This window comes from Bacillus sp. OTU530 (genome assembly GCF_038440375.1).
The window spans coordinates 1-98,476 of sequence record NZ_JASATP010000021.1 but is presented as its reverse complement, the minus strand read 5'-3'; the positions used below and the strand labels follow the sequence as shown (position 1 = coordinate 98,476).

80 protein-coding genes, 1 pseudogene and 1 riboswitch are annotated in these 98,476 nt (G+C 39.1%); of the genes and pseudogenes, 54 read left to right on the top strand and 27 right to left on the bottom strand.

The genetic code is table 11. The annotated features are described in order from the left end of the window. The 5 genes from AAHB12_RS16805 to iolI all read left to right on the top strand — a co-directional run. Positions 1 to 931 (top strand): hypothetical protein (locus AAHB12_RS16805; RefSeq protein ID WP_342046132.1); only part of this gene is annotated, 931 nt, incomplete at its 5' end. A 959-nt stretch (positions 932 to 1,890) separates the two neighbouring features. Further along, positions 1,891 to 3,303: a sugar porter family MFS transporter gene (locus AAHB12_RS16800; RefSeq protein WP_342046131.1), complete on the top strand. Its 1,413-nt coding sequence runs from the start codon at positions 1,891 to 1,893 to the stop codon at positions 3,301 to 3,303. 321 nt (positions 3,304 to 3,624) lie between these two features. Then, entirely contained in the window at positions 3,625 to 4,644 is a 1,020-nt protein-coding gene (locus AAHB12_RS16795; protein WP_342046130.1) for a LacI family DNA-binding transcriptional regulator, read from the top strand. Positions 4,645 to 5,273: 629 nt separating this feature from the next. Then, positions 5,274 to 6,314 carry a Gfo/Idh/MocA family protein gene (locus tag AAHB12_RS16790; protein ID WP_342046129.1) on the top strand — a complete coding sequence of 347 codons (1,041 nt, stop codon included), beginning with the start codon at positions 5,274 to 5,276 and terminating at the stop codon, positions 6,312 to 6,314. A 37-nt stretch (positions 6,315 to 6,351) separates the two neighbouring features. Further along, positions 6,352 to 7,197, top strand: coding sequence for a 2-keto-myo-inositol isomerase (gene iolI / locus AAHB12_RS16785; protein ID WP_342046128.1), 846 nt, complete (start codon positions 6,352 to 6,354; stop codon positions 7,195 to 7,197). Positions 7,198 to 7,333: 136 nt separating this feature from the next. Here iolI and AAHB12_RS16780 read toward each other — a convergent pair whose 3' ends face one another. After that, positions 7,334 to 8,764 (bottom strand): alanine/glycine:cation symporter family protein, encoded by a 1,431-nt coding sequence (locus tag AAHB12_RS16780; protein WP_342046127.1) that lies wholly within the window; start codon positions 8,762 to 8,764, stop codon positions 7,334 to 7,336. 406 nt (positions 8,765 to 9,170) lie between these two features. Continuing rightward, positions 9,171 to 10,070: a TetR/AcrR family transcriptional regulator gene (locus tag AAHB12_RS16775; RefSeq protein WP_342046126.1), complete on the bottom strand. Its 900-nt coding sequence runs from the start codon at positions 10,068 to 10,070 to the stop codon at positions 9,171 to 9,173. A 187-nt stretch (positions 10,071 to 10,257) separates the two neighbouring features. Here AAHB12_RS16775 and AAHB12_RS16770 point away from each other — a divergent pair, with 187 nt between their 5' ends. The 4 genes from AAHB12_RS16770 to AAHB12_RS16755 all read left to right on the top strand — a co-directional run bounded on the left by AAHB12_RS16770 (position 10,258) and on the right by AAHB12_RS16755 (position 15,474). Then, on the top strand, positions 10,258 to 11,787 hold the full coding sequence (locus AAHB12_RS16770; protein ID WP_342046125.1) for a DHA2 family efflux MFS transporter permease subunit: 1,530 nt from the start codon (positions 10,258 to 10,260) through the stop codon (positions 11,785 to 11,787). A gap of 315 nt (positions 11,788 to 12,102) precedes the next feature. Further along, positions 12,103 to 13,110 (top strand): LacI family DNA-binding transcriptional regulator, encoded by a 1,008-nt coding sequence (locus AAHB12_RS16765; RefSeq protein WP_342046124.1) that lies wholly within the window; start codon positions 12,103 to 12,105, stop codon positions 13,108 to 13,110. Positions 13,111 to 13,894: 784 nt separating this feature from the next. Further along, positions 13,895 to 14,749, top strand: a complete 855-nt coding sequence (locus AAHB12_RS16760) for a CPBP family intramembrane glutamic endopeptidase (RefSeq protein WP_342046123.1) — start codon at positions 13,895 to 13,897, stop codon at positions 14,747 to 14,749. Positions 14,750 to 14,805: 56 nt separating this feature from the next. Beyond that, on the top strand, positions 14,806 to 15,474 hold the full coding sequence (locus AAHB12_RS16755; protein ID WP_342046133.1) for a YdeI/OmpD-associated family protein: 669 nt from the start codon (positions 14,806 to 14,808) through the stop codon (positions 15,472 to 15,474). A gap of 220 nt (positions 15,475 to 15,694) precedes the next feature. Here AAHB12_RS16755 and AAHB12_RS16750 read toward each other — a convergent pair whose 3' ends face one another. After that, entirely contained in the window at positions 15,695 to 16,543 is an 849-nt protein-coding gene (locus AAHB12_RS16750) for an oxidoreductase (RefSeq protein ID WP_342046122.1), read from the bottom strand. A gap of 403 nt (positions 16,544 to 16,946) precedes the next feature. Here AAHB12_RS16750 and AAHB12_RS16745 point away from each other — a divergent pair, with 403 nt between their 5' ends. Continuing rightward, positions 16,947 to 17,522, top strand: coding sequence for a LysE family translocator (locus tag AAHB12_RS16745; protein WP_342046121.1), 576 nt, complete (start codon positions 16,947 to 16,949; stop codon positions 17,520 to 17,522). A 25-nt stretch (positions 17,523 to 17,547) separates the two neighbouring features. Next, complete coding sequence (locus AAHB12_RS16740) at positions 17,548 to 18,324, top strand: helix-turn-helix domain-containing protein (protein WP_342046120.1); 777 nt, start codon at positions 17,548 to 17,550, stop codon at positions 18,322 to 18,324. Between the two features lie 67 nt (positions 18,325 to 18,391). On the opposite strand, the gene AAHB12_RS16735 is transcribed toward AAHB12_RS16740, so the two are convergent. Continuing rightward, a complete protein-coding gene (locus AAHB12_RS16735) occupies positions 18,392 to 19,042 on the bottom strand; it encodes a 2OG-Fe(II) oxygenase (protein WP_342046119.1) in 651 nt (216 codons plus the stop codon). A gap of 459 nt (positions 19,043 to 19,501) precedes the next feature. Here AAHB12_RS16735 and AAHB12_RS16730 point away from each other — a divergent pair, with 459 nt between their 5' ends. From AAHB12_RS16730 to AAHB12_RS16705, 6 genes are all read left to right on the top strand, one after another. Further along, positions 19,502 to 19,972, top strand: a complete 471-nt coding sequence (locus tag AAHB12_RS16730) for a DUF523 domain-containing protein (RefSeq protein WP_342046118.1) — start codon at positions 19,502 to 19,504, stop codon at positions 19,970 to 19,972. 184 nt (positions 19,973 to 20,156) lie between these two features. After that, positions 20,157 to 20,498 carry a Na-translocating system protein MpsC family protein gene (locus tag AAHB12_RS16725; protein WP_342046117.1) on the top strand — a complete coding sequence of 114 codons (342 nt, stop codon included), beginning with the start codon at positions 20,157 to 20,159 and terminating at the stop codon, positions 20,496 to 20,498. Between the two features lie 173 nt (positions 20,499 to 20,671). After that, positions 20,672 to 21,976 (top strand): nucleobase:cation symporter-2 family protein, encoded by a 1,305-nt coding sequence (locus tag AAHB12_RS16720; RefSeq protein ID WP_342046116.1) that lies wholly within the window; start codon positions 20,672 to 20,674, stop codon positions 21,974 to 21,976. A gap of 29 nt (positions 21,977 to 22,005) precedes the next feature. Further along, entirely contained in the window at positions 22,006 to 22,500 is a 495-nt protein-coding gene (uraD, locus tag AAHB12_RS16715; RefSeq protein WP_342046115.1) for a 2-oxo-4-hydroxy-4-carboxy-5-ureidoimidazoline decarboxylase, read from the top strand. 17 nt (positions 22,501 to 22,517) lie between these two features. Further along, positions 22,518 to 22,871 (top strand): hydroxyisourate hydrolase, encoded by a 354-nt coding sequence (gene uraH, locus AAHB12_RS16710; RefSeq protein WP_342046114.1) that lies wholly within the window; start codon positions 22,518 to 22,520, stop codon positions 22,869 to 22,871. A gap of 56 nt (positions 22,872 to 22,927) precedes the next feature. Beyond that, positions 22,928 to 24,358: an NAD(P)/FAD-dependent oxidoreductase gene (locus AAHB12_RS16705; protein WP_342046113.1), complete on the top strand. Its 1,431-nt coding sequence runs from the start codon at positions 22,928 to 22,930 to the stop codon at positions 24,356 to 24,358. A 184-nt stretch (positions 24,359 to 24,542) separates the two neighbouring features. Here the strand turns inward: AAHB12_RS16705 and AAHB12_RS16700 are convergent, their stop codons facing one another. Then, positions 24,543 to 26,171, bottom strand: a complete 1,629-nt coding sequence (locus AAHB12_RS16700; protein ID WP_342046112.1) for a PucR family transcriptional regulator — start codon at positions 26,169 to 26,171, stop codon at positions 24,543 to 24,545. Positions 26,172 to 26,383: 212 nt separating this feature from the next. On the opposite strand from AAHB12_RS16700, the gene allC reads away from it, so the two are divergent. From allC to AAHB12_RS16670, 6 genes and pseudogenes are all read left to right on the top strand, one after another. Beyond that, a complete protein-coding gene (gene allC, locus AAHB12_RS16695) occupies positions 26,384 to 27,631 on the top strand; it encodes an allantoate deiminase (RefSeq protein WP_342046111.1) in 1,248 nt (415 codons plus the stop codon). A 13-nt stretch (positions 27,632 to 27,644) separates the two neighbouring features. Continuing rightward, complete coding sequence (locus AAHB12_RS16690) at positions 27,645 to 28,886, top strand: pyridoxal-phosphate-dependent aminotransferase family protein (protein WP_342046110.1); 1,242 nt, start codon at positions 27,645 to 27,647, stop codon at positions 28,884 to 28,886. A gap of 434 nt (positions 28,887 to 29,320) precedes the next feature. Next, on the top strand, positions 29,321 to 30,670 hold the full coding sequence (locus tag AAHB12_RS16685; RefSeq protein ID WP_342046109.1) for a uracil/xanthine transporter: 1,350 nt from the start codon (positions 29,321 to 29,323) through the stop codon (positions 30,668 to 30,670). Positions 30,671 to 30,752: 82 nt separating this feature from the next. Next, complete coding sequence (locus AAHB12_RS16680) at positions 30,753 to 31,613, top strand: fumarylacetoacetate hydrolase family protein (RefSeq protein ID WP_342046108.1); 861 nt, start codon at positions 30,753 to 30,755, stop codon at positions 31,611 to 31,613. Positions 31,614 to 32,024: 411 nt separating this feature from the next. Beyond that, complete coding sequence (locus AAHB12_RS16675) at positions 32,025 to 33,401, top strand: allantoinase (protein ID WP_342046107.1); 1,377 nt, start codon at positions 32,025 to 32,027, stop codon at positions 33,399 to 33,401. Between the two features lie 173 nt (positions 33,402 to 33,574). Next, positions 33,575 to 33,717 (top strand): annotated as a pseudogene (locus AAHB12_RS16670) (serine/threonine transporter SstT); the annotation flags it as partial. 3 nt (positions 33,718 to 33,720) lie between these two features. Here the strand turns inward: AAHB12_RS16670 and AAHB12_RS16665 are convergent. Continuing rightward, positions 33,721 to 35,118, bottom strand: a complete 1,398-nt coding sequence (locus AAHB12_RS16665; RefSeq protein ID WP_342046106.1) for an NCS1 family transporter — start codon at positions 35,116 to 35,118, stop codon at positions 33,721 to 33,723. Positions 35,119 to 35,729: 611 nt separating this feature from the next. Between AAHB12_RS16665 and AAHB12_RS16660 the strand changes: the two genes are divergently transcribed. The 5 genes from AAHB12_RS16660 to AAHB12_RS16640 all read left to right on the top strand — a co-directional run bounded on the left by AAHB12_RS16660 (position 35,730) and on the right by AAHB12_RS16640 (position 41,433). Next, on the top strand, positions 35,730 to 36,041 hold the full coding sequence (locus AAHB12_RS16660) for a metal-sensing transcriptional repressor (protein ID WP_342046105.1): 312 nt from the start codon (positions 35,730 to 35,732) through the stop codon (positions 36,039 to 36,041). Positions 36,042 to 36,342: 301 nt separating this feature from the next. Further along, complete coding sequence (copZ, locus tag AAHB12_RS16655; RefSeq protein WP_342046104.1) at positions 36,343 to 36,549, top strand: copper chaperone CopZ; 207 nt, start codon at positions 36,343 to 36,345, stop codon at positions 36,547 to 36,549. Between the two features lie 69 nt (positions 36,550 to 36,618). After that, positions 36,619 to 39,036 carry a heavy metal translocating P-type ATPase gene (locus AAHB12_RS16650; protein WP_342046103.1) on the top strand — a complete coding sequence of 806 codons (2,418 nt, stop codon included), beginning with the start codon at positions 36,619 to 36,621 and terminating at the stop codon, positions 39,034 to 39,036. Positions 39,037 to 39,049: 13 nt separating this feature from the next. Next, complete coding sequence (locus AAHB12_RS16645; RefSeq protein ID WP_342046102.1) at positions 39,050 to 39,874, top strand: hypothetical protein; 825 nt, start codon at positions 39,050 to 39,052, stop codon at positions 39,872 to 39,874. A 419-nt stretch (positions 39,875 to 40,293) separates the two neighbouring features. Beyond that, positions 40,294 to 41,433, top strand: a complete 1,140-nt coding sequence (locus AAHB12_RS16640; RefSeq protein WP_342046101.1) for an acyltransferase family protein — start codon at positions 40,294 to 40,296, stop codon at positions 41,431 to 41,433. A gap of 142 nt (positions 41,434 to 41,575) precedes the next feature. Here the strand turns inward: AAHB12_RS16640 and AAHB12_RS16635 are convergent, their stop codons facing one another. Next, positions 41,576 to 42,829 (bottom strand): DUF445 domain-containing protein, encoded by a 1,254-nt coding sequence (locus AAHB12_RS16635; RefSeq protein WP_342046100.1) that lies wholly within the window; start codon positions 42,827 to 42,829, stop codon positions 41,576 to 41,578. 205 nt (positions 42,830 to 43,034) lie between these two features. On the opposite strand from AAHB12_RS16635, the gene AAHB12_RS16630 reads away from it, so the two are divergent. The 6 genes from AAHB12_RS16630 to AAHB12_RS16605 all read left to right on the top strand — a co-directional run bounded on the left by AAHB12_RS16630 (position 43,035) and on the right by AAHB12_RS16605 (position 49,015). Further along, positions 43,035 to 43,691, top strand: coding sequence for a hypothetical protein (locus AAHB12_RS16630; RefSeq protein WP_342046099.1), 657 nt, complete (start codon positions 43,035 to 43,037; stop codon positions 43,689 to 43,691). Continuing rightward, complete coding sequence (locus AAHB12_RS16625) at positions 43,691 to 45,400, top strand: GMC family oxidoreductase N-terminal domain-containing protein (protein WP_342046098.1); 1,710 nt, start codon at positions 43,691 to 43,693, stop codon at positions 45,398 to 45,400. The genes AAHB12_RS16630 and AAHB12_RS16625 overlap by 1 nt, the downstream gene beginning before the upstream one ends. 73 nt (positions 45,401 to 45,473) lie before the next feature. Then, on the top strand, positions 45,474 to 46,001 hold the full coding sequence (locus tag AAHB12_RS16620) for a DUF3231 family protein (protein WP_342046097.1): 528 nt from the start codon (positions 45,474 to 45,476) through the stop codon (positions 45,999 to 46,001). Positions 46,002 to 46,186: 185 nt separating this feature from the next. Then, positions 46,187 to 46,354: a hypothetical protein gene (locus tag AAHB12_RS16615; protein ID WP_342046096.1), complete on the top strand. Its 168-nt coding sequence runs from the start codon at positions 46,187 to 46,189 to the stop codon at positions 46,352 to 46,354. Between the two features lie 56 nt (positions 46,355 to 46,410). Further along, a complete protein-coding gene (locus tag AAHB12_RS16610) occupies positions 46,411 to 47,436 on the top strand; it encodes a LacI family DNA-binding transcriptional regulator (protein ID WP_342046095.1) in 1,026 nt (341 codons plus the stop codon). 337 nt (positions 47,437 to 47,773) lie between these two features. Further along, positions 47,774 to 49,015, top strand: coding sequence for an MFS transporter (locus AAHB12_RS16605; protein WP_342046094.1), 1,242 nt, complete (start codon positions 47,774 to 47,776; stop codon positions 49,013 to 49,015). A 697-nt stretch (positions 49,016 to 49,712) separates the two neighbouring features. Here AAHB12_RS16605 and AAHB12_RS16600 read toward each other — a convergent pair. Together AAHB12_RS16600 and AAHB12_RS16595 are read right to left on the bottom strand one after the other, a co-directional pair. Continuing rightward, positions 49,713 to 51,158, bottom strand: a complete 1,446-nt coding sequence (locus tag AAHB12_RS16600) for a L,D-transpeptidase family protein (RefSeq protein ID WP_342046093.1) — start codon at positions 51,156 to 51,158, stop codon at positions 49,713 to 49,715. Between the two features lie 549 nt (positions 51,159 to 51,707). Continuing rightward, positions 51,708 to 51,914, bottom strand: a complete 207-nt coding sequence (locus AAHB12_RS16595) for an alpha/beta-type small acid-soluble spore protein (RefSeq protein WP_342046092.1) — start codon at positions 51,912 to 51,914, stop codon at positions 51,708 to 51,710. Positions 51,915 to 52,318: 404 nt separating this feature from the next. Between AAHB12_RS16595 and AAHB12_RS16590 the strand changes: the two genes are divergently transcribed. Next, positions 52,319 to 53,533: a translocation protein TolB gene (locus AAHB12_RS16590; RefSeq protein ID WP_342046091.1), complete on the top strand. Its 1,215-nt coding sequence runs from the start codon at positions 52,319 to 52,321 to the stop codon at positions 53,531 to 53,533. Positions 53,534 to 53,574: 41 nt separating this feature from the next. On the opposite strand, the gene AAHB12_RS16585 is transcribed toward AAHB12_RS16590, so the two are convergent. After that, positions 53,575 to 54,462 carry a LysR family transcriptional regulator gene (locus AAHB12_RS16585; RefSeq protein ID WP_342046090.1) on the bottom strand — a complete coding sequence of 296 codons (888 nt, stop codon included), beginning with the start codon at positions 54,460 to 54,462 and terminating at the stop codon, positions 53,575 to 53,577. Positions 54,463 to 54,587: 125 nt separating this feature from the next. Between AAHB12_RS16585 and AAHB12_RS16580 the strand changes: the two genes are divergently transcribed. Next, positions 54,588 to 55,301 carry a DUF554 domain-containing protein gene (locus AAHB12_RS16580; RefSeq protein WP_129725983.1) on the top strand — a complete coding sequence of 238 codons (714 nt, stop codon included), beginning with the start codon at positions 54,588 to 54,590 and terminating at the stop codon, positions 55,299 to 55,301. 401 nt (positions 55,302 to 55,702) lie between these two features. On the opposite strand, the gene guaC is transcribed toward AAHB12_RS16580, so the two are convergent. The 3 genes from guaC to yhfH form a co-directional block, all read right to left on the bottom strand. After that, positions 55,703 to 56,683, bottom strand: a complete 981-nt coding sequence (gene guaC / locus AAHB12_RS16575) for a GMP reductase (protein WP_342046089.1) — start codon at positions 56,681 to 56,683, stop codon at positions 55,703 to 55,705. Between the two features lie 140 nt (positions 56,684 to 56,823). Further along, positions 56,824 to 56,923, bottom strand: a riboswitch (purine riboswitch). A 327-nt stretch (positions 56,924 to 57,250) separates the two neighbouring features. Next, entirely contained in the window at positions 57,251 to 58,105 is an 855-nt protein-coding gene (locus AAHB12_RS16570; protein WP_342046088.1) for an HAD family hydrolase, read from the bottom strand. A 694-nt stretch (positions 58,106 to 58,799) separates the two neighbouring features. Further along, a complete protein-coding gene (gene yhfH, locus AAHB12_RS16565; RefSeq protein ID WP_129725986.1) occupies positions 58,800 to 58,928 on the bottom strand; it encodes a protein YhfH in 129 nt (42 codons plus the stop codon). A 434-nt stretch (positions 58,929 to 59,362) separates the two neighbouring features. On the opposite strand from yhfH, the gene AAHB12_RS16560 reads away from it, so the two are divergent. After that, a complete protein-coding gene (locus AAHB12_RS16560; RefSeq protein WP_165350631.1) occupies positions 59,363 to 59,500 on the top strand; it encodes a hypothetical protein in 138 nt (45 codons plus the stop codon). 86 nt (positions 59,501 to 59,586) lie between these two features. Here the strand turns inward: AAHB12_RS16560 and AAHB12_RS16555 are convergent, their stop codons facing one another. The 3 genes from AAHB12_RS16555 to AAHB12_RS16545 all read right to left on the bottom strand — a co-directional run bounded on the left by AAHB12_RS16555 (position 59,587) and on the right by AAHB12_RS16545 (position 61,918). Further along, entirely contained in the window at positions 59,587 to 60,315 is a 729-nt protein-coding gene (locus AAHB12_RS16555; protein WP_342046087.1) for an amino acid ABC transporter ATP-binding protein, read from the bottom strand. Beyond that, positions 60,312 to 60,956, bottom strand: a complete 645-nt coding sequence (locus tag AAHB12_RS16550) for an amino acid ABC transporter permease (protein ID WP_129725988.1) — start codon at positions 60,954 to 60,956, stop codon at positions 60,312 to 60,314. Before AAHB12_RS16550 ends, AAHB12_RS16555 begins: the two co-directional genes overlap by 4 nt. Positions 60,957 to 61,132: 176 nt before the next feature. Continuing rightward, positions 61,133 to 61,918, bottom strand: a complete 786-nt coding sequence (locus AAHB12_RS16545) for a transporter substrate-binding domain-containing protein (protein WP_342046086.1) — start codon at positions 61,916 to 61,918, stop codon at positions 61,133 to 61,135. Positions 61,919 to 62,574: 656 nt separating this feature from the next. Between AAHB12_RS16545 and AAHB12_RS16540 the strand changes: the two genes are divergently transcribed. From AAHB12_RS16540 to AAHB12_RS16520, 5 genes are all read left to right on the top strand, one after another. Further along, positions 62,575 to 64,104, top strand: coding sequence for an Hsp70 family protein (locus AAHB12_RS16540; protein ID WP_342046085.1), 1,530 nt, complete (start codon positions 62,575 to 62,577; stop codon positions 64,102 to 64,104). Between the two features lie 3 nt (positions 64,105 to 64,107). Then, positions 64,108 to 65,697 (top strand): Hsp70 family protein, encoded by a 1,590-nt coding sequence (locus AAHB12_RS16535; protein ID WP_342046084.1) that lies wholly within the window; start codon positions 64,108 to 64,110, stop codon positions 65,695 to 65,697. Positions 65,698 to 65,707: 10 nt separating this feature from the next. Next, the gene (gene grpE, locus AAHB12_RS16530) at positions 65,708 to 66,760 is read left to right on the top strand and encodes a nucleotide exchange factor GrpE (protein ID WP_342046083.1); all 1,053 of its coding nucleotides are present in this window, start codon (positions 65,708 to 65,710) and stop codon (positions 66,758 to 66,760) included. Continuing rightward, a complete protein-coding gene (locus AAHB12_RS16525) occupies positions 66,744 to 68,222 on the top strand; it encodes an Hsp70 family protein (protein WP_342046082.1) in 1,479 nt (492 codons plus the stop codon). Before grpE ends, AAHB12_RS16525 begins: the two co-directional genes overlap by 17 nt. Before the next feature lie 170 nt (positions 68,223 to 68,392). After that, positions 68,393 to 70,471 (top strand): TcaA NTF2-like domain-containing protein, encoded by a 2,079-nt coding sequence (locus AAHB12_RS16520; protein WP_342046081.1) that lies wholly within the window; start codon positions 68,393 to 68,395, stop codon positions 70,469 to 70,471. A 170-nt stretch (positions 70,472 to 70,641) separates the two neighbouring features. On the opposite strand, the gene AAHB12_RS16515 is transcribed toward AAHB12_RS16520, so the two are convergent. Beyond that, on the bottom strand, positions 70,642 to 70,752 hold the full coding sequence (locus AAHB12_RS16515) for a hypothetical protein (RefSeq protein ID WP_410775547.1): 111 nt from the start codon (positions 70,750 to 70,752) through the stop codon (positions 70,642 to 70,644). Between the two features lie 90 nt (positions 70,753 to 70,842). Between AAHB12_RS16515 and AAHB12_RS16510 the strand changes: the two genes are divergently transcribed. The 4 genes from AAHB12_RS16510 to AAHB12_RS16495 are packed head-to-tail and all read left to right on the top strand — an operon-like array spanning position 70,843 to position 74,462. Next, positions 70,843 to 71,292 (top strand): PP2C family protein-serine/threonine phosphatase, encoded by a 450-nt coding sequence (locus tag AAHB12_RS16510; RefSeq protein WP_342046080.1) that lies wholly within the window; start codon positions 70,843 to 70,845, stop codon positions 71,290 to 71,292. A 21-nt stretch (positions 71,293 to 71,313) separates the two neighbouring features. Beyond that, positions 71,314 to 71,970, top strand: coding sequence for a hypothetical protein (locus AAHB12_RS16505; RefSeq protein WP_342046079.1), 657 nt, complete (start codon positions 71,314 to 71,316; stop codon positions 71,968 to 71,970). A gap of 25 nt (positions 71,971 to 71,995) precedes the next feature. After that, complete coding sequence (locus AAHB12_RS16500; RefSeq protein WP_342046078.1) at positions 71,996 to 73,996, top strand: protein kinase domain-containing protein; 2,001 nt, start codon at positions 71,996 to 71,998, stop codon at positions 73,994 to 73,996. A gap of 16 nt (positions 73,997 to 74,012) precedes the next feature. Further along, positions 74,013 to 74,462, top strand: coding sequence for a hypothetical protein (locus tag AAHB12_RS16495; RefSeq protein WP_342046077.1), 450 nt, complete (start codon positions 74,013 to 74,015; stop codon positions 74,460 to 74,462). Positions 74,463 to 74,734: 272 nt separating this feature from the next. Here the strand turns inward: AAHB12_RS16495 and AAHB12_RS16490 are convergent, their stop codons facing one another. Further along, positions 74,735 to 75,577, bottom strand: a complete 843-nt coding sequence (locus AAHB12_RS16490) for a cytochrome c oxidase assembly protein (RefSeq protein ID WP_342046076.1) — start codon at positions 75,575 to 75,577, stop codon at positions 74,735 to 74,737. Positions 75,578 to 75,592: 15 nt separating this feature from the next. Then, on the bottom strand, positions 75,593 to 76,087 hold the full coding sequence (locus tag AAHB12_RS16485) for a DUF2243 domain-containing protein (RefSeq protein WP_129725999.1): 495 nt from the start codon (positions 76,085 to 76,087) through the stop codon (positions 75,593 to 75,595). A 387-nt stretch (positions 76,088 to 76,474) separates the two neighbouring features. Between AAHB12_RS16485 and AAHB12_RS16480 the strand changes: the two genes are divergently transcribed. The 6 genes from AAHB12_RS16480 (at position 76,475) to eat (ending at position 83,178) form a co-directional block, all read left to right on the top strand. Further along, on the top strand, positions 76,475 to 77,560 hold the full coding sequence (locus AAHB12_RS16480; RefSeq protein WP_342046075.1) for a sensor histidine kinase: 1,086 nt from the start codon (positions 76,475 to 76,477) through the stop codon (positions 77,558 to 77,560). Then, positions 77,557 to 78,132, top strand: a complete 576-nt coding sequence (locus tag AAHB12_RS16475) for an ANTAR domain-containing response regulator (protein ID WP_342046074.1) — start codon at positions 77,557 to 77,559, stop codon at positions 78,130 to 78,132. Before AAHB12_RS16480 ends, AAHB12_RS16475 begins: the two co-directional genes overlap by 4 nt. Positions 78,133 to 78,234: 102 nt before the next feature. After that, positions 78,235 to 79,683, top strand: coding sequence for an ethanolamine ammonia-lyase reactivating factor EutA (locus AAHB12_RS16470; protein ID WP_342046073.1), 1,449 nt, complete (start codon positions 78,235 to 78,237; stop codon positions 79,681 to 79,683). 18 nt (positions 79,684 to 79,701) lie between these two features. Continuing rightward, positions 79,702 to 81,072 carry an ethanolamine ammonia-lyase subunit EutB gene (locus AAHB12_RS16465; protein ID WP_342046072.1) on the top strand — a complete coding sequence of 457 codons (1,371 nt, stop codon included), beginning with the start codon at positions 79,702 to 79,704 and terminating at the stop codon, positions 81,070 to 81,072. A gap of 19 nt (positions 81,073 to 81,091) precedes the next feature. Continuing rightward, positions 81,092 to 81,796 carry an ethanolamine ammonia-lyase subunit EutC gene (gene eutC / locus AAHB12_RS16460; protein ID WP_129726003.1) on the top strand — a complete coding sequence of 235 codons (705 nt, stop codon included), beginning with the start codon at positions 81,092 to 81,094 and terminating at the stop codon, positions 81,794 to 81,796. 17 nt (positions 81,797 to 81,813) lie between these two features. Further along, the gene (gene eat, locus AAHB12_RS16455; protein WP_342046071.1) at positions 81,814 to 83,178 is read left to right on the top strand and encodes an ethanolamine permease; all 1,365 of its coding nucleotides are present in this window, start codon (positions 81,814 to 81,816) and stop codon (positions 83,176 to 83,178) included. 651 nt (positions 83,179 to 83,829) lie between these two features. Here eat and AAHB12_RS16450 read toward each other — a convergent pair. The 8 genes from AAHB12_RS16450 to AAHB12_RS16415 all read right to left on the bottom strand — a co-directional run bounded on the left by AAHB12_RS16450 (position 83,830) and on the right by AAHB12_RS16415 (position 95,391). Continuing rightward, complete coding sequence (locus AAHB12_RS16450; protein WP_342046070.1) at positions 83,830 to 85,434, bottom strand: amidohydrolase; 1,605 nt, start codon at positions 85,432 to 85,434, stop codon at positions 83,830 to 83,832. Between the two features lie 204 nt (positions 85,435 to 85,638). Next, positions 85,639 to 87,471 (bottom strand): hypothetical protein, encoded by a 1,833-nt coding sequence (locus tag AAHB12_RS16445; protein WP_342046069.1) that lies wholly within the window; start codon positions 87,469 to 87,471, stop codon positions 85,639 to 85,641. 391 nt (positions 87,472 to 87,862) lie between these two features. Continuing rightward, positions 87,863 to 89,038 (bottom strand): acetylornithine transaminase, encoded by a 1,176-nt coding sequence (locus AAHB12_RS16440; protein WP_342046068.1) that lies wholly within the window; start codon positions 89,036 to 89,038, stop codon positions 87,863 to 87,865. Continuing rightward, the gene (gene argB / locus AAHB12_RS16435; RefSeq protein ID WP_342046067.1) at positions 89,035 to 89,808 is read right to left on the bottom strand and encodes an acetylglutamate kinase; all 774 of its coding nucleotides are present in this window, start codon (positions 89,806 to 89,808) and stop codon (positions 89,035 to 89,037) included. The genes AAHB12_RS16440 and argB overlap by 4 nt, the downstream gene beginning before the upstream one ends. Before the next feature lie 17 nt (positions 89,809 to 89,825). Continuing rightward, positions 89,826 to 91,055 carry a bifunctional ornithine acetyltransferase/N-acetylglutamate synthase gene (gene argJ / locus AAHB12_RS16430; RefSeq protein ID WP_342046066.1) on the bottom strand — a complete coding sequence of 410 codons (1,230 nt, stop codon included), beginning with the start codon at positions 91,053 to 91,055 and terminating at the stop codon, positions 89,826 to 89,828. Positions 91,056 to 91,067: 12 nt separating this feature from the next. After that, on the bottom strand, positions 91,068 to 92,102 hold the full coding sequence (argC, locus tag AAHB12_RS16425; protein WP_342046065.1) for an N-acetyl-gamma-glutamyl-phosphate reductase: 1,035 nt from the start codon (positions 92,100 to 92,102) through the stop codon (positions 91,068 to 91,070). 55 nt (positions 92,103 to 92,157) lie between these two features. Next, positions 92,158 to 94,152: a hypothetical protein gene (locus AAHB12_RS16420; protein ID WP_342046064.1), complete on the bottom strand. Its 1,995-nt coding sequence runs from the start codon at positions 94,150 to 94,152 to the stop codon at positions 92,158 to 92,160. An 18-nt stretch (positions 94,153 to 94,170) separates the two neighbouring features. Then, positions 94,171 to 95,391: an ATP-grasp domain-containing protein gene (locus AAHB12_RS16415; RefSeq protein WP_342046063.1), complete on the bottom strand. Its 1,221-nt coding sequence runs from the start codon at positions 95,389 to 95,391 to the stop codon at positions 94,171 to 94,173. A gap of 206 nt (positions 95,392 to 95,597) precedes the next feature. Here AAHB12_RS16415 and AAHB12_RS16410 point away from each other — a divergent pair, with 206 nt between their 5' ends. Together AAHB12_RS16410 and AAHB12_RS16405 are read left to right on the top strand one after the other, a co-directional pair. After that, complete coding sequence (locus tag AAHB12_RS16410) at positions 95,598 to 96,155, top strand: GNAT family N-acetyltransferase (protein WP_165350634.1); 558 nt, start codon at positions 95,598 to 95,600, stop codon at positions 96,153 to 96,155. 1,506 nt (positions 96,156 to 97,661) lie between these two features. Next, on the top strand, positions 97,662 to 98,476 hold an 815-nt coding region (locus AAHB12_RS16405; RefSeq protein WP_342046062.1), incomplete at its 3' end, for an NAD-dependent epimerase/dehydratase family protein.

Genomic DNA, 98,476 nt, shown 5'->3' with positions numbered 1-98,476 from the left:
CGGTCATCAGAAAGATGAGAGCGACGGTCAACAGAAAGATGAGAGCGACGGTCAAGAGAATGATGAGAGAGACGATCAACAGAAAGATGAGAGCGACGGTCAACAGAAAGATGAGAGTGACGGTCAACAGAAAGATGAGAGCGACGGTCGTCAGAAAGATGAGAGCGACGGTCGTCAGAAAGATGAGAGCGACGGTCGTCAGAAAGATGAGAGCGACGGTCAACAGAAAGATGAGAGCGACGGTCAACAGAAAGATGAGAGTGACGGTCAACAGAAAGATGAGAGCGACGCTCAACAGAAAGATGAGAGCGACGGTCAACAGAAAGATGAGAGTGACGGTCAACAGAAAGATGAGAGTGACGGTCAACAGAAAGATGAAAGCGACGATCATCAGAAAGATAAGACCGAGGACTATTCTAAAGCGAAGAGCGACGATCAATCACGGGACAAGAAACAAAAGCCCTATTATCCTACTGTTAATGTAAATGCTTGGGGTTATAAGAAAGGCGGAAAAAAGAAAAATGTAAGAAAATCAGCGTTCACGGCTACTAAAGCTGTAGGCCAAACTGTTCAGGGAACTGGAGAAGTAAAAGTTTTTTTCCAAAATGAACAATTTGATTTAGCGGATGAATACGATTCAATTGCATCGGCGTTTATTCCAAAAGAAAAAGGTCTATATTCTATTATCGCAAGTGTTTCCTTTGCCCCTCGTGGTCTTCCTACAGGTGCAATACATTTACAGATAAGAGTAAATGGCAATATTGTGGCTTCAGACTCTGAAGTTACGACTGTTGATGGTTCCGTAAGCGTAGCCACTACCTTAGAATTACAAGCCAATGATAGGGTAGAGGTATTTTTCGCTAGTGACAATAAGGGAGTTATTAGAACTGAATCGGCAAAAACTCAATTTGAAGGATTACAAGTAGGGTAAACGTTTTGTTTCTTTGCACTGTAGGAAAGTATAAATTTCCAGCTAGAAGCAAATTCGACGTGGTCGGAAATTTTAGGAATAAAGTATAAGGGCAACTATACTTCTGCCTTCGCTCAAGGGCAGGGCTCACCAATCAGCGAGTTTTCTTTAGAAAAAACTTTAACTTCAACTATTGTGTCAATTAACAGCCTCAAAAGGGCTGTTTTTCGTTTTTCATTTTGTTATGTGAAGTTTTAGTCTACTTAATGATTCGATATAATAATTTTGAGAAGAGTATTGATTTTTGAAAACGGATTGAATATGCAGAAAATTTTTTCAAAAAAGGTATTGAAATCTTATGAAGTACAAGATACAATAAAGGCAACCAATAGGGTAATCGATAACCTTAAGTTGATGAAAAGTGAAAGCGTTTATAACTGTTTTTCTTGCAAAAACAGAGGGAGAATACTGAGAAGATTGTTTTACTAGATGTTCATATTTTTTGTTAAAAGGGTAATCGATAATCCTTAATCTTTAAAAGAAATCTTTGAAATAGCAATAATAACATATGTTTTAGCTCTTGTTTATTTGTTATCATGGGAAAGATTTTAGGTTAATAATTATGATGGGAATGTAAGCGTTATCCTTTAGTGTTTAAGGAAATTGTAAGCTGTTAAGGCGGATGAGTAACCATCTGTTATGAAAAATGCACTGATACTTCTTACATTGTATAGACCTTTATAAAGTGCTAAACACGATATTCAACAGGACATAGATTCACTTTTTCCTGTTTGTGATACCTAGGGAGTTGCATTATGAGGCTAAAAGCAATAGGAGGATTAGTGCTCTTCGTTACTAAGGGTTGAGCTTAAATAAAATCTTTCGCGGCTTTCTCGTTGTTATGCTTCGTTAGATTGGAAAAAGCCAACTGAAAAATGATTAATCTTTTCTTAAATTAAGAAAGGAGAGGGAGAATTTACATGAGGAATCAACAGTTATTTTTACGTACCATTATCCTAGTCTCGACCTTCGGAGGACTACTATTCGGATACGACACAGGTGTTATCAATGGTGCTTTACCTTATATGTCTGAAGCGCTTGGTCTTAATTCACTTACTGAGGGCCTTGTTGCGAGTTCACTTCTTTTTGGCGCAGCATTTGGCGCGGTATTCGGTGGCCGATTATCAGATTATAGTGGTCGTCGCAAAACTATTCTGTTTCTTGCGGTATTGTTCTTTATTTCAACACTTGGATGTACTCTTTCTCCGAATGTTGAGGTTATGATTTTTTGCCGTTTCATGCTGGGACTTGCTGTAGGAGGAGCATCTGTAACAGTTCCGACCTTTTTAGCGGAAATGTCACCGGCGGAGAGCAGGGGCCGAATGGTTACGCAAAATGAATTGATGATTGTTAGCGGACAGCTATTGGCGTATGTTTTCAATGCCATTCTTGGTAATACAATGGGCGACAATTCGCATATTTGGCGTTATATGCTAGTTATATCAGCACTTCCAGCTACGTTGCTATTCTTTGGTATGCTTAGAGTACCTGAGAGCCCGCGTTGGCTTGTATCAAAAGGGAAAAATGCAGAGGCTCTGAAAGTCCTCCAAAAGATACGTGAGGAGAAACGTGCTAAATCAGAATTGATTGAAATTCAAGTGGCTTCCGCTCAAGAAGAGGGAATGAAGAAAGCAACATTTAAAGACTTGAATGTACCATGGGTGCGCCGCATCGTCTTTATAGGAATTGGAATTGCGATTGTACAGCAAGTTACAGGGGTTAACTCGATCATGTATTACGGTACTGAGATCCTGAAAGGTGCTGGCTTTGAAACAGAGGCTGCACTTATCGGTAATGTTGCAAACGGTGTTATTTCGGTTTTGGCAACTATTTTTGGGATTGGGCTTCTTGGAAAAGTTGGTCGTCGACCAATGTTAATAACTGGTTTGGCAGGAACTACGGCAGCGCTTCTGCTTATGGGAATATTCTCAAGTGTGCTTGAAGGATCTCCAGCACTTCCATATGTTGTGCTTGCTCTAACAGTTACATTCCTTGCCTTCCAACAGGGAGCTATTTCACCTGTAACATGGCTTATGCTCTCAGAAATATTCCCGCTACGATTACGCGGTCTTGGTATGGGGGTTACTGTGTTCTGCCTTTGGAGCGTAAACTTCCTTATCGGCTTGGTGTTCCCAGTATTACTTGAGAAGGTCGGTTTGTCTACGACATTCTTTATCTTCGTAGTTCTAGGAATTGGAGCAATTACATTTGTGAAGAAATTCTTGCCAGAAACGAAAGGGCTTACACTTGAGCAGCTAGAACAACAATTTCGTAATCACGATGGCCAAGATGCTCAGGAATCTTTGGATCAGATTGAGGCTCAGGCGAAGTAAATCGCTAAAGGTTATATAGTGATAAATCCTTAAAAAGTGGTGCGATGGAAATGGTCATTTTATAGGTGGTTGGTGATGTTACTATTCGTCTATAAACCAATGGCATATGAGTCGCAGCGCCTGAAAAAGGTATGGAAATAGATCGAAAGACCGCAAAGGACTTCTTTAGAGAAAGCTTTGTGGTCTTTTCCTGTTTTAGGACCTCATTTCATAACCTTGCTGTGGTATACTAAGTTATACAGAAAAGCAAATGGAATTGGAAGAACAGGCAGCTTTGTCATAAGAAAATATATATCATGTTGAAAGAGTGGGATGGGAGAAATGAAGCCAACCATTTATGATATTGCAAGGGAAGCGGGGGTATCTGCTACTACCGTTTCCAAGGTAATTAATAATAAGGGACGGATCAGTGAGAAAACGAAAAAAAAGATTATGGAGATTATAGATAAGCTTCACTATCAGCCTAATGTATTAGCTTCGGCAATGAAAGGAAAATCCACTTATACCATTGCATTATTAATTCCTGACGCAGCGAACCCTATATATGCTCAATATTTAAAATATATAGAGGAATACGGGCAAGAATTGGGCTTTAGTGTTGTCATGTGCAGTACCGGAAGTGACCCTGAAAAGGAAGCTAAGCATATTACTTTGCTAAAGCAGAAACGTGTTGACGGCTTTATCATCGCCTCTGTCTTTAAAAATGAACCGGTTTTGAGACAATTAATTGAAGAAGAAATCCCGTTAGTACTTATTTCTCTTCATCGGTCAGAACTTCCTGTAGGCAGTGTGGCTGGCGATGATTATTTAGGCGGCTATATTGCCACTGAGCATTTGTTGTCTCTAGGGCATTGTAGAATTGGTATTATCGCACAGGAAGAAACAGTAAGTGGTACAGAGCGCGTAAGGGGATACGAAAAGGCTTTAATAAATGCAGGAATAGAGCTAGATAAAAACTTAATTAGGACAACCACGGATCTGACAATTGAAGGAGCTCAGCTATGTGCTCGTGAATTGCTTGCCAGCGGGCAAAGGCCTACAGCAATTTTTGGCTGTAATGATACATTAGCTATTGGTGCGATGCTCGCGGCGAAGGAGCTTGGTATTAAGCTGCCAGATGAATTATCTGTTATAGGATTTGATAATACCGTTATGTGCAAGATTGTAGAACCTCAGCTGTCTTCTATAGCTATACCAATACATGAAATGGGAAGACAGGCGATGGGGCTCTTAATTCAACAAATTGAACAAAAGGATAACATGAAGCAACGTATCTCTCTGCTTCCGGAATTGGTTGTCCGTCAATCAACAACAAGATTGAATGATTCAAATAAAATATAGCACTTAGCTTCTGTTAGCATTGCAGTTCTCTCATGCTAGCGGCAGTTGAGGTTTGTGTAAAAAGAAATGAGCATGGGCGCTTTGCCTATGCTCATTTCTTTTTACACGGTAAGAAAGGATAAATTTTCAGCTGGAAGCGAATTCGACAGAGTCGGAAATTTTAGGAATACAGCATAATGATACTCTCAATCATCTATATGGAGCTATAATGACAAAAATAATTTTGAAGATAAACTTAAAAAAAGGCATTGAAATATGAGGGATTATAGGATAAACTAAAAACAACTTAAGGAAATCGATAACCCTAAAATCTTAATGAAGAACACGGTTACATTTTGTGTTTTATATAAAATAAAGGGGTGATGCAAAGGAATTTAGTAAATAACATTTTTGTAAACGTATATACTTATCTTTATCAGGGAAATCGATAATCCTTTCTTGTGTAGGATTGTCCAATATTAAAATTCCCTTTAATAAAGCTTCGTTTCATTAATATGAGTTTCCATAAATATTGTTAGTGCCTGCAAGAAGTTAATGCTGATGTAGTTTATCGATTGGATGCGCTTTATTAAAACGGAAACATTATAGATGAAAAAATTACTTATAAATAAATCAGGAGGAATATGATTATGACTTTAAAGTTTGGTGTAATAGGAACAGGTGCAATTGGAAGAGAGCATATTAAAAGAATCACAAACAATTTATCCGGAGGAAAAATTGTTGCGGTAACTGATGTGAATCAAGAATCTGCAAAAAGTGCTGTAGAAGAATTCGGTTTAGATGCTGTTATCTATCCAGATGATAAGACGCTTGTAGCTGATGCAAATGTGGATGCTGTACTCGTAACAAGCTGGGGTCCTGCTCATGAACAAAGTGTACTGGCTGCAATCGAGGCTGGAAAGTATGTATTCTGCGAAAAACCTTTATCAACAACGGCAGAAGGCTGCATGAGAATTGTGGAAGCAGAAATGAAGCATGGCAAACGTTTAGTTCAGGTTGGATTTATGCGTCGTTATGACAGCGGTTACGTTCAATTAAAAGAGGCGATTGATAGCAATTATATCGGTGAACCATTGATGATTCGCTGCGTGCATAGAAATCCAGAAGTTGGTGATAACTATACGACAGATATGGCTATCAATGACACATTAATTCACGAAATTGATGTTTTACACTGGTTGATCAACGATGATTATAAGTCTGTACAGGTAGCATTTCCAAAGAAAACACAACGTGCAGCAGCTCACTTGCAAGATCCACAGCTGATCACACTAGAGACAAACAGCGGTATTATCATTACTGCAGAAGTATTTGTAAACTGTAAGTACGGCTACGATATTCAATGTGAGGTTATTGGTGAAGATGGCGTTGCGTATCTTCCGGAATTCTCTGGTATTGCAACTCGTAAGGCAGCGCAGTTTGGTACAAGTATCCTAATGGATTGGAAACAGCGCTTTATTGATGCGTATGACAAAGAATTACAAGATTTCATGGATTCTATTAAGAACACTGGTGAGCCTAATGGTCCAACGTCATGGGATGGCTACATTGCAGCTGTAACAGCAGATGCTTGCGTGAAATCACAACAAACAGGAGAAAAAGAGCCTGTTGCATTAGCAGAAAAACCTGCTTTTTATAAAAATGAAAAAGAAACAGTTAAAACTGTTTAAACATATTAAAAATACTAAAAAGTAATGGAGGATTATCATGAAACTTTGTTTTAACCAAGCTACGACATTGGAAAACTCTAATCTGATCAAAGATTTAGAATATTGCGATAAACACGGCTATGATTATATCGAAATTCGTACAATGGATAAATTACCTGAATACTTACAGGAAAAGTCTATTGATGAATTGGCTGAGTTCTTTAATACACATCATATTAAGCCATTAGCATTTAATGCGTTAGTATTTTTTAATAACCGTGACGAAGCTGGCTACAAGGAAATTATCAATGAATTTAAAGGGATGATGGAAACAGCGACGAAGCTGGGCGTCAAATATGTTGTGGCGGTTCCGCTAGTAACAGAACAGAAAATCTTGAAACAAGATATTAAGAAAAGCTGCGTAGAGGTATTGACTGAACTATCCGATATTGCAGAGCCGTATGGAATAAAAATTGCGGTTGAATTTGTCGGACATCCACAGTGTACAGTGAATACATTCGGCCAGGCATATGATATTGTTGAAACTGTTAATCGTGAAAATGTGGGATTAGTACTTGATTGCTTCCACTTCCATGCGATGGGATCAGATTTAAATGATCTGAAAAAAGCTGATGGTTCAAAAATCTTCATCTTGCATATCGATGATACAGAAGATTTCCCTATCGGTTTCTTAACAGATGAAGATCGCGTATGGCCTGGACTTGGTGCCATTGATTTAGATAGCATTTTAACTACATTGAAGGAAATCGGTTACTCTGATGTTGTGTCTGTTGAATTATTCCGTCCAGAGTATTACAAGCTGGATGCAGAAGAGGCAATTAAGACTGCAAAAGAAACAACACTTAAAGTGATGTCTAAATATTACGATTTACAGACAGTATAAAGCGGAAGTACGGACAGCTTTATCACAAAAAAACCATCATTCATAGTGCGAACGCCTATGCAATGATGGTTTTTTTTTACTGTAAGAAAGTATAACTTTTCGGGCCTTGTCCGCTTTTCTTAATGGGCTACTTACATCATCCCACCTGTTTGTTTAATTCTTCTTCTTCCACCCACGCTTCTAAATTTTCACGTCCTGGAAGGTTTGGAATACTATCAGCATGGAAAACAGGATCTAATCCTTGTTTCTTTTGCGCAATGTAATCTTTTAATAGAGCTTTAGCAACTTTAGATAAGCGGGTAATGGCGTATAGGTTAACCAAAACCATACAACCCATGAAAATATCTGCTAAAGACCAAATTAATTCAGCACTGTATAATGCTCCGAATAAGACCATTGCAATTACAGCGAAACGGTATAGATAAATAGATGCTTTGCTATGTTTCATGAAGCTGATGTTTGATTCACCATAATAGTAGTTACCCATAATTGTACTTAAAGCGAATAAGAATACAGCAACTGACACAAATGTTGCAGCAGAGTCGCTAAGTCCTACGCGCAAGGATTCTTGTGTTAAAGGAATACCTGTCAGCTCAGATGTTTTATATACACCTGAAACTAAAACAATCATAGCCGTAGATGAGCAGATTACAAACGTATCTACAATTACACCTAAAGCTTGGACAAATCCTTGTTTTACCGGGTGAGTAACATCTGCGGCAGCGGCTGCGTTTGGTGCAGATCCCATACCAGCTTCGTTTGAGAATAATCCGCGACGGATCCCGTGAAGTACAGCCGCGCCCATTACACCGCCAAATAACTGTTTAAATGTGAATATGCCTTCTGAGAAAATTGCACCAAAAACACTTGGCAATATATCGTAATTGGAAATCATGATCCACAATGATAATAAAATATAAACACCAGCTTTAATAGGTACTAAGACTGTAGAGAACTTGGCTACTGAGTGTACACCGCCAAAGATAATGAGAGCGGTAATCACACCAAGTACAATCGCAGTTGTAGTTGTGCTTATGTCAAATTCATTTTCAAGGGAAGCAGCGATTGTATTTGCTTGTACAGCATTAAAAATTAAACCAAAGGATAAAGTAAGTAAGATACTAAATGCAATTCCAAGTTTTCTGCTTCCTAAAGCTTTTTCCATATAGTAAGCAGGGCCACCACGCCAGGAATCTCCAGCTTTCACTTTGTAGACTTGAGCTAGTGTACTCTCTACAAAAGCGGAAGCTGATCCAATTAATGCGATTAGCCACATCCAAAATACTGCACCAGGGCCGCCCAATGCCACTGCTGTTGCAACACCGGCGATATTACCTGTACCAATACGAGCAGCCATCCCAATCATAAATGCTTGTAATGATGAAACAGTCTTTTTGTCTGTACCTTTATTTTTACCACTACCCCATAATAAACGAATCATTTCAGGGAAGAATCTTATCTGTAAGAAGCCTAAATTAACTGTTAAAAATAGGCCGATTGCAACTAAGAAAATTACAATTAATTTAGCCCATAAATAATCGTTAATAATCGCAATTAATTCTGTCATGAATTCATCTCCTTGATGTAAAAAATTTTTGCAAAAAATGCAACAGTACTGATTATAAATGGAGCTATATCATTATGTAAACTACCTAGTGCAGTACAGGCTTGGAAAGGTGATAGTCCTTACAAAAGAATGACTGGGAGAAAACCGCGGTATACCTGTAAGGTAAGCTCTTACAAATATTTTTTGTTAGAAAATATCTTAAAATTCCGAATAAAAAAGAAGGGATATGGTGTATGTGCAACTGCATCTCTGTCTTCGCCTAACTGCTCGCCAATTGGCAAGCTTTCTTTACACTGTAGGAAAGTATAAGTTTCCAGTTAGAAGCTCATCAAAAAAGCCGATTTTTCGTTTCATTAGGAAAAGTCGGTTTTTTTGATGAGCTATGCGTTTTTGGCCGGGCGAGATACTAGTCGATTTCCTCGTCTTGCGTAAAATAAGCAGTAACCAGCTGGTCGAGTTGTTGGAGTTCTTTTTTTTCTGAAAATATTTGATCTGTTTTCAAGGATAAAAGGGCACTTTCGATCAGAAATTTTCTTGGGTTTTTTGAGTACAACAGTTCACTTTGAATAAAGTCCAGCAACTCGTGACATTTAGACTGTTCTTCGTCAGAATGAAGAGCTTTTTTTAATGTCGTGATCGTTTGATCTAGTTTTTGTTGGAAAGACTGATTGAGTTTCTGACAGCTTGGCAGCCAGGTATCTAAAAACTCAGGCTGAATTAATTGTTCGCCGGTTTCTGCCACTTCATCAACCATCTTCGCCACACGGTCTACAGTGTAACGGACAACCTGGTGGATGCCGGTATTTGATTCATGTGCCATCCCAAAATATTTTAGGTTATGGTGTAAAATCCCTGTAAACATAATAGCACAATCCACTAAATAGGGCTTTTTGCTCTCCCCAAAGATGTCGATGAACCGCTCATAGATCCAGCGAACCATCCTTAACTGACTTTGTTTTATGAATTCCTTAAGCTCTGCATCGTTTGAAAAATATACCTCTTCAAAAAGAGAGATTAACTTATTTGTTCGATTTGTGTTCATTTGTAATTCAACTTGTTTCATAAAGATTTGAATGTTACTGGGATCTTGGCCAATCAGTAATTCATTTCGCTCATGTTCCATCTTCTTGTAGATCATTTTAAAAAGAGCAATTAATAACTCATTCTTAGAAGAAAAATAATTATAAAATGTCCCTTTGGAAATGCCGCTATATTCCAATATGTCTTGAATGGACGTAGCTTGAAAACCCTTGTCAATAAATAGTTGGTGAGCCATTTTTATCACATGCTGTTTTCTGTCATTCATACTAATCACCTTTATTTCCAATTAGACTACCTGTACAAAAAATATCATACCTTATTTTTATAGTTTGCACAAACGCGGTAAATATCTGTTTAATTTGAATTGCTTTTTTTGAACCGATGGTATATGATATCGTTTGTATAGAACAACAGTATAAAATAATGAACTTAAAGTATAGGGGAGAGGGAAAATGGAACATTCGATAAAAAAGGCGGGTCGACCGCCTTACGGAATGCTTGCGGTCTTAATGATCGGGGCCTTTATTGCTTTTTTAAATAACACATTGCTAAATATTGCATTGCCTTCGATTATGAAGGATTTAGATGTTGATGCATCAACTGTGCAGTGGTTAACAACAGGCTATATGCTAATGAACGGTATTTTAATTCCGACTACTGCTTTTTTAATTCAAAAATACTCTGTACGCCACTTATTTTTGGCAGCTATGAGTTTCTTTACAATCGGAACTATATTGGCAGGAGCTGCCCATGTTTTTCCTTTGTTATTAGCAGGTCGTATGACTCAAGCGGTTGGTTCAGCTATCATGATGCCGCTGTTGATGAATGTAATGCTAGTGAGCTTTCCAGCGGAAAAAAGAGGAACCGCAATGGGGGTATTTGGTCTAATTTTAATGGGTGCACCCGCGATTGGACCGACTTTATCAGGATGGCTTGTTGAGCATTATGATTGGAGAATGCTGTTCCACGTTGTAACTCCTGTCGCTATTGGCGTGCTATTGTTTGGTGTTTTCTTACTGAAGGATAAAAAGGAGAAAATCGATATTCGCCTTGATGGAGTTTCGGTGCTGTTATCTAGCGTGGGCTTTGGCGGATTATTATATGGATTTAGCTCAGCCGGCAAAAAAGGATGGGATAGCCCGGAAGTATATGTGACAATTATCGTTGGTGCTATCTCGTTAGTGCTATTCATTTTGCGTCAATTCAAGCAAGAGAAGCCGATGCTGAATTTTAGAATTTTTCAATATCCTATGTATGCTTTATCAGCAACCATTTCGATGGTTGTAACGATGGCCATGTTTTCGGGTATGGTGCTGACACCTATCTATGTTCAGACGATTCGCGGGATATCCCCGCTGGACGCAGGTTTGATGATGCTTCCTGGAGCATTGATTATGGCTCTTATGTCACCTATTACCGGTAAATTATTTGATAAGTTTGGCGGGCGGGTTTTAGCTATCATTGGCTTAACACTTACAACCGTAACAAGTTATTATTTCAGCAAACTAACACTGGACACTACCTATACCCACTTGATTATTTTATACTCTGTGCGGATGCTGGGGATGTCCATGGTGATGATGCCTGTTTCGACAAACGGTTTAAATCAATTGCCTGCACGCTTCTATCCTCATGGTACTGCCATGAATAATACGTTGCAGCAGGTATCTGGCGCTATCGGTACAGCGTTACTAGTTACCATCATGTCAAATCGTACAGAAACTCATGCAAAAGAGTTAGCTGCAGACGCAATGAAGCATGCGACAGGGCAGCTAACACCTGAAGCAATTGCTGGGATGAAACAGCAAATTGCTATGAAAGCTATGCTGGAAGGAGTCAATTTTGCTTTCTTTGTGACCGTCTTTATTGCAGGTCTTGCACTTGTTCTTGCTTTCTTTATCAAACGGGCAAAACAAGCGGAAGATACAATAGCGGAAAAATCATCTGAAAAAAAGATGGTAAATAAATTGGCGGAGAATTAAGCAATACAGTTTACTATTCACTAACTCTATGGCCGTGTTCTAATGGTTATCAGTTATCCTGTTCGTAAAAGTACGCTTTTATGGACGGGATATTTTTTTCGCACTTTAAGAAGGTATAAATTTCTAGCTAGGAGCCAATTCGACGTAGTGAGAAATTTTAGGAATAAAGTACAAGTAGGGCTACGCCTCTATCTTCGCCCAAAGACAAGGCTCGCCAATCGGTGAGTTTTCTTTAGCGATGAGATGTTATTTTACCTATAATTAAATATGGGATAGAATAAATATAGAGTTGCTAAGAGAAAAGAGAGGGAAGAAATGAAATCAACAGTAACAATATACGATGTGGCAGAGAAGGCCGGGGTATCGATTTCAACGGTTTCTAAGGTACTGAATAATACAGGAAGTATCGCGGAGAAAACCAGACAAAAGGTTAGGGAAACGATGAGAGAGCTGAATTACCAGCCTAGTGTTGTCGCGTCCGTAAAAAAACGTATCCAAACGATCGGGCTCCTCATACCTAGTATTGCAAATCCATTTATGGCAGAAGTGGCAAGAAGTATTGAAGATCATGTGAAAAAATTCGGCTTCAGCTTGCTGGTTTGCAGCACTGACAATCATTTAGACAATGAGCTTGAATATATTTCTATACTAAAGCAAAAGTATGTAGATGGTATTATCCTTGCTACAGGATTAAACGATTATAAGGCAATAAAAGAGCTGATCAATGCTGAGATTCCTGTTGCTTTACTTTCAAGGGACATACCTTCACTTGCTGTTGACACAGTATTGGTAGATGATTTTTTAGGGGGATATGAGGCTGTACAATACTTAATCAGCTTAGGACATCGAAAAATTGCAATGATTACTGAGAATATAAATTGGTCGGTAGTTAGAGCGAGAGTTCAGGGGTATAGACAAGCGCTGGAAGAAGCAGGATTGGAATATGATGAGAATTTGGTGCTTCTAGATAATACTACGTTGGATGCGGGAAAACAAGCGACACGAAAGCTCTTGGATTTACCTGAGCCTCCGACAGCTATTTTTGCATCAACTGAGTTCCTGGCAATTGGAGCAGTCAAAAGCGCGCGGGAGCTGGGGATACATGTTCCTAAGGATCTTTCGATTGTTGGATTTGACGATACGATCCTTGCTACTGTGTGTGACCCACCATTAACGACAATAGCACAACCTATTCAGGAAATGGGTAAGAAGGTGGTTGAACTATTGGTTGAAGAGATTGAAGGGCCAAAGGAAACTAAACAGCGAATCGTTTTATCTCCAAAGTTAGTCGTTCGGGAATCTACTTCTCGTTGTAGGAGATAGGAATTGAGGTAAGGTTTTGCTCACTTTAAGAAAGTATAAATTTCTAGCTGGGAGACGATTCGACGTGGCGAGAAATTTTAGGAATAAAGTATAAGTGCAACTACGCCTCTGTCTTCGCCCGGGGGCAGGGCTCGCCAGTCAGCGAGTTTTCTTTATTCTGTTGAAGTAGTTATAAACTATTTTGCGGGATTTTTATGTAATCGTTCTCTTTTTTGTTTGAATATTTATAAAGGGAGAATTTGTAATAAAAATAAGAAAAAATGTCATTGGTGAAAAATCCAACAGAGCAAGGTAGAAAAGCAATGGAGACAGCTATTAAAGCTGCAAACGGTTTATGCGGTAGGAACATAGAGTCGACAATTGCTCGGAGGGAATATAGAATTTGATAATCTTAACGTAAGGATTATATTTTTTACAGGCAGAGTTTATAAGACTAATAAAAATCCCACGGGACGACCCGTGGGATTTTTATTTCACTGTAAGAAAGTATACATTTCTAACAGGAAGCCAATTCGACGTAGTACAGTGCAACTACACCTCTGTCTTCGCCAAAGGCAGGGCTCGCCAGTCGGTGAGTTTTCTGTTTCTAAAAAGCAGAAGGTAACGATAACAGGCTGATCGGCAAGTAAATCCTTTTAGGGATTGAAGCTTACAAAATTGTAAGGGAACCATTCTGATTTGTAAGGATAAACGATGTGAGTTAAACCGATACCGAATTAAAATGAGTTGTAGAGAAACAACAATCGATAACTCAAACATTTCAAAGAAGGAGAGAGAAGAAAAAATGAGAAAACCGTTCATGCTTGTTTATCTGTATTCTGTTTTAGTTTTGATATTAACGACTATTTTTCATGTCACAAAAAATCCTATCCTAGCAGCGTTAAGTCAAGCCCTCCCTTTAATTATTACATTTATGATGCTTGGATTTTTACATAAAAATAGACTGAAAACCTTGGGAGAGATGGGTTTATTTAAGATAGGAGACATCAGGTGGTATATATATGGGCTATTGGCAGGAGTCCCGGTCATCATAAGTTTCTTAGGAGCATGGCTATTGGGGTATGTCAATTTACTTCCTACTTCAGACTATCCTGAGTGGATACATTCACGTAGTGAACTCATAATGATGTTAGTGAAACATCATTTTACGCTGAATATGATTTTAACACCATTTATCTTTGCATTTGCAGAAGAGATTGGCTGGAGAGGGATGCTGCATTCACAATTATTAAAGGTTAGCACCTTGAAAAAAACCATTGTATATACAGGCTTGATATGGATTTTATTTCACTATCCTTTTTATATAAATGGTTACAATGATAATGGTAATGTTTGGATAAATATGCTGATGTTCACATTAATGCTTATCCCCTTATCTGTCGTCATGAGCTGGGTTCGTATTAAAAGCCAAAGTTTGTGGCCTGTAGTTCTATTTCATATGTCGATAAATTTTCATCGAGGATTGTGGGAACAGCTTTTTTTCACAAAGAGCCCAAATTGGGAAATAGTTGCTGGGGAAACGGGAATAATTTCTTTAATCATATGGTCGGTCCTTGCTTTTCCTATCTGGAGATCTTTAAGCGGAGACACGATTAAACCTTATAGAAAAGATAACTTAATCCAAAAGCTTGCTAATTAAAAGGATGAATTTTACAATAAATGAGGAAATAGAATAAATTTAACAGGTGGATAACAATAGTGAAAACAATAGTAGAAAAGCTAAACCTACAAAAATATAAAAAAGTAGCGGTATTGCATGTACCAGATGACGCAGATTATTTAGCAGGGTTAGCAGATTATGATACAGAGCTAATCGATAGCACATATGATCTTATTTTTGCTTTTGTGTTAAATATGGAATCTTTACAAGCTCTTGTAAACGAGGTTATTGAAAAAAATTATCTAAATAAAAATGGCTATCTCTTTTTGGCTTATCCAAAAAAGGGAAATAAAGTGTACCCAACGTTTATTCATCGTGATGATTTATTAGGTGGGTTAGGTGCAGATGAAGATGGCTATATTGGGACAAGCAATATCAAATTTGCGCGTATGGTAGGATTAGATGATGTTTTTACAGTTGTTGGTCTAAAAGAAGATTCTCAAAACAAAAATCATACATCCACAAAAGCAAGTCAATGTGTTGATGATTATATCGCGTTGATTCCTGATGTGGAAAAGGATTTGCAGGACACCCCAGATTTGCTTGCTTTTTATCAATCACTTACCCCAGGGTACCGTAAAGATTGGGCTCGTTATGTGTATAGCGCTAAACAAGAGGCAACAAAAGCAAAACGACGCGAGGAGATGAAAGTGATTCTTGGAGCAGGCTACAAGAGCCGGGATCTATATCGCAAAGACAAATAATTACAGATTTATGAAAAAAGAGATACATTCATTAGAATATAACTGTATGGAAGCAAAAATAAGCAGCTGCCATTAGGTGACTGCCTATTTCGTATATTTTTCACCCATTGCTGTTGTCTCTAAGAAAACGGCCGAAATTGTAGCGGGGAACTTAGGGTTTGCGACAAGGGGGACCGGACCTGCTAAGCAACCAGCTTGAGATCCTGTTTGTTTATTAAGCCTAAAAACGCTTTGCGACTATACGCTCCCACCATTTCCATGGGAGCAGCTGTTTCAAGATAATTCCTAATTTCACACCCTTGCCAATGGGATACCGCAGCTTTGGAGCAGGGGATTTTGCTGCCTGCACAATCTGTTGAATGACTTCATCCGGGGCAGGTGCCGTGTCGGCAACGTGTTTAATATGTTTTAAGATTGATTCCATTTCTTTTGAATAGGGGGAATTTGGATTGCTTTTCACAGACTCTAATCCTTTTGACCAAATATCCGTCCGATAAGATCCCGGTTCAATTAAAACTACATAGACACCATACCTCAGCATTTCCAAGCGCAGCGATTCACTAAAGCCTTCCACTGCAAACTTCGAGGATACATAAGGTCCCATAGAAGGAAAGCCGATCCGTCCGCTAATGCTGCTAATATTAATAATCTTACCGCTTCGGCGTTCTCTCATCGATGGCAAAACAGCTTTTGTCACAGTTACTAATCCAAAGAAATTCACCTCAAATTGCTGCCGCCATTGTTCGGGAGTAATCTCCTCTGTAAATCCGCCGGCAGCATAGCCTGCATTGTTCACTAACAGATCAATTCGTCCATAACTATGAATTATACCTGTAATTATAGTTTCTACTGCAGCAGAGTCGGTTACATCTAACTGAATGATTCGGATGCGTTCCCCCACATCAGCTTCATCAGCAGCTGCTTCTAATTTTCCCCTCTTGTCCAAGTTTCTCATAGAAGCCAGCACCTGATAGCCTTCTTTGGCAAGTGCCACACTCGTTAGCAAACCAAATCCGCTTGAAGCTCCTGTAACAAGAGCGATAGGTTGTTGATCCAATGTTTGATTCAAAAAAATTCCCCTCCAGTTCCTCTATCTCTTTTATCTCATTCAAGTGATATGTGATTGTGTTACATAATACCTATGTCATCTAGAAGTATGATTATGCTGTCCATTCTACTACATGTATAGATGGAAACAGCAAAGGATATTTTTTTGTCTTAAAACAACTATAACATTGGTTTATATCTATTAACCTAACAAGTGTTGAACTATTAAAGGAGCAACATTGGGGATAGCTGTGACTGTCAAGTGGAAGTGGGTTTTTACATTATTAAATGACTTTTACGATGCTAAGGAAATTTTGCAGACTTAATTTTATAGAGGCTTTCTATAATCCTGCAATAATATACTATATGCTACTTCAATTTAAAATGTACAGTTATATGAGGATATCTTGAAAGGAGTTTATCTCATGAATATTACATCTTTTGTAGTATACTGTTTTATTATTACGTTTACACCAGGACCTACTAATATCGTCATATTATCCACGGTGCATAATTTTGGTACAAAAAAGGCACTGGAATATACGTATGGAGCAACGATTGCTTTTGGTTTATTACTTGTTATTTCTGCTATGTTGAATACTATACTTGTAACGACAATACCCAAAATTTTAATTGTGATGCAGATAATCGGAAGCTTTTATATGCTCTATCTCGCTTATCAAGTTTACAAAATGGATACATCAAAACCAACTGTAAACCAAACTGGTACGTTTATGTCAGGCTTCCTTATGCAGTTTTTAAATCCCAAAGTGGTATTATTTACAATGACGGTCATTCCTGGCTTTATTATGCCTTACTATACCGCAATGCCTGCGGTGGCAATCAGTGTTATCGCGATCACTCTTATTGGATTTTTAGCATTTATTACATGGGTTCTTTTCGGTACAATCTTCAAGGAGTTTTTACAGAAGCATAAAAAAACTGTTAATATAATGATGGCATTATTTTTAGCTTATGCTGCAGTAATGATATGGATGTAGGTAGGCTAATTAAGAGGGGAATGCAATGGATAAATTTATCTATAAAAAATCGGCAGGTATTACTGCGTTGTCAGCAAGTATTACTGATTTTACGTATAAAAAGCACGCTCACAAGGAATATGCCATAGGTGTAACATTACGTGGTATTCAACATTATAACTTGGATGGCAGTTTACAATTATCATATCAAAATGGTGTTATGCTTTTTAATCCAGAACAGGCACATGACGGAATGGCCCATGATGAGACAGGTCTTGATTATGTGATGTTATATATTGAGCCACAATTGTTTTTAGAGGTTATTGAACAAAAAGATATCGTACGTTTTTCAACCCCTATTGTGTATGATCATAGACTTGAACAAAAAATATTAAGTCTTTCTCATGCAATATTAAACGGAAAAGATGAGGCATTGTGCAGTGAATTACTCTTAGCCCTCACAGATAGCCTTACTCAAACGAATCTCTCTACAGACTATAAGAAAGATAACGCTCTAATTAGAAAAGCAAAGGATATGCTTTATGCCAACTTAGAAAATGTACTTAAACTTGACGAGGTATGTAAAGAGCTTCATTTATCGAAATTTCAGTTTATCAGACTATTCAAGGCTCATACTGGGATTTCACCATACCAATACTTTCTTAATTGTAAGATAGAACGCGCAAAGCAGTTAATAGAAAAAAAGAGAGATATTTATTCAGCAGTGTCTGAATGTGGTTTTGTTGATTTATCTCACTTAAATAAACACTTTAAAAGCGTATATGGAACAACAGCATTTGAATATATGACACATCTAAATTGAGGGGGAATTTTAGGCAGACAGTATAAGTGCAACTACGCCTCTGTCTTCGCCGGTCGATGAGTTTTCTTTATCTGATTCGTTGCCTTCTCATCCATTGCGTAGCAACCCACTTTTCGCCCTTTATAACCGGTGAACCACCATGTAAAGTTAACTCATTAAGGCTAGAATCGTTGTAGAAGTATTCAAAATAGACGGCCATCCCTTTTTGTGGAGAAACAGAAAACTTTAAATGAGGGAAAACGGTTTCTCCTCCTTTTTCCACATCATCGTTTAAATACATAACTAAACTAGATAGGCGATTGTTCTCTTGCGCATCCGTTGCTGAAAAATAGTCAACATGTGGTTTATACTCCTGTCCAATTTTATACTGAAGAACATGGATACCCTCTGCATGTTCTACTGGTATATTCATAATACTTGCTACTCTCTTTTCAATTCTGGCGATGAGTTCATTTTCAGCATCTTGAAAAAACATGCCTTTACTTGTTCTCATTTCGTCTATCTTTCGTGAAGCACCAATTTTTGAACGCTGCAAACGTTCCTTTGATAGGCGAATTAATCCATCACATTCTTCATCACTTAAAACATTCCCTAAAACTACAATTAACGGTTCCTCTAATCTAGCAATTATGTTAATTTCCCTATCCTCCGTTTGTATCTTGTTACCAACGTGATTAAAAATCGTTAATTCTTTCATAGTTGATTCTTTAGCACCCATTGTCAACTTGCATCAGTCCCCTTAACAGATTTTAAAAAGAAATCCCCTATATAAAAAATTTACGCTCTCTATTATCAAAGTAGAAGAGGCTTTGTTGTATTTCAGAACGTCCTGAACCGTGAATTCTACACACAGTCTAGGTAGCACAAGCTCGTAACGGACATTACCTATATACGAGTTGGAGATACCTTTATCTGTCTGTTATTTTAGATTTATATATGATTGGTAGCGAACCTTTATGCTTTTTTCAGGATAGCGTAAAATCGGATTTAAAATCGGCTAGATTTGCTATAAAAAAATACAATGTTCTATATGATATATATAAGCCCAGCCTCACCGCTTTTTGGGAATCCTTTATTTCCAAGGAAAAAAGCGAAGGTGGCGAATTTGATTTTGACCTAAATTGAGGTGTGAATCTCCGGTAAATAGTTATCCTGCAAATAAGAGGGAGGCAGTTTGATGATTGTTGTAAGTGCTTGTATGGCTGGTTTAGCTGTTCGTTATGATGGAAATTCAGTTCGCGTCGAGGGCATTGCACGATTAGTACGTGAAGGGAAGGCCGTATTGGTCTGCCCAGAGCAGTTAGGCGGCTTTCCTACGCCTAGGCCTCCAGCAGAAATTCAAAATGGAGATGGCTATGATGTGTTAGATGGAAAAGCGAAGGTGATTAATTGGCAAGGAGAGGATGTAACGGAAGACTTTATTCAAGGCGCCCAACAGGCCTTAGAGGTTGCCCAAGCGGCTGGAGCTACGAAAGCGGTATTAAAAGAAAACAGTCCATCTTGCGGAAGCCATTTCATCTATTCTGGAAATTTTAATGGTAAGAAGGTTAAAGGAGTAGGTGTTACAACAGCCCTTTTTGAGAGGAATGGAATTGAAGTGTTGTCAGAGGATGACCTTGAGGAGCTTCTTCAGGAGTATGAAAAATAACCTTTTGAAATCTTAAACGAACACTCTCTGACAATAATTCTAGTTCGAAACTGAAGTTTGATATTCTGAAAAAATTAGATTATATACTAAAAACTATGTTAGATTTTCTTACATAAAGAAAGACGGAGTATGATAATTTTTTGTAAGATACATACAAGAATTAGAAAACAGCAGGTGAGTGAGTGTGAGTTCTTCTTTTAAGAAGCAGATGTCACAGTTATATAATGAAGTTAATCAAGAGATTTATAGTACAGGAGTTAATAAGCAAAAAATTGATATTCTAGATAACCGCATTGTCATTTTTGCCCAGACGAGGCGCTCGCCTTTAATTTCAGTGCTGAGTGAAAGATATCCTGAACTGACTTTATCTGTCGATGGGGCTTTAGCCATGGAATATAAACGTCGATTAAAAGAAAAGTTTGAGGACCAGTTTGGAATAAAGGTTACAACCATCATTAAGGATTATGATCCTGTAAGTGAGCATGCTTGCACGGTGATTTATCTAGAGCAGCCGCTGGGTATTTAATTCATAGTATTATTGCTTGGAGAAATTTTGATTTATCATTTTTTCTTCACGGACTGGTTTTAAGGATTTAGGAGCTTAAATTTCGTTATACGTGATTTAGGAGCCGTAGATGTAGAAGGAGACCCCTTCTATTTCTACGGCTTTTTTTTATAAAAAATTCAGGAGGCGTAAACATGAATTCAAAAATATTATCGTTAGGGTTTCAGCATGTCATGGCCATGTATGCCGGAGCGATTCTGGTTCCCTTGCTTGTTGGGAGGGCGCTGCACCTTAATTCCGAGCAATTGGCTTACTTGGTTGCCATTGATTTATTAACATGTGGTATTGCGACCTTGCTGCAGGCGTGGAAAAACAAATATTTTGGGATTGGTCTACCTGTTGTTTTGGGCGCTTCATTTGTTGCTCTGTCACCAATGATTGCGATCGGGTCACAATATGGCGTTTCTGCCATTTATGGATCCATTATCGTAGCAGGGCTCTTCATTCTTGTCTGTGCCCGTTATCTTGGAAAACTCGTTAAGTTCTTTCCTCCTGTTGTTACAGGAACTGTCGTTGTGATTATTGGACTATCGCTAATTCCATCAGGGATTAGAAATATGGCAGGCGGAACGGGAAGTCCAGACTTTGGCAGCTTGAATAATTTGCTGTTATCCATGGGTGTTATCACCTTTATCCTTATCATAAATCGTTTTGTGAAAGGATATGCCCGCTCTCTTTCGGTGCTTTTAGGGATTATTGCCGGTACAGCAGCAGCGGCAATGATGGGAAAAGTAAATTTTGCTAAGGTGTCAGAAGCTTCGTGGTTCCATATTCCTCAGCCGTTCTATTTTGGAGCTCCGTCCTTCGAGATTGGTCCGATATTGACGATGCTCATTGTAGGGTTAGTTATTATTGTTGAATCAACCGGTGTGTTTCTTGCTCTAGGGAAAATTTGTGATCGCCCTATCACACAAGACGACCTGATCCGAGGCTATCGTGCAGAAGGTTTGGCTATTGTTTTAGGAGGAATCTTTAATGCCTTTCCCTATAACACGTTTGCGCAAAATGTAGGGCTGGTTCAACTATCGCGAAACAAATCAACGAACGTTGTGGTGGCAGCAGGCGGCATCCTTGTTTTTCTCGGTTTAGTTCCCAAAATTGCAGCGCTTGCTACGGTTATTCCTGCTCCTGTGCTTGGCGGTGCTACCGTTGTGCTGTTTGGGATGGTCGTATCTTCGGGGATTAAAATGCTAAGTTCTGTAGACTACAACAATCAACATAACGCACTCATTATCGCTTGCTCGATTTCATTAGGTCTGGGGGCCACTGTTGTACCTGAATTGTTCAGTCAATTGCCTTCAGCGCTGCGAATCATCGTTAGCGATGGAGTGATTACCGGAAGTCTAACTGCAATCTTTATGAACCTATTCTTTAACCTCCAGACAGTTTTATCTCCAGCATCCGTCCAGCAGGAGAAGGCTGATGCAGCACATATTTAATGAGAAAAAGATAAAGGGGTTATGATTACATGATTACTATACATGTTTTAAATGAAATTCCGTCGTCTGAGTTTGTCGAACAGCTAAAGGATATATTTGAGCACTCTCCGTGGATAGTCCAAAGGGCAGGAGAGCTTCGTCCTTTTCGGTCCCGCGAGGATCTTTATGAAGGGATGATCAGCGTTGTGAAAACAGCGAGTGATGAAGAAAAATTGGACTTAATTCGGGCCCATCCTCATTTAGGGACACGGAAAACGATGAGTTCATTTTCTCAGAGTGAACAAAAAAATGTTGGCTTGAACCAACTATCAGAAACGGAATATGAGCTTTTGCTGAATATGAATAAAGAGTACGTTCAGCGATTTGGTTTTCCTTTTATTTTAGCTGTTCGCGGAAAAACCAAAGATGAAATGTTTCAAGCGATGCAGAATCGATTGAAACATTCAAAGGAACAAGAATTTAACCAAGCTTTATCAGAAATCTATCAAATTGTTCGATTTAGAATAGAAGATCAAATTATGTAACTGAGGGTGGTAATCAGATGAAGGGACTTACTACACATATATTGGATTTAACACATGGGCATCCTGCTTCAGAGGTAGCTATCGAGCTTTACCGTTGGGAAGGATCAACTAGACGTTTGTTAAACACCGCAACAACTAATGCGGATGGCCGACTAGACGATCCACTCCTCACTTTTGATCGGATGCAATCAGGGGAGTATGAACTTTTGTTTTATATCGGAGATTATTTCAGGAAAAAGGGACTGCAACTATCCGATCCTGCCTTTCTTGATAAGGTATCAGTGCGAGTTGGGATTAGTAACTCAGCGTCACATTATCATGTCCCTTTGCTTGTATCACCATGGGGCTATCAGGTCTATCGGGGAAGCTAGCATTTTAATAGCTTGTTTGGCTAATAATCAGTAATACGTTGAGAGGGCTGAAAAGTATGAGTTTAGAAGCTTTAAGTAAACAAGTAAAAATGGATCTTTCCTATCTTGCGTTCGGCAGGGAAGATTGGGTTCATCCGACCCAGCATCCTGAGGGTCACGTGTATGATGTGGTCATTGTCGGTGGCGGCCAATCTGGTTTAGGTACAGCTTTTGGTCTTCTGCGTGAGCGAATATCTAATATTCTCATTATTGACGAAAATCGTGAAGGCTATGAAGGGCCATGGGTAACCTATGCCCGTATGGTGACGCTGCGTACACCGAAGCATTTGACCTCTGTTGACCTTGGGATTCCTTCTCTGACTTTTCGTTCCTGGTGGGAAGCACAATTTGGAGAAAAGGGTTGGGAGGCTGTGGATAAGATCCCGCGAGGTGATTGGATGAACTATCTGCGCTGGTATCGGAAGGTTCTCAATCTGCCCGTTGTTAACGAAGTAAAGTTGAAGCTTATTGAGCCTATCGAAGAAGGGCTTCACCGACTGCATATTGAAGGGGCGGGAGCAACGTCCAGTGTAGTATTGGCACGCAAGGTCATTTTGGCTACTGGTATTCAGGGCGGTGGTGAATGGCATGTACCGCCGATGATTTCTGAAAAATTACCTCTTCATCTCTATGCCCACACTTCTGAAGCTATTGACTTTGAGGCGCTGAAGGGTAAGAAGATTGCTATTTTAGGTGGTGGTGCCTCAGCTTTTGATAATGCCAATTTCGCATTATCAGAAGGTGTGGCTGAGGCGCATGTGTTCGTTCGCCGCAAGGAGCTGCCGCGCATTAATCCAATTCGCCAGATGGAGGGTTCAGGCCTCATTGAACGTTTCCCCGCCCTTCCTGATGCTGATAAATATGCCGTTATCGCTCATTTCTTTAAGCATAATCAGCCCCCTACGAATGATACCTTTGCACGCGCAGCTTCATGGCCTGGCTTTAATCTGCACTTAGGTGCGCCATGGCTTAAAGTCGATACAAAAGGTGAAGGCACAGTGGTGACTACGCCTCAGGGGGAATTTACTTTTGATTTTCTAATCATTAGCACTGGTCTTGTCACCGATCCAGCCTTGCGTCCGGAGCTGAAGCTTTTCGAAAGCGATATTGCTCGCTGGGGCGATCGTTATCAGGCGCCAGCGGAAATCGCTAATCAGATGCTTGATGCGCATCCTTATCTCAGCCCCGGCTTTGCTTTCACAAGCCGCGATGAGAAGGGTAAAAAGCGTCTGCATGGGCTGTTTGCTTTTAATTATTCAGCCTTAATTAGCTGCGGTATCTCGGCCTCTGCACTTTCAGGTATGAGATATGGGATACCTAAGCTTGTGTCAGCGGTGGCAGATCAGCTTTTCCTCGATGATCGCGAAGACATTCTGGGAACCTTCTTTGCTTATAGTGAGACTGAATTTGTTGGTGAATGGACAAAAAGGAATGTGATTGAAGCTTAGCCGGCATACGTTCAATAATCACATACGGATGAGGAGCCAACGCGCAGTTTACACGGGACTAAGACGTTGTTTGAAGGTACAATTACCGGAATTTATATGAATATATCTAAATATTACTTGGAATAAGCAGGCGGGTTTCATTTCTCGCCTGCTTATTCTGTACGATTTAACCATTGCTGCTGGATCAAGAAAGCTGATTGTTCCCCTGGATTAAAGCTTTAATTCTAAAAGCGAGCCGCAATCGTAGCGTTTCATCTGCATCTTTTACACTTCTTCCAATGATTTCTTCGCATTTTTCCAGACGATAAATGACAGTATTGCGGTGTACATATAACCGCTTTGCTGTTTCTGCTAATTCACAATGTGTTTCTAAATAAACAGATAAAGTCTGAAGCAGTAATTCATGATCCTTTTTTGGTTCATTGGCAAATGCTTGGAAAGTGTCTGTATAAAACTTTTTTAACTGATCATAAGGAACCAGTCGTAAGATTTCCGGAACTCCCTTAGGCTGATACATTTCAATGAATTTTTTTCTTCCTGACATACCGCCATAATATAAGGTATCTGTCGCTTCCTTATAGGAGATAGGAATATGAAGGAATTGCTGCGCATAATTACTAATGCCAAAGGAAATATCTTCTTGGAAGTGGGCTGCCATTTTAGTTTGTATGACCTTTAAAAGCGAAAGGAACGATTGTTCAATGTCTTTCCAGCTATCTTTTATTTGCATAAGTAAGATGTATGAATGATCAAGTGTAAAAAGGTGAATTTTTTGATGGAACAGCTGTAATTCTGACTCGATTGTATCGTAAATCAATTCTTGCTCCGATTGATATTGTATAAACGAAATATGCTTCTCCTTGTTATCTAATCTACCTACTGCACAAACATACCGTTGTTCATTTACTAGCCCAAACTCTCTTCCGCGGCTAATTACTTCCTCGTTTGTAGAAAATGAACCATTAATGAAATTTGTAAAAAATTCATTTTGGAGACGTCTTGTATTTTGTTTTAATGCATTTTCTTTCATTAATTCAAATGCAATGACGTTTGTCGCCTGCTCAACAGTTAAGATAGTTGAACGGTTTGATAAAGGGATAAATCCTAATACACATAGGTAGCTGGACTGTCTATGTGTGTGAACAGGAAAAAGTGTGATTGTTTCTCGATCCCTAGTTAAGGAGAAGGTAGACATTGTTGTTTTTGAAAGCTGAAAATGATGTTCGCTTGTGAGTAATGTCTCCAATTGCTTAAAGAGAGAAGTATCATAATTATCATTGGCAGTTGGACGAAAATGATGATCCAGCAGTATAACAGGTAAGCGAATAAGCGAAGACAAACTTTCAAGGATTTTATGTACACCCTGTCCACTGATAATAAGCTTACTAAATTGTTGATGGGCTTGCATTGCGTTATGCAGCTCATTTGTCCGAATATCAAGAATATAACTCAATGATTTATTGATAATATCTCCGAGTGAAGTCTGGAGAGGAAGTTCTAAGAGTGGAAATTGCAGTTCATTTGCAAATGAAATAGCCGCTTCAGGTATTTCATTTAAAAAGCGCTTTGTTTTAATTCCTAACCCTGAACAGCCTTGTTTCTCCATCTCTTTAATCAGCTGTAATAATGAATCAAGATCATCCTTGAAATGAAAGGCTGTTGTTACAAGTAATTCATTTTTCTTTAGAAAATGAATGATATCGGGGGCATCCATCATGTTTACCGTATTCACTTCACGTTCAATTCCTTGTTTTCCGGCTAGCAGGGCGGTTTCTTTAAAGATAGGAAGAGACAATAGTTCACTTAATTTCATTCTATATTTTTCTCCTTTGTAAAATATGTTTAAGTGTATCATATTTTAATTAGAATTTTAGTTAATATAAACAAAAAAATGGTGGAATGTTCTACATTTCTGTAAATGCTTTTGCCCATTATTTATTTTACAATTAGTTTAGATTTTCTGACATGTTAATATATGTAATAATTCATGATAGAAAAAGAGTTTTGAGAATAGGGGGGATTAGGTTGGGTATAGGTGAAAAGAAGCCACTCGCCTTATTCACACAAATCGAAGAGATGGTAGAGTGGTTAGCTTCCTTCGGAAAAAGTCAAAGCAATGGAGTTACACGCCAACTATATTCAAAAGAATGGCAAGCTGCCCAACAAGCAGTTGAAAAACGGATGGAAGAAGCGGGACTTCGTGCATACTATGACGATGTTGGGAATTTATTCGGCAGATTAGCTGGAAGACAAGAAAATGCTTCTACTATTTTAACAGGATCTCATATTGATACTGTTATAGATGGAGGGAAGTATGACGGAGCCTACGGGATCATTGCTAGTTTAATCGCTGTAGAATATTTATATAAGCATTACGGATTGCCCCGAAAAAATATAGAGGTCGTTTCTTTATGTGAAGAAGAAGGGAGCCGTTTCCCGATGACATATTGGGGTTCGGGAAGTATCGCCGGGATCAAATCGTTTGCGGATGTTCAAAATTTGAAGGATGCAAACGGAACGCCTTTTGTGGAGGCTATGCGGCAAGCAGGGTTTGGCCAAGGAAAATACCCGCAGCCAAGGCGAGCTGATTTGGATTGTTTTATTGAACTGCATATAGAACAAGGAGAGGTATTAGAACGAGAAGGAAAATCCATTGGAGTTGTTAGCCATATTGTCGGGCAGCGGCGATATAATGTCACGGTGATTGGGGAAAGCAACCATGCCGGTACAACACCAATGGGGTGGCGTAAAGACGCTATGCATACGGCAGCTGAACTGATTCAGGTACTTATGCAAAAAGCGAAAGAAACATCTCCTGAGCTCGTTACTACAGTAGGTCAAATTTCTGTAGAACCTAATATATCAAATGTTATTCCAAGAAAGGTAACATTTAGTATGGATATTCGTCATAGTGATGAACAGGTTCTGTTTGAATTTTGTGAAGATGTATGTAAAGAATTTAAATTGATTACAAGCAAGCATCATACTGAATTCAGTCTTTATAATTGGATGAATGAAAAGCCAGTGAAAATGTGTGAAAAGGTAAACAAAATCTCAGAATCCATTTTAGAGAGAGAAGGAATACCGTTTAAGAAAATGACAAGCGGTGCTGGGCATGACTCACAAGTGTTTGGACAGTTCTGTCCAACCTCTTTATTGTTTGTACCAAGTCATAAAGGAATTAGTCATTCGCCATATGAGTTTACAAAGACGGAAGATTTAGAGAAAGGTATTCAATTATTAATAAAAGTTTTATATGAGCTAGCGTACTAAGGAGGGAAAAGGAATGAAAGCTTTTCAAGAAATAAATTCACCATTACGAACAATTATGACTCCAGGACCTGTAGAGGTCGATCCAAGAGTGCTGCGTGCGATGAGTACTCCAATTCTTGGACAGTTTGACCCGGCTTTTACGCAAATGATGAATGAAACAATGGAGATGCTTCGTCAAGTGTTTCAAACAAAAAACCAATGGGCGTTTCCAATTGACGGAACATCTCGAGCTGGCCTTGAAGCTGTATTATGCAGCGTAATAGAGCCAGGAGATAAAGTATTGATCCCTATCTTTGGTAGATTTGGACATTTATTAACAGAAATTGCTGAGCGCAATGGCGCAGAAATCCACACTATCGAATGTAAGTGGGGAGAAGTATTTGATCAAGAAGAAATCATCAATGAAATTAAAAGGGTAAAACCAAAAGTGCTTGCGATTGTCCATGGTGAAACATCAACTGGCTGTATGCAGCCACTAGACAAGATTGGGCCTGCTTGTCGGGAACTTGACGTATTATGTGTTGTCGATGCGGTCGCAACGATTGGCGGAACAGAAGTAAAGGTAGACGAATGGCAGCTTGATGCGGTGATCGGGGGAACGCAAAAATGCCTGTCTGTTCCCTCTGGTATGGCTCCTATCACGTACAATGACCGTGTGGAGCGAGTGCTTTCTGCTAGAAAGAAAGTGGAAAGAGGTGTCGCGCAGGAACAGGACAGAAGAAGTGTGCAACAGCCAATTCGCAGTAATTACTTTGATTTAAGCCAATTGCAGGACTACTGGGGACCAAGAAGATTAAATCATCACACAGAAGCGACATCAATGCTTTACGCATTACGGGAAGGAGTGCGGATTGTTTTACAAGAGGGACTGGAGGAACGATTTGACAGACATCGTTTGCACGAGAAAGCACTTATAGAGGGCATTAAAGCTATGGGCTTGAAGTTATTTAATGATAGATCTTGGAAGCTGCCAATGGTCACATGTGTTACAATTCCAGACGGCGTTGATGGAGAGTCAGTGAGAACGATGCTGCTCGAGCAGTTTGGCATAGAGATTGCTAGCTCATTTGGTCCGCTTCACGGGAAGATCTGGAGAATTGGAACGATGGGATATAGCTGCCGGAAAGAAAATATTTTATTTGTTTTAGCCGCTCTTGAGGCTGCGCTGATTCGTCATAATGCATCTATTCAAATTGGAGAAGGCGTACAAGCGGCGCTGAATGTATATGAATTGCCGAATCTAGCAGTCAAGTAAGAATAAAGAAAACTCGCCGATTGGCGATCCCTGCTCTTGGGCGAAGACAGAGGCGTAGTTGCCCTTATACTGTATTCCTGAAATTTCTCGCTACGTCGAATTGGCTTCCAGCTAGAAATTTATACTTTCTTACAGTGTAAAGAAAACTCGCCGATTGGCGATCCCTGCTCTTGGGTGAAGACAGAGGCGTAGCCCTACTTATGCTGTATTCCTAAAATTTCCGGCTACGTCGAATGACTTCTAGCTGGAAATTTATACTTTCCTACAGTGTAAAAGTGATTGGTTTTAAAGTTAAAATTGCAAAAAGATTCCGGCGGCATCCGGAATCTTTTTGCACAAAATGAACACACTCTTTTCCTCGCAATGACTTGGGAGCGATTTGAAGGCAGTTATTTTTTATATTTTTCCAAGGGTATAGTATAGAAGGTGAACTTATGAAAACGTTATTTAAAATGGAACATTGGCTTGCTGGATTACAATGGCTGTTTTTTCTTTTCACCAATACAGTTGTAATTCCTATTACTGTAGGAGCCGCTTTTCAGCTTCCTCAAGGCAAAATTATCGCTCTCATTCAATTCTCGTTCTTTTTTACGGGGGTAGCTTGTATGTTACAAGCAGTTTTGGGACATAAACGAGCCGTGATGGAGGGCCAATCCGGATTGTGGTGGGGAGTCATTTTAAGTCTTTGTTACACAGCGCCTTCTCAAGGCTTATCATTAACTGCTCTTGGGGGGAGTTTGGCTGTTGGCATTATGATCTCTGGGCTCATCACGATGCTTATCGGACTGAGCGGTCTTTCGCAGCACATTTCGAAGCTGTTTACCTCTGGTGTAATGGCTGTATTTATGTTTCTGCTAGGATGCAGATTAAATATTATCTTTCTCAAGGGAATGTTAGGGATTCCTTTTGGGACTCACTCAGAATCAGCACATATTGATTTATCCCTGTTCTTGCTATCTAGTGCTGTTGTCGTTGCTGTTATTGTGTTCAGCGTTAAAGCACCCCCTGTATTGAGCAGATATTCATTGTTAATCGGGATCATTGTGGGATGGATCTTGTTTGATTTGTTGTTTAATAACAAGGAAGGCATCGATATTGCCGGAGAAATAAGCATTGAGTTATTTCCTCTTGGTGCGCCTAGTCTGGATATAGGGGTTATCGTTATAGCCATTGCTGCGGGTCTCATTAACACGTCCAATACTTTTGGAGCGCTAAAGGGTACCGATGAGATTTATAAAACAATGTCGACTGCAAAGCAATATGGAAGGTCATTTACGATCAGCGGGCTATTCGCCATTATTGCGGGATTATTTGGGATGGTTCCTTATGCTCCGTATGTATCCTCCATTGGTTTTCTGAACCAAACTAAAATTTCGGAGAGACTCCCCTTTATCATTGGCGGTGGAATGTTTATGCTAATGGGACTAATTCCGGCTATCGCGGGGGTAATGGCAAGGCTTCCTTTAAGTGTTGGAAGTGCGGTTTTATTTGTTACCTATCTACGCTTGCTGCATACCTCACTTCAGTATTTTGCACAAATTCATTTAAGTATGGACAATATTTATCGTTTGGCGGCTCCATTATTTATTGGAATTATTTTTATGTCATTTCCTTTATCTTATTTCGAAACCGTTCCTAGTGTTTTGCGACCGTTATTTAGTAATGGGTTATTAGTCGGGATTTTATTATCTCTTTTGCTAGAAAATATTCGTTTTAAATCGTTAGGTACAAGAAAAAATCAAGATCGCATGAAAGAGCTTGTTCAAGAAGGGAAGTCAATTTGAAATCACTGAAACATCGTTAAGAGGAAGTGTTATAAAAATATCGGACAAATCATATTTTACGATTCGGATAAGGAGAATGGATATGAAGCTAGCAACAGTGAAAGTAAATGGTGAAGAAACTGCTGCAATCATTTCTGATAATCAGGCGATTTTGATGCAAACAATAAATGAGCTGGAGAGTAAAGATTGGAGCACGGATCTTTTTCAGATTCTACAAAAAGAGCAATTAACGGAAATAAATCTTTGGTACAAGGAGGAGGGACAAAAGAAATTGCGTCATTTTCCTCATATTTCAGCTGAACAAATAAGCTATGCACCGCTTTATCGCACTCCTAGAAAAATACTAGGTGTAGGCATGAATTATCTGGAAAAAGCAATTGAGTTATCAGGTAAACCACCTGAGGAAGAACCAGTTATTTTTATGAAGCCAGATACTAGTCTGATTGGTCCTGAAGAGGTTATTAAACTGCCTTCTCAGTTCGGTAAAGTAACAGCTGAGGCAGAACTTGGGATTATTATTGGGAAAACATGCAAAAATGTGAAAGAACAGGATGCTTACAGCGTTGTAGCCGGTTTTACTACCACTTTAGATATGACTGCAAAGGATATTCATGCAAAAAATCCTCGCTATTTGCAGCGATCAAAAAGCTTTGATACTTTCTTCAGTTTTGGGCCATATTTCATAACTGTTGATGAGTTTCCTGAGATAAAGGATCTTACTGTAGAAACGGTTTTAAATGGAGAAGTGCACCATCATAACGTTGTTGCAAATATGATTTATCCGCCAGAGTGGATTGTGTCGTTTTTCTCTCACATTATGACATTATACCCAGGTGATATTATTATGACTGGTACACCTGGATCTGTGGTGATTCGTGACGGGGATGTTGTTGAGTGTCACATTGATAGATTCAAATCTTTGCAAAACCCTGTTTCAGTATAGGGCAGAAGATATACAGGATCGAGGACAAACCAAGCGTTTTTTAAATGCTTGGTTTGTTTGCTTGCACTTTAAGAAATTATAATTTTTGCCTAGTTTTTTGATTTCATATTTGTTATGCATCTTTAATGTCAGATAATATAACAATTTTCGTGGTTTTTAGTTAAAAGGTACAATGGAAAAATGAAAAATTCACATTTCGTCTAATGAAATAACAGAATAGAAGCGATAAAATATAAAATATAAGTAATGTTTTATTACGTAGATAAGTAATTTTATATAACATTCAGTTTTAAGGGAATCGAAAAGAAGTAGAAATCTAGTCCGGTTTTAGGTCGAAAGTGTATGTTGTGGTTGCAATATGAAAAAGTGATTTTAACTAAAATATAATCTTATTGATAAGGAGAAATGTGCATGGAACATTTAGATGTAATTATTATAAATGGAAAGGCAGTTCTTCCTGCAGGTGTAGTGGAAACTGATATTGGCATTAAGGATGGGAAAATTGCTGTTATTAAAACAGGGATACAGAATGAGGCGAATTTCATATGGGATGCCGAAGGTCAATATATTTTTCCGGGTATGATTGATGTACATGTTCATTTTAGTGAACCGGGCAGAGAACATTGGGAAGGGTTCCATACAGGTTCCACGATGATGGCGGCAGGAGGGTGCACAACCTATTTTGATATGCCATTAAATGGGATTCCCTCAACAGTGAATCAAGCTGCCCTTTATGAAAAAGCAAGGTTAGGGAATGAAAAGTCTTTTGTTGACTTTAGCTTATGGGGCGGGCTTGTACCCGGAAATGAAAAGGATCTAGAGGCTCTTGCTGAATCGGGTGTGATCGGCTTTAAAGCATTTCTCTCTACAACAGGGAATAAGGAGTTTGAAGCAGTTGATGACATATCCTTGCTTAATGGGATGAAAATTATCGCTAAGCTCAACAAGGTGTTAGCTCTTCATTCAGAGAGTGCCGCCATTACAAATTGGTTAAAAGCAGAGAAAGAAAAGGAAGGAAAATGCAGCGCGGATGATTATTTAGAAACACGTCCGATTATCGCCGAAGTCGAGGCGGTAGAACGCGCCATTTACTATGCAGAGATTACAGGCTGCTCGCTTCACTTTGTGCACATTAGCTCAGCTAAGGCGATAGAAAGAATTGAACAAGCGAAGCAAAAAGGAATGAATATAACGGTTGAAACTTGTCCGCATTATTTATTATTTAACCATGAGCATTTAAGAGAATTGGGTACGATTGCTAAGTGTGCTCCGCCGCTACGTGAACAAGAAGAGCAGCAAAAATTAATTTCCTTATTAATTGATAATAAATTTGATATGATTTCTTCGGACCATTCTCCGTGTCCGTATGACTTAAAGGATCCTAATGTTTATAACTTATTCCAAGCCTGGGGTGGAATTAGTGGAGGGCAATTCTCGTTGCTTGCGATGATTGAGCTTGCTTTACGGTATAATATTCCATTTGAAACAGTAGCGAAGTGGACCGCGTCAGCACCCGCTGAGAGATTTGGGCTTTCAGATCGAAAGGGCAAAATTGCTGAAGGGGCAGACGCTGACTTGGCGATTATTACCTTAGCGGAATCCCATTTCGTTACGGAAGAAAACTATTATGCCAAGCATAAACAAAGCTTGTATATAGGCCATACTTTTCCGTGCAAAGTTCTTGGGACTTTTGTCAGAGGAAATGCAGTATTCAAGGATGGAAGGCTAGTGGCCCAAACTCCTGTTGGTGGCTGGCTGAAGCCTGAAGGGTGTACAGTTGTTAAATAAGCTTGCATGTTAAGGATAAAATGTAAAAACCTTTCTCTAAATATGGTTAGAGAAAGGTTTTTTGCGTTTTGCGGCTATATTGATCAGCGCTTGTATGTGTTGTTGCACTGCTGTTTCTTTTGGATATGAAAGTATGACTTATGAAGATGTACATAAACTTATGAAATTCCTATGTTCCTGTAAATAGGAGATTATGTGAAAATCTAGGTTTGAATAAGGATAGTTATTCAGTATTCATTCCATTAGGTGCAACCATTAATATCGTGGGTGCGCTGTTACTATTTCGGTTTTAACGTTTGATTGCATCAGCGGGTTACGATTAATTCTCGAAGATTGTCCCCTTTTTAAATTTTGAATTTTGAAATGCAAACTTTGTTAGAAGAATATATGCAATACCTGCCACTGCAACACCTATAATCCATCCCAGCTCCACTTTTATAAAGGCGGCGCCGGCACCGATGAGCATCGCAAGCAGCGCGCATGGGTTATATCCGGCAAATGGACCATTTTCCTTATACAAATCTGCAATATTTACTGTTTGTTTTCTTAATATGTAGTATTCCACTAGTAAAATAGAAACAATTGGACCTAAAAATGCGGAATATACAAGAATGAACATGCCAAGACCTTTTGCTGAAGAATCCTGTACAAGCACCCAAGGGAATGAGCAAAGTGCCAGCAGTCCCGTTATGGTAACGGCAGGTTTATATTTCATTTTTGTAAGCAAAGTAATAACATAGGCTGGTGGAATGATATTGGCAACCATATTTACCGCAATCGCACCTATAACAATAAATGCAGATACGCCTACTGTGATATAAGGATTATCTACCACTATTGCAAATGCCTTTACTGGATTGGAAATGCCGGTTGCAGAAGCGAGCATCGCGCCAATTGTAAGGACGAAGCCGTATGCGATTAAAATCGGCGAGAAGTATAAAAAGCTGCGTTTTACATCGCTAATGCCGGATTTGAGCTCTCTTGAATAGTCAGCTGCGCTTAAAAAGATGGCTGCATAGTTTCCTAAAAACATCATGATGAATGAAAAGAATGGCAAGCCCCATGATCCTTTTGTATGAACCCATTTTTCCGCAATGACATCGCTGTAAGATGTTACAAGAATACCAAATACATAGATCAGTGCTAGCATAATAACAATAGAAGCAAGAACTTCCACCCATTTGATGGCATGAAAGCCGTATAATGAAAGTACGATTTGTACCACCTGAATTATGACAAAGCAAATAGCAACATTATCAAAGGTGCCGCTTGTAATCACCTTTACGATTTCATTTAAGGCAGTACCGCCAATCCAGCTTTGAAAGCCGTACCAAATTACGGCCGGAAAGCCGCGTAAAATTGATGATAGGATAGAGCCTTTCATCCCGAATGACATTCTGAGCTGTACAACATATGGTATTCCGGTTCTATATCCAACCCGGTCGTTTAAGGAAAATAACGTTGAAATGATACCGATTGCTATAGCAGCTGCGATAAATGTCTGGAAGATGTTCAGTGTTGCAGTTCCTGCTACAAACAAACTAGCTCCAAGCGTCATGTTACCTAAATTAACACCGTCCCCAATCCACATAAACATATAGGATATCGGACCTACTGACCTGCTCTCTTTCGTTTTTGGCTGTAATGATTGATCTACACCTGCAGTATGGTGAACCTGAATCTCTTCTATAACGTGACTTGCTAAATTTGTAGACATTGTTGCATCTAACTCCTTTTTTTAATAATGGAAAAATAACAGGAACATATACTAAAAAGCTTATTCCTGAGTGCTAACTCAGCTACGCACAGTAGCATGTCTAACTAGTGACACTGGAATTAATGCAATGCTTTTGTTGTGCTGATCTCCCCCTGATTCTATAAGGTTAGTTTTTTTGGATTCCCGCAAAAGTATCACCGATAGTAAATATGAAGAAATTTTGTATTGGTCATACCTTTGTTTGTTATGTTTAATATCAATTGATGTTATGAAAGTTAACATATATAAAGTGTATAGGATGTTTTTTTAAGAGTCATTATAAGAAATGTGAATTTTTAAATATTTGTTTGTACCTTTTAACCAAAAAAAGATAGAGCAGAGCTTTCAAAAGAAATTAGCCTCGCTTTATGATGAATTTAGTCAAAAGATTTTCAGGGTTGGTGGGCAATGAGCAAAGGTTTGATATGGTTAGGTAACTACGTTTGCTGAACATGACTGAAGTAGCGGAAGTTGCAGATATTGAGGTGCTATGAAATTTTACTATTGCTTTCATACCTAATACCTGTATAGTGTATATAAAGATGTTTATCACAATAAATGAGGTGATATAGATGGGGCATTGTGAAGATAGCGGCTTAGATGAAAAGATGGTTCCGAGAACAGAGGGAGAAATTGAAAGTCTCATTAAACGCTTGAAACGTATTGAAGGGCAAGTACGCGGTGTGCAAAAAATGGTGGAGGATAACCGTTATTGTGTAGATATCTTAGTTCAGATTTCAGCAATTAACGCTGCATTAAATAAAGTAGGGTTCAATTTATTGGAGCGCCATACGAAGCATTGTGTGTCTAAGGCTGTTCGTGAAGGGAATGGAGAAGATTCTATTCAGGAGTTAATGAATGTTATTAAACAGTTTTCCAAATAAAGAAGGATATTTTAGGTGAAAAGAGGTGATGTTGTAAAAATCACCTCTTTTTCGCATACTACAAGGTAGTACTTCTTGTCGAGGACAAACACTAAAATAAGACTATGTTATGAGTAAAGGTGTCAGTCGCAGCGTAAAAACATGAAAAAATAATTAAACGCCCTCTTGCATACTTTAGGGGGGTATAGTATATTGTAATCGAGAAGAGCAAATAAGCATGAACCGATATACGAATATGATCAAGTCAACAGATCCTGTAGTATCGTCGGGAGATGTATGAAAATAAGGGAGGAACTTTATAATGGAAAAGGTAATTTTACAAGTAGGCGGAATGTCTTGTGGTCATTGTGTAAATGCAATTGAGGGAAGTGTTGGGAAGTTAAGCGGTGTTCATAATGTGAACGTAAACTTAGCTAAGGGAACAGTTGCGGTAGAATTCGAGCCGAGTACGATAACATTGACAGCAATTAAGGAAGAAATTGATGATCAAGGGTATGAATTAGCATAAAGCGTGCGTAACTGCACGCTTTTTTTGAAAAAGCTACATACCCTACATGGGTATATGGAGGGGATGAATATGAGCAGTACCGAACAGGAGGTAAGCCTGCAGATTGAAGGCATGACATGTGCCGCATGTGCCAGCCGCATTGAAAAAGGGCTCAAAAAAGTGCCAGGTGTGGTGGAAGCAAATGTGAATTTTGCATTGGAAAAATCCAATGTTAGATTCAATCCGGCAGCCACTAATATAGAAGAGTTGCAGAAAAAGGTAGAAGCTCTCGGCTACCATGTCAGAACTGAGAAGGCAGAACTGGACATCACGGGTATGACGTGTGCGGCTTGTGCAACTCGAATTGAGAAAGGGCTTAACAAGCTGCCGGGCGTGACTAAGGCAACTGTCAACTTGGCACTGGAAACGGCTGCAGTCGAGTATAATCCATCAGAGGTTGGAACAATTGAAATGGTCCAGCGAGTAGAAAAGCTTGGGTATGGAGCAACAGTAAAGGGCGACAAAACGGTAGATATCGCCCAGCAACGCCAGCAAGAGCTTGACGCACAAACAGGAAAGTTTTTATTTTCGCTTATTTTGAGCGTACCTTTACTATGGGCAATGGTAAGCCATTTTTCTTTTACAGCTTTTATTCCGCTGCCTGATATGCTCATAAATCCTTGGGTGCAGCTCGCACTCGCTACACCGGTTCAGTTTGTGGTAGGAAAGCAATTTTATCTAGGAGCTTATAAAGCATTACGAAACAAAAGTGCCAATATGGATGTTCTTGTGGCACTTGGCACGAGCGCAGCATATTTTTATAGCTTATATTTAACGATTTTATCCATCGGCTCTGCCGTGCATATGGTGGAATTGTACTATGAAACAAGTGCGGTTCTTATTACACTCATTCTTCTTGGAAAGCTGTTTGAGGCGAGAGCAAAAGGTCGTTCGTCTGAAGCGATTAAGAAATTGATGGGGCTGCAAGCGAAAACGGCAACGGTTTTACGCAAGGAGCAAGAAATAGAAATTCCGTTTGAACAGGTTCAGGTCGGGGACATTGTGTATGTAAAACCAGGAGAAAAGGTGCCGGTTGACGGTGTTATCACGGAGGGGCGCTCCGCTCTTGATGAGTCCATGCTGACTGGAGAAAGTGTTCCTGTTGATAAAGCAGTAGGAGATGCTGTTATTGGAGCAACGGTTAATAAAAACGGCTTCCTGAAAATCAAGGCGACAAAGGTAGGTCGTGATACGGCGTTAGCGCAAATCATTAAGGTAGTAGAAGAGGCGCAAGGATCAAAAGCACCGATTCAGCGATTGGCAGATCAGATTTCCGGGATTTTTGTTCCGATTGTTGTTGGAATTGCAATCCTCACTTTTTTTGCATGGTATGTATGGGTAAGTCCAGGAGAGTTTGCGGTTGCGCTAGAGAAGCTAATAGCAGTGCTGGTGATTGCCTGCCCGTGCGCACTCGGATTAGCGACGCCAACGTCTATTATGGCAGGATCTGGACGGGCGGCAGAGTTCGGCATCTTGTTTAAAGGCGGCGAGCATTTAGAAATGACACATCAGCTGGATACTGTCATTTTGGATAAAACAGGAACTGTTACAAATGGTACACCTGAGCTGACAGATGTGATTATTGCAGAGGGTTTTCACGAAGCAGAGGTTTTGAGCTTAGTAGGGTCTGCAGAAAAGCAATCTGAGCATCCGGTGGCGCAGGCGATTGTAGATGGAATTGGAAAGAGAAACATTGCGTATAAGACAGTTGCTGCTTTTGAAGCTATTCCAGGCTATGGGGTGCAGGCTACGGTAGGGGGGCGGACAGCTATGATTGGCACCCGCAAGCTCTTGAGAAATAATCATATTACCATTGAACATGCAGAAAACAAAATGGAGCAGCTGGAGCGTCAAGGGAAAACAGCTATGTTAGTAGCAATTGATGACCAGTATGCGGGAATTATCGCAGTGGCTGATACTGTTAAACAAACATCTAAAGAGGCAGTCGCACGATTAAGAGAAATGGGCTTGGATGTTATCATGATCACAGGTGACAACAAACAAACAGCGCAGGCGATCGCACAACAGGTTGGCATTGAGAAGGTAATTGCAGAGGTGCTGCCGGAAGGAAAGGCGGCAGAAGTAAAGAAACTGCAGGAGCAAGGGAAAAAAGTTGCAATGGTCGGGGACGGCATTAATGACGCACCAGCTTTGGCGCTTGCCGACATTGGCATGGCCATCGGAACGGGGACGGATGTGGCGATGGAAGCGGCGGATATTACGCTTATGAGAGGCGATTTGAACAGTATCGCTGATGCGATTTTCATGAGCAAGAGAACCATTCGCAATATTAAACAAAACTTATTCTGGGCGTTTGCTTACAATGCTCTGGGCATCCCGATAGCAGCTTTAGGATTTTTGGCACCATGGGTAGCGGGGGCTGCTATGGCATTTAGTTCTGTATCAGTTGTACTCAATGCGCTGCGTCTGCAACGAGTAAAGCTATAAGGGGGAGCAAAGAATGAAAAAATGGCTGATATCGGCAATTGTCTATCTCCTCATTGTCATCGGGGGGTATGCTGCCTGGATGAGTATAAGCGGGGAGGATGCTGCTTCAGAGCAGGGGGAGCATTCACAGCAGCATGCGGCAACAGCAGCAGATGAGCATGCACATGAGGGTCATGACGATCCGCAACAGCAAGTGAGTGAAGTAAAGTCTACGGTAGAATATAAGGACGGTACATTTTACATTGGATTAACAGACAGTGCCAATCAACCGGTAAATGACCTAGAAATCAACCATGAGAAGCTAATGCATTTTATTATTGTAAGCGAGGACCTCCAGCAGTATTATCACGTGCACCCAACAAAGGCAGGAGACGGCAAGTTTGAAGTAGCGCTTCCGTTACAGGAAGGAACGTATAAAGCATTTATTGACATTAAGCCGAAGGATTTAAACTATCAGGTGGAGCCGGTTGTTGTGCAGGTTGGAGATGCAGCGGAGCATCATCATGAAACGGCATTGGCGCCTGAAACACAGCTCACAAAAACAATAGCTGGAAAAACACTGACAATGGAGCCTGATTCCTTCAAGGCAGGGGAACCTATTACACTCTCCTTCTCCTTTGCAGATGGAACAGTGCCGGAGCCATATTTAGGAGCTTTGGGACATGTAGTGATTTTAGATGAGCATGGTGAAACATATGTCCATGTCCATCCCGCTTCCCAGACAGATACAAAATTTGAAACAACATTCGCTAAGCCCGGCGTATATAAAATATGGGCTGAGTTTCAGTTCCAAGGGAAAGTGATCATATATCCATTTACAGTAAAAGTTGACTCCTAAAAATTCGTATAAAATAGGATGTAGATAAAAACAGGAGGGTTTATTTACACTGTAAAAAAGTATAAATTTCCAGCTAGGAGCCAATTCGACGTAGTCGGAAATTTTAGGAATACAGTATAAGTAGGGCTACGCCTCTGTCTTCGCGCAAGAGCAGGGCTCGCCAATCGGCGAGTTTTCTTTAGTAGCGGCTTCTAATAGCTCTTCAACTAATAAAGATAAGTCTTCTGCTCTTTATATACTCTGAATCATAGGCAAACAGCCTATGATTTTTTTCATACTTTAAGAAAGTATAAATTTCTAGCCAGGAGACCACTCGACGTAGCGAGAAATTTTAAGAATAAAGTATATTTAGATTTAACTTTAGGGCGTGAGGGTGAAAAAAGGAAACTATTTCTTTTGTATTGGAGGAGAAAAATAAAATGAAAAGACAATATGATCTCGATTGGATTCGTGTATTAGCTACACTTGCCGTTTTCCTTTATCATTGTTTGATGTTTTTTAACCCGTGGCCATGGCATGTAAAGAATAATGAAACTGACCCCACCTACATTACGGCCATTTCCTTGTTCATGAGCTCGTGGCTAATGCCGATTTTCTTTGCAGTGTCGGGAATCAACTCCTACCATGCTCTTCAGAAAAAGACGGGAAAGCAATATGTAAAGGAAAGAATGGCCCGGCTAGGAATTCCTCTTGTATTTGGGGTCATGATTTTAACGCCTCCACAAGTATATATGGAACGAGTAAGTCATGATCAATATACAGGGGCATTTTTGACATGGCTCCCGCAGTATTTTGATGGTGTCTATCTGGACATAGGTGGAGCCGGGAATTTTGCCTTCGTCGGACTGCATTTATGGTATCTTTTGGTGCTCTTAATATTCAGCTTGTTTACACTGCCGCTCTTTCTTAAAAAGAAGCCTTCCGTTTCAAAGGAGATTAAAGTGCTGCATCTTTTTCTATTATCAATTCCTTTGATGATAGTATCCATACTAATGGATACTGTGAGACTAGGGGGATGGGATATCACTTTCTATTTAGTTATTTTTTTATACGGGTATTTTTTCTTAACCAAGGAATCCTTCAAGACAGCTATTCACAAGATGCTCCCCGTTAACATCGTGGTAGCTATTCTGACGACTATCATTTTTATTTATGGTTTCATGGCAGGCATGTCTTCTTCAGGAGAGGTGTTATCTATATCACTAGCCTTAGTACAGGCTCTAAACTGTTGGTGTTGGCTGCTAGTCATTTTTGCAGCGGGGGATCGCTATCTGTCGGTTTCAAATAGGTGGTTGAAATATGGAAACCAAGCTTCCATGCCATTTTATGTTCTTCACCAGCCTGTTATTGTTCTGCTAGGCTTTTTAATAGCGGATGTTTCATGGTCTATCCCGCTTAAATTGATATTCTTAATTGTGGCTGCATTTTTAATTATCATGGTCCTGTATGAATTTCTTATTGCACGGGTATCCATTTTTCGAGTTTTATTTGGTATGAAAGGGAATAGGGAAAGAGTACCTAGAGGGGATTCGGTATTGCGAAATCATATTAAAATGTAAGGATAGTAAAAAAGTGGATAGGTCTCAATAGACATATCCACTTTATTTGTTTATCCATTCTTTCATTCAAGACGCGATTACAGATAAGTAGCAGGTAAGGGTAGTTTACCTTTACAAGATTTCTGCAAATGAATATCAGCTATCATAATGGTGTAGTAGCTTTTATTACTTCCAATAGAAGTCCGAGCATAAAACCGCAAATGGCTCCGTTCACTCGAATCCACTGTAGATCTTTTCCTGCACCATTTTCTATCATAGCAATAAGGGTTTGATCATCAAGCGCGTCCAAATTTTCTCGTACAAGCTTGCCTATTTTTGAATGGTTGGCTTCAACAAACTGGATAACTTGCTTCTGTAACCAGTTTTCTATGGCACCCATATGTACTGGATTCGCTTTTGTGTTATTTAATAAACGTGTCAAGAAGGGTAGAAGATGCATGTCAACAAACTCACCGTCTTTAATAGAGAATAATGCTTGTTGCTGCATCCTCTCAAGAGTTTTGGTTATTTGTTCGGTGGCATCCCAATTTTCAATAAGATGTTCCTTCCAGTCGTCCAGTTCTTTTATAAATGTGGTATTCTCATGAACTTTTTTTAGCTCTGTACGGATTTGTTCGAGCAGCGCCTGTCGGTTTTTATTATCAGTCTCTTGCAAACCATCGATTCCCCTAAGAATAAAATCTTGTATGATACCGCCGAGCTTGTTTTCATCTACTACATTTATAAAGGATTTTACTGCAAATTGTAAGAAACCATCCAGCTCTATACGGTCTATTGCCTTGATTGCCGTACTGCCAAGTTCATTACGAACACTATCCTTTTCTGCCCATCCTTTAGCCTTCATAAGAAGGTAATTCAGAGCTTTTTCATCATAGCTATGAGCGAGTATTTGATTGATTGCAGATTGGATCAAAGCACTGGTATGGATTGAATATAGATACTTTTTAATTTCTTTCTCTACAAAAGAAGCGATCTTGTTTATATTGACATGACGAATTGCGTGTTCGATGACTGTAGTGATTCCTCGTTTCACTGAATCAGAATGCAGTTCCTTTTCGATAATAAGGAATACCTTTTCTGCCAAATGGATTTCCTTCATCTTATCAGTGATACTTGTTTTTGTAAGCCATTTATTTTCAAGCATGGAGACGAGCCCTTCCGTGAGCTTCTGTCGGTTTTTAGTTAACAGGGCTGTATGTGGAATGGGCACGTTCAGTGGATGCCGGAATAATGCAGTAACTGCAAACCAGTCAGCCAATCCTCCTACTAGCCCCGCTTCGAACCCGCCTTGTAGGATCGCTCCTGCCAGTGAGTCATGAAACAGCGACGTTATAATAAAACCAGTTCCCATAATTGCCAATGAAAAGCTGGCTACGTATCTTGATCGTGTTGCCATTGTAGTCCCTCATCTCTTTGTAATCTATCTTTAATGATAATTAAACAATATAAAATGATGAAGGATTTTTCAAGTTTAAAACTCCTTATCCTAACCGTTTAAACAAGGATATAAATCAAAATACAAGCGACTCCCTGACATAGAAGGACAAACATCTAAATAAGATGAAAGAAGGAAATCAATAATTCTTAAGCTTTTTAAGGGGGTGAGCAAGATATCGCAAGCTGGAGTTTTTGACTTACATACCCGGGCAACTTTTCAGGCGCTTGTTCATGCGATTATCTCAGATACTCTTTGGATTACAACATTGGGAGCTACACAGGGCGTAGCGATACTCGATTTAAAGGTTTATGAATATATCATTTGGACATTGGATCATTCTCTAACTATTCCTATAAAACAGCAGCTAAATCTAATTAATACATCAATGGCAAAATCAACAGCACAATTGCTGGATGCTGCAGCCACTCAATTCATTTGGTCAGATCAGATAAAATATCCTCTCAATGCTTGGGCATTTCTTGGGGGCGGATCATTTGCAGCCCTTTTACCAGGTGATCGATTAAGAGTAATTGCTCTGTTGGAGCAGCTTAAAATTGATCTTGAAAGCTTACCTGTACCTTATCAAAATAACTCGGGGCTTATTCGTAATATGATGGACGTACTGAGCCAGCTTACCCTGTTCGGTTATTATTCAGAATGGAGCGCGTATGGAATAACCCGTCTGTTGCCGCCTGATTATAGGCGGATGGAGCATTTTCCGGTTGGCTGGATTCAATCTGGATATCCGGGGCCGGCCTTTGGATATCGTGACTTTCGTGGATTCTTAGTAGAGTTTCCGCACAGGGAGGGAGGTTCATAATGGAGGATCAGGATGTGATCGTAATTGGAGCGGGAGGTGGTGGTGCCGTCATCGCAAAAGAACTTGGGGAGATGGGATTAAAAGTTTTGGTTCTAGAAGCAGGTCCGTGGTATGGAAACAAAAAATGGCTGCATCCAAATCTACAGCCAGGAGCCAAAACCAGCTCGAACGCAGACGATTTGGATGTAATCCTTTATAAACAATTATTAAACAAATATGAAGCTAACATGGATGATTTGGTTTCGGGCAGGTTTCGTTGGGGACCTGCAGATCGCAGCCGCCCTCCATGGTTTCGGCAGATGCCGCAGAAACAGATTATTTGGCAAAGCTCTGGTGTAGGAGGAACGACACAACATTATACGGCAAATTCCCCCCGGGCATTTCCATTAGCTATTGACAATGTATGGCCCCTCTCTTATCAAGAACTAGTTCCTTATTACGAAAAGGTTGAAGCCACATTGCCAGTTAGCTTCGCACCGACAACTGCAAAAGAGGAGTTATTCTATTATGGGGCGAAAAAGGCAGGGTGGCAGCTGATTCCTACACTGGATGTGACAATACCAGGCTTTCGTCCCCAGCCCAATGCGATTTTGCCTCCTAATGAGAACCTTACAAATATGAACGTTTCCCTGGAGCAGTTATCCTGGATGAAAGGTTGTACTCTCGCAGGACATTGTATCAATGGTTGCCCACATGGTCCCTCGGTAGATAGCATTGCGAAGCGTTCAACAAATGTTAGCTATGTTCCGCTTGCTTTAAGGACAGGTAATGTCACAATAAGACCAAATGCTTTTACTATAAAAATAATAACAGATACAACCTCCACTTCTGAAGGATTACGTGCTAGGGGGGTACAAATAAGGGATACATGGACGGGAGCGCAGGAAGAGTTACAGGCAGAGGTCGTAGTGATGGCTGCCGGCAGCATTGAGAGCCCGCGCCTTTGGTTAAATTCAGCGCTGCCTCAGAATCCATGGGTTGGAAAAGGGCTGACTAATCATTATATGGATTTGGTATCTGGGATATTTGCTGAAAAGGATTTACATGCAATATTGGGGAGTTCAGATATGAATCCTTTTGTTGGTCATACATGTGGGGCAAGATTAGATTACCCTGGATTAGGGACTGTGCAAACAGTTGGGATGAGCCCGGGATTAACCGCTTCTCTTTCTTATGGTATGAGTGAATCTGGAGCTTATCTCTCACATTCACCCAGCCCGAATGACCTGTGGGATGTACGTGGCCGTATTGTTGGCCATAAATTAAGCGAAGTCATGGCAGACTATCGTAGAACATTACAGATACTAATAACTACTGATGATGAAGTCGATCTACGAAATGGAATTACGCTTCACTCTTCTATTAGCGATGAACACGGATTTGTTCCTTTTGTGAAGTATACACCTACTGAACGATCTAGAAGGAAACGGAGCAAGCTGTTTCAGATAACAGCTGATATTTTACGAAAAGCGGGAGCGAAACAAATCATTTGGTCCGATTGGCCAGCTGGTGTAATGATTCACATGGAAAGTACAATGCGAATGGGTTTTGTCGTTAATCAGGATTGCGAAGCATACCAGGTAAAACGGTTATACATCTCTGATAATAGTGTACATTACAATAGCTTGGGCGGTTCGAATCCAACGCTTACGACACAGGCACTGGCTACCCGTACAGCGGAAAAATTGTTTGAAAAATACTTCAATTAGTATTTTTAATAAGCAAATGGTAAAGGATACTACTATAATAAATCATATATAAAGTCTGGTGGGATTTTTAGAGATGAAACTATTTGAAGTAATTCATGATGCTTTTGAGCCATTTATGGACGGTGAGAAAAAACCATTGAATGTAATGGAAGTTACAAACTTATGGTTTTTTCTTTTAGCAACAGAAACTACAATGCGCAATGAAGAACTAGGCTGCAACCTTGCTCAAGATGTTGAATTGAAGCAAATATTAACGGATATAAAAGAAAACGTACATACCCCAATTAGAAATGAAATTAGCGAATTTCTAAAAAAAGAAGGGGTTCCGCTTCCGCAAACAACTGCGGAAAAACCCGTTGGTGATTACCGAGATATACCAGAGGGCGCCAAATTAAACGATGAGGAACTTGCTAATTTAATGTCCTATAATTTAGCTCAGGGAGTTGCTTATGCTGCTAGGGGACTTACTGAATCAATTCGGGCGGATGTTAGTTTAACGTTCTCTAAAATTATCATGAAAAAGACGATGGCTGGTTTAACATTAAAACAATATTTAGAACGACATGAATGGCTGCGCATTCCTCCTTACTACAAAGAATAAATGCTTATAATCCTCAGGCGTATAAGCTAGTTTTTATCGAGAATTGCCGTTTAACCGTACCATAAGCAGGTACGGTTTTTATACTAATATGGAGTAGTAATAATACATAACAAAGTAGTTAACAGGACTCCTGATGCTGCAAAATAAGTATCAGTACCATATTTATTAGGAATAGGGAGAAAGCGTTGGGACAGATGGTATCCAAGAAACTAATACAAATAATAAGCAGTGAGAATGGAACAGGCAAAGCAACAAAAGGAAATAATAATAAAAGGATGACGAGAAGATTTGTGGAGTTTCTGTTTGTTTTAAGGAAAGTATTGTTTGAAAACGATTTCTTTGGTATGTTTTAAATATAAGTTTACTAAAATTAAATAAAAACAGTAAATTAATGGAGTAGATGATTAAGATGGCAACGATAAAAGATATTGCAGAGCAGGCCAATGTTTCCACTGCAACGGTATCAAGGATTTTAAATAATGATCCATCTCTTTCGGTTTCAGGGAACACAAGGAAAAAAGTGTTGGAAGTAGTGAGTGAATTAAATTATCAGCCGGTGAAAAGAAATAAAGCGAAATCAGTTAAGGCAAAAGATTCTTCTAATATCGGCTTAGTTTTGGCCAATGATGAAGCAATTGATCCTTATTTCATGTCTATTAGGAAGGGGATTGAAAGTATATGTAATGAATACTCATTAAGCATTGCCTCTGTTTTTAATATTGGTAAGAGTCATTTTTCAGCTGCCATTATGGCTGACTTGGAGGGTCTCATTGTTCTTGGTGATGTAAATATCAAAGAGCTCCAAGAGGTTTATAGTAAGACTAATAACATTGTATTTGTGGATTTTTTACCGGAAAAAGAGAATTGCGATGTAGTTATCGCAGATTTTGAAACGGCAACATGTGAGATTATGAACTATTTGTTTAGTCAGGGGCATAGCCGAATTGCGTATATAGGCGGAAAAGGATTAATCAGAAGCATTCATAATAGAAGAATGATAGAGAAAGAAGATATCCGGAAAAGTACCTATGAGCGTATTATGAAAGAAAAAGGACTGTATCAATCAAAACACATCCTTCTAGGGGAGTTTGGCCCAATGAGTGGATATACATTAATGAAAAAATTAATGGAACAAGAATCCTTACCTACTGCGCTCGTCGTTGCGAGTGATCCGATGGCGATAGGGGTAATTCGGGCATTGCATGAAGCTGGTATCAAAGTTCCAGAAGATATTTCAGTTATTAGTTTTGATGATATCGAAGCTTCAGCCTTTTTAAACCCAACTCTTTCTACAGTAAAGATCCCGACTGAGGAAATGGGGAAAACTTCAGTTAAGCTTTTGTATGATCGCTTAAAAGGCGGGAGAGAAGTACCTTTAAAGGTTATTTTGCCCACGGAACTCGTTTTAAGGGATAGTACAGGTCCCAAAGCTTGATATATTTGTTTAAAAAAATGGATAAAATACGAGAAGACCTTTTCTTACATGTAACAAAGAGAAGGTCTTCTTTTTTAACTTGAAGAGTGTTAGGAAAGGTATATATGCAAAGTTTTGTTTAGTAAAATTAAGGTTAATTTATTCTTTATTTACTAGTTATATTAGGGTTATTTGAAGGTAAATCTTCTTTTTTAGTGAAAAAATATAGAAAACATATTGAATGTATGCGCTATTTTTGGTAAAGTTGTTTTAGTAAAGTTTATGTATTTTAACTAGTTATATTGGTGTAAACGTTTTACTGAGAAGAATGAAATATTAGTCAAAGGGGCAGATTGAAGTGGTAAAACTTAATAAGAATTATTGGTTGTTTGGGGTCTTCTTTCTTCTTTATTTCTTTATTTGGGCAGCATGTACGATGTTTTTGTCTTTATGGTTGACAAATGTAGGCGGTTTGAGCTCTACAAAGACAGGTATGATATTCTCAGCCATATCCATCGCAGCTATTTGTTATCAGCCGTTTTTTGGAATCCTTGCAGATAAGCTAGGCTTAAAAAAGAACTTACTCTGGTTTTTTATTTTTCTGTTAGTTTTTATTGGGCCATTCTTCATTTATGTATTTCCGGCATTGTTAAAGACAAATATTATTTTGGCGGCTATCGTTGGAGGCGCTTACCTCGGGGCTATCTTTAATGGCGGGGTAGGAGCGATTGAAGCGTATATAGAGAAAGTGAGTCATGCGAATCATTTTGAATATGGACGAGTTAGAGTATTTGGGAACATAGGTGCTGCAACGAGTACTTTTGTAACCGGTCATTTATTCAATACGAATCCTAATTTAGTCTTCTGGATCAGTACAGTTGCGGCTATTTTATTAGCAGTAATTTTTAGTTTTGCGAAAATGGATGAATCAAGTTCTGAAGTAGCGAATCATCAAAATGAACGATCAGTACCAAAAGGATCGACTCTAGCTCTTTTCAAAAATAAGAAATTCTGGTTTTTTACCTTATACGTTCTTGGGGTTGGCTGTGTATATGATGTATATGATCAACAATTCCCAGTATATTTTACACATTTCTTTTCCTCAGCAGATAAGGGTACAGAAATTTTTGGTAACCTTGTTACCTTACAAATTTTCCTTGAAGCGATTGTTATGATTTTAGCACCATTTATTATTAATAAAATTGGCGCAAAAAATGCCCTTATCTATGCTGGATTTATCATGTCGTTCAGAATTTTAGGATCAAGCTTTGCAGATGGACCTGTTGCCATAAGTTTATTAAAGTTAATGCATGCGGCAGAGGTGCCAATTTTGCTAGTAGCCGTCTTTAAATATATTTCAGCGAATTTTGATATGAGATTATCAGCAACTATTTATCTTATTGGCTTTCAGTTTTCAAAACAAGTAGGGTCGATTTTCTTATCAACTATCGCGGGGAATATGTATGATACAGTAGGCTTTAAAAGTGCTTACCTTTTATTGGGTTCGGTTGCTTTCATCTTTACAGTGATTTCAATGTTTACATTAGCAGGAAAAAGTAAGTCTGCAGCAGAAAATGTAAGCGTTAAAAGGGCATCTTAGAGATAGAAAAGCATAATAAAATTGAATATATCCTTCTTTCAAGCTTGGGGGCCAGAGATTAGACGAGCAACATCAGGTTGAAAGGGGAGTAGAGGATTTATAATGGTAGCTATGCTTAGTTTTCCTGCTAGAGGGAGAATATGAGCATAGCTTTTTTGTACTTATAATATTGTTTGTCAGCATTAAGGTAAGCTGGTAGGAAGAGTCATGGAAAGCATATTAGTGTGTATCCAATTTTGAATTTCATGTACCGTATTAAGACAGCTTCTATTCATACAGAATAGAAAAAACTCAGAGTTTCTAGGTGCTTTTTTCTATTACCTGAACAGATGTTGAAATGCTGCATAGTGGCATTGAGATCCTTTGGGGAAGGGGAAAGTTTAGAATTAATTGGGGGGAAACGTACTAGGTGTAGGTTAAGCTTAAGGATATGATTGTTTGTACAAAGTCCACAAGATGATTGCGCATCACAGGCAGTACAAATAAAAAAGAAGGAAATCATTAACTAGAATTTCCTTCTTTTTACTATTCTTATTGAAGAGAACTTTTTTAATTCACCCAGTGGAAAATCCTGAGTAACCTAGCCTCCAAAAAGGAGCTAGCAGCGACTTTTCGAATATTTGTATTTAACAGATGCTCTTGAAAGGTTCATGAACGTTTCGAAAGCATCCATTGATCAAAGAGAGACTGCCAATTATTAATAAACGACAACTGGCTCGTATACACTGAGATTATCATATACTGACTTCGCAACACCAGGTGGGAGGTTGACACAACCGCCTGATCCTGCAGTAAGATAAGCGTTGCTTGCCCAGTTTGTCCGCCAGCTGGCATCGTGGAACCCTTGTCCATCGTTCGTAAATGGAGCCCAATAATCTACCTTAACCGAATAATTCGGATTGCCTACTGAACTGCCTTTGAGTACGGATGGTGTGCGCTTATAAAGGATATACCACACTCCTGGTGATGTATCTTCATTGGTGCTATGTTTACCAGTCACTACATTTGTTGTTAATACTAATTGCCCATTTTTGTAAAGCCAAATGCGCTGCTCCTGAATGGATACTTCAGCATACGTATCACCAATACCATTGTTTGTTGTAGTTTCATAGCCGTAGCCTTCACCCTTCCAGCCATGTCCGGAAATGTTAGAGGCAGAAAGTGACTTTTCCCCTTTTTCAAAAGCTTCCATAATCCGTGTTGTTTCTTTTGCAGCATCTAGTGCCCAGCCATAGCCTTGCCCTTTTACCGATATAGCCGAGCCTGAATGGGTTTTAAATGTGAAATTTTTATTTAATGTGGATTGGGAATTATTAATTTCCGCAATCTTACTTTTAATATTGCTCGGGTCAATGGTGAGTTTCATATCTTTTGACACAGAGGCTTTTTCGATTAAATCGCTGGCTTTTAAAGAATAAACTTTATCCTGTACCTTATAATCAATAGTTTGTTGAAGGAGCTCTTGCAGCTTTTTCTCTTCATCTTTTACAAGCGGATTGTCTTCCTTGATTGGCTGTACGTATACAGCATTCAGGCGGATTTCACTATTATATTCCTGCTTCTTGTAGGCCTTTAATAGACTGGCGACATCATACTGCTGCCCATCAATACTTTTTGAGACTGTAATTTTACCTTGTTCCATAATAGCCTGCGCATCTTGAGGTGCCTTTAAACTCTTATTTATTGCTAAGAGCTTTTCCTCCACTTGTTTTTTCATCGTTTGGCTTCGGTATTGATCCAGCTCGATTGGCATTAGTGAATAATTTTTTGCTTTTGAGGAAGGAAAAAGTGTCCGCTGGCTTTTTAATAGTTTTTTGACACTTGACAGATCTTGATCTGTGAATCCCATCTTTGTATCTTTTTCATCTAAAATTTGTTGTTGCCCGACATATACTGCATTTTTTAATACAGATGTTTTTAATTTTTTAAGTGCCTCATCAGCAGTCAATCCGCCCACGTTTGTGTCATTAATCTTGGTATTTGCATTAAAGTGGGTTGTCTGATAATAGCTGATTGCTGCAAATATAAGCGCAGCAATCACAATGATGCCTGCTGTGATAAACTTCCAGTTCGTAAACCGTTTGGATGGATGTATCTGCGGTTTATCGATTTCTTCAACTAACTCATTTACCGTATTTCCCATAAATATTCCTCCTACCTACCTAGTAACCTAACTATCAATGTTTCTCGACTTTGCATTTTTGGTTTTGCTTCCAAAATTTTCGGTTATTTTACATTAACACTTAAATTATTACAATCATTTTACATTAATACGCAAATTATTACAATTACTTTACCTTGATACTTAAATTATCACTATTATTCTACTTGATTCTATAGTGAAAAATTTGTCATTATTTGTATATGTTTGAAATTTTTATATATTTACTCTATATTTATCTATCTTAAATCTTCTTAATGAAATTTTAATAAAAATATAATTTCCTAATGAACAATATTAAGAAGATGAGATGAAAATTATAAAGTGTATTGAATTAGGAGCGGAGTTGTACAACTAGTATTACGATATGCTTTTGAAGAATTTCATTGGTACAGAGTAGATTTACGGACTCTTCAATATAAACGATGCACAATAAAGTGCTATGAAAAGTGTGGCTTTATGTAAGTGGGGAAAGAAAATGGGACTTCAAATGAGGTCCCATTCTTATTGTTAAATATTAACAATATCCTTTTAATGGAAGGATCCACCCAATTGTTGCTCAGCCATACGAACCAGCCGCTTGGTAATTTCGCCACCAACGGAACCATTAGCTCTTGAAGTAGTGTCAGCTCCAAGTTGGACGCCAAACTCCTGTGCAATTTCATACTTCATTTGTTCAAGTGCTTGTTCTGCTGCAGAAACCACTAGTTGGTTTCTATTGTTGTTTTGGTTTGCCATGTTGTATCATCTCCTATTTGGTGATAATGAAATGGTCTTACATTCCTAGTTTGATTGTAATAGGTGTATTTATTCGTAGTAGCATGTGGTAATTTATGTAAAAATATAAAGACGGTCATTTTAGCTGCAATATTATTAGAAGAGCGTGTTGCTGGCTTACATGTTATGGATGGGTTCTTTGGTGTATTTTCAGTTCAATAAAATAATGGGCCAGGTTAATGAAATAATGGGCTTAAAAAGTAATTTTATCTATTATGTAACTAACACTTAGAATCATATCTTGGAACAGAAAGCTTTATAGACAAAATGATTCATTTGTCCTTGGACGGTGCTCAATGTTGTGATGTTCGATGGTCGAATCTCAACATGTAATAAGGGCATCCTATTGCAAGGAGGGATAATTGATGGGAATGAGAATTTTATTAATCATAATATTAATCAGCTTTAATGTTGCAACAAAGGCTTTTGCTGAAGTTCCACTTAAAGCAGCTTTTATACGGGACCATCAGCTATGGATAAAAGAGGGAGATACAGAAATACCACTCACAACAGGTCGATATGTTTACTCTCCCCAGTGGTCAAAAGATGGCCGGTTTATTGCTTATTTAGACGGTGACGAACGTGGTGGAAAAACATATTTATTTATATATGATTTAAAAGAAAAAGAAAACTATCAGCCCTATCCATCACTTGAAGCAAGAAATTTTCAATGGTCACCAATTGCAAATCAACTAGCTTATAACTCAGGTGGTATACTAAACGTTACAAAAACACAGAATGGACGCCCAAAAGATTTTGAGAATGTTTCTCTGGGTGTTAGTGATTTTGCATGGTTTCCAAATGGAAAAGAATTTATTGTTTCATCGCAATCTAAGTTGCTTCCTACTGGATGGGAACCAGTTCATCTTTTTAAAGTTCCGGTAGATGCTAATCTTGACACAAATAAAATAAAACCTTTTTACACTATTCAAACAAATACAACGGACTTATTTGCTATTGATGCTGAATATTTTAAATGGAGCTTTGATGGTAAATGGGTTAGCTTTCTAGCAACACCTACTGCGTCTTGGTCCAATGATAGCAATACACTATGTGTACTATCATCAGCAGGAGATCACTTTCAAGTGGTAGGAAAGATGCTCTGGTATGAAGACTGGATAAAATGGGCTCCGACAAAAAATCAACTAGCCTTTATATCTGGTGAAGGGAGATTTTTTGTGGAAAACAAAAAAACAGCCATTACTGACATTCCAACCTTGAATGAACGAAAGGAATATACGCCTAAAGGATATGTTGACCTTGATGTAGATTGGCTCTCTCCAGATAAGGTAATTGTTGCCCGTGCAAAAGAAAACAAGGAATGGAAAGAGGGACCAGTTCCAACCATGTTTACAAGCCTGTACATAATCAATATAAAATCAGGAGAACAAAAGCAGCTTACCTTTCCAAAGAAAAATGAAATAGATAATCAACCTCAAGTTGTTGGGCCATATATTACTTGGTATCGAAAGACTGAAAAGGGAAAGCAAGGAGATGTATGGGTTAAGAATGGAATAAACGGTTCAGAACATCGCTGGTTAAAAGATGTAGACTCTGCTCCGATTTTTTTCAATAGCTAAGTTAATCTTTAATGTTGATTTTTCTTAAAACTAGGACCTTCTTAATCAAAAGAGAAGGTCTGAATGCCTAACAACGTCTTGATATATTCGATAGACTTTTTGGCAGCCGGCGAGAGTTCTTTTAGCGATGTTGCGGCAATGCTGATGATTCGATGCTGTTCTGGCTCTAGACTAAGAACTCTAACATTATGTGACATACCCTGCAGAACTAATTCAGGAATGATACTGACACCTAGTTCATTTTCGACCATAGCTACAATAGCTTGGTCATCAACCATTTCAAAGCTGTTTTTAAGAGTAACACCAGTCTCCTTTAATACTCGTTTCATGTCGTTGTTATAACCTGATTTGAGTGTAATAAAGCTTTCTTTCTCTAATTGCTCCATACGGATTTTATCTTGGTTACTAAGAGGATGATTGTGTGGAAGGATACACAATATCCTATCTTTTTTTAGGGGTATTGTTTCAAAAGATTCTAATGTAGGTAAAGCAATAAAACCAAAATCTATAACACCGTTAGTAATCCACTCTTCAATGTCTTGATAGCCTGCTTGAAAAATTTGAATTTCTATCAGAGGATGCTCTTTTTTAAAATACCTCATCAATGCTGGTAGCCATTGAATACAAACACTTGCAGGTGCTCCTATCCGAACTGTACCAACTTCCAGTCCATTAATAGAGGCGGCTTCTTGCTTCAATTTTTCATCCCAATGTAGAATTGTTCGTATATACTTTAAGATTCTCTGCCCATTACTTGTTAAGGTAATACCAGACCGCCCTCTAATCAGTAGAGAAAATCCAAGCTCGGATTCAAGATTCGCAAGAGAATAACTAACAGCAGATTGGGTTAAATTTAAGGCCTCCGCAGCTTTAGTTAGACTTCCTAGTTCTACAACAGTGTTAAAAACCTCGTATTTTGAGAGACTCATTTTCATCATCCCTATTCATAAATTTTATTCATGCTAAGTATCAAAAACTTCAATTTTATTTATATGTATTTTACCTCTATAATCTGAAGAAACACAACTAGATAGAAAAGGATAGGTGAAACAAGGTGATTTTGTTGGGGGCTTTAGTAAACGGAATAGGTGTAAGTGTTGGTACTTTATTAGGCAGTCTGCTTCGTCGGATACCGGACAGTATGAAGGACACTGTTATGAATATAATGGGTTTAGCTATTATAGTCTTGGGAATACAAATGGGACTTAAAACCGAGAATTTTCTGATCGTAATTTTAAGCCTTGCCATTGGAGCAATCATTGGTGAGTTATTTGCCTTAGAAGATAAAATAAACCGCCTAGGGGGTTGGTTAGAGAAAAAAGTCGGCTCAAGTAAACAAGGAAGCATATCACAAGGATTTATAACAGGCACCTTAATATTCGTAGTTGGAGCAATGGGTATCATTGGTGCTTTAGATAGTGGTATGAGAGGGAATCATGATGTGTTATACACGAAAGCTATTATAGATACTGTTTTAGCAGCCATATTAACTACCACATTGGGAATCGGAGTGTTATTCTCTGCAATTCCAGTTATTTTATATGAAGGTTCTATTGCAATTTTTGCAACCCAAATTGATTATTTTATCCCCCAAGCGTTAATGAATCATTTTATTGGAGAAATTACAGCTACTGGCGGAATTATGATTATTGCTATAGGTTCAAATTTAATAGGGATTACCAAAATAAAAGTAGCTAACCTTCTTCCTGCATTGGTAGTGACTGCACTACTTGTTTCAATTGTTCACAGTTTTAACTTGCATTTCTAGAGGTACATACATTCAAAGGAAATGACTTCCTTTTTCGTTAATTATTTGTTGAGAATAATTGGCTTGAACAACCGCTTGGAATAAAGGATAGAAAAGAATGAGCGAAGACAAAAGAACAGGACTAGTTGCATGAACTCATTTTAAAACAATAACTGCCTACATCGAAGGTTATGTAAACAAGCAATGCCCTCCAAGTCAACTTGACTGGAGGGCGTTTTGATAGGCTCTTAGATACATTGAATCCCGATGATTTCTTATTATGTAAACGAAAAATGTACATAATATATACATATTTCGTTTACAGTTTTTGCTCTCATTAAAGTCTAATTAAGCTATATATGACTCCAATGCTTCGTATATTTCTTTATAAAGTTTCATTTAAATTTAAAGTTTATTGGATATCAAATTCTGTCTCCATTAAAAATGGAATTTTTCACAATAACATAATCGACATGGCGAATGGCATCTAATTTATTTCCGCCAGCGTAGGATATAGAGGATTGAAGATCTTGCTCCATTTCAGTTAGGGTGTCTATTAAGGAACCTTTGTGTTCGACTAAAAGCTTTTTGCCTTCGACATTTTTTCTTTCGCCCTTTTGAAACTCAGACGCTGAGCCAAAATATTCTTTATATATTTTTCCGTCCTTTTCAATTGTTTCTCCAGGTGATTCTTCATGTCCAGCAAATAATGAACCAATCATAACCATGGATGCACCAAACCGAACCGATTTTGCAATATCTCCGTGAGTTCTGATTCCTCCGTCTGCAATAATAGGCTTGCTAGCTGCTTTTGCGCACCAACGAAGTGCGGCTAACTGCCAACCGCCAGTTCCGAATCCTGTCTTAATTTTTGTGATGCACGCCTTCCCTGGTCCAATTCCAATTTTCGTAGCATCAGCGCCTGCATTTTCCAACTCACGAACAGCTTCAGGAGTCCCAACATTGCCGGCGATCACAAAACTGTTAGGTAACAATTTTTTAATATGTTGAATCATTTGAATTACCGCATTGGAATGTCCATGGGCAATATCGATTGTGATATATTCCGGTGAAAGCTGTTCATTTGCTAATTGTTGTACAAATCTATACTCTTCCTCTTTGACTCCAACGCTAATCGATGCAAACAATCCACGTGATTGCATCTCCTTCACAAAAGTCAGCCGTGTATTTGGTTCAAAACGGTGCATAATATAGAAGTAACCGTTTTCTGCTAAGAAAATTGCAACCTTTTCATCAATAATTGTTTGCATATTGGCGGGCACCACAGGTAACTTAAAGGTTCGTCCACCAAAAGTTACAGATGTATCACACTCAGAACGACTATTTACAATAGATTTTGCTGGAATTAGTTGTATATCCTCATAATCAAACACGTTATCCATAAATACACTCCTCAAATCAATATTAGAATAGGGTGGATAAAACTGCCCGTGAAAGTGAATATTTAACTTACTTTTTAGTAGTACGTTAAATGTTTCTGGAATTCCTCCTTAAAACAAAAAATTCCTAACTACAAATGGGTAGAGTTATCCCACCCATTCGTAGTTAGGAATTTTCGGTTCCTAGTAGAAACTCTTAGTCCGTATTACTAAGAATATACGAATGATAAGTCATTTATCTATAGGTTATTTTAAACGAACTTTATTCGTTTGTAAATAACTATTGTTCGTTTTTGTGTTCACTTTATTGTTGAATTTAAGAGTTAAGGGGAGGGTAAATAGGAATTCGTAATTTTTGGAGTGGTTTGTGATAGGGTCTTCTGATATAGGCATGATGATATGAGAAAGAGAGAGGAACCTAATCAGCAGGAAAAATAATAATGTACAGGATGGAGTTACTACTGAAAAGTCGGAGTCACCGACTTTTCAGTAGTATTTAAAGGAGCCGTTTTATTTGCTTCGCAAAATCCATTTGTTTCTATAACATTCTGTTGAAATTACTACTTGATTTTATAGTTTAAATTTAGATTTAAGGTAATGGTATACTCCATCTTCATCACAAGTAAATTCCGTTACATCATGGACTATTTCTTTAACGCGATCCTGAGCATTTTTCATGGCTACAGCATAGCCAACAAACTGTAACATCGGTAGGTCATTATCACTATCACCAATCGCCATAGTCTCATCCTCGGACAAATCAAAATGCTGTAGCATCTGTTTTATCCCTGTTGCTTTGTTCACGTTCGCAACCATCACTTCAACATTGTGGTCAGAAGAGATAGAGGTAGTAAAGTCAATTTCTTGTTTTAACTCATCGAGCTCATGTTTCCAGTTATTTATATGCTCTTTTGTTCTGGCAAAAAAATAAAATTTGGAAAATTCATTTGCTTCTATGCTATCTTTCCAATCAATTTCTTCTTTAATTGCCTGTTTACGTGACAGCCATTCATTAATCCCAACGCTGTCTGGCTTTGGATCTCTAATTTCATTTTCAACATATTGTTGATCTTGCTTCAATGTAACTCGAGATGTTCCATATGGGAAAAGCTCGTAATACACCTTGTTTTCTCTTGCTTTTTCAATAATGGTTTCCACTAGCTCGAGTGAAAGTGAATGTTTGAATACGACTTCCTTTCCAACATATCCTGCCATCCCATTTGAGGTAATGAACCCATCCACCTGAAAGCCCTCGGGTACTAATTCCTCTATTTCATCAACAGCCCTGCCTGTAGCTACAAAAACGAATATTCCTTGGTTTCGCAAGTCATCAATGATTTCTTTTGTGTGAATACTTACCTTGTTTTGATGGTTTAGTATCGTTCCATCCATGTCTAAGAAAATTGCTTTAGGTTTACATGTCACCACTATTCCCCCTGTTTGGTAAAAAAAGTTTATGGGGCAAGTATACACTTTGCTATTTCTAATCTCAATGAATATACGTGTTACATATCAAATTGCATTGTAGTCTAAGGATTCCATGCTAGATGTACAAAAAGAAAAAATGGGGGAGCTTGAATTCAATGGATCTCAAAAAAGGGGATTTGTCAGTGAAGGTTCCCTGATTTTTTTAACACTTTAAGAAAGTATAAATTTCTGGCTAGAAGCCAATTCGACGTAGTGAGAAATTTTAGGAATAAAGTATAAGTGTAGCTACGCCTCTGTCTTCGCCCAAAAGCAGGGCTCGCCAGTCGACGAGTTTTCTTTATAGTGGTACAACAGGAATCCTTTAATGTAGATTTAGCAATCGTGATGAGAAGGTTTTTGGAGAATTCAAAAGTAAAAGAGCGATTGAAAAAAATGCCTCACAGTTTGCTTTTTATTCATTTTCTGAACAGATGTTGAAGAGTAACATTAGTGTGATGGGATAGCTAAGCATAAGAGGAATAAAGGCATCTTTCGTTAAAAGGCATAATAAAAATCCCCTATCCAACTCTGTTGTAAGAATTGAATAGGGGATTCATACGTCTGTGTCTGGCTCCATTTCTTTACCTCATGTAGTTTAATGACTCACGATTATTCGAGTTTGTTCTGTAATTACTCAGTAACATAGGCTTTCTTATTCTTCATGTTTTCCAATACATCTTTCGCACTCGTATAAATATGATTCATGTTGTTCCTCAATTGTATCTCCACATTCGCGGCAGCTTTTTTCCGGCAAGTTATGATAAAAATCTAAATCTAACATCTTTATTACCCCCTGTTATAGTTTAGTTGTTTGTTAAATTGATTGTATTATAACAGATAGTCAAAGTCAATATCTGTTATATATAATTGTAAAAAATTTACATAATATTAAGATTTAGCTTAGAGGACTCATAGAGAATTTTATTTATTACTTGGATAGGTGTTGATATATTGAGCGATATTAGATTGAAGGAAGGGGCGATTATAGGATTTCAAATGTAATTAAAGCCAATGCACATAGTGTCATAGTTTTCTTTATAAACCCCAAAAGCGATTGTATTTACTTATAATCTTAATTTTTTATATTGGGATATACAAAACAGAAAAATAACCAATAATTTAAAAAAAGAGTAATTATCAATAATGAAATTACCGAAAGGATTAGCAAAAGACCTAAAGGAAACAATTAATCTTGAATTATGGGGGGAGATAGCTATGGATATATTTCGTTCAATTGGAAAAGGAGCTGGAACTGTTGGTGGAGGCTTGATAGGTGGTACGGTACGGTTAAGGTGGCAGGAAAGGCTGTCGGCAGTAAGTGGAAAGGTACTGGTGAATGGTTGGGGGATGTGAGCTTAATGACTAGAGTTTTATCATTTTCCAACAGAAGACCCCCACTTCAAGCACGTGGCGTTAGCGAGTAGGTGGGGGTAGTTCAATTATAGAACTTTGCTTAAAAATGCCTTTGTTCGTTCGTGCTTTGGATGACTAAATAATTCATTTGGCTCATTTTCTTCTACAATATAACCACCATCCATAAAAATAACACGGTTGCTTACTTCACGGGCAAAGCCCATTTCATGTGTGACGATAACCATTGTCATACCTTCGTTAGCCAGTTGTTTCATAACTTCTAGCACATCTCCAACCATTTCCGGATCTAATGCAGAGGTGGGTTCGTCAAAAAGCATGATTTTTGGCTCCATTGCCAATGCTCTAGCGATTGCAACGCGCTGCTTTTGTCCGCCTGATAATTCTCCTGGATAGCTTTGAGCTTTTGCGCGCAAGCCAACTTTATCTAACAGTTCCAATGCTTTTTCTTTGGCAATTTCTTTTGAGACAGAGCGTACCTTCATCGGGGCAATCATAATATTTTCTAATACGGTTTTATGCGGAAATAAATTAAAACTTTGAAAAACCATTCCTACTTCCTGTCTTACCTTATTAATGTCAATCTTTCGATCTGTGATGTCATAATTATTTATGACTACTTGTCCATCTGTAATATCCTCAAGTCGGTTGAGGCAACGAAGAAATGTGCTTTTGCCAGAACCGGAAGGACCTATTACGCAAACAACTTCTTTTTCCCCAATCTCTGCATTTATATCCTTTAGAACTTCAAGTTGTCCAAAGGTCTTTTTTAAATTCTTAACAATGATAATACTCATCTTAGTACAAGTCTCCTTTCAAAGAAATTGCCTAGCAGCGTTAACAAATAAATGAAGATAAAATAAATAACGCCTACTGTAAGCCAAATTTTAAATACTTCAAATGTGGCGGCTGCCTGAATTTGACCTTGTTGTGTTAAGTCGGCAATTCCGATAACCGATAGCAAAGATGTATCCTTTAAGCTAATAATGGACTGATTTGTAATGGTAGGGAGCATTCTTCTAAATGCTTGTGGTAAAACAATATAAATCATATTTTGAAAGCTTGTTAAACCTAGTGATCTGGCAGCTTCTGTTTGTCCCTTATCTACAGATTGGATACCTGCCCGAATAATTTCGGCAAAATAGGCGCCTGCATTAATTGCTACGGTAAAGATACCTGCTGAAGTATTATCTAATGAAATCAAATTTAAAGAGTTGAAACCAAAATAAATAAAAAATAGTTGCACGATAAAGGGTGTGCCGCGAATTGCGTCAATAAATACTTTTGCAAACCCATTGAGGACTTTTAAAGAAGACAATCGAAATAAAGCTACTATTAAACCGATAAGAAAACCTAATGTAATTGCTACAACAAAAATATAAAGGGTTGTTTGAAGGCCATCCAATAAATAAGGCAAGACATTCTTAATTATATCCACGCTAATCATATCCTTTCAGAAAATAAGGCGTCTTGAGCAGCACGCCTTATTTTTATTTCAATTTAAGAAAGTATAAATTTCCAGCTAGAAGTTAATTCGACACAGCAGGGGATTTTAGGGACAAAGTGCAACTACGCCTCTGCCTTCGCCAATCGGCGAGTTTTCTTTAAAATTGTTTATTTGCTAAGATATTTACTTACAATTTCATCGTATTTTCCATTCTCTTTCAGCTCTTTGAGACCTTTATTAATTTTTTCTAGTAATTCTTGGTTTGTCCCTTTTAATACAGCAATCCCATATTGATCTCCGTTTAGACGATCTCCAACCATTTTCAGCCCAAGATCTTTTTGAGCAATGGCATATGCAATAACAGGATAATCTTCTATAAGCACATCAGCATTTCCATTTGTTACTTCTTGAAACATTGCAGGGCTATCATTAAATTGAACAACTTTAAATCCTTTTTCACTAGATAGTTTTTGTACATATGTTGCACCAGTCGTCCCTTTTTTTACTGCTACTGTTTTCCCTTTTAGGTCATCAACAGTTTTGATTCTGTCATTTTCTTTTTTTACAACTAATACTAACCCTGCATCAAAATATGGTGTGGAAAAATCAACTACCTTTTTTCGTTCATCTGTAATACTCATACCCGCAATAGCGACATCCAGCTGCTTTGCCTGCATAGCAGGGATAATTCCTCCAAAGTCCATAGGTTTTAATTCGATTTTAAAACCTTGGTTTTTAGCTATTTCATTAATTAAATCAATATCAATTCCTTTGTATTGTCCATTTTCTTGATATTCAAATGGAGGATATGTTGTGTCTACACCAACCTTGTAAGTTTTGTTCTCTGTATTACCATTTTCCCTGCCGGTTGCTTGTGTCTGCTTGCTGCTGTTACAAGCGGCTAACAGTAGGCTCAACATCAAACATAAAATAACCACATAAGATTTTTTCATAAAAACTCTCCTTTTCTGTATGTATAACGATAGTTGTCATATTTTATGACAGATATCGTTATTTGATATAACGTTATCTTATTTATAAACTACATGAAAAAACAGAAACCTACAGAAACCTACATTTATTAAAAAATAAAATAGGTTTTACATGTGTAAAAAATGTATTTGAATGAAAGTGTGTTAGGAAATCTGACAAAAAGGTGGAATTGTAAAAGTGATTGCTTATAGCAGCGATTTCTCAAACATTATCTCTTTAAGCCTTCTTATATAGATGTTGGTTTGGATAAAGCTAGGAGAGAAATCTGCATGTTGTACCTCTCGGAGAAAGGAGAGCTCTTTTTAAACGGAATCCTAATATATATCAGTAGCCCACTCCGTAAATGATTGGAGGGTTGTTTGCGTAAATCACCATGCAAAGGAATAAAACAGCTATGATCGTTTTATTTTTCTTGGAATTACAAAGATGGTGTCATTAAAAAACGTAACAAAAAATGGAGTTTTTACCATTTAAAATATGGGATACGCACCCCCAACTTTTCATCAAAGTTTCATTAAAACCCATTAAGTTATTTCGTAGTGAAGCAACACATATGATAAGCAAAGTCATAGTGTGCTCACCTTATTGAAAAAATGGACAAAGGACGAGTGATTACATGGGAACCGCAATTGGAATAGATTTAGGAACGAGCAATTCTACAGCTGCTATTTACCGTAACGGGAAAGTGCAAAGCATTCCGATTGAAGGGAAAAGCATTTTGCCGTCAGTAGTATCTTGCAAAGACGATGGCCAGATCTTAGTAGGAAACTCAGCCAAGTCCCGGTTGTATATGGATCCGCAAAATAGTGTGGCCTCCTCTAAACGATTCATCGGTAATCCAAGTAAGGTCTACCATATTCAAAATAAACAAGTAACACCTATTGATATCGCACAGTACATTCTTGAAAAAATAAAAAACGAAGCAAGCAAATATTTGGGGGAAGAGGTGACAGATACTGTTATTACTATCCCTGCCTACTTTACTGAAGAGCAGCGTGAAGCGACGAAACAAGCAGGGGAACGAGCTGGATTGAAGGTTCTTCGTCTCGTCGCGGAGCCAACAGCTGCCGCCATCGCATATGGTCTCGATAGAGAACGTAATCAAACCATTATGGTGTATGACTTGGGCGGCGGAACATTTGATGTTTCCATCTTAAAAGTAGAAAACAATTCGTTTAAGGTCATAGCAGTAGATGGAGATACTGTGCTTGGTGGTGATGATTTTGATGAAATGATTGTGCAGTATTTACTCCATAGCATTCAAACAGAGACAGGATCTAATCAATATACGGAAGGGTCCTCGTCACTGCAACGAATCAAAGAAGCCGCTGAAGAAGCGAAGAAAGAGCTATCGGATAGTGATGTAGTAGACATTGTCGTGCCGGATATCTTTGGTACTCATATTGAAATGGAGCTAGATATTGATACGTTCAATCAAACAGTTCAGCCGCTGATTCAGCGTACCATCGAAAAAATGGAGGAGGTGCTGCAATCAGCCGGTTTAAGCAAAAGGGAGATTAGCAGAGTCATTCTTGTAGGCGGCTCGACTCGAATGAGAGCAGTCCAAGAGGCAGTGACAAAGCAAATCAAAAAACCATATATCGCAGACAATGTTGATGAAGTTGTCGCACACGGTGCGGCCATTATGGCGGCTCATTTGTCGGCACCTAGCAGGGATTCCGTACCTGTTCCAATTGTAGTAGAGGAAGTGACGGCCCATTCATTTGGAGTGGACATGATTGATGTGCAAGACCAACAATTGAAGGTTTTTCATTTGATTAAAAGGAATACGAAACTTCCTTGTGTCGGCGCTACGATTGGTTCAACGCTGCATCCTTACCAGCCGTCCATTCGGGCGGGAGTATTTCGGACAGAATCACAGGTGCCAGCAGAAGAAGCGAAGCTCGGGGAATTAAAGATGCCTGTTAGCATTCGTCCATATTATGTAAATGTTGTATCGCTATTTGAGCTCGATGAAAACGGTATTCTAACATTTTCTACCGCTGAAATTGGGAGACGCTCATTGCTTCTTTCTCGCTACAGGGAAACGAAAGAAGTCGATCTTGATATACTGAAGCTTATGATTGCTCAAGGAGAGATTACTCCGAAAAAAATTGTAATTGATACGAATAAAGTGGAGGTTTAAAACATGACGATTGTAGAAAAAAATAGCCCATATGTATTAGGAATTGATCTAGGTACTTCAAATTCAGCGGTTTCCATTTATCGAAAAGGAACACCGCATATTATCAGACTAGGGAAGGAAAGCACGATTCCGTCAGTTGTTAGTTTTCGTTCCGAAGGGGATATCCAAGTTGGCGAAACGGCAAAACGGAGAATCTTAATCGATCCTGAGCATACGATTTCATTTATTAAGCGTGAAATGGGAACAGAGTGGACAAAAGAATTTTATGGAAGATACTATCGACCTGAGGATATATCAGCAGAAATTTTATCGAAAATGAAAGAGTACGTTATGAACCAAGAGGAGATTGATTTAAAAGGGACACCGGCCTATGCAGTCATTTGTGTTCCAGCTAACTTTGATGACAATAAAAAGCGGGCCACAAGAGAAGCCGCGGGGTTAGCAGGATTTCACGTCACATATTTGCTTGAGGAGCCGGTTGCTGCAGCGATTGCATATGGCATGGAAACAGGACGAGATCAAACCATTATGGTGTATGATCTCGGGGGCGGAACATTTGATGTATCCATTTTAAAAGTAGATAGTGTTTCGGAGGAGACGCAGGCCGTATTTACAATCCTCTCAAAGGAAGGTGAACCGAAGCTTGGCGGATATGATATTGACAGAGTCATTATGAAGCTTGTAGCTGAGGACTTTAAACAAAAAAGTAAGTTGGATTTACTCGATTTAGAAGCAGATCAGGGAGTAGCGGCTGCTGACTTGTTGGAAGCACAGCAAAAATTGCAAGAAGCATGTGAGCAAGCAAAGAAAGAATTATCCGAGACTGATGTAGCGGTGCTTGAGATTGCGAATGTCATTAAGGATGAGTTTGGCGTTATACACCATATCGAGTATGAATTAACAAGAGAAGCATTCGAAAGAGCGATCGATCCATTAATTGAACAAACCATTCATACGATGAAAAAAGCTATTGAAAATGCAAAGCTTGATATCCGTGATATTTCCCGAGTTATTTTAGCAGGGGGCTCTTCCCGTATTCCTTTAGTCAGTCAAAGGATTAAGCAATTATTGAATAAAGAACCATATGCTAATATTGATCCGGATACAGTAGTAGCGCAAGGGGCAGCTATTTTTGGGGCAAGCCTTGGAGTGCCGACAGACAAGCTGGATGAAACAAACGAGGTTGAACAAGAAGACAAACCGAATGCGGAGATTGAAATGAACAATATTGTTACCCATCATCTCGGCATTGAAGTTCGCGGCGGGCGTTTTAATCCAATTATTGAAAAAGGAATTGAACTAACGAAAGAGCAGCCTATTGTATTAATGGAGAAGGTTTATAGTACATCAGAGGATGATATGACAGAAATGAGGATTTCAGTTTTTCAAACCCCTGAGATTGTTGAATATGTGAGCGATCAACAATGTGTTTGTATCGGAGAATTTTTTCTGGTAGGGATTCCGTCGGCACCAAAAGGAACCCATCGGATTACGGTTCGGTTTGAAGTGAATCAGCAAAATGAAGTTATTGTCAACGCTGCCTTGAACGGCGCAGAAGAGGTTACAAGTCAAATGACTATTCAAAGAGGCTAGGGACTTAAATATGAAAAATTTAAAAAGTTTAATAGAAAGTTTTAATGAACTTCAAGCATTATATAAGCTGAAAAGAGAACGATTAGACAATTGGAAAGAGCAGTTTCAGCAGTTGGAGCAAGAAGTGAAGAGATTAATGATGTCCTTTGAACAGTATTATGAGCAGTGGGGAGTTAGTGGACAATTTGAGGACGAGATAAAAGAAAAACTAAATAATCGGCGTGAAGGCATTCGCTTATCTGTCAAAAGCGTAAATCGGCTGTTCCGGAAGCTTAATCCTGAAAAGCCGTTAGAAGCTGGCAATGCAGCATTCATATTCGAGGAAGGATTGGCAGATAGGCTATCAATCAGCCGATGGAAGGCTCTAAAAGAGGGAGCCTTACAAGATCCCCCATTACATCTAGAAAAAGATGGGGTATGTAAGGAGTCCGTAGGCGATGTGAAGGTTGACAAAGCCGTGGGGAACAAAGATGCAAAGGTTCCGGCAGGTGAACAAGAATATCTTGAGTTTACCCTAGAACAAGGGGCCAATACCGTCCACAATATAATGGAAGAAACTATTCTTTTCAATCGCGGCATAGTGGACGAGTTAGACAGCGCTATTGAAACAGCTGAAAAAAGATTTGTGACATTCATGGAGAAAGGCGTAGCTCCGATTATGGATGGCTTATACAGCGGAAAGCATTATGCAATGGACTTAACAGCGGAGCTAAGAGAAGCTGGATATGAGCAGATTGAGAAAGTAGAAGAGTGGCTCATGATTTATAATGTATTGCTATCAGAGCTTCAGGTTCTTTTTGATCAATTTGCTGTTACGTTATTTGCGCCAGCTGTAGGGGATATATTTGATGAATATCATCATGATCCAATTGGAGTAGTGGAAGACTTTAATTATCAAAACGAACAGATAAAAGAAGTTGTTCGGTATGGTTTACTGTATCAGAAAATGATTTTTAATCAAAACGCCTTTCTCATTCGACCTGCTCAGGTGATTGTTGTTAAAAATAAAGTGCAAAACATAATAGAGGAGCAAAGAGGGACGAGCGATGAGAGTGGACAATGAAAAGAAACCAGTCCTTGGCATTGATTTAGGCACGACCTATTCGGCAATTGCGAGGTGGACGGAGAAAGGGCCAAAAGTATACCAGAATCCAAGAAGAGAATATACCTGGGCATCGGCTGTTTACTATGACGAGCGCCAAGATAAGCCATTAGTCGGAAACCTTGCCTTAAAACGCGCACTGATCGACCCGGAAAATGCAGTAATTGGCGTGAAGCGAATGATGGACAATGGTACACAAAAAATCCGTCTTGGCAGTAAAGAGTTTACACCGATTGAAATTTCTTCCATGATTTTACGAGATGTGTATGAGTATGCGGAAAAAACAACACCGGGATTTAATCCTGCAGGTGTTGTCGTAACTGTTCCATACTATTTTACGGCCCTTCAATGTACAAACACATCAGAAGCGGCTTCGTTAGCTGGCCTCAATGTGTTAGGCATCATTCAAGAACCTGTTGCAGCAGCGCTTGCATACGGAATTCATGAAGAAGAAACCATGCGTGATGAGGTAATTATGGTATTTGATTTAGGCGGAGGCACTTTTGATTTAACGATCTTCCGTTTACTAAACAGTCTAGAAAAATTAACGTTTGAGGTGCTTGCGACAGGGGGAGATGACCGTCTTGGAGGCTTAGATTTTGATAAAAGCTTTGCAGAGTTGATTAAAGAGAAGGCGGGAATCGATGTTTCAGGACTTTCTCATGAAAGCAAGATTAAAGTAGAAGCGGCTTTTATGGAAGCGGCAAAAGAGGCAAAGGAAATATTATCTTATGAAGAATACACTGATATTATTAAACCAAATATATTACCGGGACAGCATATTGAAATAGAAATTGAACGAAAAGAGTTTGAGCAGTGTATAGGGAGTTATTTTGCCAAAATGGATGTGATTATCGACAACGTGATTGAAAACGCTTCGTTGTCTAGAAATGATATTAACCGTGTGATAAAAGTTGGAGGATCAAGCCGCATTCCCAAAATTGATGAGCTGCTTTCCAAAAAGATTGGTGCGGATAAAATCTTCGGAAATATCGATCCGGATCTTTGTGTTGCGGAAGGAGCAAGTATCTATGCAGCTTTTTTAGACGAACGGATTCAATGGGCAAAAAAAATTGATATTAAGACAGCCACTGCTCATGCACTTGGCGTAGGGTTAGGGGACGGGCGGTTCAGTGTGTTAATCCCGAGCAATCGTCAAACTCCATGTGAAGCATCGCGCATATTTACAACGAATGTTGATTATTGTGAGGAAGTAGACATTGATGTGTATCAGGGTTCTTCACAATTTACGAAAAACAACAAAAAAATCGGAACCATTCGTGTTTCCGGGTTAAAGAAATATCCTGCAGGAGAGCTGGACATTCATGTTACGTTTCGGATCAATCAGCAGCAAAGCGTTTCGGTGACTGTTGTACAAAAGGAAAGCAATATTCGGAAGATTGAAAGTGTTAAACTGACATAAATGAATATGAATGCATTGACCGTGGATGAAAGGCGTCAATCATCACACAAGTGCACTAAGTCTTTTACCGAGATACTAGCTATTGTCAAATATATGGAGAAATAGAGAGACAGGTATTTTGAGATACTCCTTTTACAAAATGTTCTGCCTAAAAGGTGTGGTGATGCACGTTGAGAATAGATGGTTATAAGCTAGAAAGGGAGATTTTCGCGAATAAACACGGCTTGTCCGTATATGAAGTAACGAGTTTGGCTGATGGTCAACGTTATATTTTAAGATTACTAGATGCATCCAGCCAACGAAATGGCTTTCAGCCGGATAATTGGTATAACATTTATGAGCGATACCAATTGACCATTACAAACTTTAAACATTTGCCCCGGGTTTTTTCTATTAATATGATAGATGAGTTTCGGTTATATACCATACTGGAAGGGGAGCAAGGGAACACACTAGCGAGGAAAGGAACCATTGGACGAGATGAAATTTTGCAGCTAATTGATGCTGTGTATCATCTTCATCAAAAGAAAATGGTCCATGGATCGGTTTGTGCTGAGAATATCTGGCTTACGAATAAAGGACGCGTTATTTTGTATGGTGCCGGAGAATCAAAAGCCATTTATGGAAGCGGACAAGCCGATATGATTTCGGATATTAGGCAACTAATCAATGTAATTTGTCAATACGCTAGCTTACATCCTGAGATCATGCGAAATCTAAAGACTGAGAATCCAAAAACCATAGAAGAATTCGAAGCAATCATATGGAAGGAGGAGCAGTCAAGAACTATAAAGAACGAGCAAATAAAAGGCGGGCTCGTTGAAAAAGGGGAGCTAAGCTTAGCAGAGGAAATATCAAGTCAAGCTTCGAAGAGAGAAAGCGAGCATGTTTGGCAGTCTGAGGAGGTGCGTATGCCTCTTCATCAGGCTGCAGGAAAACGAATCAAACCAGAGGAAGTATCAGGTCTAGCTTTGGAGAGGGATAAGGAAGTACGTATAGCTCCTAATAAAACAGGGGCTGTTCATGATACAAGAAAACAAATCAAACCAGACGAAATATCAGGTCTGTCTTCGAAGAGGAAAGGCGAGCAGAGTTGGCAGTCCGAGGAGATACGTATCCCTTTCAAGAAAACGAACTCCCCCCATGAGGCAAAAACACGGACTAAACAGCGAGTGAAACGGAAAAATCCCTGGCCATGGATTCTTATTGTCGGTATGGCAGGAGCCATCGCTTTATTATCAGATCATGGATGGTCCCCTAACTCGATCTTTCCAAGGGTAAAAACTTCAGAGGAACGGCCCGTTGCTGTAGAGTCGTTACCTTCCTTTGAGGAGCAAGAGCAACCAGTTGCAATACCGGATGAACAAACAGAGGGAAATGATGATGAGGAACAAACAGATATACAGGAGGAAGAAACTGAGGAAAAGAGTGCTCCAGTTGCGTATACAAAAAAGGATGTAGAAGCATTTATGCAGGAATATGCTACTTTAAGAATGAAAGCATTAAACGAGCACAATTTTTTTGTTGTGGAAGATTTGCTAGATACAGATGGTCCTGTTTATCAAGAATTGTTCGATGATCAAAATCAGGTCGAAAGCAATGGGATAAAGGAAAAAATGTTGAACTTTGACATAAGTGCTATTCTGCAGATCGATTCGTCAACTTATCAAGTTTCAACGTCTGAAAAGTATGATTTTATCGATAGCAATAGTCAAAAAGAAACCAAGGTGTTTAACGGTGTTTACATCGTAAAGGTATTAGCGGATGATCAATTAGCTATTAATAAGAGGTCATATGAACAGGCGGCGGCGGATTCTGTTCAAGACAGCATGGGAAAATCAGAATCCGCCAGTGAGGAAGCTATTACAAAAGAGGATATTTCTGCGTTTATGGCAGAATATATGAAGACATGGGGAGAAGCGCTCGGGCAGCGTGACTTTTCTTACGTAGAAGAATTACTTGATCCCAATGCAGCAGTCTATCAAAATGTCTCTAACCATATTCAAGCCTTACGCAGTAATGACACTTCGGAAGAGTTGCTGACATATAGAGTTGGTGATTTTACCAAACTAGATGAGACAAGCTATAAAGTGATGGTTTCTGAGAAGTACCGTCTTACGGATAGTGACGGAAAAAAGGAAGTGAAAACCATTAATAATGAATATGTACTCATACAGTCCGATGGTCAGCTACTCATCCATGAACAGTTGAAAACCGGGCCGGTGGATGAAGAGAGTGCAGATCATTAGTTTCATTCTGGACCTTCCTACAATGCAGAAAAGAACTCTCCAGGAGAGTTCTTTTCATTTTATTCATATGTTCTTTTATGATTCTTCTTAATATATGTTTTGGCGGCTCAAACTTTAGTTACGGACTTGCTTATAGTTTTAAATAGATACCCCGAAAAGAAGTTCTCTTCTTATCCTTGCTTGGATAGTGCATATTCTTCTATTCCCGCTGCCATGAGTTCCATTAAGTTTGTTAAATATTTTGCATCAGATAGCTTTTGATCTTCCTCAGGATTACTCATAAATCCAATTTCGGGTAAAATCACTGGAACGCGTGACCAGTTAAATCCTAATGATCATACTTATTCATATAGTAGGTCTTCTGAAAGGTTATGGTAACAACCTTATCCATGATCAATATTGTAGGATATCGAATGATTATTAGTAATGTAGGAGATACAAAGATTTTTAGAATAAGAGATAAGAAACTAACATTATTGTTTAAGGTCCATACAGTAGCCTGGTCACAGTTTGAGCTTGGCATAATTAATGAAAAACAATTAAACGAGCATAAGCAAAAGCACGTTTTAACGAAAGGGATAGGGGGAGCAGAGAAAATAGCTCCTTATTTTGCTAAGGAGCTCGTAGAGGATCATGATATCTACTTAATCTGTTCAGATGGTGTATATAACTTTTTATCTGAGGATAAAATGATAGAGTTATTTTCTACAGAGAGAACGTATACCAATCAGGAATTGGACGAAATTTGTAAAAAATGTGTTTCCATTGCTTTTCAGAATCAAGCCGATGATAATATGTCAATTATCGCCGTTCAAATTTGATAGATAAGAGGGGAGTTGTCAATGAAAAAGTATGTTTTAATTAGCAGCTTGCTTTTATGCTTGCTTGGTGTATTTACTTACCTGATTTCTCCAGTAAAGGAGCTTGAAAAAACGAAGTATAAGGGTACTACTCTTCAATCCCTGCTTAAAGGTGCCCAGGGAAAAAATTCAGTTGTGCAACGTAGTCAATCAGAATTTCAAATCAACTATCAGTTTTCCGAAAAGCTTTTGAATGAATTTATTAAATATCAAATTCAGCTTGCGGATCAAGGGATAGAGGAAATAGAGCTTGAACTTAAACCAAACCTTATTACATTACATGTAAATAAGAAGTTAGGGTTCCTTAAAACTCAATATATCATTGAATTAAAGCCAAAGGTTTCAAATGGTGTGCTATCCCTACAAGTCATTGACAGTAAAATGGGACGGTTACCTCTGCCCTCTTCGCTCATTTTGAGCAGAATCAACTTAGGAGATATTCCTTCTGTAGAAATAGTTGGCGATCAGATCGTTTTATTCAAAACTCTTCCTAAAGCAATGCAATTTCAGGATGTAGAAATATCAGACAAAAACCTTAAGGTGGTAATGAATATAAAGATAACATCAATTACAGATCTTATGGAGATAGGAGCTTTTATGATTCCTTATGGGATTAATCTGATAGAAAAGTTCGGCTGATCCTTTTCTGCTTAGGAGGTATAAAATGGAATTGGAAATAAATAAAATTTTTGACGAAAAGTATAAAATAATAGATGTCCTTGGCGAAGGCGGAATGGGGAAAGTGTATCATGTTCAGAATACTAATCTAGGTAATTACTGGGCCATCAAACAGGTAAGTAAGCAAACAAACGGAAGTATTGATTTGTTAGCTGAGCCTAATATCATGAAAAAGCTAAATCACCCTTCCTTACCAAGAATTTTTGATATCTTAGAGGATCATGATTATATTTACATTGTATTAGATTACGTTGAAGGAATATCCCTTGATAAACTGCTGCTTAGCGGACGAAGATTCTCTGAACAACAGGTAATAGAGTGGGCAAAGCAAATTTGTGATGTGTATAATTACCTGCACAAATTAAAGCCTCATCCTATTATTTATCGTGATATGAAACCTTCAAACTTAATGGTAACCCCTAATAATGAGATTAAAGTCATTGACTTTGGTATTGCACGTGAATATAAGGTGGATTCTAGAAGTGATACAATGTATCTGGGAACTGAGGAATATGCAGCGCCTGAGCAAAAAGGGGGAACTGCCCAAACAGATGAGCGAAGTGATATTTACAGCTTAGGCGTAACATTATTCCATACTATTACTGGTAAGCGTCCTTATGAAGAACCTTACGGGGTTTTACCTATACGAAGCCTAGACCCAAGCCTTTCGGAAGGTTTGGAGTACATTATCGAAAAATGTACACAATTAGAACCTGATCAGAGGTATCAAAATGCAGCCTCCTTATTGCATGATTTAAAAAACATTGACAAGCTTTCCAAATCGTATAAAAAACAACGTTTGGCAAAAAGGATACGGATGTCAGGACTAGTCGCTTCTTTAACCTTTTTCAGCTATTTAACACTTGCCGGAATTGATCAACTTAGGGAAGAGAAAGTACTCGCATATGATAATCTTGTTAGTGAAGCAACTGCTAACATTGACAGATCGCAATTTCCACAGGCGAAAGAAAAACTAGAAAAAGCAATGGATTTAATACCTGACAACATTAGTGCGTATCAGCAGGTTGCGCGATCTCTTATTTTAGAAGGGAAATATGAAGAGGCTATCAATTACATTACAAACGAAGTATTTAAAAATGTGGCGGACAGTGAGCTAGACAGTGAAATGTACTATTTAATAGGTACAGCTGCCTTTGAAATGAAGGATTATGAGGAAGCAATCCAAGGCTTTGAGAAAGCCGTGAAATTGTCTAATGGAAACTCTAAATATTATAGAGATCTGGCAATAAGCTACGCAAGAGCGGGTGATTTCCAAAAAGCAAATGAAAGCTTGTCAAAGCTCGAAAAATTGGATTCAGACAAAGCGTTGAACCTCTATGTTACAGGTGAGATACAGATTGCACAATCAAACTATAATGATGCCCTTAACAGCTTTAAGGAGGCGTTAGGAGCCAGCGATGATGAAACCATAAAGTATAAATCATTTATTGCTTTAGCAAACTTATATAAACATTTCCAAAAGGAATTAAACGATGATAACGTTAATCAAAGAATCGCTGTACTCGAAAAAGCCAGCCACGAACTAAAAAATAAGAATGATGTCATTATTACAGAACTGCTCGCGGAAGCTTACCATGATAAAGCAGTTTATGAGGGTAACAATCGTGATTTGTTTGTAAAATCTATTGAAAAGTTTCAATTCTTGTTAGACCGAGGATACCAGAGACCATATATCTATTTAAATATCGCTATTATCTACCAACTCATGCAGGAGTATAGTGAAAGCGAAAAGGTATTGTTAAAGATGATTGAATTATACCCGAATAACTATACAGGCTACGTACAACTGGCATTACTCTATATAGAAATAGAAAATCAAAAACCGGTAGACGATAGAAATTATGATAAAGTCGTGAAATATTATGAGTTAGCTACAAAAAACAGTCCAGATGGAACAAATACTCCTGAAATTGTTCGACTCCACAAACTTATTGTAGAGCTTAGAGAAAAAGGATGGATAAAATAGGAAGGTGTTGAACCTAATGCTATCAAAAGGTATGTTCATGTTCATGGTAGTAATTGGTATCATTGGAGTAATTGTTTCAGTGGTCTTGCTGCTTCGAGCGATATTTAAGTCTTCGGCTAAAGCTATTAAGCAGCCTATTCACAACGATGAAACGGAAAAGCTATTAGAGAGTACGGAAACTCCTCAACAGGCGGCAATAGTAGAGGCAACAAGAACATTAGAAGAAACAAGAATACTAGAAGAAACAGTGCATTTACATCCTGCCGTTAAAAATGAACATGCAGTAGAGACAACTCTACTGTCAACTGATAAGGAGAAGGAACAAAGTAGAGAAATACCGACTATCCTGTTGCTGGACGAAGAGAAGGAACAGCAAACTCAATCTAATTTTAATAAAAATACTTCAGATGAAGAAAATAGTGTAGCTGCAACAGTATTATTAAAAGCAAAGGAACAGGAAATGTAGGGCTTTAAACAGCTTCGAAGCAACTGGTGCTTTATTATCCTAAACTCGTATTGCATTCCAAATTGCAAAGAATCGGAAAGGAAAAGATATCCGTGGTTCGTGTTACAAGAGAAGTTACTAAGTTGTGATTTGCATCAAGGAAGCTGCTTTAAGGCTTCCTTTAAGATTATTAAAGCAGAGTTCGTGAAGGGTCGCGAAAGCAACGGTATTACAACAAACAAGACACGTGTAGGCTATGGAAAAGAGCGAAAGACTAATGAGAAACATTAACATCAATCAAGCTGATGCTTATAAGTGTAATGATCATTGCCAATGGGCGTTCGAGGCCGGGCAGCTCTGAACCATTGAAAGCAAAAGATAGAAATCAGAACAAGGTCAATAGCATCTCCGCCATAGTACATTAGCATAGCTCCCTTTTCTGCGTGAGCTGCAGGAACCCCGCTGGGCGGATGAGCATAGATATGTTTGGAAAGGATGCTATGGCCAGCCAGCGCCATCACTAATACAATTGCACGGTAAGTGAAGCTCGTACGGTGCGGTGTTGGATCAATGTAAATGATGGACACTGTGAAAAGATAGCCAGCCAAGAATACATGCATATGCAGTACGATATGTACAAACATATTTTGTTGCATTAGCATGTATAAGTTCGTCGTATAGAGTATCCATAACCCTCCAATGTTAAGGAGAGAGGCAGTAATGGGATTACTTATAATGCGCACTGGTCTGCTTCTTAAAATACGCGAAAGGTGTCGCGCCGAGGTTCCGCTAAGAGTTCGCAGGACGATAGTTACCGGAGCAGCTAACGCTATAAGAAGCGGAGCCAGCATACCAAGGAGCAGATGGTTGAGCATATGTACTGTAAAATCCATGTGGGCATCGCTTGCTAAGGGCCCGACAACTGCGAGAGCCGCACAAAAAACGCCGATTATCCAAGAGGGGGTATGGTACGGTGACCATGATTTTCCGCGATAAACGGATATAGCTACACAAATGATATACATAACTAATGCCAGCGCAAATGGTAATGATAAGAGAATTTGAGGAATAGCCTCATTTATATGATGCTGCATGTAGTTTTCAGCATCGTGTTGCATGTGATAATTCGTGTGCATTTGTGGCAGTCCTCCTTATTGTTTTTGTTTGCTTCGTGTGCGAACAAGGAGGATAACTCCTATTACAATCATTATAAGAGAGGCTGTGTTCCATACTAAATCGTAGGGTAAGACGTTTACATCATAGCGAATCTGATGTAATCCCATTAGCTTATGTTGTACGGTGCCGTCATATAATTGAAATCCCCCTGCTCCAAGGAATAACCCTCCTATCCACCTCAGAGGCCACCAGGCACTTCGACGACGAAGGTCGGCAACCAAAAATAATGACCCAACCGTTGCAAACCAGCTAAAAGCGTGAAAAAACCCGTCTGAGAGCAGACCGATAGCAACCGTTGACTTGTCGTAGAAGTGATGCCAATGCAGCAGCTGATGAAAAACAGCTTCGTCTATAAAGGCAACTAGACCAAGCCCAAATAGAATTCCTGCCCATAGGTTACGATTTGAATATGCAGAGTCATGTATTGTAGAAATATTCTCATTGTTTGCAGGTTCATTTTTAACAACCATACGATCTCCCTCCGTACACGTGTACTATTTCTTTTTTCGTTTTACCCTAAATGAACAAATTATAATCAAGAGTAAGAGAAAAGCATAAAGAGGCATGGTTTTATTCTGAAGTATGGAGCGGAGAGAATGCCTAGCTAGATACAATAAGGTTACAGATTTAAGGTGAATATAAGGTGAGATTTGATTACTAGGATAGAAAAATAATGTTAGATAATCTTACATTTTTACTGTAGGAACTGTTTTTTATGATAGGATATTCACAAGTGTAGTACGAGATATGCTGATTTTGATAACAAATTAAATATTATGAGCTAGAAGGGATTTTCAGATAGTTTTCGAATTCATATATTATATTGACTCGGATACAAAGAGAGGACGATAATCAGCGTGGCAAGTGTTTTACATATAGATCAAGTAACGAGTCTATCCCGCGAACAATGCGCTATCATTCTGGATATGGCGAAGAATCTTCAAGTGATGGCCGATATTTCCCAGGCGGATATGTTTATTGATTGTCTTTTGCCGGAGGGTAATGCAGCTATTGTCGTGGCAGAAGCACATCCCAAAACGACCCAATCTTTGTATAAGAACAGTGTGTTAGGACAAATTGCATTTGAAGAAAATGAACCAGGTGTTCTGTTCAGTTTGAAGACAGGAAAACCTGTTATCGGCTCTAGGGGATTGACGCAGGAGCATATTATGATGCAGCAAGACATTGTTCCGATTGTTGACCCGGCTGGGGTAACAGTTGCTGTTTTGATCAAGGAGCAGGACATTTCCCAAACTATCCAAAATGAGAAGCGGGTTAAAATGCTTACACAGATGAATAACAGCAGGGAAAAGCAGGATGCTATTCAGTCTATGATTATTCAGGAAATTCATCATAGGGTGAAAAATAACTTACAAGTTATTTCAAGCTTGCTTCGATTGCAAATGAGGAGATCTTCTTCTGAAGAGGTAATTGAAGTGTTCCGTGATAGCGTATCCCGCATTTCAAGCATGGCAATGGTTCACGATTATTTAGCTCAAAATGGGATTGAGGAAGTGGATGTTGCATTTGTAATGGGGCAGATTGCAACGCTGCTTGTCTCTTCATCCAGTGTTCCTGACCAGCATATTGATGTTTCTGTTCACGGGGAACAGCTTTTTTTGCCGTCAAACAGGGCGACATCTGTTGTGTTAGTTGTGAACGAGCTCATTCAAAACAGCATTAAGCATGCTTTTCCTTTGCGTGATGAAGGAAAGATTGAAATAAGTGTCAATTGCAGAAAGCACATGGTAACTATTACAGTTAGTGATAATGGTTGCGGAATGGGAGCAGACGTTTCCTCTCATGCAGCATCTTCTTTAGGATTACAGCTTGTCCACATGCTGGTAGAGGAAGAGTTACAAGGTGTTCTCTTATTCTTTCATTCTAATAAAGGTACAAAGGCTTCTATAACTTTTCCGATTACAGGCAGGGTGATGGAATGAAGCGTTCAAGAATTGTCATTGTAGATGACGAACCAATTACAAGAATGGATATTAGGGAAATGCTTGAGGAAAACGGCTATGAGGTAGCAGGCGAGGGGAAAAACGGCGAAGAGGCGGTTGAGAAGGTCTATGCGCTGCAACCGGATTTAATCATTATGGATGTGAAGATGCCGGGGATGAACGGAGTTAAAGCTTCATCCATTATTAAAGGTATTTCGGATTGTGCTATTTTGCTGCTTACCGCATACAGCCATCATGAACTGATAGAAGATGCAAAGAAAGCCGGTATCAATGCATATTTGGTTAAACCGGTGAGGGAAAGAGAATTGCTTCCTGCAATTGAAATCGCGCTAAGCCAGCGTTTGCAGTTCCTTGCCTTGCAAAATAAGGTAGGCAAGCTGGAACAAAAGCTGGCGGAGCGTAAAATCATCGAGAAAGCAAAAGGTATGCTTATGCAGCAGCTCAACTGTACAGAAGAGCAGGCGCACCGTCATATGCAGCAGGAAAGCATGAAACGCCAAACCCCGCTTATTAAACTGGCGGAACAGGTGGTACAACAAATAAGTTCATAGATAATGAAGCAATGGCGCTTTGTGACCGCTCTACTGTATAAAGTAGGGTTGGTTCAAAGCGTTTTTTGTTTACCCATTTGCAAAAAGCAGTGAGGAGGGAGAATGGTGGAGGATAATTGGATTACGAGCATTGGTCTTGATATTGGCACAAGCACGACAAAATTTATTGTAAGCCAGTTGCTTGTGCAGCAAACGGGGGATCGATTCAGTCTCCCAGGCTGCCAAATTACAGATCGTAGAATTGTATACACGAGCCGTATATACACAACACCCTTAAAAAATGATTATGAAATTGATATGAATGCATTGGCTGAGCTGCTGGCATATGAGTATGAACAATCGCAAACGAGCTTGCAGCATGTGAAGGCGGGTGCTGTCATTATAACAGGGGAGACGGCCCGTAAGGAAAATGCCCAAACGATTATTCATTATTTAGCAGAACGTGCAGGTGATTTCGTCGTTGCGACAGCAGGAGCGAGCTTAGAAGGCATATTAGCTGGAAAAGGGTCTGGAGCGATGATGCGTTCCCAACATATAAGCAGTGTGGTAGCTAATGTAGATATTGGCGGTGGAACGGCTAATGTTGCGTTATTTCAACAGGGAAAAGCCGTTCAGACTGTTACGTTTCATGTGGGAGGAAGGCTCATCCGACTAACAGGAAATGGCGAAGTTTTATACATTTCAAAACAAATTCAGCCTTGGCTTCAGGCAAACGGATTTCATATACAGACGGGAGGGATGGTTACATACAAGCAACTTGAGCAGCTTTGCTGCAGGATGAATGAAAGCCTGCTGTCTTATCTCACGGGAGCATCGGCACATCATGCAGAATTACTACTGCTTGAGCCTCCTGCGGCGCCGCTTCCTCCTGTTGACGAAATTATCTTCTCAGGCGGCGTTGGTCAGATGATGCTGAAGCGGCAGCCTCAATTTATGGAGGAAGTTACAGTGCATGGGGATATGGGACCTTTGCTTGCTTCCACGCTGCGGACCGTTTCTCAGAAATATCCAGTTCGTATCCAGGATGCAGCCGAAACAACGAGAGCGACTGTCATCGGAGCAGGGATGCAGAATACGGAGGTGAGCGGAGCGACTGTTTATATAAATGAATCACTACTGCCAATTAAAAATGTACCTATTATCAACATTCCTGTCGAAGAAGACGGACAATGGCGTATAAATTCATTTCATATGCGTTTACGCGATGCAATGCTGCAAACGAAACAATTATTTGATACCGAACAAGATCCGCCATGTGCCGTAGCGCTCTCATCCATCTCCTATTGCACATATGCAATGCTGCAAAGTTTGGCTGACTTGCTGCATCATGAATTCATGACTCATTTTCCAGAGGCGGCTTGTATGGTCGTCATTTGTGAAACTGATATGGCGAAGGCACTTGGGCAAGCATTGGCAAAGCGGTGCAAAAAACACCCTGAGGTTATTTGCATTGACCAGGTAGACTTTACACATGGTGATTATATTGATTTAGGCCTGCCTGTTGCCGGAGAGGCGATTTCCGTTTCGGTTAAGACGTTAGCATTTTTATAAATAAGGAGAGGTGCGGAGATGTATAAGAAAACAACGTTATTAGGAAAAACGTATCAGTTTCATAGTTTAAAAGAGGTTATGGCAAAAGCAAATGAAGAGCGGTCCGGGGATCAGCTTGCAGGCATCAGCGCCGAGAGTATGAAAGAGCGTATGGCCGCAAAGACAGTGCTAGCTGATATTACATTAGGAGATATTCGCAACTACCCGCTCTTACCAGCCGAGGATGATGAGGTTTCAAGAGTGATTGAAGAAAGTGTGAGCGAGAGTGTATACAACGCCGTTAAAAATTGGACAGTTGCTGACTTACGTGAGTATATATTGAGCGATGAGCAGACAGGCAGCGACTTACTGCAGCTTAGCAGCGGCTTAACGAGTGAGATGATTGCAGCCGTGGCTAAAATTATGTCAAATCTCGATCTAATTCAGGCAGCATCAAAGATTGAGGTTATCACGCGCTGTCAAACAGCAATTGGTCAAAAAGGTGTGCTGGCGTCGCGGGCACAGCCGAATCATCCATCCGATCATTTGCAGGGAATGCGCGCGTCGCTCTATGAAGCATTAAGCTACGGAATCGGTGACGCGGTAATTGGAATTAATCCGGTTATTGATACAACGAACAATATTTACGCATTGCTGTGTGAAACAAAAGAAGTGATCGATCAATTTGCGATTCCTACACAGAACTGTGTGTTATCGCATGTAACGAGTCAAATGCGGGCCATTGAAAAAGGGGCTCCTGCTGATTTGATTTTTCAAAGTTTAGCCGGTACACAGGCGGGGAATGAATCGTTTGGCATTTCTGTTTCGTTGCTGGGGGAGGCAACGGCACTCATTAACGAAAAAGGAACGGCACTTGGCCCGAACAGATGGTATTTTGAAACAGGGCAAGGGTCGGAGCTGTCGTCTGAAGCTCATTTTGACATCGATCAGGTGACGTTGGAGGCGAGATGCTATGGATTGGCAAGACGGTATAACCCATTCATGGTTAATACGGTGGTTGGATTTATCGGTCCAGAGTATTTATACGATAGTAAGCAAGTTATACGGGCCGGCTTAGAAGACCACTTTATGGGGAAAATGCACGGTCTGCCGATGGGAGTAGATGTGTGTTATACGAACCATATGCAAGCTGATCAGAATGATATGGACAATTTGAGTATGTTGTTGACAGCAGCTGGTGTGAATTTCGTAATCGGTGTTCCGATGGCGGATGATTGTATGCTGAATTATCAATCCTTAAGCTACCACGATATTGCGACATTGCGCGATGTGCTGCGTGTAAGTCCTACCCCGCAATTTAAGCGCTGGCTGGAAAAGCAGGGGCTTATAGAAAATGGGAAACTTACCAAAGCAGCGGGAGATCCAACCTTGTTTATGGGCAGAGCATAATGTGAAGGAGGAGTAGTGTATGGAAAAGCAAGAGATGTTAGCAAGACTGAAGCGGTTTACGCCGGCCCGTATTGGCGTCGGGCGTGTGGGAACACGACCGTTAACGAAAGAGTATTTGTCGTTTCGGATTGACCATGCGGCAGCAGTTGATGCTGTATACGGAGAGGTATCGAATGAATTACTGCAGCAATTCAACTTATTTACAGTTAAAACACGCTTTGAAACGAAGGAGAGATATTTAAAGCGTCCGGATCAAGGAAGGCTCCTGTCTAAAGAAGCGGAGGCGGACATTCAAAGGAAGTGCATTGCAGCTCCTCAGGTGCAAGTTGTCGTATCGGATGGACTGAGCGCAAACGCGATTCAAGAAAATATAATGGACGTGTATCCGGCATTGCTTGACTCACTGGCCGCTTACGGCTTACAGACAGGGACTCCGTTTTTCGTAAAGGGAGGGAGGGTCGGCTGCATGGACGCGATTGGTGAAATCCTACAGCCAGAAGCGTTTGTGCTCTTAATTGGAGAGCGGCCGGGGCTCATTTGTGCCCATTCCTTAAGTGCCTACATGTGCTATAAGCCGCGTAAAGGGACGAAGGAATCTGACCGTATGGTAATATCCAATATTCATAGAGGAGGAACACCTCCGATTGAGGCAGCTGCTCATATCGGTACTATGCTTCAGCAAATGATTAAGCAAAAAACTAGCGGAGTAAATCTTGTAATTTAAAAGGAGGAATGAATGGTATGAAGGAGACACATGAATTAAAGAAGCATTTAAAGCCGATTCATTTATGGGCCATTGCAGTCGGGATGGTTATTTCCGGTCAATACTTCGGATGGAATTACGGATTTGAGCAAGGAGGAATTATCGGTCTTGCGATTGCGGCTGTGATTGTAACGGTCTTTTATACAGCATTTATTTTTAGTTATTCAGAGCTGGCAACTTCCATTCCAAATGCTGGGGGGCCTTCTGCTTATGCAAGGCGGGCACTAGGACCCTTTGCCGGATTTATGACAGGGGTGGCATGCTTGCTGGAGTTTGTGTTTGCACCCCCAGCCATTGCTGTTTCTACAGGCGCATACATTAACTTTTTGATTCCAAGCGTTTCTCCTGTGTACGCGACAGTCGGTGTGTTTATCTTTTTCATTTTAATTAACTTAATTGGTGTCAAGGAAGCGGCAATTATTGAACTTATCGCAACAATTGTCGCATTGATCGGTCTGGCTGTTTACTATGCTGCGGGTTTGCCTCATATTACAACAGCTAACATTATTAACGAATATTCGTTTGTAAACGGATGGACAGGCATATTGGCAGCTATTCCATTTGGCATTTGGTTTTACTTGGCGATTGAAGGCGGCGCAATGGCGGCGGAGGAAGTGGAAAATCCGCGCAAAGATATCCCGAAAGGATTTATAAGCGGTATTTTAACACTCTCAACTGCAACATTACTTACACTGCTCGTAACGGCTGGTCTTGGCGGGGGAAAAGGGGAACTGGCAGACTATCCGTTACCGCAAGCTTTATCATCCGTGTATGGTGAAGGAAGCGTGCTTCCGACTATTGTCGCTGTCATTGGTTTATTTGGGCTAATCGCGAGCTTACACGGTATTATCATGGGATACTCACGCCAAACATACGCATTGGCAAGGGAAGGTTATTTCCCTCGGGCTTTAGCTAAAGTAAATAAAAAAGGTGTGCCGGTTTGGAGTCTTCTAGTGCCTGGAACCATTGCTGTCATCTGTGCAGGATCCGCAACATTTGCAAATGCGCTCATTATTTTATCTGTCTTCGGAGCTGTTGTTATGTATTGCATTAGTATGGTATCTCTCTTCATTTTGCGCAGAAAGGAACCAAATCTTGAAAGACCATTTAAAGTGACGTATCCAATCGTCCCAGGCATTGCGCTTGCACTTGGTCTAGTATGCTTGTACAGCATTGTAAGGTATAGTGTTTTCACAACATCACTTTCCCTTTTTGGTATGACAGTGCCATTAACGTATGTCATTAGCTTTATTTTCATAAGTGCCATCTTATATTACGTATTGCGCGGCACAAAGCAAATGCAGTCCACTGCGCAAAAGCTGGATTCCTCTGTTGAGCTATAATTTTCAGCAATTGTCCGTAGTGTGTCGATTAGAATGCAAATATATTGATAGGTAACATTTGAGTATATAAAGTAGTAGGATTTTGAGATGTGATGGTATGTTATAGGTTCTAAAACATAATGAAAAATTCAGTGAAGTTGTCCCCTTGGCTAGTGAACAAGGGGATCATTTTTTTGAAAGAGTAGCTGTTGAATGGGTAATACCCATTATCTGAACAGATGTTGAAATGTTGAACGAGCAACACTGGGGTGATAAGGTGGCTAAGTACGGGATTCGTGATTTATCTTATCCTTATATCCTTTTTCAGTGTACCTAAATAAATTTGAAAGTAAGAGGAAAATATATAAATTTCACGTCGTGTAGCGGTATACTTTTCCTTGTTAACTAACTAATGGAATGCTTGAATAAGGAGCCTAAAAGATGAAACAGAAAGTAAATTGCAGCAGTTATTGTAAGCACAGTAACACTCCTATCAGGATGTGGGACAGAAGGGAAAGAGGAGACAGTAACTACAACATCAAAGGAAGAAACAACACAATCCATATAAAATAGGAATGCTAACTATCTGAAGGAAGGCAAAGGCATGAAAAGACCTATATAAAATCATCTCGTATACCTCCGCCTACAGTAATTTGGCATTTCGTAAAAGAATTATCTTTGAAAAACTAAATTTCCACCCATATAAGTTTGTTTAACAAGAACTGTATTGATCTTTTCAAGATTCATTTCAAATATGTCCTGTTCAAGAACGATAAAGTCAGCATGATTGCCTATAGAAAGCTGTCCGATATGAGGAATCCGTGTGATTTCTTGCGCTGCTTTTGTGTAAAGCATGATGGCGGTTGTTAAATCTACCCTTTGATCTTGTCCAGTATCCGAACCATCATACGCTAAGCGTGTGACAAAAGACATGATTCCAACAAATGGATTTACGGGATCAGCCCAAGCGGTCGCAGGTGCATCCGAAGAAAACGCCACTTTTATTCCTGATTTGAGCATAGATCGAATAGGATAAGTTTGTTTTGTACGCTCAGATCCAAGGTTTTTAAGGTAGCTCTCAATTTCTGCAAACACAAAAATTGGCTGAGTAACAAAGGCAATACCCGTTTCAGCTGCCCGCTGGATGGCCCGAGATGTAGGCATTGCCGCATGTTCAATCCGAATAGAAGGACCATCTATAAGCCAGCCTTTTTTGCCATAAAAAGTGTCAACGATTAAGTCAATGGCTTGCTCGCCCATTGCGTGGACAACCAATTGAATACTATTTTGCTCCGCTGCTTTTGCAGCAGCTAATAACTCTTCCTTAGTTGTCATTTGGATACCGTAATTTTCCTCTTCATCAAGGAATGGCGGATTGACCCATGCTGTTTTTCCAGAGATGCTTCCGTCTGAGAATAATTTGATACCGCCAATGTGAATTTGATTTTCTCTTTTAATTTTATCTGGTCCCAATATAGGTTGTTCCTTCAAATCTTCCCAGAGATAATAGAGAACAGTACGTTGTTTTAGTCCCTTTTTGATAGCTGCATGATATATGTCAAAATAATCAATTGGTTTGGATTTGGACATAAGGTCTGTTATTGCTGTAATACCATGTGCAAATAACATAGTACTTAGCTGAGCTAATGATTCTGCGTTCTCTTCCAGAGATTTAGCTGGTAGCATGCGCTGGACGAGATCTTTGGCATTTTCACGTAATATTCCTGTTGGCTCACCATTTGAATCCCGATCAATCTTTCCACCTTGTGGATCCGGTGTATTTTTCGTAATACCTGCTAATTCCAATGCTTTACTGTTTACAACTGCAATATGGGTACATGTCCGGGTAATGAAAATAGGAATGTCTGTGGTGGCTTCGTCTAAATCCCAGCGTGCCGGCGCTCTTCCTTCAGACAATTTCCCTTCATCATAACCCCAACCTTCAATCCATTTATCTGATTTATTGGACGTACTTAAATTCCGAATTTGTTCAATTAAATCTGCTATCGAATTGACAAGTGGAGGGGTGCAGGCGATTTGGGTAGATGCATTAGCAAGCCACAAAGGGTGTAAATGGGCATCGATAAAACCGGGAAGCACTCTGTTGCCACTAAGATCCACACAATCACCCTCTATATTTTCTAAATCTGATTGCTCTCCAATCCACACTATTTTTCCATCTCGTACAATCATGGCGTTTGCATATGGTTGTTCTGGATTAGAGGTGAAAATTTTCCCATTAATAAAGGTCCGAACAGATTGCTTACCAATGGTCATTTTATTTCTACTCCTCTCAATGAATTTGAATGCAGCAAAGTTGAAAATCATTAGATTTAATTTTTTGACAGTATTCAAATCGTTCCATCGTTCACTACGTTAAAGTGGTGAGTGCTGCCCCTCATTTTCAAAGGCCTGGATATAGCTCCTGCTGGAGTAATCCAGGCCTTATACGTAAATGTACATACGGTGGTATGAGAGTTATCAATCCTGCTCTGGAAAGTGAAAAGCATATAAGCAGTACAGAAAATCGTTAAAAGGAAGGGAAGACTCCCCCTCTTGCTCACCATTTCCTGTAACGCTAGTTTTGATGGAGTTTCCCCACACTTGAAGGCTGTCGTTATTTGGATTATAAAAATAAACGCGAATGCAGCCTACAGGGTCAGGAGCTACTCTTTGAATAAGTACTGCATGGGCTCCAAGCGCTTGACCAGAATTGTTGTAAATCGTAATACCAGCTGGCTGAGGGAGCCCTTCATTGACATTCTGATTAATCGAAGGGTAATAGTATTGATGGAATTTGGATTTAAATTCAAAGTCACTGTATGCATCTGAAAACCCGGTCCATATTCCTTTTATATGAAAAGAGGGATTGATCCATTTATGGGGATCTTGCCCGCGTCCTTTGGCGGCCTTTAACATTTCAAAATAGATAGAATCAAGGTGAGGAATCAAGAGTAGTGATACGGTATCAATATTGTCTTCATCATCCAGCGAGACATGCGTAAGCGTATCAGAAGAAATGGGTCTTCCTTCAAACTCAATAGTGATTTTTCCATTTTCAAGAAAATGATTAAATAGTTTGAGCAGCATGACAGGTTCCTTTTGTGACCAATAGCTGAGTGCTCTTGTCGATTGGCACGTTGGGTTAAATCCTTGGCCAATCCCAAGCGGCTGCCCTAAAACGCTTATCATTTCCGAGACTAGAAGGGAACGAAGGACATCTGTATCGGTGATTTTGTGAACTGCTGCAAGTCTATTTTTAATATTTTCATGAAGGGGGACTTCTAAAAGCTTCCCTAACTCCCTTATGAATTCTTTAGTAAAAATATCTCGCTCAAGAAGGCGTATTAAACCATAAGTACTTCTTCTGGTTTTAATTGTAATGGCTGAATCGATTAGAGAAGAAACAAAAGGCAGATTCAACCGCAGGTTTTCCTTAGCTGTTTCATCCACACTCAGTATGCTCTGAAGCAATTCTGGCTTTTCTTTATTTATATAGTTTAAAAATATCGCATAGAACGGTGAAACAAGCCCCGTATGTTTCACTGATGTATACAGCTGATGTGCTTCTCGTGTTAATAATAAATCATTACTGGCTTTAAGTTTATTTTCATAACTTTCAACGGAAGCTGCAGTGGCTATACTAGATGGAGAATACACAGCATTTACGTAACGCATCAAGCTTGAATCTGCCTCTTCCATGCCGCCGGCTAACTTTTTTGCGCTGGCAATTAATTTCAGGATTTTGTCCGTTACAATTGGTCTTTGTACGGCTAGATTATCGACTTCCTGATACAGGCTTTGAAAAACAAACGGCGAAAAACAGTGGTCTGAGATAAATCCTAAAACCTCCGATGCTTGTTTATCTTTGTAAAGATGCTTTACCCGATTTTCTTCTGTTTCTTTCATTAAAAGTAGATCTAGATTCAAAGCCAGAACCTTCGTCAAAAATTCAGTTGCTTCAGACGCCGACATTTCTGGATGTACATAATCACCTCTGGCAATGGCGAGAATTCTTAGATTGCTCAATGCCTCGGCTGTTGCCGTGATGCCGCCGGCATGGAAAGTGCCTCTAACAAGAACAGGATTGAGCTTACGGACATTCTCCCATGGCTTCCCCGCAAATACCCCGGCTTCATCAAAAAGATGGGCATATTTAAAAATCTTTGCCAATCCATTTGGTTCCTTTAGAAGTACAGCAGCTTCTGCAAAAACAGCCTGTTGAAATAAACTCTTATTTAAGGCGGAAGTTTTCCATAACTGATTAAAGGCTCTTTGAAACGAATCCTCTGAATTAAAACGAAAAAGTCCCATATATCCATTCCCTTTCCTCCATATTGACTTTACAGTATCATACTGACAAAATACAAAGAGAATTACTTATGAGAAGAAAAATACACAAATACTTCGTTTTGACAGAGAAGTGACGGAGATTTAGCCGTTAGATTACCAATTGAACGAAGTTAGGTATGATAATCTGCTTAATTTTAAGAATATTCTTTAAATTTAAAATTATTATTTGACCAATTTAACACAAAATGGCATATATTTCAAATGAAAATATTTTATTCATTTGGCACGACTTTAGGGCATATGTTTGGGAAACACCGTTCGTTAATATTTAAAATTCAATATTATTGCTTAGCTAAGCTAAAAAAAGGACCACGAAATTATTTCGGGTCCTTTTGGTTTTGATGGTAATCCTTTAATAACCAATCTCCTGCTTTTCAGCTGATATGTATGCTTTTTCCAGAGTTTCTTTTATAATATTAACTCCATTTTCTAGTTCTTCTTTTGATACGGTAAGAGGGGGGAGTAGCCGAATGACCTTTTCTCCTGCTGGCAATACGATAAGCCCCTTATTTCGAAGCTCACTTAATAGTGCCGTTACGGGAACCTTACATTCGATTCCAGCCATCAATCCAATACCTCTTATATCCTGGATAATGCTTAAGTGTTTTAGATTATTTAGTAGTTTCTTAAAGAGAAACTCACTTTTATCAACAACCTCATCTAAAAACTCTTTTTTAAAAATGGTATCCATCGTAGCAATAGCAGCGGCTATCGAGACTGGATTTCCTCCGAAGGTCGAGCCGTGACTTCCCGGACCAAAATATTCCTGAAGTTTTTCTTTCCCAATTACAGCACCGATAGGAAATCCGTTTCCTAAACCTTTTGCAGATGTTATAAGATCTGGATCTAGGTCAAAATGTTGGAAGGCAAAAGGTTTACCTGTTCGGCCAATACCTGTTTGGATTTCATCAATGATGAAAAGTGCACCATGCTGTTTACAAAGCTCCTGAACACCCTGTAAAAAATTCTTATTCCCAACATGAATTCCACCTTCACCCTGTACAGCCTCAATCATAACTGCGGCAATATCATTTCCTATTTCACTCTTAACGGTTTGGATATCATTATATGAAACATATACAAATGTTTCGAGCATTGGACCAAATCCATGCTTTATTTTATCTTGTCCTGTTGCTGACATCGTCGCAAAGGTTCGGCCGTGAAAGGAATTTTTAAAGGTGATGATTTTCGTTTTTCCTGTTGCTTTACGTGCCAGCTTAATGGCTGCTTCGTTTGCTTCTGCGCCGCTATTGGCAAAGAAAACTCGATTCAGCCCGGCCGCTTCTGCAAGCATTTTTGCGGTTGTCTCTTGGATTCCACTTTGGAATAGGTTCGATACGTGCCAATATTGATTGAGCTGCTTAAGTACCGCCTCCTCTACTTTTTTCGGGCGGTGTCCAAGATTACAGACCCCGATTCCTGAAGTAAAATCAAGATATTTTTTTCCATTCTTATCTGTCAGCGTACTGCCGCTCGCGGATTCAGGTTCAATCTCCCAGCGTGCATAGGTTGGAAATAAGTAATTCAATTTGTGATCGGCTCCTTATGATAAATTCTCGTACCGTTCCATTTGCCATTTTCAAAAAATGTCTTTTGACCGGAAACAATCATGACGCTTTCGACGCCTTTTCCCACAGCATTAAGCGCTGATTGAACTTTCGGAATCATCCCGCCGCTAATTTCACCATTTGCAATATAGGTATTGACCTCTTGTTTTGAAAGGTTTCTGGCGAGCGAGCCCTCAATGAATACTCCATCAACATTGGTAACAAATAGGCATTGTTCTGCATGAAGGGCATTAGCCACTTCTGCTGCCGCATAATCTGCATTAATATTAATTTTTTCGCCGTTTTTAGTAATTCCTATCGGGGTAATGACAGGAATATAATTTCCATTAACGACAAGTTCTAAAAATTCTGTATTCACCTTGCTGATTTCTCCAACAAAGCCAAGCTCTTCACGGTTTAAATAATCAGCTTGTAAACAATCCCCATCGCTTCCATTTATCCCAATTGCGGAAAATTGGTGCTGCTGAAGTATTGCCACAAGCTTTCTGTTAGTCTGGCCTGATAGAATCATTTCAGCAATTTTTAGCGTTTGTTCATCTGTTTTACGAAGTCCGTTTACATATTGTGGTTTCAAATTAAACAATTCTAGCATTTCATTAATATCGGGACCACCGCCATGGACAAAGACCAGTTTATAACCTTGCTTTTTCAGTTCGGAAAGACTTGTAAAAAAAGCGGATGTTAATTCGTCTATAATACTGCCGCCGCATTTGATAACGATATATTTCATCCTATTTTCACCGACCCTTACGTGCGATAGCTGGCATTGATTTTGATATAGTCATAAGATAGGTCACAGCCCCATGCCTTACCAGCTCCATTGCCCACGTGCAAATCAACTAAAATCGTAATAAAGGGCTGATTTAAATACTCCCGTGCTTCATCCTCTGAAAAGAAACATGGTACACTATTTTCAAGCATCTTAATATCACCGAGGGTAATATCGACTGTATTAGGGTTAATCACCGCTTTTGTCTGCCCAATCGCGCCGATGATTCGTCCCCAGTTGGCATCGGCACCAAATATGGCGGTTTTCACTAAATTTGACCCAACAATTTGTTTAGCAATGAATCTTGCTTCCTCATGATCCTTTGCTCCTAGTACATTCACCTCAACTAACTTTGTAGCTCCCTCGCCATCCATAGCAATTTGCTTTGCTAAATTTTCACAAGCTTTTGTTAAAAGCTCAATAAATGTTGCCCATTCTGGATGCTCTGGAGTTAACGGATTATTCTCTGCCAGGCCATTTGCCATAACAAGAACCATATCGTTTGTAGAGGTATCTCCATCTACGGTAATTTGATTAAAAGTATTATTAGTTACACTCTTTAAGGCTGTCGATAAATTCTCAGAAGAGATGGCTGCATCTGTTGTTAAGAAGCCAAGCATGGTAGCCATGTTTGGATGAATCATTCCTGATCCTTTTGCCGCTCCCCCAATCGTAATGGCTTTGCCGTCGATGACGGTTGAATATCCACAGCTTTTCATCACAATATCGGTAGTCAGGATAGCAGTTTGAAAATCAACTGCATCACTGTCTAAATTGCCTGGTGATAATGATTGAATGCCATTTGCGATTTTATCCATATCTAAATATTTACCAATAACACCTGTCGATGCGACGGCCACATAATTTTCCTTAATATTAAATTTAACAGCTGTTAAGGAGCGCATTTTTAGTGCATCCTTGTATCCTCTTTCTCCAGTGCAAGCATTGGCGCAGGCACTGTTTGCAACAACAGCCTGTAAGAGACCTTCACTCGCTATGCTTTCTTGAGTTACTTTTAAAGGAGCCGCTTGGAATTGGTTTGTAGTATAAACTGCTGCAGATGAAGCCGGGATTGCACTAATAATGACCCCTAAGTCCTTTCTAGCATAGCGGAGGCCGGCATGTGCCCCTGTTGTTGTAAATCCTTGTGGTGATAATATATTCCCATTTTCAATTTCAACAATTTTATCCTTTAACAATAGTTGCATTCCAAATCCTCCTTAAGGGTACAAGGGAATAAACTCTAATCCCGTTTTCTCATTTAATCCATTCATTAAATTGGCATTTTGAACCGCCTGACCAGCAGCACCTTTCATGAGATTATCGATTACTGAAACGATTGTTAACCTGCCTGTTCTTTCATCAACATGTAAACCAATGTCACAATAATTTGAGCCTGATACTTCCTTTACAGATGGGAAATTACCTTTCTGCCTTATCCTCACAAACGGACTTTTCAAATACTGTTCATTATATAATTCAATAAGTCTATCAGTATTGATATTTTCTGTAAGCTTTATATATATGGTAGCCATTATTCCTCTTGTAATCGGCAGCAAATGTGTATTGAAAGTAATAGGTGAAACTGCCGCATTCCAAAGGTTCAATTGCTGTTGAATTTCAGGAATATGCTGATGTTCATTCACCTTATATATTTGGAAATTTTCATTAATTTCCGAGAATAGCAAGTTTTTAGAAATAGATCTTCCAGCTCCGGAAGCACCAGATTTTGCGTCAACTATAATCATATCTGGGTCAATCAGTTTCTCCTTTATTACTGGTGCAAGGCCCAATAGCGTGGCTGTGGGGTAACAGCCAGGATTAGCGATTAATTTAGCATCGATAATTTTTTCTTTATTCCATTCACTCAACCCATAAACAGCTTTTTCCAATAAACTGCTTTTAACGGGTTCATGCTTATACCATTTCCTATACATTTCTCCATCGGTAAGCCGCAGGTCACCGGATAAGTCGATAATTTGAATACCTGTCTCCGCGAAGTCTGGAACAAGCTTACTAGATACCCCTGATGGGGCGGCAATAAAAACGATATCTGAATGCTTTGCTATTTTTCCAGCATCTATATGCTCAAGTTTTAAGCTTGTAATTCCGTTCAGATGTGGAAACTCTTCATATAACGGAAGCTCATCCCTTGTCGTATGCACTGATTGTATCCTAAATACAGGATGATGATGTAATATACGAAAAAGTTCACCACCGCCATATCCAGTAGTGCCAATTATCGATACTTTCATGAAAATCCTCCCACGAGACAGTATTTATAAAGGTTTAAGTTTTCTTACGTTTTTCTTATGCCCATATATAATTTTTGCCCCAGCTTTCTTTTGCCAGTGTTTCCACTTCTTCAACAAGACTGTCTTCAACCATATAGGTATCACCTTGTTCGAATGGGTTATAGTGGTATGCATACATTCTTGATACAAATTCGTGGAATGGAAGGGATGCTTCTCCTTCAAATTCACCAAATCCTGAAACACTTGCAATGATGCCTTGCCCCCAATTCTGCCCGCTGTCGTTGTTAGGATTGTAAAAATAAATTCGGACATTTCCGTTCTGATCCTTTTTAATTCGTTGAATGGACACAGCATGAAGGCCGAGCAGCTCCCCATGAACGTTTGTGATGAAAATACCAACGGGATTCGGATAAATCAATTCAAATCCTTCATTATAATCAGGATGGTGAGTGGCATAGAATAACTTAACAAATGCAGAGTAGTTGGTAACCTTCAGTGTCATTTGATCAATCGCATTGATAAAGCCCTTTGGAATCCATGCACCGTAAAATTCCGGGTTTACCCACTTATGTCCGTCCTCTCCGCGAAGCAGCGTTCTTTTCATCATTTCGTTATATATTTTGTCAAGGTGTGGTACAAGAACAATAGATATCAGATCCAAATCCTGATCGATTGCATTGGCTACTCCTCCAATAAGGAGGCTTGAGTGAATGGTCTCTCCTTCAAATGTCATATCAATATCATTGTCACGGGCTGCCCGGGCAATATATTCCAACAGTTGACCGATTCCATGCTGAGCCCAGAGGGAAATGGCTCTTGCAGATTGGCAAGTTGGATTGTTCCCTTGTCCCATACCAAGGGGCTGACCAAGAACACTAACAACACCGGCAATAAGAAGACCGTTTAGACTAATCGCACTTTGTTCATCCTTAAACTTTGTAAGTGCTTGCCGTACTTGAGCATGAATAGGGAGATCAAACAGACGGCGGATGGCAGGAAGTACATGCTCCTGTGTAAGCACTCCCCGATCAAGCATACTTGCAAGTCCGTATACAGCTTGTCGTGTTTCAGGATAAATGGAAATCTGGATAATGTCATGAATCAGTTGTTGATTGGCATTAAAGCAAGACATCCCTGTTTCTGATAAATCAAGGGCTGCCTGGATTTTATCAGGGCTTTTCCGGTTAAGGAACCGAAGAAGAACGGCATGATAGGGTGATACAAGACCTATTTCCCTCATCGATTTTGCGAAAATTACAGCCTCTGACTCAAGATCATCTTCATTGGCATTTTCTAGTCTGAGTCTATATTCTCTTTGATCTGCCACATCCTTGCTTAAAGGCGTTGGAGCATTTGCAGCATGTATAAATTTTTCAAGAGCTTCTTTCGTTTCTTCATCAATATTGCTTTTAATTAATTGTTTAGAAAGGTTGATCATGTTTAAAATCCGGCCGGTCATAATAGGACGCTGAACAGACAGGCGTTCTAATTCCTGAACAATTTGATTAGCGATTGCTCTAAAGGAAAGCTGCTGACCTAGATAACGGAACAAGCTTTGAGCCCGAACCATATGATCCTCCAATTGAATCCGTCCTTCTTCTGTTTCCGGTGTAAACAAAAGATCGAGATTGAGGGCCATGACTTCATTTAAAAAGGCATTTGCTTCTTGTTGACTCAAGCCCTCATGTATGTAATTTCCTTTCGCAATCGCAAGCATTCTCATTTCACTTAACAATTCGATAATGGAATTGACACCTTGTTTAGACCTCAATGAACCGCCAACGAATGGAGGCTGCATTTTAGTTGGATCTTCCCATTGACCTCCAAGGAAAACACCAGCCTGGTCAAACCGATGGGCATTTTCATAGATAATATTCATTCCATCGTCGGAGTAAGAAAGCTCAACCGCTAATTGGAATACGTCTGTTTGATACAAGCTTTTTGCGAATGGTTTAGCCTGCTCAAGCTTAGTCAAAGCATCTTCAAATTTGCCTTTTAAGGCCGCTGTTTGTTTATCCAGTCTTTTTCTCTTTTTTGTTATTGTACTCATCCTTTTATTCGCTCCTTATTATTGGTAGAAATTGTATTTTTCGTAATCTATCAAAAGGGATCTCATTTCATCAGCATCGTTTCCAAAAAAGAAAATGGTTCCATAATGATTCCCAAATCCTACCCGTTCTGCCACTTTGGAAGTAACAGGAATAAACATATTATGTTTTACAAAATAAGGATGGCTCTTGAGCTTATTAGGTATATTCAGCTTTTCAACGATTTTTACATTAGGATAGACCATGAGATTACCAGAATGCCCTTTTGCGGATACCACTTCCTCAGGGAAAAATGCCTCAATTTCTTCTTCGGTAGTATCTGGGTCACAGCAAAGCACTTGGCCTTGATAAGGGCTGAACCCATATGCATTTTCAATATGTTCAAAAATATGACCGCCAGGAATACGATTTGCTACCTCGCCAAAACTTAATGTCCCATCTTGAGTGATGAAAAACTCGGGGTGAATGATGCCATATTTGACTTCAAAGGCATCCACAAGTTTCTCAATAGCTTCCCTGATTTGTGGTCTCCATTTTTCAAGTGAAGGGGAAGCAGGTACGAAGTTAGAATGACCTAACTTTACATATTCAGTAATATTTAGGAACCTTACTTTTCCATTATGGATAAAGGCCTCACAAGAGAATTCTTGACCTTCCAGGTGGCTTTCCATTAGTAAAGGGAATTCTGAATCGTCAATTTGGTCAATCTCTTCCGGTTTTCGAATCATGTAATGTCCGACTGTGCCTGCTTTATCGAATGGTTTAACATGAATAGGAGCATAGTCATCCTCATTTATATTACATAGTGCCTCATTGATTCTTTTTAAGAAATAATGGATATCTTCCTTGTTGTTTGCTTCTTCAAAGACTCCGACACGGATACCTGCCAATTGTGCTCTACGCTTCATCAAGCCTTTGTCTCGAAGCAGCAAAGATTTATGGAAAATGCATGGGTTATTCCAGAGCCTTGCATTCATGGCAGCAGCCCACTCGACGGTTTCTTCGTAGATTGGTACAGCCACTTTGGTATTAAGATCCTTTAATTTTTCATAGAGTTCACCCGACCGCTCCTCTAAATGGTTGAATACCCATGGGACAAATTGGATACCGTGGGTGTCAGCAAAACTTTGAAATTCTGGCGGACCAACAACAACATATGGTCGATCCATTTTGTCAATTGCTTCGATTGCGTTCAGGCTCCAGCCCAGCAACGCCGTTATTTTACCCTTGTTCTGTTTCATCTGAATAACTCTCCCTATTTATCAATATGGACTAGATCCTAACAGCTCCTATTTTAGCAAAAAAAATAATTTGAATTTTCGGATTTACAAAAAAAGTAAGAATACTTAAAAATTAGTTAATAAATAATTTACATTTATTAACTAAAATAGGGGAGACATCAAAAGATGTTAAAATATCAAAAAAAATTCAGGCAGAGGGGTATTGTATGAGCGATTGGTATACTAGATTGACTGAGTATTTTCCAGAAAAGGAAATGAAATCAAAAAAACATTTTGAAATACTTTTTCAAGAAAAAAAAGGAATGTATCAATTGCTGGAAGGCCCAGATTACGTACTTGTATATTTTGAGCAGTCCGATTATATCTTCATTGACTTTATTCTAGTAGGCGGGGGAAGTCGTGGAAAAGGGATAGGCAGCATGGTCCTTGACCATTTGAAAAAAGAGGGGAAAGCAATCATATTGGAGGTTGAGCCAGCTACCGTTAAAGATCCTGACTCAGAAAAAAGAATACGATTTTACGAAATGAATGATTTCTTAAAGATGAATTCTATTCAATACGAAAGAATCCATATGGTTACAAACGAGCTAAATAAAATGGACATTTTTTGCTGGTCACCAGTACATAGAACGGAACAATGGGTGTATGACAAAATGAAAGCTGTATATGATGAGGTACATGCTTTTAAAGCGAGAGAATTGTATGGGCGCAATCCCCAGCCTGTATCAGATGTCCTTTGGATGAGAGAATTAATATATAGTTAAGCTTAGATCATTGAGAATAATGTTTCACCGGTAGACTTGTTACGGTGAAACATATCACAAGGGAATAAAATTTTGATCTTCATGCTAAAGGAGTGGATAGGCTATGCAGAAATCTGTTTTAAAAGGATGTTTATTAGATATTTATTATGTGAGGGCTTAAATCAACTTGCATAATTGGATATGATTTACTTATAAAAAAATCTTCAGGTTATCTTTCCTGTCAAGGATGGTAAGCAGAACGTTTTTTACCTCGCTCTGATATAAACTTTCTAAACTGGAAACAACACAGTGTTCGTCCTGATGAATTTGTTTTAATTCCGTGAAATTATTTTACCTTCCTTAATAATCGTCCTTGGCAAATCGAAAGGCTCTGTTTCCAGTTAGAAGGATGCAGGTGTAAGCGGTTCGTATTTTGGATCCCAAAAAACGAAATTTTTCCATCTGCTTCCTAAACCGCTAAGGTTACTTTCTTCACATTTTCTACTTTTTCCTCCCGTAATTCTTCTATAAAACATCAATGCTTTTTTAATCCTTTGTATTAGGGTTACCATTTGGAAAAATATGATAAGAAAACTTACTTTCTAAAACATAACGATTATTATATTTGATTGTACTAGTTCCTAAAAATTAAACTTTCAACATAGCTTACCAATGTGTTCAATAGAAATTGATACTCTTTCTTGGAATAACAGAGGTTAGTTTTCATGGATGTTGTAGCCCTTGGGAACAGTAAGATAAGAAAGTGGGAAAATACGGGAAATTATATTGATTTATACCTATTACCCGAACAGATGTTGAAATGTTGAATAAGTAACATTTAACGGAGGATCGGAGGTGTTATAGGATTTATAAAGATAGCTATGCTTAGTTTTCCTGCTTGAGGGAGATTACTAGCATAGCTTTTTTGTAGAACAACAGAGGTTGGTTTTCAGGGGTGCTGCTAACTTTTTTACAAGGAACATTTATATTTGTTGGCATCCTCGGTCAAACACAAAAATCAAAATATAAGGATGAAGAGAAATATCTAATCAAAAGAATAAGGAACTTAGGAATAATAAAGCTATGCCTAAGACAGATGTGGAATTTGCGCGTAATGGATTTGAAAAAGTGGCACTAAAGGCTCAAGAAAGAAAAAATAGGTAAACATATGGGACATTTAAACTGTCCCTCATAGTAACTTAATATTTTTAGAATACTACAAATAAATCGTCATAAGGCGATCTTTTTATTTTAGGTAAACATTTGGAATGTCACCCGTTCTATTATGACGAAAATACTGGAAATTAATCTGGAATATATAGTTTGGTTTGTAATCTTTTAAGCTACCAATCATGTCTTCTTCTTTGATTGAATCTATAGTTACTATAAAATTTATACTATATTACTTACTTTTTAGTATATCAAAAAAAATTCAGTACTTTTATAATCCTTTCCATTGTTTATAATAATGGCTAAGGATCTTACTTTATCCTATGGACTAACTTTAAGAGAGGATGAACATAAATTATGAAGAAAGTTGTTGTTACTGGCGGGAGTGGTCTTCTTGGCCCGTGGGTAATTAAAGAATTTTTAGAACATGGTTACGATGTGATGAATGTGGATATAAAACAACCAAAGGAAAGTCTATGCAAAACAGTAATTGCAGATTTAACAAACTTAGGCGAAGTGTATGGAGTCCTAGCCGGAGCAGAGGCAGTTGTGCATACTGCGGCTATTCCTGTAGCTTATTCTCATCCTAATGAAGTTACGTTTCAAAATAACGTGATGTCTACCTACAACATACTAGAAGCAGCTGCAAATTTAGGAATAAAAAAGGCTGTAATCACGTCAAGCGAATCTTCATATGGTCTTGTTTTTGCTGTACACCCATTGGAGCCTAAATATGTCCCAATCGACGAGGATCATCCTCAGCTACCGCAGGATAGTTACGGCTTATCTAAAGTAGTTAATGAACAAACAGCTGAAATGATACATAACAAAACAGGGATGCAAATTGTGTCTTTACGCTTAGGGAATGTTATTACACCTGATATGTATGAAGGATTTCCTCAGTTTATCCACGATGCTGAGCAAAGAAAAACAATTCTATGGAGCTATATTGATGTAAGAGACGCAGCTAGCGCCTACCGTCTAGCAATTGAAACAGGAGGTCTTGGTGCCGTTCCATTAAATATTGCTGCAGATGAAACAAGCATGGATATTAAAAGTCGGGATTTAATGGAAAAGTGTTATCCACACATTACAGAATACAAAATGTCAATTGATGGTTATGAAACATTATTAAGCAATGAAAAAGCTAAAAAGCTATTAAATTGGAAACC

Bases quoted from the DNA above. Each gene is read 5' to 3' on its own strand.
- AAHB12_RS16800 (WP_342046131.1), top strand. From the start codon at position 1,891: ATGAGGAATCAACAGTTATTTTTACGTACCATTATCCTAGTCTCGACC.
- AAHB12_RS16795 (WP_342046130.1), top strand. From the start codon at position 3,625: ATGAAGCCAACCATTTATGATATTGCAAGGGAAGCGGGGGTATCTGCT.
- AAHB12_RS16790 (WP_342046129.1), top strand. From the start codon at position 5,274: ATGACTTTAAAGTTTGGTGTAATAGGAACAGGTGCAATTGGAAGAGAG.
- iolI (WP_342046128.1), top strand. From the start codon at position 6,352: ATGAAACTTTGTTTTAACCAAGCTACGACATTGGAAAACTCTAATCTG.
- AAHB12_RS16780 (WP_342046127.1), bottom strand. From the start codon at position 8,764: ATGACAGAATTAATTGCGATTATTAACGATTATTTATGGGCTAAATTA.
- AAHB12_RS16775 (WP_342046126.1), bottom strand. From the start codon at position 10,070: ATGAATGACAGAAAACAGCATGTGATAAAAATGGCTCACCAACTATTT.
- AAHB12_RS16770 (WP_342046125.1), top strand. From the start codon at position 10,258: ATGGAACATTCGATAAAAAAGGCGGGTCGACCGCCTTACGGAATGCTT.
- AAHB12_RS16765 (WP_342046124.1), top strand. From the start codon at position 12,103: ATGAAATCAACAGTAACAATATACGATGTGGCAGAGAAGGCCGGGGTA.
- AAHB12_RS16760 (WP_342046123.1), top strand. From the start codon at position 13,895: ATGAGAAAACCGTTCATGCTTGTTTATCTGTATTCTGTTTTAGTTTTG.
- AAHB12_RS16745 (WP_342046121.1), top strand. From the start codon at position 16,947: ATGAATATTACATCTTTTGTAGTATACTGTTTTATTATTACGTTTACA.
- AAHB12_RS16740 (WP_342046120.1), top strand. From the start codon at position 17,548: ATGGATAAATTTATCTATAAAAAATCGGCAGGTATTACTGCGTTGTCA.
- AAHB12_RS16735 (WP_342046119.1), bottom strand. From the start codon at position 19,042: ATGGGTGCTAAAGAATCAACTATGAAAGAATTAACGATTTTTAATCAC.
- AAHB12_RS16730 (WP_342046118.1), top strand. From the start codon at position 19,502: ATGATTGTTGTAAGTGCTTGTATGGCTGGTTTAGCTGTTCGTTATGAT.
- AAHB12_RS16720 (WP_342046116.1), top strand. From the start codon at position 20,672: ATGAATTCAAAAATATTATCGTTAGGGTTTCAGCATGTCATGGCCATG.
- uraD (WP_342046115.1), top strand. From the start codon at position 22,006: ATGATTACTATACATGTTTTAAATGAAATTCCGTCGTCTGAGTTTGTC.
- uraH (WP_342046114.1), top strand. From the start codon at position 22,518: ATGAAGGGACTTACTACACATATATTGGATTTAACACATGGGCATCCT.
- AAHB12_RS16705 (WP_342046113.1), top strand. From the start codon at position 22,928: ATGAGTTTAGAAGCTTTAAGTAAACAAGTAAAAATGGATCTTTCCTAT.
- AAHB12_RS16700 (WP_342046112.1), bottom strand. From the start codon at position 26,171: ATGAAATTAAGTGAACTATTGTCTCTTCCTATCTTTAAAGAAACCGCC.
- AAHB12_RS16690 (WP_342046110.1), top strand. From the start codon at position 27,645: ATGAAAGCTTTTCAAGAAATAAATTCACCATTACGAACAATTATGACT.
- AAHB12_RS16685 (WP_342046109.1), top strand. From the start codon at position 29,321: ATGAAAACGTTATTTAAAATGGAACATTGGCTTGCTGGATTACAATGG.
- AAHB12_RS16680 (WP_342046108.1), top strand. From the start codon at position 30,753: ATGAAGCTAGCAACAGTGAAAGTAAATGGTGAAGAAACTGCTGCAATC.
- AAHB12_RS16675 (WP_342046107.1), top strand. From the start codon at position 32,025: ATGGAACATTTAGATGTAATTATTATAAATGGAAAGGCAGTTCTTCCT.
- AAHB12_RS16665 (WP_342046106.1), bottom strand. From the start codon at position 35,118: ATGTCTACAAATTTAGCAAGTCACGTTATAGAAGAGATTCAGGTTCAC.
- AAHB12_RS16660 (WP_342046105.1), top strand. From the start codon at position 35,730: ATGGGGCATTGTGAAGATAGCGGCTTAGATGAAAAGATGGTTCCGAGA.
- copZ (WP_342046104.1), top strand. From the start codon at position 36,343: ATGGAAAAGGTAATTTTACAAGTAGGCGGAATGTCTTGTGGTCATTGT.
- AAHB12_RS16650 (WP_342046103.1), top strand. From the start codon at position 36,619: ATGAGCAGTACCGAACAGGAGGTAAGCCTGCAGATTGAAGGCATGACA.
- AAHB12_RS16645 (WP_342046102.1), top strand. From the start codon at position 39,050: ATGAAAAAATGGCTGATATCGGCAATTGTCTATCTCCTCATTGTCATC.
- AAHB12_RS16640 (WP_342046101.1), top strand. From the start codon at position 40,294: ATGAAAAGACAATATGATCTCGATTGGATTCGTGTATTAGCTACACTT.
- AAHB12_RS16635 (WP_342046100.1), bottom strand. From the start codon at position 42,829: ATGGCAACACGATCAAGATACGTAGCCAGCTTTTCATTGGCAATTATG.
- AAHB12_RS16625 (WP_342046098.1), top strand. From the start codon at position 43,691: ATGGAGGATCAGGATGTGATCGTAATTGGAGCGGGAGGTGGTGGTGCC.
- AAHB12_RS16620 (WP_342046097.1), top strand. From the start codon at position 45,474: ATGAAACTATTTGAAGTAATTCATGATGCTTTTGAGCCATTTATGGAC.
- AAHB12_RS16610 (WP_342046095.1), top strand. From the start codon at position 46,411: ATGGCAACGATAAAAGATATTGCAGAGCAGGCCAATGTTTCCACTGCA.
- AAHB12_RS16600 (WP_342046093.1), bottom strand. From the start codon at position 51,158: ATGGGAAATACGGTAAATGAGTTAGTTGAAGAAATCGATAAACCGCAG.
- AAHB12_RS16595 (WP_342046092.1), bottom strand. From the start codon at position 51,914: ATGGCAAACCAAAACAACAATAGAAACCAACTAGTGGTTTCTGCAGCA.
- AAHB12_RS16590 (WP_342046091.1), top strand. From the start codon at position 52,319: ATGGGAATGAGAATTTTATTAATCATAATATTAATCAGCTTTAATGTT.
- AAHB12_RS16585 (WP_342046090.1), bottom strand. From the start codon at position 54,462: ATGAGTCTCTCAAAATACGAGGTTTTTAACACTGTTGTAGAACTAGGA.
- guaC (WP_342046089.1), bottom strand. From the start codon at position 56,683: ATGGATAACGTGTTTGATTATGAGGATATACAACTAATTCCAGCAAAA.
- yhfH (WP_129725986.1), bottom strand. From the start codon at position 58,928: ATGTTAGATTTAGATTTTTATCATAACTTGCCGGAAAAAAGCTGCCGC.
- AAHB12_RS16560 (WP_165350631.1), top strand. From the start codon at position 59,363: ATGGATATATTTCGTTCAATTGGAAAAGGAGCTGGAACTGTTGGTGGA.
- AAHB12_RS16555 (WP_342046087.1), bottom strand. From the start codon at position 60,315: ATGAGTATTATCATTGTTAAGAATTTAAAAAAGACCTTTGGACAACTT.
- AAHB12_RS16545 (WP_342046086.1), bottom strand. From the start codon at position 61,918: ATGAAAAAATCTTATGTGGTTATTTTATGTTTGATGTTGAGCCTACTG.
- AAHB12_RS16540 (WP_342046085.1), top strand. From the start codon at position 62,575: ATGGGAACCGCAATTGGAATAGATTTAGGAACGAGCAATTCTACAGCT.
- AAHB12_RS16535 (WP_342046084.1), top strand. From the start codon at position 64,108: ATGACGATTGTAGAAAAAAATAGCCCATATGTATTAGGAATTGATCTA.
- grpE (WP_342046083.1), top strand. From the start codon at position 65,708: ATGAAAAATTTAAAAAGTTTAATAGAAAGTTTTAATGAACTTCAAGCA.
- AAHB12_RS16525 (WP_342046082.1), top strand. From the start codon at position 66,744: ATGAGAGTGGACAATGAAAAGAAACCAGTCCTTGGCATTGATTTAGGC.
- AAHB12_RS16515 (WP_410775547.1), bottom strand. From the start codon at position 70,752: ATGAGTAATCCTGAGGAAGATCAAAAGCTATCTGATGCAAAATATTTA.
- AAHB12_RS16510 (WP_342046080.1), top strand. From the start codon at position 70,843: ATGGTAACAACCTTATCCATGATCAATATTGTAGGATATCGAATGATT.
- AAHB12_RS16505 (WP_342046079.1), top strand. From the start codon at position 71,314: ATGAAAAAGTATGTTTTAATTAGCAGCTTGCTTTTATGCTTGCTTGGT.
- AAHB12_RS16500 (WP_342046078.1), top strand. From the start codon at position 71,996: ATGGAATTGGAAATAAATAAAATTTTTGACGAAAAGTATAAAATAATA.
- AAHB12_RS16495 (WP_342046077.1), top strand. From the start codon at position 74,013: ATGCTATCAAAAGGTATGTTCATGTTCATGGTAGTAATTGGTATCATT.
- AAHB12_RS16490 (WP_342046076.1), bottom strand. From the start codon at position 75,577: ATGCACACGAATTATCACATGCAACACGATGCTGAAAACTACATGCAG.
- AAHB12_RS16485 (WP_129725999.1), bottom strand. From the start codon at position 76,087: ATGGTTGTTAAAAATGAACCTGCAAACAATGAGAATATTTCTACAATA.
- AAHB12_RS16475 (WP_342046074.1), top strand. From the start codon at position 77,557: ATGAAGCGTTCAAGAATTGTCATTGTAGATGACGAACCAATTACAAGA.
- AAHB12_RS16470 (WP_342046073.1), top strand. From the start codon at position 78,235: ATGGTGGAGGATAATTGGATTACGAGCATTGGTCTTGATATTGGCACA.
- AAHB12_RS16465 (WP_342046072.1), top strand. From the start codon at position 79,702: ATGTATAAGAAAACAACGTTATTAGGAAAAACGTATCAGTTTCATAGT.
- eutC (WP_129726003.1), top strand. From the start codon at position 81,092: ATGGAAAAGCAAGAGATGTTAGCAAGACTGAAGCGGTTTACGCCGGCC.
- eat (WP_342046071.1), top strand. From the start codon at position 81,814: ATGAAGGAGACACATGAATTAAAGAAGCATTTAAAGCCGATTCATTTA.
- AAHB12_RS16450 (WP_342046070.1), bottom strand. From the start codon at position 85,434: ATGACCATTGGTAAGCAATCTGTTCGGACCTTTATTAATGGGAAAATT.
- AAHB12_RS16445 (WP_342046069.1), bottom strand. From the start codon at position 87,471: ATGGGACTTTTTCGTTTTAATTCAGAGGATTCGTTTCAAAGAGCCTTT.
- argB (WP_342046067.1), bottom strand. From the start codon at position 89,808: ATGAAATATATCGTTATCAAATGCGGCGGCAGTATTATAGACGAATTA.
- argJ (WP_342046066.1), bottom strand. From the start codon at position 91,055: ATGCAACTATTGTTAAAGGATAAAATTGTTGAAATTGAAAATGGGAAT.
- argC (WP_342046065.1), bottom strand. From the start codon at position 92,102: ATGAAAGTATCGATAATTGGCACTACTGGATATGGCGGTGGTGAACTT.
- AAHB12_RS16420 (WP_342046064.1), bottom strand. From the start codon at position 94,152: ATGAGTACAATAACAAAAAAGAGAAAAAGACTGGATAAACAAACAGCG.
- AAHB12_RS16415 (WP_342046063.1), bottom strand. From the start codon at position 95,391: ATGAAACAGAACAAGGGTAAAATAACGGCGTTGCTGGGCTGGAGCCTG.
- AAHB12_RS16410 (WP_165350634.1), top strand. From the start codon at position 95,598: ATGAGCGATTGGTATACTAGATTGACTGAGTATTTTCCAGAAAAGGAA.